Genomic DNA, 115,343 nt, shown 5'->3' on the forward strand with positions numbered 1-115,343 from the left:
CACCACATGGGTAGCGCCCGACCGTTGGTCGGGCGATGGCAGGGGCCGTGCGGACCAACGGTCCGCACCCACCGTAACCTGCGGTAGTGCCGGCCGCTGACCGGCAACCCCATCACCACATGGGTAGCGCCCGACCGTTGGTCGGGCGATGGCAGGGGCCGTGCGGACCAACGGTCCGCACATACCGTAACCTGCGGTAGTGTCGGCCGCTGGCCGGCAACCCCACCACCACATGGGTAGCGCCCGACCGTTGGTCGGGCGATGGCAGGGGCCGTGCGGACCAACGGTCCGCACCCGCCGTAACCTGCGGTAGTGCCGGCCGCTGGCCGGCAACCCCACCACGACCTCAGCGCAGGTAATCGCTCCGCGCCATCGCTTCACCCAGGTAATCCAGGAACGAGCTGATCCGCGCCGACACCGCCGTGTTGCGGTAATACACCGCGTGGATCGGCTGGTACACATCCAGCGTCTGCGTCGCCAGCACCGGCACCAACGTGCCGGCGGCGCGGTCGCGGTCGGTCACGAAGTCGGACAGGCAGGTGATGCCCACGCCTTCCACCGCCAGTCGGCGTAGTGTTTCGCCGCTGGACACCGCGATATCCGGTCGCACCCGCAGCAGGCCATCGGCATCGCCCGGCAGCGGCCAGTGATTCAACGATTCCGGTTCGTTGAAGCTGAGCAGGGTGTGCTGGCCCAGCGCGGCGACGCTGGCCGGTTCGCCGTGTGCCGCCAGGTAGGCCGGACTGGCCACCAGCCGCAGCTGGCAGCGACCCAACGGCCGCGCATGCAGGGTGGAGTCGGCCAGCGGCCCGATCCGGATCGCCAGGTCGGTGCGCCGTTCCAGCAGGTCGATGTAGCGCTCGGAGCTGTTCAACTCCAGCTGCACCTCCGGGTAGCGCGCGCGGTACCCGGCCACCAGCGGCGCGATCACGTGCAGCACGAATGGCATCGCCGCATCCACGCGCAGGCGTCCGGCCGGGCGCTCGCGGCGGGCGGCCATCTGTTCCTCGGCGGACTCCACCGCATCGATGATCGCCCGTGCATGGCGCAGGTAGGCCTCGCCCTCGGCGGTCAGGTGCAGGCGGCGGGTGGTACGGGTCAACAGGGTGGTGCCGAGCTTGTCTTCCAGCCGCCCCAGCGCCCGGCTCACGCCCGACGGCGTCTGCCCCAGCTGTTCGGCGGCAGCACTGATCGACCCGCTGTCGATCACCGCGAGGAAGGCCTGCATTTCATCGAGCGTGGTCTTCATGCCTCCATTATTGACTGGACGGCAATAGTGATTGGCGTGAAGACCGGTTTTTCGGCAAAGGTGCGCCGCGCACACTGCGCGCCTTCCTTCCCTCCGGAGCCGGCCATGATCCGTGGCATTCCCCTCGCCCTGCTGGCGCTGACCCTCGGTGCCTTCGCCATCGGTACCACCGAGTTCGTCATCGTCGGCCTGATTCCCACCATTGCCGCCGACCTGCAGGTCAGCCTGCCCTCGGCCGGCCTGCTGGTCTCGCTGTATGCCCTCGGCGTGGCCATCGGTGCGCCGGTGCTGACCGCGCTCACCGGCCGCGTGCCGCGCAAGTCGCTGCTGGTGGCGCTGATGGTGCTGTTCACCCTCGGCAACGTCATCGCCTTCCTGGCGCCGGGCTACACCTCGCTGATCGTCGCCCGCATCCTCACCGGCCTCGCCCACGGTGTGTTCTTCTCGATCGGTTCGATCATCGCCACCGCGGTGGTGCCGAAGGAGAAGGCCGCCAGCGCGATCGCCATCATGTTCACCGGCCTCACCGTGGCGCTGGTGACCGGTGTGCCGCTGGGCACCTTCATCGGCCAGCACCTGGGCTGGCGCGCCACCTTCCTGGCGGTGGCCGCGCTGGGCGTGATCGCCCTGCTCGGCGCGCTGCTGTTCGTGCCGCGCAGCGTGCCGCAGAGTGCGCCGGCCAGCTTCCGCCAGCAGCTGGCCGTACTCGCCCAACCCCGCCTGCTGCTGGTCTATGCGATGACCGCGCTGGGCTACGGCGGCACCTTCCTGGCCTTCACCTATCTGGCGCCGATCCTGCAGGACGTCACTGGTTTCTCGGCAAACGCAGTCAGCCTGGTGCTGCTGGTGTACGGCGTGTCGGTGGCGATCGGCAACCTGTGGGGCGGGCGCATGGCCGACCGCATGGGCCCGGTGCCCGCACTGAAGCGCATCTTCGCCCTGTTGGCCGTCGTGCTGTTCGTGCTCACCTTCACCGCCTACAACACCTGGCTGATGCTGCTGACGGTACTGGCACTGGGTGCGGTGGCGTTCGGCAACGTGCCCGGCCTGCAGGTGTATGTGGTCAAGCAGGCTCAGCGCTATGCGCCGCAGGCCACCGACGTGGCATCGGGGCTGAACATCGCCGCCTTCAACATCGGTATCGCGCTGGGCGCCTCGCTCGGCGGCCTGGTGGTGGAGAACATCGGCCTGATGCACACGCCGTGGCTGGGCGCGCTGGTGGTGGTGGGTGCGTATGCATTGACCGTGCTCAGCGGCCGCCTGGACCGCCGCGACGGCATCGATGACCGCGCCGATGGCATCGCCGTGGCCACGCATTGAGATAGGTCATGCCCTGCCGGTACGGTGGTGCAATGCACCGTTGCCGGCACGCATGCGGCCACTGGCCTACCCTTTGCTGGATATTCGCATCCCTCCCCTCTGCTGGAGCTCCCCATGACTGTCCCCGCCTTCGGTCTCGGCACCTTCCGCCTGAAAGACCAGACCGTGATCGACTCGGTGCGCAATGCGCTGGATGTCGGCTACCGCGCCATCGATACCGCGCAGATCTACGGCAATGAAGCCGAGGTCGGCCAGGCCATCGCCGATTCCGGCGTGCCGCGCGAAGAGATCTACCTGACCACCAAGGTCTGGATCACCGCGTTCAAGCGCGAAGCGCTGCTGGCCAGCCTGCGTACCAGTCTGGAAAAGCTGCGCACCGATCATGTGGACCTGACGCTGATCCACTGGCCGTCGCCGAACGACAAGGTCGACGTGCCGATGGAGGAGTACCTGCCGGCGCTGGCCGAGGCCAAGGCACAGGGCCTGACGAAGGCGATCGGCATCTCCAACTTCACCATCGCCCAGACCCGCAAGGCCATCGAGATCCTTGGCGCCGATGCCATCGCCACCAACCAGATCGAGATCCATCCCTACCTGCAGAACCGCCTGCTGGTGAAGTTCCTGCAGGACAACGGCATCCACGTCACCGCCTACATGAGCCTGGCCTATGGCGAGGTGATCAAGGACCCGGTGATCCAGGCCATTGCCGGCCGCCACCAGGCCACTCCGGCGCAGATCGCGCTGGCCTGGGCGCTGCAGCAGGGCTTCTCGGTGATCCCGTCGTCGACCAAGCGCGAGAACCTGTCGAGCAACCTGGAAGCGGCAGCGATCCGCCTGACCGACGAAGACATGGCGCAGATCGCCAAGCTGGACCGTGGCCATCGCCTGGCGAATCCGGAAGGGATTGCACCCGCCTGGGATTGATCCCGACCGCGGTTGCGGATCGGAATCGGTAGGTGCCGCCCTTGGTCGGCACCTACCGGACGGTCAGCGCTCGGCAACACCGCGCAACATATCCAGGACGCTCTCGATGTCCAGTGGCTTGCACAGAAACCCAGCCGCGCCCAGCGCCTGCGCCCTGTCAATCACCTCTACCCGGGTGTCTGCGCTCATCACCAGAACGGGAGGCGCCGCAGGGTCCCTGACCAGCGCCTCCAGTACGTCCCACCCACTGCAACCTGGCATGTGCAGATCCAGCAGAACTACGTCGGGCGCCAGCGCCTTGATGACGGCCTGAGCATCGTGACCATCTTTCCGGAAGCTGAGGCGATGGCCTGCACACTGCAGCAGGTGCTGCACCACCTCGCGGTTGGTCTCCACGTCTTCGAACAGCAGGCAGTGCAGCGGACGAACCACCGCCGCGTGCAACTGGAAAAGCTCACCCAGGGAAGGAAGCGGCTCAGCCTCATCGGCCACGGCAGCAGCGAAGCACCACACGAATGAGGCGCCGCCGACATCGCTGCGGCCGACGCTGATCGTTCCGCCCATGGCATCGGAAATCAGCCGAACGATGTACAGCCCGAGCCCGACGCCCTGTTCGCAACGTGCTTCGCCCTGACTGACCTGCACGAAAGGCGAGAAAATCATGTCTCTCTGCGCTTCGTCGATGCCCGTCCCGGAGTCGCAGACCGAGATCCGCACCTGCCAGTCATCCACCGCTCGAACGGCGCCAACCGAGACCCTCGCCTCGCCCGCCATGGGACTGAACTTGATGGCATTGCAGAGAAGATTGGTCACCACCTGTTCGATGCGACCGCCATCTGCCAACAGCCATACGTCTGCTCTCCCCACATCCACCTGCAGTACCACGCCTTTGTCTGCAGCCGCAGGCATGCAGCTCGCCTGCGCCGCCTCGATGATGGAACGCAGCGAACAAGGATGTGGCCGCAGTTTCAGCTTGCCACCATCAATGCTGGCAACATCAAGTACATCATCAATGCGACGTCGGAGCGCCTGGGCCTGCCCTGCAACGGTGGCCAGTGCGTGTCGCTGGGCAGCACTTGCCGTATTGACCTCCAGAAGCTGGATGCCGCTGATGATGGCATTGAGCGGCGTGCGAAGCTCATGACTCATGGTGCCGACGAATCGCCCCTGCGCCTCACGCGACGCAATGGCACGCAACGCGATTTCGCGCATCGCTGCCACCAGTGACGCCACGACCAGCGGCAACAGGATGGTCAGCGCCAGCGCATAGGCCAGATAGGCGGGCCGCGAGAACCAGTAGCCTTCGGGGGCTGCCCAAAGCAGCGCCACGGCCGTTACCGCGATTGCCGGCGCCATGGCCTTGCGTCCGTAAGCCACCGTCGCGGCGATGACGAGGAACGGCAGGATTGCATTGAGTGCCATCAACAGGATGAAGGCCGCGTGCACCTGGATGGCCACCATCGCCAGACTGAGCAGAAGGCCCGCCGCGTCGTACCACGTGTCGTGACGCGCCCTGCGAAGGTTTACAAAGAGTGCCCACGCTACAGATACCGCCAGAAGTACAACGGCGGCCGGCAGCACCCGCGCTGCCTCATCGGCCAGAACAGGCTGAGGGCCATCGATCCAAAGCCAGCACCACAGCACCGCAAGCGCCTGCAGCAGCACCCGGAACCCACTGGCGCGCGGCTCCTGGAAGCATGACAGCAGTAGAGCCAGACGATGCATTTCCAGCACGCGCGCAGCATGCAGCAGCGCTGCCGGGGACGACATTGGAGAGGGCGTGTACGGATCATGCATGTCAGCGCCCCCCGGTCAGTGATTGACCTGTCGTGCGTCCCAGAAGGCGCTTTGCCGAGATTGCCAGCGCGCAGCCGCGCAGCCGCACGCTGCCGATGGCTTCGCCGGAGCGGAGAGCATCAGCCAGATTTTCGCAGGCATCGGCAATCCTGCAGCTGCCCAAGGCCGAGGTCACACTTTTCAAGGCATGCATGCGCGAAAGCTCCTGTTCCAGGCAACCCGGGGATTCATTCTCCGCAGCGCTCATCCAGCGCGAAATCGCCTCGTCCAGGTCAACGACAAACGATGAGAACTGGTCTGGCGCGGTCGCTGCAATCAGGTTGAGCATCGATCGCTCCCCGAGCTCAGGTCCGTCTGCAGAATGTCGCCGCGGCTCTACGCCTTGCGTTGAGTTCAAGCGTCGCATTGCTTTCCTCTGCTTGTCGCATTCAACACCTGAAGAGATGCGTTTCCGCGTTCCGCGACACCCAAACAGAGGCCTGAAGCGACAACGTGCGGAGCGTACGGACTACTGCATCCGTTGATGGATCTGCAGGAACAGCTGCGGAAACATGCTACCCAGTAGATGCCCGCCTGCAACCGCGAGCAGGATGGCGCCCACGATGGCAACACATCTGACCGGGAGTGACATTCGCTTCAGATCCATGGCATCCAGCATGGAAGCAACGATCGCGTAACGCCATCGGATTCCTTTCAAATTTTCCTGAGGTTCGACATGCTCGCCCTGACACTCTTTCTGCTGCTCTCGTGTGCGGTTCTGGTTCGAAAGCGACACGTGCGTAGCGGCGCCCTGCTCGCCGTAGCGCCACTGGCCATCCTGGCCAGCGCGAGCGCGCCCATCACGCAGCTGCTGCTGGACCTGGCACAGGACGCGCCGCCAAGCACTGCAACAGCGCACCATCCACGCACGGCGATTGTCGTGCTGGGCGCTGGCATCGATCAGGACGCTCACGGCTCCAGGCCCGGCCTGGCTGGCTATAGCCGGTTGATGGCCGCAACGCAGCGCTACCTCGCCTGCGAACGCACCGGCGAATCCTGCGTGGTGCTGGTCAGCGGTGGCGCTACTGCGCCAGACAATGCCGCAGAAGCCAACGTCTACGCGCGTGAACTGATTGCGCTGGGCGTGCCTGCGGAACACATCATCCGCGAGCACGCCAGCGTGAACACCTGGCAGAACGCCAGCAACAGCAGCCGAATGATCCAGCGCGACAGTGTCCGGGTAGTGCTGGTGACCTCTGGCCTGCACCTAAGGCGAAGTCTGATCTACTTCCGGCACTTCGGTGTCGTGGCCGAGGGCTTGCCCAGTGATCGCCTCCGCGCCTCGCCGGGGTGGCTTCCCTCTGCGTACAACCTGCTGCTGATCGAAGTGATGCTGCACGAGTACATCGGCGTCCTGCGCTACCACGTTTACAACGGCATGGGTTGGAACGAGGAATCCATCAAGCTGGACAGTGTCACGCCTGCAGCAACCACCCACGCATCGCCGCACTGACCTCGTCCGGCTTCTCCATCGGGGCAAGGTGCCCGCAATCGGGCACCACCACCAGCTGCGAGTGCGGCACCAGGGCATGCATTTCCTCGCTTACTGCCAGCGGCGTGATGCGATCGTTGGCCCCGCAGATGATCAACAGCGGATCGCGGTAGCCAGCCAGCACGTCATGGCCGTCAGGGCGTTCCAGCGCGCTCTGGCGCAGGAACACTTCCGCGCCCAGGCGGGCGGTCATGTCGCGCACGCGCTGCACCAGCACGTAGTCATCCAGCCGCGAGGCGTCGATGTAGCTGCGCATCAGCGCATCGCCGAAGCCGTGGAACTTCCCCGGCAGGCGCACACTGGCGCGTTGGCTGCGGCGTTGTTCGGCACGTTCCGGTGAATCGGCGTGGATCGAGGTATCGACCAGCGCCAGCTGCAACACGCGTTCCGGCGCGATGCGCAGAATCTGCTGGGCGACGAAACCGCCCAGCGAGAAACCGGCCAGCGCGAAGCGTTCCGGCGCCTGCGCCAGCACGTCCTCGGCCACCGCCTGCAGGGTCTCGCCGCGAGTCTGGTCGCCTACCGTGCAATCGGCGATGTCGGCCAGATCGGCCAACTGCGCGCGCCACAGCTCAGCGTCGTTGAGCAGGCCAGGCAGCAGCAGCAGGGGGATACGGTCGGTCATGGGGGTATTGTCGCGCCGGTGCGGTGGCGGCGCCATGCCAGCGACCGCGCCAAGCGCGGCGACATGCCCCGGATGAAACAGGCGCGCCGGACCCGCGCCCGCTTCTGGATACCCTGTGGGACGCCAGTCAAACCGATGCCGCGGCGCATTCCTCGGCGTCGGAAGCAGGCGCCGTCGACGCCCCACGCTGGGGCCGCACCTCCTGGACGATCCGCCCCTGCTCCATCACGAGCACGCGGTCGGCGCTGTTTATGGTCTCCGGCCTATGGGCCACGATCACCTTGGTCAGCTCCATACGCTGCACGGCTTCGTTGACCAAGCGCTCGCGCATGACATCAAGATGGCTGGTGGCCTCATCTAGAAACAGAATCCGTGGCCGGCGGTAGAGGGCGCGGGCCAGAATCACTCGCTGCTTCTGACCGCCTGAGAGCGAGTTGCCCATGTCGCCGATAAGACCGTGGTAACCCATCGCCATCCCCGCGATGTCATCATGCACCGCGGCCATTCGAGCAGCTTCCTCAATGCGCTGTTCATCGAAGCCACTGTCGAAGCCGCTGATGTTGTCGGCAATGCTTCCTGCAAACAACTGGTCATCCGGGATCGCATCAAGCTCGCTGACCCACGCGACCCGAACGCGGGTAATGTGGCTCGATCCGAGCCAGCAGTGCCTTCCATGGCACTACCTAGTCCACCTCGTAAAGGAGAATCTCGCGCCGGGTCTGCTTGCGCTTGCCCAGACCCTGCGTATCGCCAAATGTCAGCTGCATGGATGGCTTCTCAACGTGTGCCTCTATTGTCTCTCAGGCCGCCGGCCAGCGGACAGCACTACCGAAGTAGTTGTTCAGAGCATCCGTAGATGCAGGTCATGAGGACGGCAAATCTCGCTCAGCCATCAGCGACCAATGGACTAAGAATAAGCCAATCTATAGATAAATAACGTTAGTCATCCCCCTCGACCTGTATATCGATCTTATCCCGAAAAATAACTGAAATTAAGGACAGGAGCAGAGCTGGAAGCCCCAAAAGAAGCACGAACGACAAAGGCGCGCCGAACGACCATAGAGCGGCCGAAAACACGGCAGCCGAAGCCCCAAGCAGCAGGAACCAGCACTTAATTTTCCCTATTAGCAGGTAACTTGCCGTCGAACACATCAGCGAGAATGCGGCAACAGAAACTCCGACCTCCTGAGGAACCTGCAAAGGCTCAGCACCCCGAAGCGCCGCCACCAGCATCAGCGCTGAGGCAAACGCCATTGCTACCAGGGAAATAAAATAGAACTTGCCATGCCGCCCATCAAATCCATCAGTAATCTTCATATCGACCCTCAAAGGATCGCAGGGCGAAAGCCCCGCGATCCAGCCAATGATTTACCAGCGCTAAGGATGTTCTGAACAGCTCCCTGCGACCTGTGCAGCAGTGCCCGCCACAGATTGCCGCTTCGGGGGACACTATTGATTCGCGTAGTGGAATACATCATACGGCTGACATTTGGGGATGCGCAGGGCCTGGGCAAGCGCAAGCAGACCCGGCGCGAGATTCTCCTTTACGAGGTGGACTAGGTAGTGCCATGGAAGGCACTACCGGCCCGGATCGAGCCACATTACCCGCGTTCGGGTCGCGTGGGTCGGTCACCGTATGCGATGGAGACGATGCTGCGCATCCACCTGCTGCAGCAGTGATATGCGTTTGAGCAATTCGGGCATGTAGCAAGCGTTGCACGAGATTGATTCGATGCGGCTGTTCGAACGGCTCACCAGTCGTTCTCAGGTCAAGATGCCCTGCATAACTCGCGTGGACTCCATGCCAAGCGTCGAGAAGAGTCATGACGATTGCTCTGGTCCATCAACTGCCGCATTGAAACCAATACGGACTTGGCGTCCTTGCAGGAATCAGCCGCAGCCGCAGCTGCAGCTCAAGCGGCATCCTTGCAAAGTAATCATTTCGACGCGTGCTCTTCCCGAATCCGCTCGCGCCTGACGTCGACACGCCTGGCTATCACAATGACAACCGCTCCTATGAACAAGAACGGCAAGGTCCGACCGTCTGCAGTTGCCGCCACCATAGCTAGGCAGCACACGCAGATGGCGAAGGTCTTTTCGTTGATACCTTGGATCCTCACAAATTTCCTCATGCCTGCAACATCGGGAAACATCTTCTTTCAATAAGGTCACGAAGGGTCGCCGCCACGCCGTGGCGCAATGGTAGCGTTGCTTCTTCGCTGAGTTGAAGAGCGAAATGCGTCAGTAGCCGCTTCTTTCCTTCTGGTGATTCAGTCACTCCTACGCAAGAGACACAGCAGGCACCCGGTACGCCGACATGCGTGGACCACTCGGACGTCACTGGCGTAGGGTATAAGCCATCGTTGTAGTCTATATTCAATCGTCGGAACGACTGACAGCAGCGCAATCATCAGCATGAGCTTGCTTTACGACGCCACCGATGTGATGACTGGACTGACCGAGGTGCTGTGCTATGGCACGGCGGTGGTGGTGGAACCGTTGCGCTGACAAGGCCGCCGGGCATGGCCCGGCGCTACCCGGAATCACGCCGCTGGCGGGATCTCGGGCACCTCTACCTGCTGCACCGGCAGGGTCACCATCATCACCGTCGGGTCATCCGGGTCCAGCTTCGTCTTGAAGCCCAGGCTCTGGCACATCGCCAGCATGGTGCTGTTCTCGCGCAGCACTTGGCCTTCGACCACGTCCAGGCCCAGCCACTTGGCGTACTCGATCATGATTGCCATCAGCCGCCAGCCGATGCCGTGTCCCTTCAGGTCCGAGCGGATCAGGATACCGTACTCACCGCGGTGGTAATCGGCATCGGCGTGCAGGCGCACCGCGCCAAGCATTTCGCCACTGCGCGGTTCGATCGCCACCAGTGCGATCGAGCGTGCGTAGTCGAGCTGGGTCAGGCGCGCGATGAACTCGTGGCTGAAGTGCTTCACCGACTGGAAGAAACGCAGGCGCAGGTCCTCGTCGCTGACGCGGGCGAAGAACGCACGGAACAGCGCGTCGTCCTCCGGCCGCACCGGACGCACGAAGGCGCGGCCGCCATCGGACAGTTCGATGGTGCGCTCCCACTCCTTCGGGTACGGGAACACCGAAAAACGCGGATGACCACGGCCCTTGTGCAGGATGCGCGACGGCGCCACCGCCACACGTGCGTCGAGGGCGAGGATGCCTTTGCCGTCGACCAGCAACGGATTGATGTCCAGCGTGCGCACTTCGGGGATGTCGGCAGCCAGTTGTGCCAGCTTGACCAGCGCCAACGCCAGTGCGCGCTCGTCGGCGGCAGGCACATCGCCATAGGCCTTGAGGATGCGCGAGGCGCGGGTCTGGCCGATCAGCTCATGGGCCAGGCGCAGATCCAGCGGCGGCAGCGCCAACGCCTTGTCATTGATCACTTCGACCGCAGTACCGCCACGACCGACCACGATCACCGGGCCGAACGTCGCGTCATCGGCAATGCCGACGATCAACTCGCGCGCCTTCGGGCGGACGATGGTCGGCTGCACCAGCAGACCGTCAATGCGCGCATCCGGCCGCAGCTGGCGCGCACGTGACAGGATCGCATTGGCCGCGCTCTGCACCGCCGGCAGCGTCGTCAGGTTCAGGCGTACGCCATCGACTTCCGACTTGTGCGGAATATCGGGTGACAGGATTTTCAGTGCCACGCTGGCGCCACGTTCCAGCAGCGGTTGCGCCAGGTCCATCGCCTCGTGCGCATCGCGAGCATGCATCACCGGCGCGGAGGGAATGCCGTAGGCCTTGAGCAGTTCGTGGGTGGCCAACGGGTCCAGCCATTGCTGGCCGTTGGCCAGCGCCGCATCGACCAGCGCGCGTGCGGCCGCCGCGTCGACACTGAAATCCTGCGGCAGGCTGGGTGGCGTTTCCATCAGCGCGTTCTGCGCCTCGCGGTAGCGCACCAGGTGCTGGAAGCCACGCACCGCTTCGGCCTCGGTCGGATAGGTCGGCACCCGTGCCGCGTTGAGCGTGGCGGTGGCCTGGTCATCGTTGCCCAGCCACACCGCGAACACCGGCTTGTCGCGGTGATGGCGCGGGCGCAGTCCGAGCGTGCGGGTAAGCGCCTGTGCGGCGTCTGCGGATGAAGTGAATGCGGTCGGCACGTTGACCACCATCACCGCATCATTCTCGTTGTCGGCCAGCAGCGCCTCGATGGCGGCGGCATAGCGGTCACCATCGGCGTCGACCACGATGTCGACCGGGTTGCTGCGCGACCAGCCCTGCGGCAGCACGGCGTCGAGTTTCTCGACCGTGCTGTCGGACAGGTTGGCCAGCGTGCCACGCAGTGCAATGAGCTGGTCCACGGCCAGGCGGCCGACACCGCCACCATTGCTGAGAATGGCCAGGCGACGACCGGGGAAGGTCCCCAACCGGCCCAGCGATTCGGCGGCCGTGAACAGTTCGTCCAGCGCGCCCACGCGCAGCAGGCCGGCGCGGTTGAAGGCTGCACCGTACACATCGTCGGCGCGGGCCAGGGCCTGCACATGGGTATCGCGGCTGCCCGGCTGCACGCGCTCGGCGCGGCCGGACTTCACCACCACCACCGGCTTGGCGCGGGCGGCGGCACGCGCGGCCGACATGAACTTGCGCGCATCCTTGATCTGCTCGACGTAGAGCAGGATGGCGCGGGTGCGGTAGTCGGTGGCGAAGTAGTCGAGCAGGTCACCGAAGTCGACGTCCATCGTGTCGCCCAGCGAGACCACCGCGGAAAACCCGACCGAGCGGGCCACGCCCCACTCCACCAGCGCGGCGGCAATGGCCGAGGATTCGGAGATCAACGCAAGATCACCGGCCTGCGGGAAGTGCGCGGCGATGCTGGCATTGAGCCGTGCGTGCGGTGCAATCACACCCAGGCAGTGTGGGCCGAGGATGCGCAGGCCATGCTTGCGCGCCACCGCCTCCACCTGCGCCGACAGCGAGCCCGGGCCTTCACCCAGGTGCGCGGTGAGGATGATTGCCGCCTGCACGCCGCGTTCGGCAGCGGTGCGCACCACCTGCGGCACGATCGACGCCGGCGCGGTGATCACCACCAGATCCGGCACCCAGTCCAGGTCCTTCAGCCGCTTCACGGTGCGGATGCCATCGATTTCGGCATGCCGCGGGTTGATCCACGCCACCCTGCCGGGGAAGCCGGTGCCGCGCAGGTTGCGCATCACCGCACGTCCGGCCGAGCGCTGACGCGGGCTGCCGCCGATCACCGCGACCGACTGCGGACGGAACACGGACTGCAGGTGGTAGGTACTCATGCGCCTACGGTAACCAAATTCCATGGCGATGGGGTCAGATCCCTTCCCCAGGAAAGGGCTCTGACCCTTGCGTGAACCTTGCGTGCCGACCAAGGTCGGCAACTACCGGGGCACGGTGCTTCAGGGGTCAGAGCCCTTCGCTGCGCGAAGGGATCCGACCCCGTAACCGACCCCGTAACCGACCCCGGTTTACAACAGTGTGCCGTGCAGGATCATCGCGGCGATGCTGAAATAGATCACCAGTCCGGTCACGTCCACCAGCGTGGCCACGAACGGGGCCGAGGCACTGGCCGGGTCGAAGCCGAGCCGCTTCAGGATGAACGGCAGCATCGATCCGGACAGCGAGCCGAACGTGACGATGCCGACCAGCGCGGCGCCGATGGTGATCGCCAGCAGGATCCAGTGCTCGCCGTAGTCATGCAGGCCACCCAGCTGCCAGATGACGATGCGCACGATGGCCAGGCAGCCGAGGATCGCGCCCAGCACCATGCCGGTGGGCACTTCGCGCAGGGCCACCTTCCACCAGTCGCGCAGGCGCAGTTCGCGCAGCGCCAGGCTGCGGATCAGCAGCGAGGTGGCCTGCGAACCGGAGTTGCCGCCCGAACTCATGATGAGCGGAATGAACAGGGTCAGCACCACCGCGCGCGCCAGTTCGTCTTCATAGTGCTGCATCGCGCTGGCGGTCAGCATCTCGCCCAGGAACAGCACGCTCAGCCAGCCGGCGCGCTTGCGCAGCATCTCGAAGAAGCCGATCTGCATGTACGGCTTGTCCAGTGCTTCCATGCCGCCGAACTTGTGCGCGTCCTCGGTGGATTCCTCGATCAGCGCATCCAGTACGTCATCGACGGTGACGATGCCGAGCATCTGCTGCTGCGCATCGACCACCGGGATCGCCAGCAGGTCGTGGCGACGGATCAGCCGTGCCACTTCTTCCTGGTCCATCAGTGCGTCCACCGTCACCGGTGGATTGACCTGGGCCACGTCCAGGATCGACTCCTCCGGCAGGCCGGTGATCAGCCGGCGCATGGTCACCACCTGCTGCAGCTGCTGGCTGGCCGGCTCCAGCACGTAGATCGCGTACACCGTTTCACGGGTGCGCTCGACCTGGCGGATGTGCTGCAGGGTCTGCGCCACGGTCCAGCTGGCGGGTACCGCCACGTACTCGGTGGTCATCAGCGCACCGGCGGTGTTCGGCGGGTAGCTGAGCAGCTTCTGGATGGCCTGGCGGGCGTCGGTGCCCAGCAGCGGGATCAACCGCGCGCGTTCTTCCTCATCCAGCTCATGGACGATGTCGGTGGCGCGGTCGTCGGCCATCAAGCCGAGCAGGGCGGCAGCGCGCGCCGGCGGCAGCGCAGCCACCAGTTCGCCACTGCGGTGCAGTTCCGGTGCTTCCAGCATTTTCACTGCACGCGGCAACGGCAGCGCAGCCAACGTTTCCGCGGCGCGGGTCAGTTCCAGCGTGTTGAGGAATTCCACCGCATCGGCGGTGTTGAAGTTCGCCAGCGGCGCGGCCAGTGCGGCGGCATCGGCCACCGGGCGCAGCAATTGCTTCTGGTTCATCGGGTTTGCCTTGTGGGGGTGCGACCTCGCGCAACGCCAACGCAGGCAAACCGTCCCGATGTCAGGCGGTGGCCATCGCTGGCGTCGAACGAGGTCGACTTCTACTGTCGCTGGACATGGGTTGGGGACTCCGGGATGCGTGTGCCGACGGACGCGCCGCCAGCGGCGGGCAGTCTGGACCCGTGGACCATGCAGGTCAACCCGGTCCCGCCGCGGCAGCACCCTGCCCGCAGGTTGTTCTCGTGCCTACACAGGCCGGCGCGCATAATGGCGCGGTGGTGTTCGCCACGCTCTTCCCAACCCGAACGGACGCACAGCGGCTCCCCCGATGACCAGGTATTCCCATGCATAGCGGTGGTCTGGAACTGGCGCTGGTGCTGCTGCTGGCAGCGGTCATCGCCGTGCCGGTGTTCAAGAAGTTCGGTTTCGGCGCGGTGCTGGGCTACCTGGCGGCCGGTGTGGTGCTGGGCCCGGACGGGCTGGGCTTCGTGCAGGACGCCGACCGCATCCTCGGCGCCGCCGAGATCGGCGTGGTGATGCTGCTGTTCGTGATCGGCCTGGAGCTGTCGCCGGCACGCCTGAAGGTGATGCGGCGCTCGGTGTTCGGCGCCGGTGCGGCACAGGTGGCGCTGTCCGGGCTGGTGCTGGGCGGCCTGCTGCTGCTCGACCATTTCCAGTGGAAAAGCGCACTGGTGGTGGGCGTGGCACTGGCGCTGTCGTCCACCGCGGTCGGCCTGCAGCTGCTGTCCGAGCACAAGGCGATCAACAGCGACCATGGCCGGCTGGGCTTTGCCATCCTGCTGTTCCAGGACCTGATCGCGATCCCGCTGCTGGCGGCCATCCCGCTGCTGGGCGGGGTCAAGAACGAGACCCTGCGTTGGGAAGATGCGGCCGTGGCGCTGGGTGCGCTGGCGGTGGTGATCCTGTGCGGACGACCGGTGCTGCGCAAGGTGTTCAGCATCATCGCGCGCACCCGCAGCCCGGAAGTATTCACTGCCACCGCCCTGCTGGTGGTGCTGGGCACCGCCTGGTTCATGCAGGAAGCCGGCCTCAGCCCCAGCCTCGGCGCGTTCCTGGCCGGCGTGCTGCTGTCCGATTCGGAGTTCCGGCATGAGCTGGAAGCGCAGATCGAGCCGTTCAAGGGGCTGCTGCTGGGCCTGTTCTTCATCGCAGTGGGCATGGGCATCGACCTGGACCGCATCGCCGCCGAGCCGTGGCTGATCGCCGCAGGTGTCGGCATCCTGCTGGTGGTCAAGTTCAGCCTGCTCTACGCGGTTGGACGTGTCGCCCGGCTCAGCTCGCGGCAATCGCTGCTGCTGGGCAGCGTCCTGTGGCTGGGCGGTGAGTTCGCCTTCGTGGTGTTCAACGAGGCACAGCGCGCGCACCTGCTGGGCAACGCCAACCACGACCGGCTGGTGGCGATCGTCGGCCTGTCGATGGCGATCACGCCGCTGTTGATGATCGCGCTGCTGAAACTGCTCGGCCAGGAGAAAGCCACTCCGCGCGAGCCGGCCGAGGCCGACAAGGTGGCGCCGGACAACCGGCCCAAGGTGCTGATCGCTGGCATGGGCCGCTTCGGCCAGGTGATCGCGCGCCTGCTGACCGCGCAGAAGGTGCCGTTCGTGGCGCTGGAGGCGAACCCGGATACCGTGGCCGACCTGCGCCGATTCGGCAACCAGCTGTATTACGGCGACCCGACCCGGCCGGAGATGCTGCGCGCGGCCGGGGGCGAGCACATCGATGTGTTCGTGATCACCGTGGATGACCCGGAAACCAACCTGCGCGCGGTGCGCATGGTGCGCCGGCTGTACCCGGACGCGACGGTGCTGGCGCGTGCACGCAACCGCCAGCATGCGTGGCGGTTGATGGACATGTCGGCCGAGCCGTTCCGCGAAGTGTTCGGCACCAGCCTGGAGATGAGCGGCCGCGTGTTGACCGCGCTGGGCGTGGCACCGGATGTGGCCGAGCGCCACGTGCAGCGCTTCCGCGAGCACGATGAGCAGCTGCTGCGCGACCAGTACCTGGTGTACGACGACGAGGCGGCGGTGATCCAGACCTCGCGCGACGCACGCAACGACCTGATGCATCTGTTCGAGGCCGACGCGGAAAGCGACGGCAAGTAGGCGTGCCGACCAACGGTCGGCACCCACCACGGATTGCAGTAGTGCCGGCCGCTGGCCGGCAGCCTCGGGATCCCGAAGGTTTCAGGAGATTGCCGGTCAGCGGCCGGCACTACCCACTGGGGATTCCGGCCGTAGATCCACGCCATGCGTGGATGACGCGATGCCGGGGTCAGAGCCCTTTCCGTGGGAAAGGGATCCGACCCCGATGCTCAACCGTTGTCGCGCAGGAACCGCGCCATCGACGAGACACCCGGCACGCGCGGTTCAAACTCGCCGGCCACGTCGATGAAGCCACGCATCACCGCGATCTCGCGCGGGCTGCGGTTGAGGCTGTCGCGCGCCTCCGGATCGGCACCAGCGCGCAGCAGGCGCTGCACCAGCAGCGGCAGGCCGTGCAGGGCCGCGAGGTGCAGCGGTCCGAAGCCGCGCGGATCACGCACCTCAAGGCTCACGTCTTCGTCCAACAGGCGTTCCACCGCAGCCATCACCACCTGTTCGTCGCAGGCGGTGCCGGGCTCGGCGCGTGCGCCCAGCAGCAGCAGCAGCGGCGTGACCGCACCGGCCGCGGCCTGGTCCGGTTCGGCACCGGCCAGCAGCAGGGTGTCGAGCAGGGCGAGCAGGCGCGAGCGGTCGCGGGCACTGAAGCCATACAGCGCGGCACAGTGCAGAGGGCCCAGCTGCTGGGCGTCACCGGCGTGCACGTCGGCACCGGCGGTGAGCAGGCGCGCAACGATGTCCGGCAAGCCCAGCGCGGACGCCAGCATCAGCACGGTCACGCCGCCCGGCAGGCGGTGTTCCAGCTTGGCGCCAGCGTCGAGCAGGGCCGAGACGATGTCCACCTGGCGCATGCTGACCGCCGCCGACAGCGGCGTGGCACCACTGGCCGCTGCGTGCTGCGGATCGGCGCCACGCGCCAGCAACAGGTCGGTCACCGCCAGATGGCCACCACCGGCGGCGCGCAGCAGCGCGGTGCAGCCCTGCGCATCAACCGCATCGACGGCGAAGCCCAGATCGATCAGGCGGCGTACCGCGTCGACGTCACCGGCCATTGCGGCGGCCGGCAGATCGGACTCGCGCAGGGTGCGACGCGGCAACGGCCACACCCGCCAGTCCAGCCAGTCGGCCAGATCGCGGCGACCAATCGACAGCGCCACGCCCAGCGGCGTCTGGCCATCGGCGGCGCGTGCTTCCGGCGAGGCACCGTGCTGCACCAGCAGCTTCAGCGCGCCTTCGCGGGCCAATGCGGTGGCCAGATGCAATGCGGTCATGCCATGGCTGTCGCGCGCTTCACGATCGACGCCCGCCTTGAGCAGCGCCTGCTGCAGGCGCAGCCAGCCCAGGCGCACCGCCAGTGACAACGGCGGATCACCGGCCGGCGAAGCCGCGAACGGATCGGCGCCACGCTCCAGCAATTCCAGCGCCAGCTGTTCCAGGCCACGGGCGGCCTGGTCGTGCTGTGCACAGGCCGCCAGGAAGCGCGCCAAGCCACCGCGTCCGGCCGGCGACAAGCCACGCTGCAACATCACCTGCAACGCCGGCACCGCATCGATTCCGCGCGACAGCAACGCGAACATCGGCGTATCGGAACAGGCGTCGCGCACGTAGGGATCGGCGCCGTGGCCCAGCAGCCAATCCACCGCGCGCGGCTCCAGCGCCAGCTCGGGGTCGAGCAGCAGGCCGCCCAGTTCTTCCGGCTGGCACAGCTTGGCCAGCGCGGCCATGCCTTCGGTGTTGCCGAAGCCCAGCGCCTCGCGCAGCAGGGTCAGCGGCGGGCGGTCCGGCAGCAGGCCGCTGGCACTGGCGGCTTCGCCACGCTCGGCCAGGCCGTCACTGACCGCGGCCGGCAACGGATAGGACGGATCCAGCAGGGCGACAATCGCCCAGCGCCCGGCTTCGGCAGCGTAGTCCACTGCACGGCGACCGACCGGATCGGTCGCGTCGGCGGCGATGCCCAGCTCCACCAGGCGCTTGACCAGCAACGGCGAGACATCCTCTGCCATCACGGCCAGCTGCACTGCGTTGCGCCCTTCGCCGTCGACGGCAACCAGATCCGGCTTGTGCGGCAGCAAGTGTTCGACCACCGCGGCGCGCCCGGCACGGGCGGCTTCCAGCCAGGGCGTACGTCCCAGTGCATCGCGTGCTTCCAGGTTGGCACCGGCGGCCAGCAGCACGCCGATGATTTCAACGTGGCCGGCCAGCGCCGCCTCGTGCAGCGCGCTGCGGCGCTGGCGATCACGCGCGTCGGCACGTGCCTTGTGCTTGAGCAGCAGCTGCACGCCAGCCGGATCGTCGTCTTCGGTGGCGGCGGCGGCCAGCAGCACCGGGGTGCCCTCTGCCGGTTCGCTGCGCGCACCGCGTTCGAGCAGGAAGCGGGCCAGGCGCCAGTTGCCGACCTGGCAGGCCACGGCCAGCGGCGACCAGCCCTCGTTGTTCAGCGCATCGACTTCGGCGGCGGCATCGCGCAGCAGCGCGGCCACGCCTGGGTCGGAACTGCGCGCGGCATGGTGCAGCGGGGTGTTGCCATCGCTGTCGGTGGCACGCGAATCGGCACCGTTGGCGAGCAGGGTCATCACGGCTTCGGGGCGGCCATGCCAGCTGTCGCGGGTGGCGGCCAGCAGCGGGGTCATGCCCCGGTGCGGCGCGTTCACGTCAACGCCGCGGGCAATCAGTTCGCGCAGCAGGCGCAGGTCCGGCAACACCGCCGCCAGCACCGCCAGGCTGCGCTGGTCGCGCCAGTTCGGGTCGGGCAGCGCATACGGATCGGCGCCGGCCTGCAGCAGCTGCAGGCCGCGGTCGATGCGGCCGTGGCGGGCGGCTTCATACAGGGCCGGGGTCAGCTCCTGCGGTGCCATCGCCTCCAGCGGCGCGGTCTCGGCCGCGGCAGCGAACATCGGTTCGTGCTCGTTGCTGGCGGTGGCCAACGGGCTCGCGCGCAGCGACACCAGCGGTGCCGGCTGCACCCGCTGCAGCAGCAGGTGCAGCACTGGAGACAGCAGCACCACCGCCAGCGCGGCGGGCCAGCGTGCGCTTTCCGGCAGCAGGCCCGGCCAGGCCGGCAGCACCACCAGCGCGGCCAGCGCGATCACCAGCGCGGCGACACCGAGACCGCGCCAGGCGGTCAGGTCGCGTCCGGCCAGCGCCTGCCAATGCTGGGCCAGGCTGCCATCCAGGCGTTCAACGTCGTTCCACAACGGCCAGGTGCGCCAGGCCGCCAGCAGGCCGGCACTGACCAGCACGCTCAGGCCCAGCACCGCGGCCAGGCTGCCGCTGTCACGCAGCGCCGCCAACGGCCAGGCCAGCAGCAGCGCCAGCAACAGCGGGGCGGCCGCCCACAACGCCAGCAGCGCCGGCAGGTCCTGGCGCGCAACCACCTTCAGCGGCAGCAGCGCACGGCTGCGCCGCCACCACGATACGCCCAGCGCGAACGCCGGTTGCGCCAGGGCGGCGAGGATGGCACCGGCAACGCCGCCCACGGCAGCACCCAGTGCCAGCAAGGCGCCCACGGCGAAGGCGATCGACAGGGCGCGCGGACGGGAGACGTCAGTCATAGTGGCGCGGCATCAGGCTGGCCACCGACGGCGGCACCTGCAGGTAGAACCCGCGCTCGCTCATGTCACTGCGAACCTTGTCCGGGTCGGCCTGGGCCAGGCGACGCTGGGCATCCAGGGCCACGTCCAGGACGAAGGTGAGCGCACCCAGCGAGGTGAGCAGCGGCGCAGGCAGCGCGCTGAAATCATCGCGTCGGGGAACGTAGACGTAGGTGTCAGGCTTGAGTTGGCTTTTATAGACGTAGGCGTGCATGTCCGCGGGACGATAACCCGGGAAGAGCCATGATTGTGTCGGAAAGCCGACACCGGGGAAAGCCGTCGGCCGACGATGGCGGCGTGATCGACGGCGTTTCCCCGACGGGGTTCAGCAATGTGGCGGCGGCGTTCAGGCAACGCGGCTGCCCTGCGGTCGCTTACTTGACCTTGGCGTAGGTGCCCTTCAGCGCCACGCCAGCGAGGATCGTACCGGCATAGCATTCGTAGTTGGTGCTGCTCTTGAACTCGTTCTTCTTGTAGTAGCTGACGATGTCGACCACCGCGTTGGCACCGCGCGACTTGGCGCCGTCCTGCAGTGCGCGCAGCGCAGACAGCGCGACCCAGCGGCAGGCCTCGGCATCGCTCTTGTTGGCGGCGTTGGTCTTCTTGTTGGTCACGTCCTCGCCCAGGCGCTGCTGCACGCTGACCGGCTGGCCGGCCAGGTAGAAGCGCACGCTGCCGTCGATGCCGGCGTCCCGGGCGGCCTGCGAGGTGACCAGCTCCTGCAGGGACTGCTCAACGCGGGTGTCGCGGGCGGAGGCGGTGGAGGTCAGGGCCAGCAGTGCAGTGGCCGTGGCGATCATCAGGGTGCGGCGCATCGGAACATCTCCTTGTCGGGGGTGCGGGTGGGTTGAGGAAAAAGGCGGGATGGGACGGTGGATCATTCGCTCCAGCGGCGGAACACCAGCGAGGTGTTGATGCCGCCGAAGGCGAAGTTGTTGCTCATCACGTACTCGGCCTGCAATTCGCGGCCCTGCCCGGTGATGAAGTCGAGCTGGCCGCAGCGCGGGTCAACCTCGGCCAGGTTCAGCGTGGGGGCGAACCAGCCGGCACGCATCATCTCGATGCTCAGCCAGGCCTCGAACGCACCGCAGGCACCGAGCATGTGGCCGACGTAGCTCTTCAGCGAGCTGATCGGTACGCGGCTGCCGAACACCTGCGCGGTGGCCTGGGTCTCGGCGATGTCGCCGTGATCGGTGGCGGTGCCGTGGGCGTTGACGTAGTCGATCTGCGCCGCCTCCAGGCCCGCATCCTCCAGCGCCAGGCGCATGGCCTGGGCCATGGTGTCGGCGCTGGGCTGGGTGACGTGCTGGCCGTCGCTGTTGGTGCCGTAGCCGACCACCTCGGCAAGGATGGTGGCACCGCGCGCCTGCGCGTGCTCCAGGTCTTCCAGGATCAGCGTGCAGGCACCCTCGCCCAGCACCAGGCCATCGCGGCCGGCATCGAACGGGCGCGGCGTGGTCTGCGGCGCGTCGTTGCGCACGCTGGTGGCGAACAGGGTGTCGAACACCGCCGCAGCGGTAGCGTCGAGCTGCTCGGCACCACCGGCGACCATCACCGTCTGCTTGCCGCTGCGGATCGCTTCATAGGCCGCGCCCACGCCCTGGCTGCCCGAGGTGCAGGCGCTGGAGGTGGTGTAGACACGCCCGGACAGGCCGAAGAACACGCCGATGTTGACCGGCGCGGTATGGCTCATCATCTTCAGGTAGGTGGTGGCGCTGATGCCTTCGGTGGTGAACTCGTTGAGCATGCGCCCGAACTCGCCGGTGGCTTCGTGGCTGCCCGACGAGGAACCATAGGCCACGCCGGTGCGACCGCTGCGCAGCACCGGGTGCTCGTGCAGGCCGGCTTCGCGCAGCGCCACTTCGGTGGCACGCACCGACATGATCGCGACCTTGCCCATGGAGCGGGTGGTCTTGCGGTTGTAGCTCGGCGGCAGCGCGAAGTCCTGCGCCGGCGCAGCCAGCTTGGTGTTCAGCCCGGCATAGACATCCCACTCGGGCATCGCGCGCACCGCGTTGCGGCAGCTGCGCAGATGCGCCTCGATGGTCGGCCAGTCATGGCCGAGCGGACTGATCGCGGACGCACCGGTCACCACGACGCGACGATCGGTGGCCATCAGAGCATGCCCCCGTTCACCGAGATCACCTGGCGGGTGATGTAGCCGGCCGGTTCGGACAGCAGGAACGCCACCGTGGCCGCCACTTCGTCGGGACGGCCGACGCGGCCGGCGGGAATCAGCTTGAGCGCGTGTTCGATCACTTCATCGTTGAGCATTTCGGTCTCGATCAGGCCCGGGGCCACGCAGTTGACGGTGATCTGGCGGCTGGCCAGTTCCAGCGCCAGGGCCTTGGTGGCACCGATGATGCCGGCCTTGGCGGCACTGTAATTGACCTGCCCGCGGTTGCCGGCCAGTCCGGACACCGACGACAGGGTGACGATGCGGCCCGGCTTGCGCCGCCGCACCATCGGCATGATCAGCGGATGCAGCACGTTGTAGAAGCCATCCAGGTTGGTGTGGATGACCTGGTCCCAGTCTTCCGAAGAGAGCGCCGGGAAGGCGCCGTCGCGGGCGATGCCGGCATTGCAGACCACGCCGTAGTACGCGCCGTGCGCTTCGACATCGGCCTCCAGCGCGGCGCGTGCGGCCTCGCGGTCGGCCACGTCGAACATCAGTACGCGGGCCTGCTGGCCCAACGCGTGGATCTCGGCCACCACGGCCTGTGCCTCATCCAGGCGGCTGCGGCAATGCACCACCACGTCGAAGCCATCGCGCGCGATGCGCAGCGCGATGGCCCGGCCGATGCCCCGGCTGGCGCCGGTCACCAGCACGCTTCGATTCCCTGTCATGCGTGTCCACTCTCCAGATAGGCCATCGCATCGGCCGGTTCGAACACCGACACGTTGGCTGTCGCCCATTCGTCCTCGCCCGCCAGGATGCGGCAGGCGAACATCCCCAATCCATTGTCACCCAACAGCTCGCAGCGCGCCTGTACGCGCAGCCGCGAGCCGCTGGGGAAGCTGCAGCGCGCGCTGTTGTAGCGGCGGCTGCCGAGCAGGAAGCCCAGCTGCGGCGGCTTGCCGGCTGCACGCGCACGGCAGCCGGCCCAGGCCGCGATGGCCTGTGCCATGTATTCGATGCCCACCCAGGCCGGTACTTCGTGGTTTTCCACGAACAGGCCGGCCTCGGGCACCACCAGTTCCGCCTCGATGGTGTCCTGGTCCCAGTGCGTGATGCGCTCCAGCAGGCACATGTCCTGGCGGTGCGGTACCACCTCTTCAATTGCATACAGCATCTTCATCGACGCTCCAGCGCCAGCACGGCATTGCTGCCGCCGAAGGCGAACGAATTGCTCAGCACCCGCCGCGGTGCCTGCGCCAGGCGGGTGGCTGGTGCGACCAGCGGCAGTGCCGGCAGCGCGGGGTCTGCCACGCCGTCCCACCAGTGCGGTGGCAGCTGCTGCTGCGGGTTCTCGGCCAGCACGATCCAGCACAATGCAGCTTCGATCGCGCCTGACGCACCCAGCGTATGGCCGGTCAGGGGCTTGGTCGAACTGGCCCGAATGCCGTTGCCCAGCACCTGCGAAACCGCCAGGCTTTCCATCGCATCGTTGTGCCCGGTGGCGGTGCCATGCAGGTTCACGTAGTCCACTTCATCGGCCGCCCAGCCGGCGCGCTGCAGCGCCTGCTGCAGTGCATCGATGGCACCCAGGCCCTGCGGGTCCGGCGCGGACATGTGGTGGGCGTCGGCCGATTCGCCCCACCCGGCCAGGCACACCGGGCCCGGCTCGCGGGTGAGCAGGAACAGCGCGGCGCCCTCGCCGATGTTGATACCGGCGCGGTGCTGCGAGAACGGATTGCAGCGCAGGGCCGACACCGATTCCAGCGCGCTGAAACCGGCCACGGTGAAGCGGCACAGCGAGTCCGCGCCGCCTGCGATCACGGCGTCGACGATACCGGCTCGCAGCATGCGTGCAGCCGACATCAGCGCCTTGGCACTGGACGAACAGGCGGTGGACAGGGTCCACGCGGGCCCTTGAGCGCCGCTGCGCTGGCGCACGAACTGCGCGGCAGTACCCATTTCCTGCTGGGCGTAATCGAAGCCCTGCGGCCACTGGCCCTGTTCGGCGTGGGTGCGCAGGGCCTGCTCGGACTCACCAATGCCCGAGGTGCTGGTGCCCAGCACCACCGCCACGCGCTCGGCGCCATGGCGGGTGATCGCGGCGGCCACCGCCGGAGCGATCTGCGCCAGTGCCACGTCCAGCAGGGCGTTGTTGCGGCCGCGCAGGGCCACCGGCAGTTCCTCCAGCGCCGGCAGTGGCGTGCGTACTTCTCCCAGCGCCAGGGTGCGCCCCGGCAACAGGCTGTCGTTGTCACTGAGCCCGCCCGGCACGTCGGCGAACATCGCCGACGCGACAGCGGCGCGGCCATCGCCGAGCGCGCAGACCACGCCCAGGTCGTTCAGGTAGATCGGTGCACTCATCGGTCCTGTCCGGCCATGTCGATCGATTCGATGCGCAGCGCATAGCCTTCGGCACGGTTGTCCAGCTGCACGCTGCCATCGTCCAGGCGCTGCAGTTGCAGCCACACCGTGCCATCGCGCGACAGGCTGCGCTGCTGGCCGTCGTCGCTGACCTGCCAGTCGGACGGCAGCGCGGCGGCGATGGCCGCGGTCGGCCACAGCGCGAACTGCAGGTCATCCAGCACACGCTCGGCACGTACCTGCGGCGGCAGCCACGGCGCGCGCTGCTGGGTCAGCTGCTGGCCGTCCCACTGCAGGCGCACGCCGGTCTGGCCCATCGCCTGCACCGCCAGCTGCACCTGCTGCGCGTCGGCTTCCAGCAGCGCGTCGAGGTCGCGCTCATGGCTGCCGAAGCGGAAATGCAGCTGCTGCTGCAGGGCCAGCGGCGCCGGCAGGCTGGCCGGCGACAGCCGCAGTGGCGGCAGCTCCACCTGGGGCTTGGGCATGCGCCCGGCACAGGCGGCCAGCAGCAGGCACAGCAGCAGGGCCGCAGTACGGAAGATCAGGCGCTGCACAATTCCTCCAGCACGCGCATGCGGCGACCACTTTCATCGGCCACATACGGATTCTTGGTGTCCCAGGCGTAACCGGCCAGGATGGAGCTGATCATGTCGCGCACTTCGGGTTGCTGCTGCGGGTGGTAGATGATCTTCTGGAAGCCGCCCTGGTACCAGCTTTCCACGAAGCGGCGGAAGGTCTTCACTCCGGCGCGCAGCGGGATCGAGAATTCAGCTTCCCAGTCGACGGTTTGGCCGGCATAACGGCGCTTGAGGCACTCGCTGGCCAGCTGCGCGGACTTGAAGGCAATGGTCACACCGGACGAGAACACCGGGTCGAGGAACTCGCCGGCGTTGCCCAGCAACGCGTAGCCGGGGCCCCACAGCGAGCTGACATTGGCCGAGTAACCCGTGATGCGGCGCACCGGCAGCACCGCCCATTCGGCATTGGCCAGCAGGCGGGTCAGGTTGGGGTCCTCGCCGACGATGGCCTGCAGCTTCTGCAGGTCGTCGCCATCGTAGCGCTCGAAGAACGACGGCTCGGCGACCACGCCCAGCGAGCAGCAGCCGTTGGAGAATGGAATCGTCCAGTACCAGACGTCGATGTGTTCGGGATGGGTGGTGATCAGGATCTTGTTGCGGTCGAAGTCGGCTTCGGCCGGAATGTTGTCGCGCACGTGGCAGAAGATCGCGCCGCGCACCGGGAAATTGGACGGCGATTCGAGCTGAAGCAGGCGCGGCAGCAGGCGCGCGAAGCCCGATGCGTCGAGGATGAAATCGGCCTCGATGCGGTATTCGCTGCCATCCGGGCGGCGCACGCTCACCGCAGGCTGTTCACCGGGTTCGACCGACAGCACTTCATCACCGAAACGCAGCGTGGTTCCCATGCGCTCGGCGCCGCGTGCCAACACGTTGTCGAAGTCGGCGCGCTGCACCTGGTAGGTGGTACCCCAGCCCGGCGAGAACTTCTTCCGGAAGTCGAAGGCAGTACGCGCTTCACCGTGCACGAAGGCCGCGCCGTTCTTGTACTGGAAGCCGGCCTCGACCACATCCTGCAGCAGCCCGGCTGCTTCGATGTACTCCATGCTCTGCGGCAGCAGGCTTTCGCCGATGGAGAAGCGCGGGAACTGCTGGCGCTCCAGCATCAGCACCTGTCGGCCCTGCTGGCGCAGCATCGCCGCGGCCACGGAGCCGGCCGGGCCTGCGCCGATGATCAGGATTTCAGTGCGTTCGACAGCATCCACAGCAGTACTCATCGGGGCGTCCTTGTTGCTCGATCAGGGGAAAGACGAAAAGCGGAAGGCGGACTCAGGCCGGCGGCAGGTCATGCGGTGGCGGCCGGAACAGTGGCGAGATCAGCCAGACCAGGCCGATGCCGAACAGCAGGGTCAGGCCGAACGCGCGCAGCGCCGGGGTCTGCGACAGGCCCAGCAGGCCGAACGACAGCCAGGTGCTGGCCGCACCCACGCAGACCGCCAGCCATGCGCTGGCATCGCCACGGTGTTCGATCAGGAAGATGCCGTAGTCGATGCCCATGCCCAGCAGCAGCATCAGCGCCAGCACGTTGAACAGCTGCAGCGGCTGGCCGAACAGGCCCAGCAGGCCCAGGGTCAGTGCGCCGGCAATCAGGGTGGGGGCAAATACGCGCCAGGCCTGGCGGCGGTAGCGCAGCCACAGCGCACCGAACACCAGTGCGATGCCGACCAGCAGCAGCCCGCCCATCAGCTTGCGGTAGTGGCCCAGCAGCTTGGAGAAATCGGAGGTGCGGTCTACCCAGCGAACGCCGGGCAGGCCTTCGGCGGCACCCTCCAGCGTGGCCAGGGCATCGGCGCGCGACAGGTCATCGACCATCACCACGCTGATCATCTGCCCACCGACTTCACCCACCCACAGGTGGCGGAACGGCTGCGAGGCCGGCGAGGCCAGGAAGGCTTCGGCGGTGAGCGGCGCGGCGGCGAACTGCGGCCGCTGCAGCGGCTCGCCCACCGCCTCGGACACGGCCGACAGCACGCCGGGTTCCACCTTCGCGGTCAGCGCAGCATCGGCCTGCTGGCGCGCCGGCGACGGCAGCCAATCGCTGATCGCGCGATAGCCACCAATGCGCTTGTCGGTGGCCAATACACGCAGGCGCTCGGTCAGTGCTTCCTCGCGCTGCAGCAGCTGCGCCGCATCGGCGCCCTGCACCAGGTAGAACTGTGCCGGGCTGGGCATGCCCAGCAACTGGCTCAGGCGGATCTGCTGCGCCATCAACGCCGGCGGCGAGGACTGCAGGCTGCGCAGGTCGTCGTTGCTCTGCAGGCGCACGATGCCGATGGCAGACAGTGCCAGCGCGACCACCACGAAGACCGTCACCGCGCGGCGGCCATGCAGCCGCGGGAAACGCTCCAGCGTATTGCCCAGCCACTGCGAGAAGCGGGTCTGGCGGATCTCGCCACCGTCGAGCCACGGGAACCAGAAGATCACCGTGAGGAAAGCTGCGGCCAGGCCCACCACCGAGAACAGTGCCATCTGGCGCAGGCCGGGGAACGGGGCCAGGCCCAATGCCAGGTAGGCCAGCGCACTGGTCAGCAGGGCCAGCCACAGGCCGGGCAGCAGATGCCGCAGCAGTTTCCAGCGACGATCGGCCGGTTCGGCCTGGCGCGAGGCGAACCAGTGAATGCCGTAATCCTCGGCCACGCCCACCAGCGACGCACCAAACACCAGGGTCAGCACGTGCACCTTGCCGAACACCAGCACGGTCACCGCCAGCGCCACGCCACAGCCGATCAGCAGCGAGGCGGCCACCAGCAGGATCGGGCGCAGCGAGCGGAATGCCAGCCACACCAGCAGCAGCACCGCCGCCAGCGACCCCCAACCGATGGTGTTGATCTCCTGGTTGGCCTGCACCGCGGCGGCCTCGGCATGCAGCGGCACGCCGGCATGCAGGATTTCAAGCTCAGGCGCCGCCGCCGTGGCGGCCTGCCCGGCACGTTCCAGCAGGCCATCGAGGTGGCGCTCGCCATCCAGCTGGAACGCCGAGCCGGGCGTATCGAACTGCAGCACGGCCCAATGCCTGCCCTCGGCTTCAAGCAGGCCGTCATCGCCCAACCGCAGGCCCGAACCCTGCGCCTGCTGCTGCCACCACTGCGGCCACAGCGACAACGGATCCTGGCGCCATTCAGTCAATCGCGGCGCACCCATCGGGCCATACAGCGCAGCCAGCGCCTGCTCGGCCAACACGCCCGGTTCGCTGCCCTGCAACTGCTCGCGCTGGGCCGGTGTCAGCAGGCGGTCGCGGTACGGCGCGTAGAACGCGCGCGCCTCGTCAAACCAGCCTTCGATCGAGCCGCTGGGTACCAGCAAGGCGTGGTCGGCATCCTTGGCCATGGCCGCCGCAAAGGCCGCCTGCGCGCGCTTGGCAGCCGCGCTGTCCTTGCTGCCGAGCAGCACCACGACCTGCCGCGAATTGCCATCGGCAATGCGCCGGGTGACGTCGCTCAACAGGCGGTCGTGCGCATCCTGCGGCAGCAGGGCGAGGATGTCGGTGTCGATCCGCGATTGCTGGCTCCACAGCTGCCACTGCTGTGCGCCCAGCGCCAGCAGCACCAGCAGCCAGGCAATGCCCAGCCAGTGCCACCAGCGCCGCAACCGGTCCGGTGCGTTCGATGCCACGGCCTCACTCAAAGCGGCGGGCCTCGTCGGCATTGAGCGTGGCCGGCGCCTCGCTCAACGCGCTGAACTGGATCTGCGTGCGGTCCTTGTTGGCCTCGACGATCTCGACCTGGCGCACGTAGCGGTCGCCCTGCAGGGTCAGCGATTCGAAGGCCTTGGCCAGCATCGCCGACTTCGGCGTCAGGCGCAGCCGCCAGCCCTGCCCTTCACGGCTGGCCGCCACGTTGAACTGGCTGGACAGTGCCTGCACGTCGCCACTCATCAACGCGAACATGATCGCATTCACCGAACGCATCGCCGGCTGCTGCCGCGCGTCCAGTTCGACGCGGGTGCTGCCATCACGCTGCCGGCTGAGGATGCGATCGGCGGTGACCACTACTTCCGAGGGGAACGGCTTGAGCGTGGTCCAGATCACGCCGCGCTGGCGCGCGACCACGAACCGGCCCTGCGAGCGCAGCGGGTTCATGAAGCCACTCACCTGCTTTTCCTGGCTGAACTGGCCACGCAGCACATCCGGCCGCGCCACCGCCTGGGTAATCGCATCGATGGCGGGGTCGGCCGCCTGCACCAGTGGTGCGGCCACCAGCAGCAGCGCGCACAGCAGCGCACGCGCGAAACGGTTCGCTCGGTTCATGGCGCAGGCACTCCCAGGCGTTCCCACAGTACCGGCGGGCACTGGTACAGCATTTCCTTGCTGGCCGCGTCCACCGCGACCTGGATGGTCATCGCCCGGGTCAGCACCTGGCCGCTTTCCGCATCGAGGATTTCGTACTCGATCTTCAGCCGGTTCTCCCATTCCACGATGCGCGCGACCACGCGCAGCGCCTGGTTGAACAGCAGCGGGCGCACGTACTTCACCCGCGCGTCGACCACCGGCCACAGGTAGCCCGATTCGAGCATCTGCGGGTAGTCGTAGTCGTAGCGACCGAGCAGCGCGCAGCGCGCGATCTCGAAGTACTTGAAGTAGTTGCCATGCCAGACCACGTTCATCGGATCGCAGTCATGGAAGGCGGGGGTCAACGCAATCTCGCCAACCCGTTCAATGGCCTCATTCACCGGCATACAGCTCCCAACGTTGCGCGCGGATCTCCACCAGCAGTTCCCGCAGTTCGCGATCCAGCGCGCGGTCTTCCTCGACCAGGGCGATGCGTTGCCCCAGGTCGGCGTACATGTCGGCCAGACTGCCATGCAGCTGCGCATTCAGGCCAACCCGTTCACGCAGGGCCAGGCCCTGGCGCGCGGCGATCAGCATTGCCGCCACCACCTGTTCGGTCAGCTCGATCACCCGCAGGCAGTCGCGCGCGGCGATGGTGCCCATGCTGACCTTGTCCTGGTTGTGGCATTCGGTGGAACGCGAGAACACGCTGGCCGGCATGGTCTGCTTCAGCGCTTCGGCAGTCCAGGCCGACACGCTGATCTGCAGTGCCTTCAGGCCATGGTTGATGGCCGCGCGCGGACCGGTGGCCGCCGACAGGTTGGCCGGCAGGCCATGGTTGTAACGGGCGTCCACCACCAGCGCCAGCTGCCGGTCGAGCAGATCGGCAACGTTGGCCACGGTGTTCTTCAGGGTGTCCATCGCCAGCGCGATGTGGCCCCCGTAGAAGTGGCCGCCATGCAGGATGCGCTCGCCGTCGGCGTCGATCAGCGGGTTGTCATTGGCGCTGTTCAGTTCGGTCTCGATCAGCTGGCGCAGGAACGGCAGGCTGTCCTCCAGCACGCCGATCACATGCGGTGCGCAGCGCAGCGAGTAGCGATCCTGCAGGCGCTGTTCGTTGCGCGGCGGGCGCTCGCTGTGCAGGTCGCTGCGCAGGCGCGCGGCGATGCGGCCCTGGCCCGGGTGCGGCTTGGCTGCGAACAGGGTTTCGTCGAAGTGGTGCGCGTTGCCGTCGCTGGCCAGCACGTTGAACGCGGTCAGGCGCGTAGCCATGCGTGCCAGGTAGTCGGCGCGCTGCCAGGCCAGGCAGGCCAGGCCGGTCATCACCGCGGTGCCGTTCATGATCGCCAGGCCTTCCTTCGGCCGCAGCTTCAGCGGGGTCATGCCGATCTTCGCCAGCACGTCCGCCGCCGGCTGCACGCGGCCGTCGTGCAGCACCTCGCGCTCGCCGCACAGCACCGCCGCCACGTAGGACAGCGGCGTCAGGTCACCGCTGGCACCGACCGAGCCTTCGGCCGGAATCATCGGCAGCACGTCGTGCTGCAGCAGCGTGGCCAGGCCTTCCAGCAGCGGCAGGCTTACACCGGACATGCCGCGCACCAGAGAGGCCAGGCGCGCCGCCAGCACCGCACGGGTCTCGACCGGGTCCAGGTAACGGCCCAGGCCGCAGCCATGGTAGGTGTACAGGTGGTGCGGCAGTTCAGCCACCAGCGCCGGTGGGATGTTCACCGTGCACGAATCGCCATAGCCGGTGGTCACACCGTAGATCACGCCGTCCTCGCGCAGCAGGCGGTCGAGGAAGTCGGCACCGCGCTGGATGTGCGCGCGGAACGCCGGCGCGTCGCTCAGTGCGGCCTCGCACTGGCGCTGGGCCAGGGCAACCACGTCTTCGATGGTCAACGGTGCATCGCCAAAGCGGCATGCGGGTACGGCGTCAGTCGTCATGCGGAGCCTGATCCCAGAAGGGGAAGAAATTGAACCAGTCCAACGGGGACTGGATGACCTGGAGTTCCAGCCAACGCGCGAAGCGCTGTGCCTGTTCGGCCAGTGCCGCATCGCGTGAGCCGCGCGGCAGCACGATGCGTTCGGCGAACTGTTCGAATGCCACGCGGTAGCCCTCGCCCTGGTGCAGGCAGGCCATGGTGTAGACCGGGCAGCCCAGTGCGGCGGCGAGCACATAGGCGCCGATCGGGAACGGGGCGCGGTGGCCAAGGAAATCGGCGGTGACGCTGCGTCCGCCCTGCACCGGCGTGCGGTCGCCGACGATGGCGACGAAGCCCCCCGCCGCGACGCGCTCGGCCAGCATCACTGCCGTGGCCGGGCCCATTTCGGTTACCTGCACCAGTTCCACCGCCGCCAGCGGGTCCAGCCGTTGCAGCAGGCGGTTGAAGCGCTGCGCATGCGCGGTGTGCACCAGCACGGTGATGCGGAACCCCGGCACCTGTTCGGCCAGCACCTGGCACAGTTCCAGGCAGCCGATGTGCGCGGTCAGGATCAGCCCGCCTTCGCGGCGCGCGATCTTCTCCAGCACCAGGTCGCGATGCAGGTGGATGCGTTCGGCCGGATAGCGCCCGCCCAGGCCGAGGATCTTGTCCAGCATCGTGTCGGCGAAGGCGAAGAAGTGGCGCAGGCTGTCGCGCCGGGTCGGCGCACGGCCCAGCACACCGCTGTGTGCCTGCAGGCGCTGCAGGTATTGCATGGAGGCCTGGCGGCCGACGCGGTTGCTCAACCAGTGGCAGGCCACCACCGGCCACACGCACAGTCGGAACGGCCAGCGCCCGAACCAGCGGTGCACCCAGCACAGGAACAACACGCCGGCCACCGACGTCGATTCGCCGATGTCGGCCCAGTGCGGAGCGCCCTGCGCGGCCGCCATCTCAGCGCTGCCCCCGCAGGCGGCGCCACAGCAGGCGCGGCGCGCGCCAGAGCATGCCGAAGAACAGGCGGGTATGCATGCGGCTGATGCGCACGTTGTCACGCCACACATCGAAGTGCGACACGCCATCGGCGGGATAGGTCACGCGCGTGGCCAGGTGCTCGACCGGCAGCTGTCGCCAGTACAGGCGCACCATCACCTCGGTATCGAAATCCATGCGGCGGCCGATGGTCTCTTCACCGATCAGGCGCAGCACCGGCGGCAGCGGATACACGCGGAAGCCGCACATGGTGTCGCGCAGGTGCAGCGACAGCGTGTTGATCCAGACCCAGATGTGGGTCGCGTAGCGGCCATACAGGCGCGCCTTGGGAACACTGGCGTCGTAGGCCGGAATGCCGCAGATCACCGCACCCGGGTGCGTACGCGCCGCCTCGACGAAACGCGGCAGGTCGGCGGTATCGTGCTGGCCGTCGGCATCGATCTGCAGCACGTGGCTGTAGCCACGCGCAGCGGCCTCGGCAAAGCCGGCCAGCATCGCCCCACCCTTGCCCTGGTTGATGTCCAGGCGCAGCAGGTCGACGCCCTGGCGCTGTGCCAGCGAACGCAGCACCGTCGCGCACGCTTCATGCGAGCCATCGTCGACCAGCAGGCACGGCAGCCCGGCGGCCTGCACGCCGTCGACCACCGCCGCGATGGCGTGCTCGTGGTCATAGACGGGAATCACCACCAGTGGCGCGAACGCGGCACCGGCAACGGCCGGGTCAGTCCGCATCGGCGAAAACCACCTTGCCGCTGGCATGCACACCGTGGCTGGAGGTGTAGCGGAAGGCCAGCACATTGCGCGCGGCATCCCAGTCCAGCTGCAGGGTCAGCTCATCGCCCGGGCGGGCCACGTGCTGGAACTTCACCGCATCCATGCGCAGGAATCCGGCCGGCATGCTGAACGCCTGGCGGCCAAAACGCACGGCCCAGTCCAGCTGCGCCACGCCGGGCAGGATCGCCGCCTGCGGGAAGTGGCCCTGGAACGGCCGCAGCGCCGGGTCGAGGGTCATGCGCAACGTAGCGCTGGCAGCATCGCGGTGATCCCAGACCGGCACCGGCATGAGCGGCTGGAACAGCGCCGCCAGTGCCGCCTGGGTGACCTTGCCCTGTGCATTGATCGGCAGCGCCTTCACCAGGCGCCAGCGGCGCGGCCGGGTGACCGCGTCATGCGCCTGTGCCAGGCGCGCGCCAAGGCGCTGGCCCAGCGCGCGGCGCGCGGCGTCACCGCCCTCCAGCAGCGCCAGGCTGGCCGGTACCACCACCGCTGCCAGCTGCTCACGCTGTCCTGGCAGGACCAGTACTCTCACATCGTCCACTTCGGTGTCTTCGCGCAGCGCGCGTTCCAGCGCATCCAGCGAAACGCGGCGCTCCTCGATCTTGACGATGCGGTCGGCGCGGCCCAGCAGGCGGAAGCGGCCATCGGCCAACGCTTCCACGCGGTCCTGGGTGCGCCACCAGTCGAGGGTTTCCAGATGCGCCGAGGCGACGGCCAGGCAGCCATCCTCGATGCGCCACTGCACGCCCGGCAACGGCTGCCACGGCGGCAGGTCGGTATCCCAGCGGCGCCAGGCGATACCACCGGTTTCGCTGCTGCCGTAAACCTCGGTCGGTGCCACGCCCAGCCATTGCCGTACCTGGCGTGCGGCTTCTTCGGGCAGCGGGCCACCGGAGGAGAACACCGCGCGCAGGCGGCCGTGCAGGCTGGCCCAGTCGAGCTGCTCGGGCAGGCGCTTGAGGTGGGCTGGCGTCGCCACCAGCACCGTGTCGGTACCGGCCAGCGCGCCCACCAGGTCTTCGTGGAAGAACCGGCGCGGATGGATCAGGCGGCCGGCGGCCAGCGGCCACAGCACCCGGAACAGCAGGCCGTAGATGTGCTGGTGGGACACCGTGCCATGCACCTGCACGCCTTCCAGCTGCGCGCCGAACGCAGCCTGCAGCGCATCCACCTCGCGCGCCAGCTGGTCCATGCGCTTGTTGATCGCACTGGGCTGGCCCGTGCTGCCGGAGGTGAACACGCACAGCTCGCAGGCGCGCTCGTCCAGCACCTGCAGTTCGCCGTCCACGCCAACGGTGGGGGCAACCAGCGCTCGGTAGTCGGCGGAAACATCGCCGGCGAAACCGCTCACCTGTGGCTGCAGCGCCTGCAGCGTGGCCGGCAGGTTGTCGGCAGCCAGAAACACCCGCTTGCCGGCATGCCAGGCGCCGAACAGCGCAGCAGCGAAGGCCACCGCATCATCGAAGTACAGGGCCCAGTCACGGCCATCGGCAGCAGCAAAGGCCGCACGCCAGGCCAGCACCCGCTGGCGGAAGCGGGCATGGTCGATCACCTCGCCATCGCACACGCCGATGCTGCGCTGCGGCTGCGGGTCCACCAGCAGCCGGTCCAGGGCAATCCACTCAGCCATGCGCGTGCGCTGCCTTGACCCGACGCCGCACCAGCCACTCACCTGCAAACAACACGCCCATCATCACGTACGCCAACAATCCGTTGTAGAGCATCCAGACCCGGTCCGACGCGTAAAGCGCGGTCAGCAGGGCCAGGCTGCCGTTGAGAACGAAGAAGCCACACCACACCTGGGTGACGCGGCGGGTATAGGCCACCGCGAACGCCGGCAGGTCCGGCTCCTGCAACCGCGCCAGGCGTTCCACCAGCGGCGGGCCGAAGCGCAGGCTGGTGCCGAACACCGCCAGCATCACCATGTTGACCAGCGCCGGATACAGCTTCAGCGGCAGGGCCTGGTTCAGCACGGTGGCCAACACGGCCAGCAGGCCGGTTCCCGCGGCGGCGGCCCACCACAGCGGCTGGCGCGTACTCAGCGCACGCAGCAGGGCGAGGGTGAACAGCAGCAGCGACAGCCAGCGTGGCTCGAAACGGCCCATCGCCAGGTACACCAGCACCGGGTAGGCCAGCGAGATCGCAGCCACCACGACCGTGCGTGCGCGTGCCATGGCGGAGCCGCCGGCGCTGCGGTCAGGCGGCTGCCTGGTCCGGCAGCAACCCATGCACGACATCGACGATGTCCTGCACGGTGCGCACGGCCTTGAACGCTTCCGGCTGCAGATTGCGGCCCAGCAGCGGCTTGAGCTGCACGATCAGGTCGACCGCATCGATGCTGTCGATATCCAGGTCGTCGTACAGGCGTGCCTCGGGGGTGATCCGGGCGGTTTCGATCTCGAAGCTGTCGGTCAGGATGCTGACGATGCGTTCGAACAGTTCATTCTTGGTCATGGCAATTCCTGGCGCCGTTACGACTGGCGGGCGGCGACGAACTCGCCGAGCGCGCGCACGCTGGAGAAATGGCGACGGGTTTCTTCCGAATCGGCCGAGAGGCTGACACCGTACTTCTTCTGCAGCGCCAGGCCCAGCTCCAGCGCGTCGATCGAATCCAGGCCGAGGCCCTCGACGAACAGCGGCGCGGTCGGATCGATGTCCTCCGGCGTGATGTCCTCCAGCGAAAGGGAGGAAATGATCAATTCCTTGATCTCGTGCTCAAGTGCTTGCACGGGGCGGCTCTCCAGACAGGTCGAAATAACGAGAAAGGTGCTCGGTAACGCGGCGTGCCGCCAAGGCATCCCCCCTTGGCGAGTCGTCTTCGGCCAAGAAAGGCGCGATCGGGATATCTTCGCCGATCTGCAGCCGAACGTGAAAGCGACGTGAGGGGACACGATACCACTTCTGTCCCTTGGTCAGGGTTGGCGGGCTGCAGGTGATCCGCACCGGGGTGACGTCGATGCGGCCCCGTACGGCGATGTTGGCGGCCCCGCGCTGCAGGCGCGGCGGCTGCCCGGGCACGCTGCGGGTGCCCTCCGGGAAGATGACCAGGGTGCCGCCGGCATGCACCGCGGCCACGCAGTCATCGACCAGGCCGGCGCCATCGTCATTGGAGATGTAGCCGGCGGCCCGTACCGGACCGCGCATGAACGGGTTGCAGGCCACGGCCCGCTTGACCACGCAGTCGGCGTTGGGAAGCAGCGAGATCAGGCAGACCACGTCGATCAGGGTCGGGTGGTTGGCCAGCACCAGCAGGCCGTCACGCTGCAGGCGTTCACCGCCCTCGATCTCGTAGGTCATCACCCCCAGCCCGCGCATCAGCCGCAGATGGCTGGCGAACGCGACCTGGACCACGCGCCGGGCGCGCCGGCGACGGGCCACCGGGTCCCGCATCAGCAGCAGTACCGGCATCACCAGGACGCCGAGCAGCAGCCCGCCCAGGCCAAACGCAACAAAGCTCAGGCCGGTGCCAAACACCCGCCAGGCGTGGTCGAGGCGGCGCGGCAGCTCACTCACGGCGGCCCCAGCGCCAGCGCTGGCCATGGGCCACGTGCTCCAGCGCTGGCGCGCCGGACAACAGGAAGCGATGCAGGTCCAGCGCGTGCGGCAGCAGGCCGGGCACAGTGCTGGCCTGGCCGTCGGCCGGCTGCCACTGCAGCGCCAGCGTCGGCCGGTCCTCTGCTGGCGCGGTCAAACGCCAGCACCAGGCGAAGAACGGGTCGGGTTCGTCGGCGAACGTCGCGTAAACCTCCGGGAGCGGCGACTCGTAGACCACCACCCGCACCTCGCGGGCGCCATCGGCCAGCAGGCCGACGGCCTCCAGGCACGCGGCTTCGACCGTTGCCTGGCCAGCCGCCAATGCCAGGTAGTTGCCGCGATGGCCGCGGGCGATTGAATACAGCGCGGCGATCGCGTTGTGCACCGACAGGCCAAATCCGGTGGGCGACAACGGCTGGTCGCCGACCAGCGCCCCCAGCAGGTCCATCGAACGTGCGACGTCGCCATGGCGGCTGGCGAACACCAGCGGCACGTCGCTGTCGGCCCCCTGCCCGTCCTCGCACCAGCACGCGGTCTGGATCGCCATGCGGCCCAACCGCTCGATGCGACGGCGTTGCATTGCCGGAACCTCTGCCAGTGCCGGCGTATCCCCGCCGTGCGGCAGGTACGGCGCTTCGGCCCAGCCCAGCCACTGGCTACGCTCGCTCAGGCCGGGCGCCCACGCGGCCCAGTCGACGATGGAGAATTCAATCATTTAGCGTTGGTGCTTCAACGGGAGAACGATAGGCACGAGCCATTACGGCGACGCGCGGCGGCCCCCCATTCCTGCAGCCGTGCGTCCGTCCAGGACGTCGCCGGCTGCCCCCCTGGCTGCCGGAAAGGAGCGCACGCTAGCACGTCCCGCCCGGGGTGTGCAGGTTTCACATTCCCCAACACGGGGCCCGGCACCGTCGGGCCCCGCCATCAACCCATCAGTGGTAACCGGTGTCGGCGTGCACCTTGCCGCGGAACACCCGGTACGACCACGCCGTATAGCCCAGGATGACCGGCAGCAGAATGACCAGCCCGACCAGGGTGAAGCCCAGCGAGGAGGCCGGCGCGGCTGCCTGCCACAGGGTCATCGACGGCGGCAGCAGGTACGGCCACATGCCCAGCACCAGGCCAAGGAAACCAAGCACGAACAGCGCCAGGCTGAGCAGGAACGGCGGCAGGTCGCGGCGCGGATGGGTCGCACTGCGCCACAGCGCGGCGGCCACCGCCAGGGTCAACAGCGGCACCGGCGACAGCCACCAGAAGTTGCCGTCGCTGAACCAGCGGGCCATCAGCCGCGAATCGAGGAACGGCAGCCAGCTGCTGACCAGGCCCATCGCTGCGATCACCGCCACCACCAGCGGCCGGGTCATCTGCCGTGCCAGCGCCTGCACGCGGCCTTCGGTCTTCAGGATCAGCCAGGTGCTGCCCAGCAGCGCATAGCCGGCCACCAGCGCGGCACCGGTCAGCATCGCGAACGGGCTGAACCAGGCGAACGGTCCGCCCTGATAGACGCCGTCCACCAGCGGGATGCCCTGCACCAGGGTGCCCAGGATCACGCCCTGGGCAAAGGTCGCCAGCAGCGAACCGAGGCCGAACGCCACGCTCCACAGCCGGCGCGATCGATGCGCCTTGAAGCGGAACTCGAAGGCCACCCCGCGGAACACCAGCGCCACCACCAGCAACAACACCGGCAGGTACAGCGCCGACAACAACACCGCATAGGCCTTCGGGAACGCCGCCAGCAGCCCGGCGCCGCCCAGTACCAGCCAGGTCTCGTTGCCGTCCCAGATCGGCGCGGCGGTGTTCATCATCAGGTCCAGCTGTTCCTCGTCCTCGGCGAACGGGGCGAGGATGCCGATGCCGAGCACGAAACCGTCCAGCACCACATACATCAGCACGCCGAAGCCGATCACCGCGAACCACGCCACCGGCAGCCAGGTCATCAGGTCCATGTCAGCGCTCCTCCAGCGGTTCGTCGGCCGCCGACAGCGGGCGTGCCGGGGTGTGGCTGCCGTGGTCCAGCGACGGCCCATCATCGTGCGGACGCGGTCCGTGGCGCAGGATCTTCACCAGGTACCAGATGCCCCAGCCGAACACGAAGGCGTAGCCAACGACGTAGACCGCCAGCGACAGCGCGGTCATCCACGCGCTCTGCGGGCCGACCGCATCAGCGGTGCGCAGCACGCCATACACCACCCACGGCTGGCGGCCCATCTCGGTGACGAACCACCCGGACAGCAGCGCGATGAAGCCGCTGGGCAGCATCCAGTTCCAGCCGCGCAGCAGCCACGGCGAATCCAGCAGCTTCCTGCGCCACAACTGGAAAGCCGACACCCAGGCCAGCAGCAGCATCAGCGTGCCCAGCCCGACCATGATCCGGAAGGCGAAGAACACCGGCGTCACCGGCGGCCGCTCGCTGGACGGTACCGAAGTGAGCGGGTCGAAGGTGCCGTCCAGGCTGTGGGTGAGGATCACGCTGCCCAGCTTCGGGATGGCAACTTCGAAATCATTGCGCTCTTCCTTCTCGTTCGGCAGCGCGAACACCACCAGTGGTACGCCCTCGCCCTCCTTGGTTTCATGCCAGTGCGCTTCCATCGCCGCAATCTTCATCGGCTGGTGCTTGAGCGTGTTCAGGCCATGCATGTCGCCGACGAAAATCTGCACCGGCACGGTCAGTGCCGCGAACGCCACCGCTGCCACCAGCATGCGCCGGCCCGCTTCCACGTGCGTGCCCTTGCGCAGGTACCACGCGCCGACGCCACCGATCACGAAACAGGTGGTGATGAACGAACCCAGCGCCATGTGCGCCAGCCGGTACGGGAACGAAGGATTGAACACCACCTGCCACCAGTCCACCGGATGCACCACGCCGTTGACCATCTCGTAGCCGGCCGGCGTATGCAGCCAGCTGTTGGACGACAGGATCCAGAACGTGGAGAACAGCGTGCCCAGCGCCACCATGCAGGTGGACAGGAAATGCAGGCGCGGCGAGACGCGGCCCCAGCCGAACATCATCACGCCGAGGAAGCTGGCTTCCAGGAAGAACGCGGTCAGCACTTCGTAGGTCAGCAGCGGGCCGATGACCGTGCCGGCCACCTCGCTCAGCCGTGGCCAGTTGGTTCCGAACTGGAAGGCCATGACGATGCCGCTGACCACGCCCATGCCAAACGACACCGCGAAGATCTTCTGCCAGAAGAAATACAGCTCGCGCCACACGGGCAGCTTGGTGCGCAGCCAGCGCCATTCGATGAAGGCCAGCCAGCTGGCCGTGCCAATGGTGAAGGCGGGGAACAGCACATGGAAACTGATGACGAATCCGAACTGGATCCGGGACAACAACAACGCGTCCAAGGGACGCCTCCTGCCTGTGACCGGTGGGATACCGGACCACTTTAGGAGGATTTCGTTAAGACGGGATGCGACCGGGTGACGCGCTGCTTCACTTTGTCGCAGGTGAAGCTGGGTGACAGGATGAATGGGCTACAAGGGCTTCAGCAGGGTCAAGGGCGGCTCCTTGGTGATTCGCAGGGCCTGGGGTACCAGTGCAGTCAAGCAGGCCCCCATCACCAGCACGACAGCGCTCGATATCGAGAACCACGGTGAACCTGTGCTGCCGTCCTGCGGCGACCCTACCCACTGCAACGACAACGCGCCGAGCAGGGTGCCCAGCGTGGTGAACAGTGAAACCTCGAACATGATTTCGGCAAAGATCACGGATCCGCGAGCACCCAATGTCCGTCGAACCCCAATGGAGTGCCGGCGCCGATCAAGCCACGCGCCCACAACTCCGGAAACGCCGGCCATCAGCACACCGAGAACAACGGCGGTCATGACCGCGAGCACGGTCGTAGCGAAGCGATCAGCTTTGACGTAGGCGTCGCGATAACCCGCCAGCGTCTCGACACCGGCTGGATGCATGATCCGATAAGGCCGCTGCAGCGCATCGGCGGTGCGATCAAGCGATGAACGATCAACCTCCGACCTCCACTTCGCCAGATAATAGCGACTGGCGCCCATGGGAAGGCCCGGGAGCAGCACCCACTGCGAATCTCGCTCATTGCCGCCTGGCGCCGGTCCAGCAACAGACGCAAATACGCCCACGATGACCCGGCTGCTGCCGGGGCCGAAATACAGGTGGCGGCCAACAGCATTCCCCGCTCCGAACAGATGGGCAGCCAGCGATTCACTGATCAGCACCACCGGAGCGCCTTCAACCATGTCCTCCTCCATGGCATCGCGCCCCAGGACGATTCCCGCGCCCAGCATCGCCAGCAAGCCAGAGCTTGCAGTTACAACGGGAACGCGATCACATCCAGCAACGTCTGCCGTGCCCGCGTTCATCGAATGCACCATGGCCGACTCACTGGTGCATACGCCGTATCGATGGGCTCTTCCCCCGAACGGAACAGCGTCGCTCACAACCGTGTCCTGAACACCGGGCAGCCGGATCGCGGACAGGTCTGCCCGCAGCACTGCCGCATCCGCGCCGTCTTCGACATCAGAGACTCTGACCACACCAATCGATGCTGCCTCCCGGATGCTCCCGGCGTTCAATCTGGCGAAGCTGTCCAGCGCAGATTGCAGTGCGAACGCACATGCCAGGCTTGCAAGCGCTGCCTGCACTGCAAGCAGTGCGGCGCTTCCCAAATGTCGTCGGGTCTCCCTCATCGATTCGAACATTTCAGGCAGCCCCCTTCGCGAAGGCACTCGACAGGGAGCTGACCCTGCAGATTTCAAACGACGGGACCAATGAACAGAGCAACGTCGTGACGACTCCCAGGCCAGCGGCCATCAGCATTGCCCCAGCATGCATCGCCGTTATCGCGCTGGGCAGAACGTCTCCCGCAGCAACCACCCGGATTCCCAGCGTGTAGGTGACGACAGCGAGCACACTGCTTGCGGCTCCCGCCGCGATGGATTCCCACATGAGCTGGATGAACACGTCCCGACGTCGCGCTCCCAGTGCACGTCGTATCGCGAGCTCCCGCCGACGGCGCCCCAGACTGAAGCTCAGCAGCGCCGCCGCGTTGACGATGCACACACCGAGAAGGATCAGTGACAGCCGAAGCTGCATCCTGGCCCGCTCCGGAACCAATCCCAGCCTGTCCAGCCACTCCATCAACGGCCAGAGTGCCACCTGCTGGGTGCCTGGTTCGATCCGAAGGCCCTTTGTCTGTGCATAGGCATCCAGATTCGCCCGGTAGGCGGCGACATCATCCGCGGTGGGCAGCCACGCCCACAATTGAAGCCATGACACGTTGGCTCCTGCAGGGTCCGTGTCCTGGTCACCCCCCCAGATCGCCGTCCCGTCCACAACAGTCAGCCTGTCCGCGATTGCGGTCTCAACCGGCAGGTAGATCTCGTCAGGTTCCACAAACGGCCGCCGTGTGAGATCTCCCTGAAACATCGGCACCGGATGCCAGTCCTCCGCGACACCCACAACAGTGTAGGTGCGCCTGCCCAGTTCCAACCGATGACCAACACAGTCCTGCGCACACTCGCGCTCGGCGAGCGCACGCGACAGGACCACTATACGACTCGCAGCATGCCCCTCCTCGGCGGTCCATGCGCGCCCTTCAACAACAGCAATGCCAAGAACACTGAACACTTCGGACGTTGCGAACCTCGCACGCAGCCTTGCGCTGGCGGCTCCCGGCCGGGAGAGCGTCACCGCCCCGCCCGCCATGGCGGCCTGCTTCCACGACCTCCCCTGGCCCAGAAGCGCCTTCGCATCCGGCCAGGTCAGTGCCTGTCCCGGATCCGGGGAACCACTGCGCAGAGCATCTGGACGCGCATCAAGGTACGGGCGGAACAATGCGGAGCTCCGGCCCGGCGCGGGATCCGACGATGCCTGGAGAACAATGGAGAGCATCACGGTCGTGATCCCCACCCCCGCACCCAGCATGAGAGCGATTGCCAGATGAGTGCCGATCCGTTGCTTGAATCGGGCAAGCGAAAGCTGGATGTAGTAGAGCATCATCCAATTGCATCCGGCGTTGGATTACTGGCGCACCTGTCCATGTGATTCTCACTCCATACCCGTGGAAGCTGATGGTTGAGAGTCTCTGATTGTGAAACTCCGACTCAAGCGGAGGCATGGAGTTTGCAACTTTCCTCAGGAAACACACGTAGCTCGCGGACCCTGGATAGAGCGACTGCCACTGATGACGAGGCCGACGTGACGGAGTCTGACGGGAAAGACCAACTGCCGACGTGGAGACAACGCCCGACGCTTGGATATCTGATCGGAAGTTGGAGGAAGAAGCGTCCCAAAGCAGTTGCGGGCGTCAATGTTCTTCTAGACCCAGAAGTACCAGGCCGCTGCAGCCAGCAGTGCGCCAAACAACAGCACCTGCACCACCACATAGCCCACGCCACTGTCGCGTGACTCAGCGGCAATGCGCTTCTGCAGCGCGTCACTCACATCCGGCGTTTCTTCCCGCTGCACCTGCTCACGCAACGCCTGCGCCAGCGCGCGCTCTTCCGCATCACGAGGGTCGGTCGATGGGTTCACAGCAGTTCTCCGGCAGTGGCATGCCGCGTCAGTTCCTGCTTCAGGACCTGGCGCGCGCGGTGCAGGTGGCTCTTGATGGTACCGCGTGCCAGTCCGGTCACCTGCTCGATTTCGGCCAGATCGAAATCCTCCAGGTAGTGCAGGCCGACGATCAGGCGCTGCGGTGCACTCAGCCGTTCCAGCGCCGCGCCGAGCTGGCGCCCTACCTGCAGCGCCTCGCTCAACTCAACCGGGCCCGGGCCTTCATCGCCGACACCCAGTTCCTCCGGCACCTCCACCGCCACCATCCATTGCGCCTCCAGCCGCCGCCGGCGCAGGTGCTGCAGCGCCGTGGTGTAAGCGACCCGGGAAACCCAGGTGCGCAGCGAGGATTCAAAACGAAACCGGTGCAGCTGGCGGAACACTGCCAGGAAGGTCTCCTGCAGCAGATCGGGCACTTGGTCGCGGTCGCCGACCATGCGCCCGATCACTTGCGCGCAGGTGCGCTGGTGGGTTTCAACCAGTTGCGCGAAGGCCGACTGCGAGCCATCGATGATGGCCCGCACCAGGGCCTGGTCCGCGTCGAGCGGCTCGGCGGGCGGTGCCGCCGATACTGCATCGTGGCGGCGACGGCCCCGCAGCGCCGACAGTGCTTCGCCGAGCAGGCTCATCTACGGGGCGCCCCCTGTGCCCGTGGCATGCGCCGGCTCAGCCCTTGCGTGCGGCGGGGCGGGTGAAGTGCCAGGCCAGCAGCTGGCCCAGGCCGGCACTGCCGACCAGCGCGGCAGCGGCACCGAAGGTCAGGTCACGCGCACCGATGGCCTCCAGCAGGGCCATGGCCAGCGCCAGGCAGACCAGGCTGATGCCCCAGCGCAACGCCCCCTGGCGGCGCCGCTCTTCTTCCAGCACGGCCAGCGAGCGGATCACTTCCTCCGGCACGTGCGGGGCCACCAGCTTGCTACGCGCGCGGGCATCGGCAATGGCGTGGATCGCGTAGGCGATGCAGATGAAGAGGGTGATCGGGATCAGTTCCTGCATGGTCGGGCTCCTGTTCGGTGGATGATGCGGGTTCAGGAGAATGGATGCGCGAGGCCGGCCAGCGGTTGCACTACTTTGCCAATCCCGCTGCCATGACCTGTGGCCCCTGCCCCCGGCCCGTGCGGCTGCTACGCTTGGCCGGTTTTCCTCTACTGGTGCCGTCCGCCCATGTCCCGAGTGCTGCCCCTGTCCCTCCTGCTGTCGGCCGTGCTGGCCGCACCGGCTGCGCATGCCGCGCCGACGCCGATCACCATCGAACAGGCCATGGCCGACCCGGACTGGATCGGCCCGCCGGTCGAGAAGGCCTGGTGGTCGTGGAACAGCCAGCAGGTGGAGTACCAGCTCAAGCGCAACGGTAGCCCGGTGCGCGATACCTTCCGCCAGCCGGTGGCCGGTGGCGTGGCCGCGCAGGTGGCCGATGACCAGCGCGGCACCCTGGACGTGGCCGAGCCGGTCTACGACCGCAGCCGCAGCCGCAGCGCATTCGTGCGCAATGGCGACGTGTTCGTGCGCGACCTGCGCAGCGGCGCGCTGACCCAGCTCACCCGCAGCAACGAGCGCGCGGGCAACGTGAACTTCGCCGCCGACAATGGCGTGATCTGGCGCGTCGGCCAGAACTGGTTCCACTGGGCCGCCGCCAGCGGCGTGCAGCAGGTGGCCAGCCTCAAGGCCGAAAAGGATCCGCGTACGCCGCCGAAGGCCGACGTGCTGCGCGACCAGCAGCTGCGCACGCTGGAAACCCTTCGCCGCGACCGTGACCAGCGCGAAGCACTGAAGGATCAGGACCAGCGCTGGCGCCAGGCCGACCCGACCCGTGCGCCGGGCCCGGTGTACCTGGGCGCAGACGTCGAGATCGCCGACAGCGTGCTGTCGCCTGACCTGACCCACCTGGTCGTGGTGACCAAGCCGAAGGACTTCGATGACGGCCGTGGCGGCAAGATGCCGCTGTACGTGACCGAGTCGGGCTACGAGGAAACCGAGGACACCCGCACCCGCGTCGGCCGTAACGGCTTCGAACCGCACACGCTGTGGTACGTGGACGTGCGCACCGGCAAGGCCGAGAAAGTCTCTCTGGCCGGCCTGCCGGGCATCAGCACCGATCCGCTGGCCGAGCTGCGCCGCAAGGCCGGCAAGGACGCGCTGAAGGGCGAGCGCAGCCTGCAGGTGATGAGCGACTTCATGGGCGGTGGCATCCGCTGGAGCCCCGATGGCCAGCAGGCCGCGGTGATGCTGCGTGCCAACGACAACAAGGACCGCTGGATCATCAGCGTCAACGCCGCCGACGGCCGCGTGCAGAACCGCCATCGACTGACCGACACCGCCTGGATCAACTGGGGCTTCAATGATTTCGGCTGGATGGCCGATGGCCGCACGCTGTGGCTGCTGTCGGAGGAATCGGGCTTCTCGCACCTGTATACCCAGTCCGGTACGGGCAAGCCGCAGGCGCTGACCAGCGGCAAGTGGGAAACCTCGGCGCCGGTGCTGTCGGCCGACGGCAAGGGTTTCTACTTCCTGTGCAACCAGCAGGCGCCGCATGACTACGAAGTCTGCGCGGTCGACACCGGCAGCCGCCAGGTGCGCGAGCTGACCAGCCTCAACGGCGTGGAAGACTTCTCGCTGTCGCCGGACGGCCAGCAGCTGCTGGTGCGCTACTCCGGCGCCTACCTGCCGGCGCAGCTGGCCGTGGTACCGAGCACCGGCGCAGGCCAGGCCCGCGTGCTGACCGACACCCGTACCGCCGACTACAAGGCACGCCAGTGGATCCAGCCGAAGCTGGTGGCAGTGCCGTCCAAGCACGGTGCCGGCGTGGTCTGGGCCAAGTACTACGAGCCGGAAAACAAGGAACCGGGGAAGAAGTACCCGATCGTGATGTTCGTGCACGGCGCCGGCTACCTGCAGAACGTGCACCAGCGCTACCCGGCCTACTTCCGCGAGCAGATGTTCCACAACCTGCTGGTGCAGAAGGGCTACATCGTGCTGGACATGGATTACCGCGGCAGCGAGGGCTACGGCCGCGACTGGCGTACGGCGATCTACCGCAACATGGGCCACCCGGAACTGGAAGACTACAAGGACGGCCTGGACTGGCTGGTCGACACCCAGCAGGGTGACCGCGACCATGCCGGCATCTACGGTGGTTCCTACGGCGGCTTCATGACCTTCATGGCCCTGTTCCGCTCGCCGGGCACGTTCAAGGCCGGCGCCGCGCTGCGCCCGGTGGTGGATTGGCACCAGTACAACCACGGCTATACCAGCAACATCCTCAATACCCCGGACATCGATCCGGAGGCGTACCGCGTGTCCTCGCCGATCGAATACGCGCAGAACCTGCAGGACAACCTGCTGATCGCCCACGGCATGATGGATGACAACGTGTTCTTCCAGGACTCGGTGAACCTCACCCAGCGCCTGATCGAACTGCACAAGGACAACTGGTCGATCGCACCGTACCCGCTGGAGCGCCACGGCTATGTGCGCGCCGATTCCTGGCTGGACCAGTACAAGCGCATCCTCAAGCTGTTCGAGCAGAACCTGAAGTGAGCAACGCCGCGGCCACGATCCACATCGTGGCCGCGGTCATCCTGGATGACCGCGGCCGGGCGCTGGTGGTGCGCAAGCACGGCGCCAGCCGCTTCATCCAACCGGGCGGCAAGCCCGAACCCGGCGAAGCGCCGCTGCAGGCGCTGGCCCGCGAACTGGACGAAGAACTCGGTGTGCAGTTGTGCGCCGATACCGCCATCGCGCTGGGCACCTTCGAGGATTGGGCGGTGAACGAGCCCGGCCATCGCGTGCAGGCACAGGCCTGGTGGGTGCGGGTGGACGGCACGCCACAGGCATGTGCCGAGATCGCCGAACTGGCCTGGGTGCCGCTGCAGCCGCCGCATGGCCAGCCCTTGGCACCGTTGAGCGAACACCATATCCTGCCGGCCGTCGCCACCCGGGTGACGGCCCGCTGATCGCGCGGGCACCGATTGCAAGGACACCGGATGTCAATGTCGATCCCGCCGATTCCCTCGCTGGTCCAGCCGACCTATCACGCCTGGGTGCGTCCGATCGCACACGCTTCGTTCTGGCTGTCGCTGCTGCTCACGGTGTGCTTCGTGATGCAGGGGCTGCTGCTGTGGCCGCTGCGCAACCTTCCGATCTGGCATCTGGTTGAGAGGGAAGTACAAGACCAGCACCTGCACAGCCTGACCTGGCTTTTGGCGCATCCGGTGGCCGCGTCGATGATTGCCGCGCTGCTGTGCCTGGCCTCGACGCTGGCCAGCTGGGGCCTGCTGCGCGAGCGCAGCTGGGGCCTGTGGAGCTTTGTGGTGATCCTGCTGCTGAGCGCATTGGCCAACTTTGCGGTCGCCGGCTGGTTGGACGTGTTCATGCGTGATGTCATCCCGTTTCTCTCCGACGACGCCGTCCTGCAGCAGGAACTCCATCTGAAACGCTGGTTGATCACGCTGACCGTGGTGGCCATGTCATTGGTGCTCCTCGGCCTGCAGGGCTGGCTGGCCTGGCGCCTGTTGCGGCCGGACCTCCGCTCGCGCTTCCACTGAGCCCCCCCCCTTTCCCGCACGACAAGGACCGTCGCTTGCGCTTGCCGACCCTTCTCCCCGCGTTGCTGGTGCTGACTGCGCTGCCTGCCGGCGCCGATGCGCTGCAATGTGGCGAATACCGCAGCGCCGATGGCGGCATGACGCTGGTGTTCACCACTCCCGGCAGCGGCTACCACCACGATGATGGCAGCGAGCCTCAGCCGCTGTGGGTTGATCGCGGTGCGGCACAGACGCGGTTGGTCATGCTCGACGATGGCGTGGCGCAGCCGATCCGTATCAGCGCCGATGGGCAGCGCATCGAGCACGACGGGGTGGTGCTCTACACCCTGCGCCAGCCCCGCGCCTGCGCCAGCGAGCCCAGCGCGATGGATGGCAGCTGCCGCGCCGCTGGCAGCCACTGCGTTGCACGGCTGCCCACGGCCTCACCCGGCCAGGCCCAGCGTGCGTGCAGCGAAGGCGTTGGCGCGGGCTGCTCGGCGCTGCTGCGCCAGCTTCGCGATGGAACAACTGTAGCCGGCAGCGATGACACCAGCCCCGCGCGCTTCGAACGCCCGCCCATCTGCCGCGAACACACGCCCGGCCATGACCCGCAGGCCTGCGAGACGCTGACCGGCGATGCGCTGGCCGCCGCCATGCAGAAGGTCGGTGAACGCCTGCAACAGGAAGACGAAGACATGCCGGATTCACCGCTTCCGGCCGCTGCACGCGATCGCCTGCAGCAGTTGTGCCTGCAGCACCGCAGTGGCCGCTTCTGCGTCGAAGTAGCCGCACAGCAACTGATCGCGCTGGAGCCCGCATTGGCGGTGCAGGCGCTGCAGGTGGTCTGCGATGCCGGCCGCACCAGCGCCTGCGAACGCATCGCACCGCTGCGCGGTCCCGGCGCTGACCTGCGCCTCGTCCCGGCCCAGCAGGTGCCCTGCGGCCGCTACCAGGCCGATGGAGGCGTGATCGACAGGCTCGACTTCGGCGATGGCACCCGGGCCCGCCTGCAGAACGGCGCCATCCACCTGCAGCAGAACGGCGAAACCCTTGTGCTGCGCCAGCTCGGCAACGGCGATCTGCTCGGCATGGATGCGCAGACCGCCTACCAGCGTTACCAGCCCGTGCCCGGCACGGCAGAATGTACGCCCCCGCGCGAGGGCCCTGGTTCGCCGTAGCGCCTGGAGTTTCCCGTTCGATCGTCAAGGAGACGACATGCATTCACCCGCACCGCGCCAGCGCTGGCTGGCCTGGGCGTTGCTGCTGGCCGCACCGATGGCCGCCGCACAGTCACCACAATGCGGCCTGTTCAAGGCCGACGAAGGCAGCAGCACGCTGCGCATCAGCTCACCCAACCGTGGCGAGCAGAAGCACTTCGGCAGTGCGCCGTCTCCGGTCGCGTTCCAGCAGATCGACGGAAAGCTGCAACTGGTGAACCTGGAACATGGCCTGCCCAGCGCGCTGCAGGTGCGCGACCGTGGCCGCACGGTCGAGGTGGATGGCACGACCTACATCCTGCTGGCCCCCGAACAGTGCGCCGCAGCAACCACGCCGGCTGAAGGCAGCTGCCTGGCCAATGCCGTGGCCTGCCTGGACAACCGTCACGAAGCCACTCCGGCCACGCTGGAAGCAGGGTGTCGGGAAGGCGTGCCCGGCATGTGCCTGCAACTGGCTGATCGTTGGCATGAGGAGGCTAAACCTGTCGTCGAAGCCGATCCTGTCCAGCAGAAGGCGGCCCTCGACGCCGCCCTGTCCGGTATCAAGCTCCCCGCTGCCTGTGACAACGGTGGCTTCGAACAGGAAACCCCGGCATGTGCCGCCGCGCTCGAGGCCGACCCCGCAGTGCAGGCGCAGCTGGTCAAGGCCGCGATGACGGCAGCCATGACCGAAGCCATGGTGACGATGACGGCGCCGACCTTGCCGGTGATCATTCCGGCTGAGCGGCGGCAACAGTTGTTGCGGCTGTGCCGCGAGGTAGCGCATGGCGGCTTCTGCGAGCGGGTGGCCGAACTGTCCTGGGACGCGGGAGATCCCCTGCTGGCGGTGCAGGCGCTGGCTGCGGCCTGCACACCGGGCAACGACACCGCCACCTGCGAGCGTCTGCCGGCGTTGCAGGCGCTGGGCGCATCATTGCGACCGCAACCGGCAACGGCCCTGCCCTGCGGCAACTACCGGGCCGATGGCGGTCTGATGGACACGCTGGACTTCGGTGACAACGGCCTGGTCGGCGTTGGCTGGAACAGCCATCTCCGCGCCCGCGTCGAAGAGGGCGACATCCGCATCCGCCACGACAGGGGCGGCGACTTCGTGCTGCGTCCGCTGCCTGGCGGCCAACTGCTGGGCCTGGATACCTGGACCCGCTTCCAGGTGTTCACCCCCACTGGCGATGGCCCGGGCCGCTGCAGTGCACCGAAGCAGTACACCGTGCTGCCGCTACCCCAGGATTGCCCGCAGGCGCTCGCTACCGGCGGGGCGGAAGCCTGCTGCGCGCAGGGCAAGCTGCAGGGCTGCAACGTACTCGGCAACCGCCTTGCGCTGTCCGGGCACTGGCTGCAGGCCGCCGAGCACTACACCACGGTCTGCCGCGCCGGCGTCCGCGAGGGCTGCGAGAACCTGGTCACGGCCCAGGGCAACGATGCCGAGGTGGATGCACATGCACTGCTGGACCGGCTGTGCAAGGCCGACCGCAGTGGCCTGCACGTGGCCTGCGACGTGCTCGGCACCCAGAACTGGGAACTGATCGATCTGGGCCGCGCGCTGCAGAAGGCGGCCGATGACGCGGCATCAGACGACACCCCGCCGCCACGCCATTCCAACCGCAAGCGCTGAGCCGGCCAGGGCCTGTCCGCAGCTTCGGGCGGGCCCTGCGGTAAAGTACGCGCCATGAACGAATTCGAGCGCGTGCGCGCCTACCTCACCGACCTGCAGGACCGCATCTGTGCGGCGATCGAGGCCGTCGATGGCCGGGCCCGCTTCCAGGAAGACCTGTGGCAGCGTGCCGAGGGCGGCGGTGGGCGCACCCGCGTGCTGCGCGACGGCGCGGTGTTCGAGCAGGCCGGTATCGGCTTTTCCGATGTGTCCGGCAGCCGCCTGCCGCCGTCGGCCTCGGCCAACCGCCCGGAACTGGCCGGCGCCTCCTGGCGCGCCACCGGCGTGTCGCTGGTGTTCCACCCGCTCAACCCCTACGTGCCGACCACCCATGCCAACGTGCGCTTCTTCCAGGCGCAGCGCGATGGTGAAGTGGTGGCCAGCTGGTTCGGCGGCGGCTTCGACCTGACCCCGTTCTATCCGTTCGACGAGGACGTGCAGCACTGGCACCAGGTGGCACGCGATCTGTGTGCGCCGTTCGGCGACGAACGCTATGCCGCGCACAAGCGCTGGTGTGATGAGTACTTCTTCCTGCGCCACCGCAATGAAACGCGCGGCGTCGGCGGGCTGTTCTTCGACGACCTGCACGGCGACTTCGAGCGCGACTTCGCTTATCTGCGTGCGGTCGGCGATGGTTTCCTCGACGCCTACCTGCCGATCGTGCAGCAGCGCAAGGACGCCATCTATGGCGAGCGCGAACGCGAGTTCCAGCTGTACCGCCGCGGCCGCTACGTGGAGTTCAACCTGGTCTACGACCGCGGCACCCTGTTCGGGCTGCAGAGCGGTGGCCGCAGCGAAAGCATCCTGATGAGCCTGCCGCCCCGGGTACGCTGGGAGTACGGCTTCACCCCGGAAGCGGGCAGCGCCGAGGCGCGCCTGGCCGACTATCTGGTGCCGCGCGACTGGCTGTGATCTTCCGGCGCCACGCCTGACCCGTGGCGCCCTCTCCTGCCTGTGGTGCGCCCCGCACCGGACAGGCCCTGCTCACTTCCTTCAAGGATGACCCCATGCCCGCTGCTGTTTCCCCCCGCCCTCGCGCTGCGGGCTGGCGCTCCCTGCTGTTGCTTGCATTGGCCTCGGCCAGCCTGCCGGCCGCCGCTCAGTCGATGGCCTGCGGCACCTACAAGGACAGCAACGGCAACACCACGCTGACCCTGGAGAGCGAAGGCCACGGCTTCCTGTCCGGCCCCTACCAGGCCACCGAGGAGCTGCGCATCGCCCGCCAGGAAGACGTGCTCGGTACCGGCAACCTGTCCACGGGCCAGCTGGAAAACTGGTACTTCTCGGACAACGACCGCACGATCAGCACGCCCTATCGCGAGTTCACCCGTGAGCACGCCGCCGCCTGCAAGACGATGCCGCAGCCCGTCGAGGGCGGTTGCGTGATGAACACCTCCGAGTGCCTGGAGGCGCTGCCAGAGGCCGCACCCGTGAAACTGCACGCCTGGTGCGCCGAGGGCGTGGGCGCAGCCTGCATGCGCCTGCTGGAGACCTACCAGCAGCAGGCCAAGGACGCAGCGCCCGGAAAGGAAGAACCGCCGATTCCCGAGATCTGCAGGGAGGAGCTGCCCTCGTTCGACGCCGAGGGTTGCATGACGGCAGCCAAGGAGATTGCCTCGGAAATGATGGGCAAGGCCCTGCTCGGCCTGCAGCATTCCGTGGATGCGCCTCTGCCACCTGCACAGCTTGATGAACTGATCGACCTTTGCCGCGTGCAACAGGGCGAAACGTTCTGCGCCGACACCGCCGAAACCTTGTGGAGCAGTGGCCGCCTGCAGGAGGCCCGCGATGCGCTGCAGCGATCCTGTGCACAGCGCGCGGATGCCCCGGCCTGCGGTCCGGCCAAAGACCTTGCCGTTCTCGCCAGCGCCCCCGCGGCAGCGCTCACGCCGGTGCCGGCCGCCGCACTGCCCTGTGGCAGCTTTGAAGCCGAGCGCAGCGTGCTGTCGCAGCTGCGTTTCCTCGAGGGTGGTGTGGTTGAGGCCGGTGGCCGCGAACAGCCACTGCGGGCAAGCCTGCGCGATGGCCGCATCCTCATCCACCGCGATATCGGCAGCGACTTCGTGCTGCAGCTGCTGCAGAACGGCAACCTGGTCGGTATCGACAGCGGCAATCGTTTCGCCTATTACGAGCGCAAACCGGCGGCCGGCACTACCCGCTGCACACCGTGAATGATGCGCTGTAGCGCCGAGCCCATGCTCGGTGCTGCACGATCAGGTGCCCTTCCGCGGAAGGATGGTGATGTGCCCGGTCGTCTCCAGCAGGGCGATCTGCACATCCTCGATCCGCAGGCCACCCTGCTGGCGCAACGCAGCATCGAAATCGGCCCGGCTGATCAGTTCGCGGCGAAGAACACCCTCCAAAAGCCGGCCATCGCGCGCGATTACGGTAGGTTCTCCTTCGATCATCCGCTCCATGCGTCGATTCCGGGTGGTCAGCCAGCCCACCCCATAGTTGAGCAGGATGAGGGTCGCGGCCAGCAGCAGGCCGCCGCCCAGCGAGGTATCGGTGCCCAGCAGCGCGTTCTGCACCGCATTGCCCAGCAGCACGATCAACAGCACGTCGAAGGGCGTGATCTGCCCTAGAGCCCGCTTGCCGCCAAGCCGGACCATGCCCAGCACCACGACATAGACCACCACCGCGCGCAGGATGAACTCCCACCAGGGCATTGCCAGTGCAAACAGATCGGGCATGGCCTTCCCCTGTGGAACGGTAGCCCAGCCTAGCACCAAGGATCTGACCCCATCCCTGGTGCTGCGGCGGCACAAATAAAAAGCCCCGCTGACCAGGGGGAGGTCAACGGGGCCGGGGAACGGGCACTTGGGGAGGAGTCCCCGTTCCGAGATCTGCTCCAGGGGATGGGAGAGATCCACAACAGGCGTTGCGCCTGTCGAGAGTTATAGAAGCACTCCGAACACTAACGGTTCGTGAAGGGGCCCAATTTAATGAACCTCGATCAGGACAACATTCATGATCGAGTCAGAAACCTCTGACGAATGAACGAATTCACGTCGTTTTCGGCCTGAAATGCCCTCAGTGCGCTTCGTCCCAGTTGTTGCCGACGCCGGTATCGACCACCAGCGGCACCCGCAGTTTGGCCGCTTGCGACATGCGCTCGACCACCTGCAAACGCAAGTCTTCAACGAAACTGCTTTCGGTTTCGAACACCAGTTCATCGTGCACCTGCAGGATCATCCGTGCCGGTGCGCCGCTGTCACGCAGCCACTGGTCCACGTCCACCATCGCGCGTTTGATGATGTCGGCGGCGGTGCCCTGCATCGGCGCGTTGATCGCCGCGCGTTCGGCACCGGCGCGCAGGCCCTGGTTACGTGCATGAATGTCGTTCAGGTACAGGCGACGACCAAACAGGGTTTCCACATAGCCCTGGTCGCGGGCCTGCTGGCGCATCCGCTCCATGAAATCGCGCACGCCCGGGTAGCGGCTGAAGTACAGCGCCACGTAGTCCTGCGCCTGGCCACGGTCGATGCCCAGGTTGCGGGCCAGGCCGAAGGCGCTCATGCCGTACATCAGCCCGAAGTTGATCGCCTTGGCGGCGCGGCGCTCGTTCGGGGTCACTTCCTCCAGCGTGCGCCCGAACACCTCGGCGGCGGTGGCACGGTGCACGTCGGCGCCCTGCTCGAAGGCACGCACCAGGCCCGGGTCCTCGGACAGGTGGGCCATGATCCGCAGTTCGATCTGCGAATAGTCGGCCGCCAGCAGCTGGAAGCCCTCCGGCGCCACGAACGCGCGGCGGATGCGACGGCCGTCCTCGGTGCGGATCGGGATGTTCTGCAGGTTCGGGTCCGACGAGGACAGGCGGCCGGTGGCGGCTCCGGACTGGTGATAGCTGGTATGCACGCGGCCGGTATCCGGGTTGACCATCTCCGGCAGCTTGTCGGTGTAGGTGCTGCGCAGCTTGGCCAGCCCGCGGTACTCCAGGATCACGCGCGGCAGCTCGTGCTGGTCGGCAATCGCCTCCAGCGCCTCTTCATTGGTGCTGGGCTGGCCCTTGGGGGTCTTCACCACCGCCGGCAGCTTCAACTCGTCGAACAGCACCGCCTGCAGCTGCTTGGGCGAATCCAGGTTGAAGCTGCGCCCGGCCAGCTCGGTGGCTTTCTGCTGCGCGGCCAGCATGCGCGAAGACAGGTCCTGGCTCTGCCGGCGCAGTTCGTCGGTGTCGACCCGCACGCCGTTGGCTTCGATGCTGGCCAGCACCGGCACCAGCGGCATCTCGATGCCGCGGTAAACGCTGTCCAGCGCCGGCTCGGCCAGCAGCTGCGGCTGCAGCGCGTGGTGCAGGCGCAGGGTGATGTCGGCGTCCTCGGCGGCGTAGCGGCTGGCCTCGTCGATGCCCACCTGCGAGAACGGAATCTGCTTGGCGCCCTTGCCGGCCACCTCCTCGAACTTGATGGTGCTGTAGCCCAGGTAGCGCAGCGCCAGCGAATCCATGTCGTGGCGGGTAGCGGTGGAATTGAGCACGAAGCTCTCGAGCATGGTGTCGTCGTGGTAGCCCTGCACCTGCACGCCGTGGCGGCGCAGCACGTGCAGGTCGTACTTGCCGTGCTGGCCCAGCTTCTTCTTCGCCGGGTCCTGCAGCACCGGGCGCAGCGCGTCCAGCACCTGCTGCATCGGCAGCTGGGCCGGCGCACCCGGGTAATCGTGGCCGACCGGAATGTACGCCGCCCTGCCCGGCTCGACGGCCAGGCTGATGCCGACCAGGCGCGCACGCATCGCGTCCAGCGCATCGGTTTCGGTATCGAAGCTGATCAGGTCGGCCTGCTGCAGGCGTTCGACCCAGGCCTGCAGCTGCTCGGCGGTCAGCACGGTCTCGTATTCACCCGGCGCGGACAGTGCCGGATCCAGCGTGCCAGCGGCGGGCGCCTCGACGCTGCCACGCGCGAAGCCGGCCGCAGTGCCGCGCAGGCTCGGGGTCGCCTCGCTGGCGGCCACCGGTGCCGGCACCGGCGCGCCCAGTTCCTTCAGTGCCTGGGTGAAGCCGTAGCGCGCATACAGCTCGGTCAGCTCCGGCACGTCCTGCTCGCGCAGGGCCAGCGTGGTCGGGCTGGCGTCCAGCGCCAGGTCGGTGCGGATGGTCACCAGCTCGCGGTTCAGCGGCAGACGCTCCAGCGCGGCGCGCAGGTTTTCGCCGATCTTGCCCTTCATGGTCGGCGCGGCCGCCATCACCCCATCCAGGTGCTGGTACTCGGCCAGCCACTTGGCAGCGGTCTTCGGCCCGCACTTCTCCACGCCCGGCACGTTGTCGACGGTGTCGCCCATCAGCGCCAGCAGGTCGATGATCTGGTCGGCGCGCACGCCGAATTTCTCCATCACCGCCGCATCCGAATCCATGCGGCTTCCGGTCATGGTGTTGACCAGCTCGATGCCCGGGCGCACCAGCTGGGCGAAGTCCTTGTCGCCGGTGGAAATGGTCACCTTCAGGTCCTGCGCCAGGCCCTGGAGGGCCAGCGTGCCGATCACATCGTCGGCTTCCACGCCGGGGACGCGCAGGATGCTGATGCCCAGCGCCTCGACGATGCGGCACATCGGCTCGACCTGGCTGCGCAGCTCATCGGGCATCGGCGGGCGGTTGGCCTTGTACTGGTCGTACAGGTCATCGCGGAAGGTCTTGCCGGGCGCATCGACCACGAACGCGACGTAGGCCGGGCGTTCCTTCAGCGTCGAACGCAGCATGTTGACCACGCCGAACAGTGCGCCAGTGGGTTCACCCAGTGCATTGGACAGGGGCGGCAGCGCGTGGAACGCGCGGTACAGGTAACTGGACCCGTCGATCAGGACTAATCTGCTCATGGGCCGATTCTACGCGCCCGTGCCTGCACCGCGACGACACGGCACGCACCTGGCGATGGGGCATAATCAGGGCTCTCTCCAGGCAAAGGCCCCCGCCGATGAAGACCCTGATGCTGGCTTCCCTGCTCCTGCTCGCTGGCTGCGCCAGCATGGGTGGCGCAGGTGCTCCCCCGGTGGACGTCAAGGGCGCCGATGTCTCCAAGCGCACCATGGACAACGGCGATGTCATCGAGGAATACCGTGTGTCCGGCCAGCTGCGCATGGTCAAGGTGACGCCATCGCGCGGTGCTCCGTTCTACATGTACGACAAGAACGGCGACGGCCGTTTCGACAACGACAAGGACGGTGTGTCGCCGGTGTACTGGAAGCTGTACAGCTGGTGATGTGACCGGGGTCGGATCCCTCTCCACAGGAAAGGGCTCTGACCCCTCAAGGCCATCGGCACGGCCCATCCACGCATGGCGTGGATCTACCGGGACAACGAACGTGGATCCACGCCATGCGTGGGTGACCGCCTATCAGTAGATCCACGCCATGCGTGGATCCGCCCCCCGATCCCCGACAAAAAACAACGCCGGCGCGCATCCTGCGGCCGGCGTCGGGTCCCCTCCCCGGGAACGCTTGAATCAGTGGTGTGGATCAGCGGATGACCAGCACCGGCAGCGTGCTGCGTGCCAGCACTTCGGCGGTCTGGCTGCCCAGCAGCACGCGGGTCACGCCACGGCGGCCGTGCGAGGTCATCACGATCAGGTCGCTGTTGCGCTCGCCGGCGGTCTCGATGATGCCGTCAGCTGCGTAGCGGTCCAGCACGTGCACCGGATTGGCGGTGATGCCCTGCTCGGCCGCCTTGGCCAGCGCCGGCTGCAGCACCTTCTGCGCGCCTTCCTCGCGGTCGGCCTTGTACTCGGGGCTGTTCATGTAGCCCACGCTCCAGCCCATGGCGTCGTACATGCCGACGGCCCACGGCTCGGAGACAGTCACGATATCGACCTCGGCGTTGAGGTCCTTGGCCAGCTCCAGGCCCTTGGCCAGGCCCTTGTCGGCCAGCTCGGATCCGTCGGTGGCAATCAGGATGCGCTTGTACATGGTGGGGCTCCGTAGCGATCTGCCAGATGGGAACGACACCATTGCACACCGGATGTGCAGGCCGTGCCTTGAGCAGAATCAATCCGGCGCCGCGCATTGGCGTGTGCGCACCGCCCGCTTGCACGCACCGGTCGGGCGGCGCATGCTCGGCGGGCGGCGCACTGCCGCGCCCAAGGACGACCGACATGCAGGACAACAAGCCGCCCGTCTGGAGTTCCCAGAAGTCCATCATGGTCGCCGCGATCATCGCCTTGGCGGTGCTGTTCGGCGGCTACCAGATCGGCAAGGACATGGCGCTGCGCGACAACGCCCGGCAGTCAGCCGGCCGATAACCTGCTGCCGTAGAGTCGAGCTTGCTCGACTCTACAGCGCCCCTACCTTCAGGCGATCTGCACCACGCGTGCGTTCTGGCACAGCGGATAGCTGCCCACGAATCCGGCAATCGCATCACGCATCGCTTCGAACGATTCGCCGTACATGTACAGCGCGGTTTCGGTCGGGCCCTGCCACCAGCTGCAGATCTCGCCCAGGCCGTCGATGTTCTCCGACAGCTGTTCGAACACGTGGTTGGAATCGCACTGCTCGTAGACTTCGTCCGGCAGGTTCAGGCCATCCAGGTAGATGCCCAGCCCCTCGGTCACGCCGAAGCTGCGGTCGGCTTCACCCGCGCCCTGCAGCTGCGAACCCTTCGGTGCACCCAGCTGTTCCAGCAGATCGATCAGCTTCGGCACGCCGTCCGCATCGACCAGCGCCACTTCGATGTCGCCGTACTCGACTTCACCGAGGTCGGATATTGCAGTGCCACCACCGGTCAGCTCGCCCACCTGGGCCGCCTGCAACAGCGCGTCGAGCGGGTCCTCGAACAGTTCGTGACGATGCTCGGGCTGCAGCCGGGCGTTCAACTTCACGGTGACGTGCAGCGTGGGTTCGGTCATGGGGGCGTTCCTGGAAGATGTCGCCGCCTATTGTAGAGCTGAGCCATGCTCAGCTGCTTTTCCCTGCCCTGACCAACGACACTCCCGCTGCCGGCGAGCCACGCGATAATGCGCATGGCAAGGACACCATTCCAACAGGGGGAATACATGAAGTCGATCATTGGTCTTTCGCTGCTGCTGCTCCTCACCGGCTGCGGCATCCGCACCGAAGTGGTGCGCGTGAACGTGCCCGATATCCGGGTGAATCCCGAAGAGGGTCCGGTAGTGGTGGTGGGGCCGGTGCGCGACGTCCGTCCGGTCTATTACCCGGAAGTTGCGGCAGCCGACCGTGCGAAGAACATTGCCGGGGTGGTTCGTCAAGGCAACGGCGTCCTTGTCTCCATCGAGTCCACCACAGCGGCGGACAAGACACGCGCAATCATGATCCAGGCATTGCGAAACATGGGCTATCGCACCGCCGATCAGTGCGAAACCTCATGTACGCAACTGGAGGCCTCGCTCACCGATTTCTCGGTCAAGATGCCGGCGAACTTCTTCCGGATGGTGTCATCCACACAACAGATGCTGGCCGACATTTCGGTGCAGGTCGTTGCGCGGAAGGAAGGCCAGACCCGTACCTTCACCGCCACCGGGCATGGCGCGAACATCTTCCAGGTGCCATCACGCGAGAACTGGGAAATCGCACTGGAGCGCGCGGTAAAGAGTTTCACCAGCAGCCTGCAGCAGTCGATGTCCGAACAGGATGCGACGGCCGGTTCAAAGGCGCAGGACTGACGCTCTGTCTTTCTGGTAGACCCGAGCCATGTTCGGCTGCCTTTCCCGCCAGAAGCAGCCGAGCATGGGCTCGGCTCTACACCACCAACGCTCAACGCAGGAACGGCGCCACCTTGCGCTTCAGCAACTCCACCAGCACCGGGTCCATGTAGTCGTAGTCATCCGGGATATCCAGGCAGATCACCCGCTTGTCCTTCAGCCACGGCTTGTAGCGGCTGGACAGCCGGTTGCGGTGAGCACGCTCCATCACGAACACGATATCGGCCCACTGCAGCAGCTCGGGGCTGAGCACTTCCTCGGCATCGGCCAGCAGCCCGGCCGATGCGGTTTCGATGCCCGGCCACTCGGCGAACACCTGCTCGGCCGTCGGGCTGCGCAGGCGGTTCTGGCTGCAGAGGAAGAGCACGTTGCGGGTCATGGCTGCAGCGTATCGGGGTCGGATCCCTTTTCCAACGGAAAGGGGCTCTGACCCCATACGTGTAACGTCCAACCGCTTTTGTAGAGCCGGGCCTATGCTCGGCTGTTCTTCCCCGCCAACAGCAGCCGAGCATGGCTCGGCTCTACAGGGATCCCGCCCCCCGACGGTGATCAGATCACCGTCAGGTTGGCGTAGGCCATCACCAGCCACTTGCTGCCGGCGTCGGCAAACTCGACCTGCACGCGGGCGTGGGCGCCGCTGCCTTCGTAGTCGGTCACCATGCCTTCGCCGAACTTGGGATGGGTGACCAGCGCGCCGAGCTTGACCGGCGGCGCCTCGATCGAGGCATGGCCCATCACCCGGCTGGCACCCATCGAGGCCGGCCGCGAGACCTGTACCTTCGGGCGCACTTCGTGCAGCAGTTCGCGCGGGATCTCGCGCAGGAAGCGCGACGGCAGGCTGTAGTTGTCCTGGCCGTGGATGCGGCGCGACTCGGCATAGCTCAGCACCAGCTTCTGGCGCGCGCGGGTGATGCCGACGTAGGCCAGGCGGCGCTCTTCCTCCAGCCGCCCGCTTTCCTCCAGCGAACGTGCGCTGGGGAACAGGCCGTCTTCCATGCCCGCCAGGAACACCAGCGGGAATTCCAGGCCCTTGGCCGAATGCAGGGTCATCAGCTGCACGCCGTCCTCGCCGGCCTGCGCCTGGCCTTCACCGGCCTCCAGCGCGGCGTAGGCCAGGAACGCGACCAGCTCGTCCATGTCCTCGCCCACTTCCTCGATGTCGTCGGCGCGGCGCACGAAGCGCGAAGCGACCGAGACCAGTTCGTCGAGGTTGTCGGTGCGCGATTCCGAATCCAGCGAATTGCGGCTTTCCTTGCTCCAGTGCTCGCGCAGCTGCGAGCGGGCCAGCACGTGGTCCACGCGCTCGGCGAGGGTCATGTGCACGGTCTGCGCCTGCAGCTCGTTGACCAGCCCCAGGAAGCCGGCCAGTGCATTGCGCGCGCGTGCGGCCAGCGCGTTGCCCTGGGTGACCAGCATCGTTGCTTCCCACAGCGAGATGCCCTGCGCGCGCGCCTCGCGGCGCACTTCGTCCAGCGTGCGGTCGCCGATGCCCCGGGTAGGCGTGTTGACCGCGCGCTCGAAGGCGGCGTCATCGTTGCGGTTGGACAGCAGGCGCAGGTAAGCCAGCGCGTCCTTGATTTCGGCCCGTTCGAAGAAGCGCATGCCGCCGTACACGCGATAGGGCACCTGTTCGCTCAGCAGCGCCTCTTCAAGCGCGCGCGACTGTGCGTTGCTGCGGTAGAGCACGGCCACTTCGGTGTAGCTGCCACCATCGCGTACCCACTGGCGGGCACGCTCGACGATGTAGCGCGCCTCGTCCATCTCGTTGTACGCCGCGTACAGGTCGATCGGTTCTCCGTCGCCACTGTCGGTCCACAGCTGCTTGCCGATGCGATCCGGGTTGTGCGCGATCACCGCATTGGCAGCGCCGAGGATGTTGGCAGTGGAGCGATAGTTCTGTTCCAGGCGGATGGTCTGCGCACCTGGGAAATCACGCAGGAAGCCCTGCACGTTCTCGACCTTGGCGCCGCGCCAGCCGTAGATGGCCTGGTCATCGTCGCCGACCACGAACACGTGGCCGGAATCGCCGGCCAGCACGCGCACGAAGGCGTACTGGATGGCATTGGTATCCTGGAACTCGTCCACCAGGATCTCGCGGAAGCGGGCACGGTAGTGCGACAGCAGCGCCGGGTTGTCGCGCAGCAGTTCATGGGCGCGCAGCAGCAGCTCGGCGAAGTCGACCAGGCCGGCGCGGTCGCAGCGTGCCTGGTATTCGATATAGGCCTGGCGCATGGTTTCCAGCCACGCATCATGCGGCTCGGGCTGGATGTGCTGCGGGCGGCGACCCTCATCCTTCTGTTCGTTGATCCACCAGGCGATCTGCTTGGCCGGGTACTTGCCGTCGTCCAGTTCCAGCGCCTGCACCACGCGCTTGACCAGCCGCAGCTGATCATCTGAATCCATCACCTGGAAGCCTTCGGGCAGCTTGGCGTCCTGCCAGTGCAGGCGCAGCAGGCGGTTGGCCAGGCCGTGGAAGGTGCCGATCCACATGCCGCGGCTGCCATTGGGCAGCTGCGCGTCGATGCGGTGGCGCATTTCACCGGCCGCCTTGTTGGTGAAGGTCACCGCGAAAATGCCGTGGGTCGGCACGCCTTCGACTTCATGCAGCCAGGCGATGCGGTGGGTGAGTACGCGGGTCTTGCCGGAACCGGCACCGGCCAGCACCAGGTGGTGGCCGGGGGGAGCGGAGACGGCTTCGCGCTGGGCCGGGTTCAGGCCATCAAGCAGGTGGGAGACATCCATGCCCCCATTTTACGGCATCGCCGTCGCGGCTCCTGCGACCACCTGGGTGGCCAGTGCTTGCGCCTGCTGACGCAGTTCAGGCACCGCCAGGCTTTCCCACAGGCTGCCGATGCGCAGGCTGCCGAGCACGCCCAGCCGTGCCTGCGGCTGGCCCCCGGCAGCACACAGGCGGTCGCCCGGCACCGTGCTGTCCAGGCCCAGCCCATGCGGGCCGGGGCGCGCCAGACCATCGGCCTGCAGCTGCTGCAGCAACGGATTGCGCAGCGCACTGGCGCGGGTTTCCACACCGGTGGCGTTGATCACGCCGCCGATCGTCCACTGCTGTTCATTGCCGGTGGCATCGCGACCCGACAGCCGCAGGGCATCGCCTTCGCGGCCGACGCGTTGCAGGCGGGACCGGTGAACACGCAGTTGGCCGCTTTCGATCAGCGCCTGCAGCTGTGCGTCGACCTCTTCGGCGATGCGGTGGCGATGCACGTCCCAGTAGCGCACCACATGGCGCAGGAAGCGGCGCTGGTCGGCCGCGTCGAGGCTGCACCACAGCGCCTGCCCGTGCGGACGGATGCGGTCCATCACGCCCTGCCACGGCAGGCCGTCGGCCTGTGCCTGGCGTGCGAACCCACGCAACGCGCGCAGGCGCTGGCGCAGGTTCATCGGCAGCAGCGTGGCCGGGTCGAACCTGGGCAGGCCACCATGCGCATGCGGCAACGGCAGCAGGCCGTGGCGCGAGATCACATGCAGCGGGCCGGTGTGGCCGGCGGCGACCAATGCCAACACGGTGTCGGCCATGCTCAGGCCGGAGCCTACGATGGCCACGGCCTGCTCGCCGGCCAGGGTGCGTACGCCGTCGTAGTCCCAGGCCTCGATCACGTCATCGGCGGGCAGTGCCTCGGCACCGGCCACCGGCAGCGGCCGCATGCTGTTGCCGGTGGCCAGCACCGCCTGCGCGGCGTGCAGCGTGCTGCCATCGCCGAGTGTCAGCTGGTAGCCATGGTCATCCGGCTGCAGGCCCAGCACCGGCTGCGCGATCACCTGCAGCTGTGCCGGGCTGGTCGCAGCGGCCTCCTGCAGGCGCTGCTGCAGGTAGGCAGCAAAGTAGTGGCGGCACACATAGCGCTCGCCCAGCACCTCGCGCGCCTCGCCCGGGTAGGCATTGGCGGCCATCAGGTAGTCGAGGAAATCGCCGGGCTGGTCGGCAAACGCACTCATCTTCGCCGCCGGCACGTTCAGCAGATGCTCCGGCCATGGCGTGGCATAGGCGATGCCCTGCGCCAGCTGCGAGGCGGGTTCGAAGATGGCCAGCGCCAGCGGCGCCTTGGCCTGGCGCAACACCTGGATCGCCACCAGCACCCCGGCCGCACCACCACCGATGATTGCCAGGTCCAGTTCGCCATTACGCGGTGAATCAGTCATGTGCCGATTGTAGGCCATCGGCGATGACGGGCCGGATTGCCGGAATGGGCGGCCGGCATTGCTTCACATCAACGCATCGGCCAGCCGTGCAATACCTTCGCGGCTGCGCCGCCACGTGGGACGGCTGCGCCACTGCTGCAGGTCCAGCTGCCGCGACTCGCGCAGGTAGCCGTCCTCGATCGCGCACAGCTGCTGGACCAGCGCGCGGTCGTAGCAGATCAGGCCGATCTCGGCATTCAGCGCGAACGAGCGGATATCCATGTTGATGGAGCCGAGCACGGCGATGTCCTCATCCACGCTCATGTGCTTGGCGTGCAGGAACTGCGGCTCGTACAGCGCGATGCGCACGCCACAGCGCAGCAGTTCATCGTAGTAGGCCTCCTGCGCCCACGACGTCAACCGCTGGTTGTTGCTGGCAGACAGGATCAGCTGCACCTGCACGCCGGACAATGCGGCGATACGCAGCGCACTCAGTGTGGCTTCGTCAGGTACGAAGTACGGGGTGACCATCACCAGCCGGCGTCGCGCCAGGTGGATCAGCGCGGCTACCGCGTCGCGCGCGTTGCTGTACGGGTAGGCCGGGCCGCTGGGCAGCAGCTGGGTGGCGATGTCGTCGCCGCATTCGGGCACATCGGTGATCACATCTAGGCGCTGGCCGGTCTCCATGTACCAGTCGCTGGCGAATACGGCTTCCAGGTGCGCCACCGCCGGGCCGCGCACGCGCGCCACCAGTTCGCGGTTCGGGTGGCCCGGCACGAACTGCGGGCCCGCCAGGTTCTGCGAACCGACATAGGCCACTTCGTTGTCGATCACCGCGATCTTGCGGTGGTTGCGCAGGTCCATGCGTCCGCTGCGACGCCAGCGCAGGCCACCGGGCAGCATCGCGCGCACTTCGATGTCGCGCGCCTGCAGGCGCTTGCGATAGGCGCGCAGGCCACGCTTGGCGCCCACCGCATCGAGCAGCACGCGGCACTGCACGCCACGCGCGGCGGCACGCTGCAAGGCCTCGACAATGGCCTCGCCGACCGCGTCGTCGAACATCAGGTAGTACAGCAGGTGCACGCGGTCTTCGGCCTGGTCGATGTCGGCGATCAGCGTGTGCAGCGACTCGTCGTAGTCGGTCAGCAGATCGACGGCGTTGCCGTGTACCGGCATGAAATCGCCCTGGCGCTGCACCAACGGCACGATCTCGGCGCTGGCGGTGTCGGGCTGTGGGGTCCAGCGCAGGCGATGCTGCAGCGCCTGCTCCTCACGGATCACCTGCGAGGCCTCGGCCTGGCGGCGGATGCGCTCGCGCGACAGCCACGGATGGCCGAACAGCAGGTACAGCGGCAGGCCCAGCAGCGGTACGAAGCCGACCAGCAGCAGCCAGCTGCGCGCCGCGCCGGGCGTGGTGCGGGTGGGAATCCAGCACAGCGCGACCAGCCGGATCAGCCAGTCGATCAGCAGCAGGTAGGAACCCAGCAACCACTCGAACAGCATCGTGTCGCCCGTCGGGAGGTGATGGGCCATTCTGCCCAGCGGGGTGTGTAGAGTCGAGCTGCGCTCGACTGCGTTGAAGCAGCGTGCCAACCAAGGTTGGCACCTACCGGGGGGTGGAGGGAGTGTGCCGACCAACGGTCGGCACCCACAGGCGCCCACCACGGGAACATCGGGCATGAAAAAACCCGCCACAAGGGCGGGTTTCTTCGCGGGGACCAGCAATCCTTGCGGATTACTTGATCTTGCCTTCCTTGTACAGGACGTGCTTGCGCACGACCGGATCGTACTTCAGGAATTCCATCTTCCCCGGGGTGTTCTTCTTGTTCTTGTCGGTCGTGTAGAAGTGGCCGGTACCGGCCGAGGAAATCATACGGACCTTATCGCGCTTGCCTGCCATGATGCTTTACTCCTCAGACCTTTTCGCCGCGCGCACGCAGCTCAGCCAGAACGGAATCGATGCCGTTCTTGTCGATGGTGCGCAGTGCATGCGCGGAAACACGAAGCTTGACCCAGCGGTTCTCGCTGGCCACCCAGAAACGGCGCTCGTGCAGATTCGGCAGGAAACGACGACGGGTCTTGTTGTTGGCGTGCGAGACGTTGTTACCCGTCTGCACTCGCTTGCCGGAAACCTGGCATACGCGGGACATTGCGCACCTCGATAGTAGTAGTTGTCAGCCCGTAGCCCGGGAGACGGCGGCCTCGATGGTTGCCCACCACACGTCAAGAGAATCAAAGGGTTACGCTGGCGTTGGGCGGCCGGGGACGTGCTCCCGGGGGCGCCGCCCGGTAGAAAACCGGACACAGCGAGCCGCGCATTATGCACGGGTTCAAGCACTTGCGCAAGTTACCCACAGGCTGCGGCTGAACCGGCAGGGCCGGGAGCCCGCCAACCGGCATACTGCTCCGGTTCACTGCGGAGCTTTCCATGCGGCTGCTGGCCCTGACCTACGGAACCGAAGGCGATACGCGTCCGCTGGCCATGCTCTGCCATGGGCTGATCGGCGCAGGCCACGCGGTGACACTGCTGGCCGATGGCGGCACGCTGGGCAGCGCGCAGGCACTGGATGTGCCCCATGCGGCTCTTGAAGGTGACATCCATGACGAAGTGGTCGCGCTGGTCTCGCGTGGCAACGGTGTTGCCGCCGCCAGTAGCGGGCTGGCACGGATGGCGCTGCAGCATGTCAGCGGCTGGATGCGCCAGGCCGATGCCGCTGCCGAAGGCTGCGATGCGATTCTGACCGGTGGCCTGGCGGCCTTTGTCGGCATGAGCGTGGGCGAACGCCGCGGACTGCCGGTCATCGGCACCGGCATGATCCCGCTGACCCCGACGCGGGCCTTCCGCTCTCCGTTCCTGCCACCGGGACGCTCGCCGGGCTGGTTGAACCGCGCCAGCTATGGGCTGGTCAACGGCCTGATCTGGCGCCAGTTCCGTCGGCCGATCAACGCAGCCCGCAAGCAGCTGGGGCAATCGCCGCGCCGCTCGCTGTGGCCCGGCCTGCCGATGCTCTATGGCATCTCGCCGCAGCTGCTGCCGCCACCGGCGGATTGGCCGGCCGACCACATCGTCTGTGGCCAATGGCGCCTTCCTGATGCGCCCTGGATACCCCCGGCCGATCTGCAGGCCTTCCTCGATGCCGGCCCGGCGCCGGTGTATCTGGGCTTCGGCAGCATGACCGGCTTTGATCGCGAGCGCGTGTTGCCGGCCCTGCTGCAGGCGCTGGCGCCACGCCGGGTGCTGCTGTTTCCTGGCTGGGTGGGACTGCCTGCGATGCGCTTGCCCGATTCGGTCTTCGTACTGGGGCCGACTCCACACGAAGCGCTGTTCCCGCGTTGCGCATTCGCCATCCATCACGGTGGCAGCGGCACCACGCATTCGGCCTGCCGCGCCGGTGTTCCTTCGCTGGTGATGCCGTTCGCCGCCGATCAGTTCTTCTGGGCTGATCGTCTGTATCGGTTGGGCGTGGCACCGGCACCGTTGTCACCGAAGCGGCTGGACGCAGCAACGCTGGCGGCAGCCATCACCTTCGTTGAAACCGACGCAACACGCGCACGCGCGGCGGCCCTGGGCGTGGCGATGCGCCATGAGGACGGGGTGGCCTGTGGCGTTGCAATGATCGAGCGATGGTTGCGGCCGGTGTGACAGCGGCCAGGCCTCAGCGCAGGTGCGGAATCACCTGCGCCAGTAGGTGCGCATCCTTCAACGCGCCATGCAGGCCGCGCTGGCTGGGAATGCGCAGGCGCTGCAGCACATCATCCAGCTTGTTGCCCTGACCCGGCCAGCGTCCCCGCGCAAGCTTCAGGCTGCAGGTGATGCGGCAGTGCTGGGCCAGCGCGCCGGGGATGCCGGACAGGCGCAGCTCGTTGTCCAGGAAGCCCACATCGAAGGTAGCGTTGTGCGCGACCATCTCGCTGCCGCGCAGGAACTCCAGCAGTTCGGCCGCCTTGCTGGAGAACAGCGGCTTGCCCACCAGCATCGCATCGCTGATGCCGTGCACGCGCTGTGCGCCCCAATCCACCTTGCGCTGCGGCTGCAGGTAGGTGTGGAACTGGCGGCCGGTGAGCTGGCCATCGATCAGTTCGACGGCACCGATTTCGATCACCCGGTGCCCCAGGCGGTGGGAGATGCCGGTGGTTTCGGTATCCAGTGCGACGATGCGGCTCATCAGGGTGTGCGTTCTCCAGTACGTGCACGCCGATTTTCGCACGCGACCGATGCACTCACCCCAACGCCTCCACCACCCAATCGATGAACACCCGCAGCCGCTGGCTCATGTGCCGGTTCGGCGGGAACATCACGTGCATCGGCATCGGCGGCAGCTGCCAGTCCTGCAACACCGGCAGCAGCTCGCCGCGCGCCACGTGCGGCTCGGCCATGTAGCTGGGCAGCGCCACCACGCCCAACCCCGCCAACGCAGCGGCCAGATAGGCGTTTCCATCATCGAAGCCGACCGTATAGCGGCCCTGCACCTCAACGCGCTCATCGCCGCGCTGTGCGCTGAACACCCGCGCCCGGCCACTGCGCGGGCTGAGGAAGCCGACCATGTGGTGGTCGGGTCCTTCCAGCGCGCGCGGGTCGGTCGGCAGGCCGAAGCGCTGCACATAACCGGGGCTTGCGTGGAAGCCGATCGGCAGCGCCGCCAGCGCCCGCGCTGCCAGCGCCGGGTCGGCCGGGGTGCCACCACGGATCACGCAGTCGACGTTGTCGGCGATGACATCGACTTCGCGGTCACTCACGCCGATGTCCAGCTGGATCTCCGGGTAGCGCGCCTGGAAGTCCGGCAGCGCCGGCACCAGCCGCAGCCGCGCGTAGGGCCCGGGCACGTCCACGCGCAGCCGTCCGCGTGGCTGGCTGGCCGCGTCACCCAGCCCGCCCTCCACTTCTTCCAGCTCGGCCAGCAGGCGGGCGATGCGCGGGTAGTAGGCCGCGCCGTCGGCGGTGACGCTGACCCGGCGCGTGGTGCGGTTGAGCAGGCGCAGCCGCAGGTGTGCCTCCAGTTGCTGCACCAGCTGGGTGGCCGTAGTGCGGCTGATCTGAAGGGTCTGCGCGGCCCGGGTGAAGCTGCCGGTTTCCACCACGCGGGCAAACGCCCGCATCGCCTCGAAACGGTCCATGGCGGGCCATGATTGTTTGGAATTGGCAATCAATCTAGGCCGATCATCGCGGTTTATCCAGACAGCACTGGCGCGGAGGATGGCGTTCTCTCCCACGGGATCTTCCCCATGTCACAGCGTGATGTCGTTTTCCCCGCCGGCCGCCAGGCCCTGTACGAGCGCAACCGCTACTCGCCGGCGATCCGATCCAATGGCTTCCTGTTCGTCTCCGGCCAGGTCGGCAGCCGCGAGGACGGCTCGCCCGAGCCGGATTTCGAAACCCAGGTGCGCCGCGCGTTCGAGAATCTCAATGCGGTGCTGGCCGCTGCCGGCTGCACGTTCGATGACGTGATCGATGTGACCGTGTTCCTGGTCGATCCGGAAACCAACTTCGAGAAGGCCTGGGCGATCGTGCCCGAGTACTGGGGCGAGGCGCCGCACCCGACCCTGACCGGCATCGGCGTGACCTGGCTGTACGGGTTCCAGTTCGAGATCAAGGTGATCGCGAAGTTGCCGTGATACGGGTAGTGCCGGCCGCTGGCCGGCAACGCAGTGGGGTCGAAAAGCGTGTCGACCAAGGTCGACACCCACCAAGGCAGGAGGTCCGCACCCACCAGGGCAGGATGCCCCCAGGCCGTCCACCTGAACGGGAGATTCCGACGTATTCCCGAAGCGGCCATTGATATTGTATCCGGCGAAAACCGCTTGCTAGCCTCCCTTCCATGCGCCGGATCTCCCGCCACCTTCGCTCGTACCTGATGATGCTGCTGATGGCGGCATTCGTGGTCGTGCCGGTGGCCGACGCGCTGGCCTGCACGGTGGAACCGCACGCCAGCACGGTGCACGTGGAGTCCGCTCCGGATGCCGATGGCGATACCGACGGCAAGCATGTTGGTGCCTGTGGCCACAACCACTGCCACCACTCCAACCTGAGCCTGCCGGCCAGTACCCTCGCCGCCTTCGGTGCGCCACTGCCGGCGCGCTGGATGAATGCCGGCGACGCGGCGACCTATGCGGTCGCCCAGGATGAATTGACGCGTCCCCCCCGGGCGTGAGTTGAGCGCGTCCCGCGATTGCGGGCTCCCGTTTCACTCACAACCGGAATCCCCCTATGTCGATCCTGACACCTCGGTCGCCGCGCGCGGCCGGGCTGGTCGTCGCCGTGTTGCTGGGCCTGGCCCCGGCGGCACCGGTGATGGCGCAAGCCGCCCCTTCCTACGACACCCTGCTTGAACGCCTGGAGCAGCTGCCCGGCACCCGCGTGGGTACGGCACTGGCCGAGGCCGCCGATGCGCGCGCCGACCAGGCGCGTGCGTTGCCCAACCCTTCCCTGTCCTACTCCGCCGAAAACGCCTGGGGCACCGGCTCCTACGGCGGCATGGGCAAGGCCGATACCGTGCTCACCCTGTCCCAGCCGCTGGAGGTCTGGGGCCAGCGTGGCGCGCGCGTCCGTGCGGCCCGGGCCGAAGCACAGGCCGCCAACCTGCGTGGTGCCCAAAGCCGCAGCGACGTGGCCAGCCAGCTGGCGGTGGTCTACGCACAGGCGGAAAGTGCACTGCGCCGCTACACCCTGGCCGAAGAAGCACTGACCCTCACCCGCGCTGACGCCAACGCCGTCAACGCGTTGGTCAAGCAGGGCCGCGAACCGCAGCTGCGTGCGGTGCAGGCGCAGAGCGAGGTGGCCAACGCCAGCGCAGCGCTGGATGAAGCGCAGGCGTTCCGCGATGCCGCGCTGGCCCGCCTGGCCGGTGCCGCACTGCTGGATGCCCCGGTGCAGTCGATCAACGACAGCCTGCTCGACCGTGCGCCGCCGCTGCCGCGTGGCGCCACCGACGTGGCACTGGCGGTGCGCATCGCCGAAGCCGAAGCCGATGCGGCGGGCAAGCTGGTCGAGGTGGAGCGCAAGCGTGCCCTGCCCGACCTCAGTGTCACCGCCGCGCAGACCCGCTTCCGCGAAGGCGGCGAGCGTGCCTACAACCTCGGGGTCAGCCTCAGCATCCCGCTGTTCGACCGCAACCGCGGTGGCATCCGCGCCGCCAATGCCGACCAGCGCGCGGCCGAAGCGCGCCTGGACCAGCAGCGCCGCGACAGCGAGGCCGAGCGCCTCTCTGCGGTGGCCGGGTTGAAGGCCGCCAGTAGCCGTACCCGCGCCGCCGATGAAAGCGTGGTCGCCGCCGAAGAGGCGTATCGCCTGGCCCGCATTGGCTTCGACGCCGGACGCATCTCGCAGCTGGAACTGCGCAGCACGCGCAGCGCCCTCATCGCCGCCCGCGGCACCGCCGTGGATGCGCGCCTGTCGCGCGTCGCCGCGGAAATCGATCTTGCCCGCCTGGAAGGGCGCGCACCCTTTGTGGAGGCTCCATGACTCTCTCCCGTACTTTCCCGCTGATCGGCGGCGTGCTGCTGACCGTCCTGCTGGCTGGCTGCGCCGGCAACGCGCAGACGCCTGCCAATGAAAACCCCGCTGCGGCCAAGGCCGGCAACGACGATGGCCACGGCCATGCCGCTGGCAGCAAGGAAGCCAAGGCAGAAACCGCGAAGGCGCCTGCTGACGCCGACGAAGGCGTGGTGCAGCTGACCCCGGAGCAGATCAAGGCCTCCGGTATCGAAGTGGTCGCAATCGGTCGCGGTGGCGGTGGTTCCACGCGCCTGTCCGGCCGGGTCGAACCGTCGGTCGGCGCACGCGCCTCGGTGGCGTCGACCGTGACCGGCCGCGTCGAGCGCGTGCTGGTCGCGCCGGGCACCGCGGTGAAGCAGAACCAGGCGCTGGCGATCGTGGTCAGCGGCGAAGCGGCGGTGTTCCGCGCCAATGCGCTGGCCGCAGCGGCCGAAGCCGAGGCCGCGCGTCTGGCCTATGGCCGCGACAAGGCGCTGGTCGACCAGGGCGTGGTCGCCCGCCAGGAGATGGAAGCCTCGCGCGCACGTTCGCTGGCGGCACAGGCCCAGGCTGCTGCCGCGCAGGCCCAGGCCGCCGCCAACGGTGCGCCCGATGCCAGCGGTCGCGTGCGCATCACCAGCCCGGTGGCCGGCATCGTCGGCAACGTGCAGGTCACCCCGGGCGGCGTGGTAGCCGCCGGCAGCGCGGTGGCCGACGTCGCCGACCCGACGATGAACGAGCTGGTGTTCACCGCACCGCCGGCGCTGGCCGCGCAAGTCACGCCCGGCATGAAGCTGGAAGTCAGCGTGCCGGGTGGCAGCTTCACCGCCACCGTCACCGGTTCGGCCGCCGATGTGCGCCAGCAGGGCGGCGTCGCGGTCATCCGTGCCACGCCGGTGGATGCGTCGCTGCCGCCGGCCGGTTCGCCGGTATCGGCCGTAGTGGTCACCGAAGGCCAGGACGGCTCGCTCAGCGTCCCGGCCGATGCAGTGCAGAACGTCGATGGCAGCAGCGCGGTGTTCGTCGCCGTCGAAGGCGGCTTCAAGGCGCAGCCGGTGCTGGCTGGGCGCCGTGCCGGTGACCGCATCGAGATCCTCGGTGGCCTGACCGGCAGCGAGCGCATCGTCGGTGCCAATGCCTTCCTGCTCAAGGCCGAACTGGCCAAGGGCGAAGCCGAGCACGGCCACTGAGGAGGCGACCATGTTCAAGCTGATCATTGAAAAAGCGGTGCGCCACCGATGGCTGGTGGTGTTCATGGCGGCGCTGATCGCCGCGGTGGGCCTGTTCCAGCTGGGCAAGCTGCCGATCGACGCGGTGCCGGACATCACCAACCGCCAGGTGCAGATCAACACGGTGGCACCGGCGCTGACGCCGGAGCAGATCGAGCGGCAGGTGACCTATCCGCTGGAAACCGCGCTGGCCGGCATTCCCGGCCTGACCACCACGCGTTCGCTGTCGCGCAATGGCTTCTCGCAGGTGACCGCGATCTTCACCGATGCGACCGACATCTACTTCGCGCGCCAGCAGGTGGCCGAACGCATGCGCGAGGCATCGGAAGACCTGCCCGATGGTGCGTCGCCAATGCTGTCGCCGGTCACCACCGGCCTCGGCGAGGTGCTGATGTGGACGGTGGACTTCACCGCGTTCGATCCGGCCAGGCTGGCCAAGCCCGGTGAAGCGGGCTGGCAGGCCGGCGAGGTCTACCGCACGCCGGAAGGCAATCTGCTGCGCACGCCGGAAGAACGTGCCACCTACCTGCGTACCGTGCAGGACTGGATCATCGCGCCGCAGATGCGTTCCAGCCCGGGGCTGGCCGGCGTCGATACGGTCGGTGGCTACGTCAAGGAATATGGCGTGCATCCGGACAGCGCCCGGCTGGCCGCGCACGGCCTCGGCTTGGCCGATCTGGTCACCGCCCTGCAGCGTTCCAACGTGCAGGCCGGTGCCGGTTTCGTGCAGCGTGCCGGCGAAGGACTGGTGGTGCGTGCCGATGGCCTGGCGCTGACCACCGAGGATCTGGCACAGGCCCCGGTGGCGACCCGCAATGGCGTGGTGGTGGTGCGCGTGGCCGATGTGGCCGAGGTCGAGCTGAGCCGCGCGCCGCGCCTGGGTGCGGCCAGCCGCAACGGCCATGAAGCCGTACTGGGTACCGCGCTGATGATTGCCGGCGGCAACAGCCGCACCGTGGCGCAGGCCGCTGCGGCGCGCCTGGAACAGGTGAACAAATCGCTGCCGGCCGACATCGTGGCCGCGCCGGTGCTGGACCGCAGCGTGCTGGTCAATTCCACCATCAAGACCGTGGCCAGGAACCTCACCGAGGGCGCGCTGCTGGTGGTGGTGGTGCTGTTCCTGCTGCTGGGCAACCTGCGTGCAGCAACGATCACCGCGCTGGTGATTCCACTGTCGTTCCTGTTCGCAGTGATCGGCATGAACCGCTTCGGCATCAGCGGCAACCTGATGAGCCTGGGTGCGCTGGACTTCGGCATCCTGGTGGACGGTGCGGTGATCGTGGTCGAGTCGACGCTGCTGATGCTGGGCCAGCGCCGCGCCGAACTGGGCCGTGCATTGACCGCGATGGAGCGGCTGCGCGTGGCTGCCGATTCGGCGATGAAGATGGCGCGTCCAGCTGCGTTCGGACAGTTGATCATCCTGCTGGTGTTCGCGCCGATCCTCACCCTGGAAGGCGTGGAGGGCAAGACGTTCCACCCGATGGCAGCGACCTTCATGCTGGCCCTGGTCGGTGCCTTCATCTTCTCCTTCACCTTCGTGCCGGCGATGGCCGCGCTGCTGGTGCGCGAGCCGAAGGTGAAGGACGGCGATACGCATGCCGAAGATGGCGAGCACGAGACGAAGCTGATCCGCGTGCTGCGTGCGCGCATCGAACCGGTGGTGCGCAAGGCCGTGGCACATCCGCGCACGGTGCTGGCAGCTGCGGTGATGATGGTGGTGGTGGGCATCGGCGCGTTCTCGCTGCTGGGCCGCGAGTTCATGCCGACGCTGGACGAAGGCAACGTGGCGATGCAGGCCCTGCGCGTGCCGTCGACCTCACTGGAGCAGTCGCTGGCGATGCAGCTGGCGCTGGAGAAAGCGATCGCCAAGCAGCCGGAAGTGGAAACCGTATTCTCGCGTACCGGTACCGCCGAGGCGGCCATCGACCCGATGCCGACCAACATCTCCGACAGCGTGATCGTGCTGAAGCCGCGCAAGGACTGGCCCGATCCGAAGCTGGCCAAGGACGCACTGGTGGCGCGCTTCGAAAAGCTGGCCGGGCAGCAGCTGGGCAACAGCTTCGAGTTCAGCCAGCCGATCGAACTGCGCTTCAACGAGCTGATTTCCGGCGTGCGTACCGACCTGGCGGTGATGATCTTCGGCGATGACTTCAGCCAGCTGCAGAAGGTGGCCGACCAGGTGGCGCTGAAGCTGCGTGCGGTGAACGGCGCGGCCGACGTGCGGGTGGAACAGATCTCCGGCCTGCCTACGCTCAACGTGGCGATCGACCACGTGGCGGCGGCGCAGTACGGCCTGACTGCCGCAGACGTCAGTGATGCACTGTCCACCGGCATTGGCGGCACGGCGGCCGGCAAGATCTTCGAAGGTGATCGCCGCTTCAACGTGGTGGTGCGCCTGGACGATGCCTCGCGCAACGATCCGGACCAGCTGGCCTCGCTGCCGATCGCCACGCCTTCGGGGCTGGTGATTCCGCTGTCGTCAGTGGCGCGCATCACGGTGAGCGAAGGGCCGAACCAGATCAGCCGCAACAACGGCAGCCGCCGCGTGGTGGTGCAGGCCAACGTGCGCGGTCGCGATCTGGGCGGCTTCGTCGGCGAGGCGCAGGCAGCGGTGGCCGACGTGGCACTGCCGCCGGGTGCCTACCTGACCTGGGGTGGCCAGTTCGAGAACCTGCAGCGCGCGGAGAAGCGGCTGGCGACGGTAGTGCCGGTGGTGTTCCTGCTGATCGGTAGCCTGCTGTTCATGGCCCTGCGCAGCGGCAAGGAAGCCATTCTGGTGTTCAGCTGCGTGCCGTTGGCGCTGGTCGGCGGCATCCTCGCGCTGCTGCTGCGGGGCATGCCGTTCTCGGTGTCGGCGGCGGTCGGCTTCATCGCCGTCTCCGGCGTGGCCACCTTGAACGGCCTGGTGCTGATGCAGGCGATCCGCGAACGCCTGGATGCCGGTGACCTGCCGCTGCAGGCAGCGATCAACGGTGCCTCCAGCCGCATCCGCGCGGTGCTGACCACGGCGCTGGTGGCGATCGTCGGCTTCATTCCGATGGCGATTGCCAGCGGTTCCGGTGCGGAAGTGCAGAAGCCGTTGGCGACGGTGGTGATCGGTGGCCTGATCACCGCCACCGTGCTGACCCTGCTGGTGCTGCCGACCTTTGCTGCACGAGTGGCCAAGCCGCGGGCGGTGGGGTGAGCTGAGAGGGGGTCGGAGCCCTTTCCTTGGGAAAGGGATCCGACCCCGTGACCGGGTCGGATTGCCGGCCAGCGGCCGGCACTACCCGGTAGCGGTCAGGCCTTCTTGCGCTCGGCGATGTAGGCTTGGATCTGCTGTTCCAGCACCGGCAGCGGCACCGAGCCCTGCTTGAGCAGGGTGTCGTGGAAGCCCTTGATGTCGAACTTGTCGCCCAGTTCCTTCTCGGCCTGCGCGCGCAGGCGCACGATGGCGATCTCGCCCAGCTTGTAGCTCAGTGCCTGGCCCGGCCAGGAGATGTAGCGGTCCACTTCGGTGGTCACTTCATGCTCGCTCAGCGCGGTGTGGTCACGCAGGTAGGCCAGCGCCTGCTCGCGGGTCCAGCCCTTGCTGTGCACGCCGGTGTCGATCACCAGGCGCGCGGCGCGCCACATCTCATAGGTCAGGCGGCCGAAATCCTCGTACGGGGTTTCGTAGATGCCCATCTCCACGCCCAGCTTCTCGCAGTACAGCGCCCAGCCTTCGCCATAGGCGGAGATGTAGGCGTTGCGGCGGAACTCGGGCAGGTTCTTCTGTTCGGCGGCGATCGCGCCCTGCAGCGCGTGGCCCGGATCGGACTCATGCAGCGTCAGTGCCGGCAGGTTGTACAGCGGGCGCGACGGCAGGTTGTAGGTATTGAGCCAGTAGGTGCCCATGCCACCACGGCCGGCGGTCCAGAACGGCGCGATATCCGGCGGCACCGGCACGATGGTGAAGCGCGCGCGCGGCAGCGTCATGTACTTGCCGAGCTGGCCGTCCGCCCGCTTGGAGATCCACGCGGCACGCGACAGCAGCTCTTCCGGCGTCTTGGCATAGAACTGCGGATCGGTACGCAGGAAGGTCAGGAACTCGGCGAAGCTGCCCTTGAACTTCACCTGCTTGATGATGTCGTTCATTTCCTTCTGGATGCGTGCGACTTCATCCAGGCCGATGCGATGGATCTCGTCCGGCGACAGGTCCAGCGTGGTGTATTCGTGGATCTGCTGCTTGTAGTACGCCTTGCCATCAGGCATCGCTTCGGCGGCCAGGGTGGTGCGCGCCTGCGGCACGTACTCGTTGACGAAGAAGGTGCGCAGCTGCTGGAACGCCGGCACCACCTTGCCGCTGATCGCTTCACGCGCCTGCGCCTGCAGCCTGGCCTGCTCGGCGGCCGGGATGGTGGTGGGCAGCTTCTTGAACGGCGCGTACAACGGCGATCCGGTCGGGTCCTTCAGCTCGGCGACGGTGGCGATGGACACTTCGCGGCCATCGAGCACGGCACGCGGCACGCTGAAGCCACGCTTCAGGCCGGCACGCATGTTCTCGGTCTGCTGGCCGAAGTAACGCGGCACATCGTTCAGCCGTGCGATGTAGTTCTGGTAGTCCTGCACGGTCTTCATCTCGCGCCGGGCCATGAAGGACAGGTTGGACCAGAACGAGGAGTCGGCGTTGAACGGCATCTCGTAGCCGCGCAGGCGCGTCTCTTCGGCCAGGTTGAACACCTGGTCGTGGTAGATCGCGTAGTTGACCTGGTTGTCGGGCGACAGGGTCTTCGGGTCGATCTTCTTCAGCGCGGCGAGGGTCTCGTCCCACACCTTCAGGCGCGCCTGCTGCGCGGCCGGGCCGACATCGGGCATGCGGGTGGCATTGGCCGGCGCGTCTTCGTCCTCGCTGGCCTCACCGCCGCCCTGCTGGCGCCACTTCCATTCCTTCTCGTACAGCGCGCGGAAGGCGGCATCGGCGGGCGATTCGGTGGCCACGCTGGCCGGTGCGGCGGTGGCAGGCGGCGCGGCAAGGGCCACGGCGGGGGCGGACAGGGCAATCAGCAGGGCAACGGCAAGACGGGTTTTCACGAGCACAGGTTCCCGGGAAGGCAGACCCCGATGATGGCACCGCCCACGGCCCACGGCATGGGACGAAGGTCCTGCCTGCAGCGCAGGCAGGACCGGGAACCGGCCGCAGGCCGGGCCCCCAGCGCCGGGGGCGCGTGGTAGAGCCGACTGTCAGTCGGCTGCTCTTCCGCCATATGCAGCAAACCCCGCGCTCCGCGCGAAAGTCGACTGACAGTCGACTCTACCCACGGCAGGCAGGACCGGGAACCGGCCGCAGGCCGGGGCCCAGCGCCGGAGGCGCGTGGTAGAGCCGACTGTCAGTCGGCTGCTCTTCCGCCATATGCAGCAAACCCCGCGCTCCGCGCGAAAGTCGACTGACAGTCGACTCTACCCACGGCAGGCAGGGCCGGGAACCGGCCGCAGGCCGGGGCCCCAGCGCCGAAGGCGCGTGGTAGAGCCGACTGTCAGTCGGCTGCTCTTCCGCCATATGCAGCAAACCCCGCGCTCCGCGCGAAAGTCGACTGACAGTCGACTCTACCCACGGCAGACCGCATCCCGGCGTAGTCTCAATGGCTGGCCTTGTCCCGCTTCCAGCCCCGGTGCTTGATGTCCAGCTGCAGGCTGTACAGCGCGGTGAACGCCGGGAACAGGTTCTGCAGCACGCCCACCGAGTCCTGCTTGGCCGAGAACAGGAAGTAGCTCAGCGTCATCAGGCTGCCGACCACGCTCATGTACCAGAACAGGCGCGGAATCACCGGCTTGCCCGCACGCTTGGACGCGATGAACTGGACCAGCCAGCGGCCGCCGAACATCAGCGCGCCGGTATAGCCGATCAGCTTCCAGCCGGTCACATGCAGGCCGGTCCAGTACAACCAGGTCAGCGGCTGGTCGAGCCAGTGCAGCTCCAGATCCATCAACGCTCCTCCACCGCGGTGCGCTTGCTGCGGGTGATCAGCCACGCCACGCCGCGCAGGTCACGGATGCCGACCAGTGCACGGCCCAGGTTGTTGTACTTGGACACGCCGGCGGTACGGTGGCGGTGGTTGACCGGCACGCTGGTGGTCTTCCAGCCGGCACGCTGCATCAGCGCGGGCAGATAGCGGTGCATGTGGTCGAAGTACGGCAGGTCGAGGAACGCGCTGCGCTCGAACAGCTTGATGCCGCAGCCGGTATCGGGCGTATCGTCGCGCAGCATGCGTGCGCGGATGGCGTTGGCCCACTTGCTGGCCCAGCGCTTGCTGCCGCTGTCCTGGCGGTTGACCCGCCAGCCGGCGAACAGCTTCACCTGCGCCTCGGCGGCATCGCGCGCGGCCAGCAGCTTGGGGATATCGGCCGGATCGTTCTGGCCATCGCCATCCAGGGTGGCGATCCACGGCGCCCGCGCATGCTTGACACCGGTGCGCACGGCGGTGCTCTGCCCGCTCTGGTTCACATGGTGCAGCACCCGCAGTTCCGGTGTGGTCGCCTTCAGGCCCTGCAGCACCGCCAGGGTGTCATCGCGCGAGTGATCATCGATGTAGACGATCTCGAACGGCAGCCGGCCACGCAGTGCAGCGGTGATTTCGGCAACCAGCGGGGCGACGTTGTCGCGTTCGTTGAACACCGGGACGACAACGGAAAGCTCGGGTTGGCTCATAAGGCACTCGGCCAAAGGGGGACAAAGACCGCGCATTCTCCGAAGCCGAGGTTATCCGAAGATGAATCCGGCTGTGTGAGGATCCGTCCTCAGGCGCGGTCGCCAAAATACTCGCGGCACCACTGCACGACGGGGGGCAACCCTTCTTCGATCGGGGTCACCGCGTCGAAGCCGAATGCGTCATGGGCGCGCCGGGTATCGGCCATCGTGCGCACCATGTCGCCCGGCTGCATCGGCTTGTAGACCTTCTGCGCGGGGCGACCGGCGGCCTGCTCGATCACGCTGATGAAGCGCTCCAGCTCGACCGGCGTATGGTTGCCGAGGTTGAACACCCGGTGCGGTACCGGACCATCGGCCGGATGCGCGAGCGCGCCGAGGATACCCGACACGATGTCGGAGACATGTGTGAAATCGCGCTGCATGCGGCCCTCGTTGAACACGTCGATTGGCCGCCCGGCCAGCACCGCGCGCGAGAACAGCAGCGGTGCCATGTCCGGCCGGCCCCACGGGCCATACACGGTGAAGAAGCGCAGGCCGGTGGCATGCAGGCCGTACAGCTGCGCGTAGGTGTAGGCCATGAGCTCGTTGGCCGCCTTGGTCGCCGCGTACAGCGAGCGCGGCTGGTCCACGCGCTGGTCCTCGGAGAACGGCGGCGTGGCCGAATCACCGTAGACCGAGCTGCTGGAGGCATACACCAGGTGCTGCACGCCACGGTGACGGCACAGTTCGAGCATGTTGACGAAGCCGACCAGGTTGCTGTCGACGTAGGCGTGCGGGTTTTCCAGCGAATAGCGCACGCCGGCCTGCGCGGCCAGGTGGATCACCGCAGTCGGCTTCACCTCGTCGAACAGTGCCGCCAGGCCCTGCTGGTCGGTCAGGTCCAGGGTGCGCAGGTCCAGCGCCGGGCACAGCGCAGCCACGCGGTCGCGCTTGATCTGCGGGTCATAGTAGTCGTTGAAGTTGTCCAGGCCGACCACGGGCTGGCCGGCCTCCAGCAGCGCGCGGGCGGTGTAGGCACCGATGAAGCCGGCAGCGCCGGTGAGCAGGATGGTCATGACAGGGGCCTGGAAACGAAGTTCAGGCCCCTGATGTTACCGGTCTCAGAACAAACCGAAACGCTTCTTCGCCACGTTGGTGCGGCCGGGTTCGATCACGTCCTGGATGTTCTTCGCATCGAAGCGGTCGAGCAGCACCTCGGCGCCCTTCCTCAGCTTCAGGTCCATCTCTTCCGGGTACAGCGGAACCAGGCTCATGAAGCTGATGGTCCTGCCGTCCTCCAGCGCCAGCGTGGCGAAGTCCTCCGGGGCGGTCACCGGCGACAGCACGATGGCACCGTCGAAACCCACGCCCGGCGCGTAGGGCTCGCTGGGATGGCCGTTGGGAATGGTGTGGCCGAAGCCCAGCCAGGTGTCGTACTCGTGCGGCAACCGTGCCATGCCCTTCAGCAGGCGCACCGGCCAGTAATTGCGCTCGTCCTCGAAGGCGTCCTGGGAGATCGGCCAGTCGGCCGGCAGGGTCACCATCAGTTCCATGTAGCGCGGCACGTCCGCGTCCACCTCGGCGGGCACGGTCATCGGCAGGTCGCTCATGCCGGAGGTGACCAGGCGCAGGTACGGGCAGTGGTCATTGGCCGGCACCACGTGCACGTCGATGTGCACCAGATCGGAGATGATCTCGTGGAAGACACCGGACACCGGGCCCAGATGGCGTTCGAGGTGGGCGCTGATCGCCTCGATGTGCTGTTCTTCGCCGATGGCGGGCACGAAGTCCTTTTCGCGGCGATGTACCAGTATCTGGGTGCCGTCCGGGCTGACGTCCTCGTATTCGTTGCTCATGTCCTGTTCCCTGGATGAGGCCACGGACCGGAGAGCAGTGCATCCCCGGCACGCGCGGCGGTGCGTTCCCTGTCATCTGCAGGACGCGGCGGGAACAGGCCGCACCCCCTGGCGCTGCGCCGGGCTCAGCCCTGGCGCGTACGCAGCTTTTCCAGCACGCCGTCCAGGGTATCCAGGTCGGTGTAGTGGATGATCAGCTTGCCCTTGCCGCCCCGGCCGTGGTTGATCGCCACCTTGGCACCCAGTGCTTCGGACAGTTCGGTTTCCAGCGAGGCGATGTCGGCCTGCTGCACCTTCGGCGTCGCCACCGGGCGGTTGCTCGGCACCTTGCCGGCCGCGAAGGCCTGCGCACGGCGCTCGACCTCGCGCACCGACCAGCCTTCATCGGCCGCTTCCTGCGCCAGCTTGCCAGCCAGCTCGGGAGCCAGGGTCAGCAGCGCGCGGGCGTGGCCCATTTCCAGGCGGCGGGTTTCCAGCAGCAAGCGGATCGCCACCGGCAGCTCCAGCAGGCGCAGCAGGTTGGACACCGCCGCGCGCGAGCGGCCGACGGCCTCGGCGGCCTCGGCATGGGTCAGGGTGAACTCGCTGATCAGGCGCTGCAGCGCCTCGGCTTCTTCCAGCGGGTTGAGGTCTTCGCGCTGGATGTTCTCGATCAGCGCCATCGCGATGACGGTGCGGTCTTCCAGCTCGCGCACCACCACCGGCACTTCGTCCAGGCCGGCCAGCTGCGATGCGCGCCAGCGGCGCTCACCGGCGACGATTTCGTAGTTGCCTGCCGGCAGCTGGCGCACCAGGATCGGTTGGATCACGCCCTGCGACTTGATCGAGTCGGCCAGCTCGGAGAGCTTGCCCTCGTCCATCTCGCGGCGCGGCTGGTACTTGCCCGGCTGCAGCTGGCCGACCGGCAACTTGCGCAGCACTTCACCCGGCAGCGGCTCAATCACCGCGGTGGTGGCCTGCACCTGGCTGACCGCGCCTTTCGGGCCCAGCAGCGCGTCCAGGCCACGGCCGAGGCCTCGCTTCTTGGCTGCCGGCTTGCTGCTGGTCATCAGACGGTCTCCACGGCCTTGGCGGCCTTGTTGCGTTCGTTGTTGCGGCGGATGATCTCGCCGGCCAGGCCCAGGTAGGCTACGCCACCGCGCGAGGCGCGGTCGTAGCCGACGATGCTCTGGCCATGGCTGGGCGCCTCGGCCAGGCGCACGTTGCGCGGCACGATGGTGCGGAACACGCGGTCGCCGAAGTGCTCGGTGAGCTCGGCCGACACTGCGTTGGCCAGGTTGTTGCGCACGTCGAACATGGTGCGCAGCACGCCTTCGATCTCCAGCGCCGGGTTCAGGCTGGTGCGCAGCGCTTCGATGGTTTCCACCAGCGCGCTCAGGCCTTCCAGTGCGTAGTACTCGCACTGCATCGGCACGATCACCGAATCGGCGGCGGCCAGCGCGTTGAGCGTCAGCAGCGACAACGCCGGCGGGCAATCGATCAGGATGTAGTCGTACTCGTCGCGGATCGGCGCCAATGCGCGCTTCAGGCGCTGCTCGCGCTCGCTCTGGCCCATCAGCTGGATCTCGGCGGCGGTCAGGTCGATGTTGCCCGGCAGCAGGTCGTAGCCTTCGGCGGTCTGCACGCGCACATCGGCGGCGCTGTTCTCGCCCAGCAGCAGATCGCAGGTGGAGGCCGCCAGCTCACGCTTGTCCACGCCGCTGCCCATGGTCGCGTTGCCCTGCGAGTCCAGGTCGACCAACAGCACGCGCTTGGGTGCGTTGGCCAGGGAAGCGGCCAGGTTGACGGCGGTCGTGGTCTTGCCGACGCCACCCTTCTGGTTGGCGATGGCGATGATGCGGGCCATGCGGGTGTGCCTCGTCGACGGATGGTTGGGACCGGTCATTATGCGTACAACCGGCCCCTTGCGGAAATCGTGGATCGCCAACCCGTTGTTCCACAAAGGGCTGGCGGCGGGAATCAGGGACCTGTAACGGTGACCAGGTGGCGTTCGCCGGCCAGGCCGGGCACGCTCAGCGGGGTCACCTCACGCACCTGCCAGCCAGCCGGCAGTTCCGCGATCTCCTCATGCGGGTAGACGCCCTTCATGGCCAGCAGCACGCCACCGGGGCGCAGCAGATGGCCACCGACGCGGACGATGCCAGCCAGGGTATCCATTGCGCGCGCGGTCAGCTGGTCGTAACGACCGGCCTCGTCCAGCGCTTCGGCCCGCGATTCGGCCACGCGGGCGTTGCCCAGGCCGAGCTGGCGCACGGCCTCGCGCATGAAGCGCGCCTTCTTGCCGTTGCTCTCCACCAGGGTGACCTGCAGGCCCGGGCAGGCGATCGCAAGCGGGATGCCGGGCAACCCGGGGCCGGTACCGAGGTCGGCCAGGCTGCCATCAGCCACGAACGGCTGCATCGCCAGCGAATCGAGCAGGTGGCGGGTAACCATCTCCTGCGGGTCGCGGATGGCGGTGAGGTTGTAGGTGCCGTTCCAGCGGTGTAGCAGGGCCAGGTAGCGCAGCAGCGGCGGCGCCAGCGCGGCGTCCAGGCCCATGCTGGCCAGGCCCTGTTCCAGCGTGGCAGCCACGCTGGCGGGAAGTGGGTGTTCGCTCATGCCGACATTATCGCCGGTTTTGCGCGCTGATTCCCCGCTTCAGTGCGGATACCAGGCCAACGCCGCACGGAACTGGCCGGTGGCCTGCCATTCGTGCAGGTGCCAGCGCGCGGCCTCGCCCAGTTCCGGGTCGCACCAGCGCAGGTGCAGGGCGCCATCGGCCCCCGGCGCCAGCTGCAGGCGGTGCAGCCCGAACGAGATGCCCTGCCCGTGCGCCTTCAGCATCGCTTCCTTGGCGCACCACACGCGGAAGAACCAGTGCTCGCGCCCGGCCTCGTCCAGGCTTTCCAGCCAGGCCACCTCCTCGGGGTGGAAGAAGCGCTGCACGATCTCCAGAAGGCGGGCCCGCGGCCGCAGCAGCTCCAGGTCCACGCCCAGCCGCACACCTTCGCCCAGCGCCACCAGCAGCACCTCGCCGCTGTGGCTCCAGCCGGTGCCGTAGTGGGCCAGCGCACCGGCCAGTTCCGGCCGGCCCTTGTCGTCGCGCACCAGCGGCAGGGCGTCGGGTTCGCCGCCCAGCGCCTGCGCCAGCACCTGCCGGGCCTGCGGCTCACCGCGCTGGCCGGGCACATGCGGGCAGCGCCAGACCGTCACCGGGCCGAAGCGCCAGGGGCCGTCGAGGGTGGCTGGCAGGCTCATCCGCACACGCCCGTCACGGGATTGCACGACGGTTTCACGGCGCTGCGGGTCAACTGGTCCCCGTCCCTTCCCCCTACAGAGGTCACGTTCATGGGCATCATCATCTGGCTGATCGTTGGCGGCATCGTGGGCTGGCTGGCCAGCATCATCATGCGTCGCGACGCCCAGCAGGGCATCATCCTCAACATCGTGGTCGGCATCGTCGGCGCGCTGATTGCCGGCTTCCTGTTCGGCGGCGGCATCAACGATGCCATCACCCTGCGTACGTTCCTGTTCTCGCTGATCGGCGCGGTGATCCTGCTGGCGATCGTCAACCTGTTCACCCGCAAGAGCATACGGTGATCCGAGGGTAGCGCCGGCCACTGGCCGGCAGATGTTCCAGAACGGGCCCGGCAATCGTCGGGCCCTGTTCTTTCAACCGATCTGCACCCAGGCCGGCGCATGGTCGCTCGGGCGTTCCCAGGTGCGCGGCTCGCGGTCGATGCCCGAGGCCACCGCGCTGCCCTTCAACGCATCGGAGACCAGGGTCAGGTCGATGCGCAGGCCCAGGTTGCGGCGGAAGCCGGCGGCACGGTAATCCCACCAGCTGAAGGTGCCCGCCTCGTCGTTGTGCAGGCGGAAGCCATCGTGCAGACCCAGCTGCAGCAGCTTGTTGAGCGCGCCGCGCTCGGCGGTGGAGGTCAGGATGTGGTTGTCGTTCCACACCTCCGGGTCGTGCACATCGCGCGCGTCCGGGGCGATGTTGAAGTCACCCATCACGATCAGCTTCGGATGGCGCTGCAGTTCCTGCGCGATCCAGGCATGCACCGCTTGCAGCCAGCGCAGCTTGTACTCGTACTTGTCGGTGCCGACGTCCTGGCCGTTCACCACATACAGGTTGATCACCCGCAGGTCGCCGAAGGTACCGGCGATGACGCGCTTCTGCTCGTCCTCGAAGCCGGGGATGCCGATCTGCACGTCCTGCGCCGGCTCACGCGACAGCAGCGCCACGCCGTTGTAGGTCTTCTGGCCGGCGAACACGCTGCGGTAGCCCGCGGCGATCAGCGCCGAATCGGGGAACTTGTGGTCCTCCAGCTTGGTTTCCTGGATGCCGACGATGTCCGGGCCGAAATCCCTGAGCCACTGCTCCAGGTGCGGCAGGCGGACATTGAGCGAATTGACGTTCCACGAGGCGATTTTCATGCCGGCATTCTACCCGGGCCAGCTTTGGTAGACGCCAGCCTTGGTTGGCGCACGGCCCCCGCGTGCCAACCAAGGCTGCCACCCACCGGTAGTGCCGGCCGCTGGCCGGCAACCCCATGAACCGCCGGCAAGACCCCGCAGTTGCCGGCCAGCGCCCGGCACTACCGAAGCAGCAGCTTCAACAACCCCGCAATCTTCGAATACGGCGGCCGCAGCCGGTCGCTGGCCGCCCAGCGCGACTGCCACAGCACCGGCAGCCGCTTGCTCATCGCATCGAACCCGGCGCGGCCGTGGTACGCGCCCATGCCGCTGGCCCCCACCCCGCCAAACGGCAGGCCATCGGCGGCGAAGTGCAGCAGCGTGTCATTCACCGTCACCCCGCCGGCCACCACCTGGCCGAGGATGCGCTCCACCGTGGCCGTGTCATGGCTGAAGGGGTACAACGCCAGCGGCCGGTCGCGCGACAGCACATCGGCCAGCGCCGCTTCCAGATCCGGGTAGGCACGCACGGGCAGGATCGGCCCGAAGATCTCCTCGCGCATCAGGTCCAGGTCGTCCGGCGGGTCCAGCACCACGGTCGGCACCAGCAAGCGCTCGCGGTCGGCGCGCGCCGCGTCCACCTGCGCCAACGGGATCACCGGCACGCCACGTTCGCGCGCCTGCGCCAGATAGCCCTGCAGGCGCTGGTACTGGCCCTCGTTGATGATGCGTGTGTAATCGCCGGCATCGCTGAAATCGCCATAGCGCTCGCGCACCTGCTGCTGCAGCGCCTGCACGAACTCGCGCTGGCGCGCGGTGTCGATCAGCACGTAGTCCGGCGCGATGCAGGTCTGCCCCGCATTGAACCATTTGCCGGTGGCCAGCCGCGCAGCGGCTTTTTCAAGTGGAAAGTCGCTGCAAACGATCGCCGGCGACTTGCCGCCCAGTTCCAGCGTGACCGGTACCAGATGCTCGGCCGCGGCGGCCATCACCTTGCGGCCGACGGCCGTCGAGCCGGTGAACAGCAGATGGTCCAGCGGCAGCGAAGACACCGCAGCCGCCACGTCCGCCCCACCCTGCACCACCGCCACCCGATCGGGCGGGAACACACTGGCCAGCAGATCGGCCAGGAACGCACTGGTGCGCGGCGTGTGTTCCGAAGGCTTCAGCAACACGTGGTTGCCGGCGGCAATCGCGGTGGCCAGCGGCACCAGCGCCAGCGTGACCGGGTAGTTCCAGGGCGAGATCACCCCGACCACGCCCAGCGGCGTCGGCCGCAGCTGCGCGCGCGCTGGCCACAACTTCCATCCCGCCGATGCCCGCTGCGGCTTCGACCAGCGCCGCAGGTGGCGACGCAGGTGGTCGATGGCCGACAGCACGCTCATGCCATCGGCCAGCTTCGATTCAACGTGGGCGCGATGGCCGAAGTCCTCGGCGATGGCCTGGGCCATTTCGTCCAGGCGCGGCTTCAATGCTTCGCGCAGGCGGCGCAGGTCGGCTTCGCGCTGGTCGGGCGAAGGGCGCTGCGACTGCCAGGCGCTGCGCAGGGTGTGCAGGAGGGCGGGAAGGTCTTCCGGCGTAGTGGTGGTCATGGGCCGACTATACGGGGTGCTGCGCAACCCAATGGTAGTGCCGGCCGCTGGCCGGCAACCTCATGAATCTCCGCGGACATAAAGCCGTTGCCGGCCAGCGGCCAGCACTACCGGAATGCGAGCCGAGTGGGCATGCCCCACAAACAGAAAGGCCGCGGTCTGCACCGCGGCCCCTGAAATCCGGTGGGTGCCGACCGTTGGTCGGCACACCGGTTACTTGGTGATATCCACGTCCTTGGTCTCACGCAGGAACAGGCCGCCGATCACCACCGACATCAGCGCGATGATGATGGGGTACCACAGGCCGTAGTAGAGGTTGCCGGTACCGGCCACCAGCGCGAACGAGATCGCCGGCAGGAAGCCACCGAACCAGCCGTTGCCGATGTGGTACGGCAGCGACATCGAGGTGTAGCGGATGCGGGTCGGGAACAGTTCGACCAGGTAAGCGGCGATCGGGCCGTAGACCATGGTCACGTACAGCACCAGCAGCCACAGCATGAAGATGGTGCCGGCGATGTTGATGCGGGCGCCATCGGCCTTGGCCGGGTAGCCGGCGGTGGTCAGGGCGGTCTTCAGTTCCGCACTGAACGCGTCAGCCTTGGCCTTGCCTTCTTCCTTGGTCAGGCCGGCCGCCTCATACGAGGTGACGCTGGCGCTGCCCACGTTCACCATCGCCAGCGAACCGGCGGCAGCGGGCTGTACGTCGTACGGCACACCAGCCTTGGTCAGCGCGGCGGTAGCCACGTCGCAGGAGCTGGTGAACTTGCGCAGGCCCACCGGATCGAACTGGAATGAACAGGTGTTCGGATCGGCGACGACCAGCGCCGGCGAGGATGCACGCGCTTCTTCGATGGCCGGGTTCGCGAAGTGGGTCAGGCCCTTGAAGATCGGGATGTAGGTGATGGCCGCCAGCAGGCAGCCGGCCAGGATGATCTTCTTGCGGCCAATGCGGTCGGACAGCCAGCCGAAGAAGATGAAGAACGGCACGCCCAGCGCCAGCGCGGCCGCGATCAGCAGGTAGGAGGTGGTGGCATCGACCTTCAGCATGCTGCTGAGGAAGAACAGCGCGTAGAACTGGCCGCCGTACCAGACCACGGCCTGGCCGGCCGCCGCACCGAGCAGGACCAGCAGCATCAGCTTCAGGTTGCCGCCCTTCAGGCTGTCACGGAACGGCGTCTTGGAACCCTTGCCCTCGGACTTCATCTGCTGGAACAGCGGCGACTCGCTCAGCTGCAGGCGGATCCACACCGACACGCCCAGCAGCAGGATCGAGACCAGGAACGGGATGCGCCAGCCCCAGGCTTCAAAGGCTTCATTGCCCAGGAAGTAGCGGCAGGCCAGGATGATCAGCAGCGACATGAACAGGCCGAGCGTGGCGGTGCACTGGATGAAGCTTGTGTACAGGCCGCGCTTGTCGTCCGGCGCGTGCTCGGCGACGTAGGTGGCGGCACCGCCGTACTCGCCGCCCATCGCCAGACCCTGGGCCAGGCGCAGGATGATCAGGATCACCGGTGCGGCGAAACCGATCGAGGCGTAGTTGGGCAGCACGCCAACCAGGAAGGTCGAGATGCCCATGATCAGGATGGTGACCAGGAAGGTGTACTTGCGGCCGATGCGGTCGCCGAGGCTGCCGAAGAAGGCCGCGCCGAACGGACGCACGAAGAAGCCGGCGGCAAACGCCAGCAGGGCGAAGATCATGCCCGTGGTTTCATTGACGCCGCTGAAGAACTGCTTGGCGATGATGGCCGCGAGCGAGCCGTACAGGAAGAAGTCATACCACTCGAAGACCGTGCCGAGGCTCGAGGCGAAGATGACCTTCTTGTGGCCCTTGGTCAGGGTGCCCGCTTTATGTGCGGTGCTGGGTGTACTGGACATGGGACGCTTCCCCTCCGAAGCAATCGTTGTTGGTGGGTGCCGACCGTTGGTCGGCACTCAATTCGGTAGATGCCGACCTTGGCCGGCACCCCATCTCGGTAGGTGCCGACCTTGGCCGGCACCCCATCTCGGTAGGTGCCGGCCGCTGGCCGGCACGCTCTTAGAAGCTGTACTTCGTGGTGAACTGCAATCGGGTGATGTCACCCTTGTTGCCGTTCTCCACTTCGCGACGGCCGTACATCAGTTCGGCGCCGATATCGACCTTGGGCAGCGGCGAATAGAAGATGTTGCCGCGGATGCTCTGCACGCTCTTGGTCACCAGCGGGCCCAGGATGCTGTCGTTGTCGTAGTCGCTGCGCGCATAGATCAGGTTGGTGCGCAGCTTCGGCGAGAACGCATGCCGCCAGCCCACGTAGCCGGCCAGCACGCCGGTCGGGTTGAGCTCGTCGCGGGCCACGTCGTAGGCGCTATCGGCGGTGATGCCCAGGCCGATGTAGCGGGCGATGCCTTCGCCGCCGGTCAGCTGGTAGTGCAGCGAATCGCTGTCACCCATCACCCATTTGCCGCCCAGGGTCAGGCCGCCAGCCACCTTGTCGGCCTTGGCGCCGGTGGCCTGGTTGTCGACCTTCAGCTGACGGACGATGCCGCCGACACCGAAGGTGCCCCAGTCACCCTTCCAGCCATAGCGCAGGGTCAGGTCAGGCAGGCTGCCACGGTCGGAGTTGGCGCTGGTGTTGGTCCAGGCGCCGGTGACCGGGTTGCGGGTACCGGTGAGGGTGGTGGTTTCCGGGTTTTCCAGCGCGACGCTGAAGCCGCCCTGGGTGTAGCGCACCTGGGCCTGGCGCACGAAGATCACACCATCGGTGGGGCCGACGAAGTCGACCGCTTCGGGCAGTGCGGCCGCGTCCATGAAGTTGGACCAGGTCTGGCCGGCCATCCAGTTGTTCCAGTACATGTAGGCGTGGCGCAGGGTCACACCGTAGGTATTGGTGGCGGTCTGGTTGCCCAGCGAGTTGCCGAAGAAGTCCATCTCGAAGAACGCACCGGCCTTGTTGCCCGATTCGCTCACGTTGTCGATGCCCAGGTTGAAGCGCGAGAACTTGGCATGGGCGTTGAAGTCGGTGCCCGAACGCTTGCCGCTGCCGCCGGCGCCTTCCACCGGGGTCTGGCCCGGCAGGTACAGCGAGCGGCCGGTGGCGTCGTCGGCCAGCTGGCCATCGCTGGTCTGGGTGGCCAGGAAGTCGGCCTTGATGAAGCCGCCGATCTTGACCGTGGTGCCCGGCGCCGCGCCCGGGGTGATGGTGGTGACCTGGATCGGCTGCTTGCCGGCCGGCACCGAGGCAACCGGCTTCTGCCCGGCCTGCACCGTGCGGACTTCGGTCACCGCCTGCTGGGTCTGGCTGATCTGGGTCTGTTGTTGTTGCTGCGAAGACAGCAGCAGCTGGACCTGGCGTTCCAGTTCGGCAACGCGTGCTTCCAGCGCTTTCTCTTTGGCGGTCTCAGCGAACGCCATGCCCGGTGCGACCAGGGCGACCAACAGGCAGGCCGCCAAAGGTGTGCGCACGGCTTTCAACGTACGGTGGCTCATGTTGCCCTCTCTCCCAAGTGGCAAGGTGATGCCGCGCGTGGGGCACGGTCGAGCCGAGACTGCGGGGCGATTATGTATAGCGGCTATTCGCCATTGGTCGAACCCGGCCCTGCTGGGCGCTCACTTTCGACCATGGTCTAACCAGAGTGGTGACGCGGCCGGGGGTGGATGGGGCAAACTGAAGGGGATCGGTCGCTGCGATGCTGCGACCGCACATACAAAGTCAACGTGCAAGTGAGGGTGCCATGGCTGATATCTACCCCGTCGATCCGCAGTTCGCCGCCAAGGCACGCATCGACAAGACGTCGTACGAACAGCAGTACCAGGCTTCGGTGACCGACCCGGATGGTTTCTGGGGCAAGGCCGCCGAGCGCCTGCAGTGGATGCGCAAGCCGACCAGGATCAAGAACGTCAGCTACGACCTGTCCGACTTCCACATCAAGTGGTTCGAAGATGGCGAGCTCAATGCCAGCGTGAACTGCCTGGATCGCCAGCTGGAAACGCGCGGCGACAAGACCGCCCTGCTGTTCGAGCCCGATGGCCCGGATGCACCGGCCCAGCACGTGACCTACCGCGAGCTGTACGAGCGCACCTGCCGCCTCGGCAATGCACTGCGCAATCTCGGCGTCAAGAAGGGCGACCGCGTCACCATCTACCTGCCGATGATCGTCGATGCCGCCGTAGCCATGCTGGCCTGCGCGCGCATCGGTGCGATCCACTCGGTGGTGTTCGGTGGCTTCGCGCCGAACTCGATCGCCGACCGTGTCAGCGACTGCCAGAGCAAGCTGATCATCACCGCCGACGAGGGCCTGCGCGGTGGCCGCAGGATTCCGCTGAAGGCCAACGTCGATGCCGCGCTGAAGCTGCCGGGCACCAATACCGTGGAAACCGTGCTGGTGGTGCGCCACACCGGCGGTGCGGTGGACATGCAGGCCCCGCGCGACCGCTGGTTCCACGATGTGGTGGACAGCCAGCCGGCTACCTGCGAGCCGGAACGCATGAACGCGGAAGACCCGCTGTTCATCCTCTACACCTCCGGTTCCACCGGCAAGCCGAAGGGCGTGCTGCACACCACCGGCGGTTACCTGCTGTACGCGGCCTACACCCATGAAGCGGTGTTCGACCTGCGCGAGGACGACGTCTACTGGTGCACCGCCGACGTCGGCTGGGTCACCGGCCACAGCTACATCGTGTACGGGCCGCTGGCCAACGGCGCGACCTCGCTGATGTTCGAAGGCGTGCCGAACTACCCGGACACCTCGCGCTTCTGGAACGTCATCGACAAGCACAAGGTGACCATCTTCTATACCGCCCCGACCGCCATCCGTGCGCTGATGCGCGAAGGCGAGGAACCGGTGAAGAAGACCTCACGCGCGTCGCTGCGCCTGCTCGGCAGCGTCGGCGAGCCGATCAACCCGGAAGCCTGGCGCTGGTACTACGAGGTGGTCGGCGACAGCCGCTGCCCGATCGTCGATACCTGGTGGCAGACCGAGACCGGCGGCATCCTGATCTCGCCGCTGGCCGGCGCGATGGACCTCAAGCCGGGGTCGGCCACCCTGCCCTTCTTCGGCGTGCAGCCGGCGCTGGTCAATGCCGATGGCGAGATCCAGGACGGCCCGACCGAGGGCAACCTGATCATCCGTGATTCCTGGCCGGGCCAGATGCGCACGGTGTACGGCGACCACCAGCGTTTCATCGATACGTATTTCCGCACCTACCCGGGCAGCTACTTCACCGGCGACGGTTGCCGCCGCGACGAAGACGGCTACTACTGGATCACCGGCCGCGTCGACGATGTGATCAACGTGTCCGGCCACCGCATCGGCACCGCCGAGGTGGAAAGCGCGCTGGTCTCGCACCCGAAGGTGGCCGAAGCGGCCGTGGTCGGCTTCCCGCACGACGTGAAGGGCCAGGGCATCTACGCCTACGTCACCCTTGTGGCCGAAGAGGCACCGAGCGACGAGTTGCAGAAGGAACTGGTTGCCTGGGTGCGCAAGGAGATCGGCCCGATCGCCACGCCGGACCACCTGCAGTGGGCGCCGGGCCTGCCGAAGACCCGCTCGGGCAAGATCATGCGCCGCATCCTGCGCAAGATCGCCGAGAACGCGCCGGACCAGCTCGGCGACACCTCGACCCTGGCTGATCCGTCGGTGGTGGCGTCACTGGTGGACGAGCGCAAGGTGCGCTGATGTACGACCGGGGTCGGATCCCTTTCCGCAAGGAAAGGGCTCTGACCCCATCTGCTTTCCCCCACGGTTCCCCCCGACCATGACCACCCTCCTGATTGCCGATGACCACCCGCTGTTCCGCGAAGCCCTGCGCGGCGCCGTGCAGCGGGTCATCCCCGGCGTGCAGCTGTTCGAGGCCGACAGCGTGGAAGCGCTGTATGCGCTGGCCGACCAGCACAACGACGCCGACCTGGTCCTGATGGACCTCAACATGCCCGGTGCGCAGGGTTTCAACGCGCTGGTGCACATGCGCTCGCTGCATCCGCACCTGCCGGTGGTGGTGGTATCCGCGCGCGAAGAAGCCACGGTGATGCGCCGCGCGCTCGACCACGGCGCGCTGGGCTTCATTCCGAAGTCTGCGGATTCGGACACCATCGGCCACGCACTGGGCACCATCCTCGATGGCGAGACCTGGGCGCCGCCGGAAGCGCACAACGTGCCGCCCACCGAGCGCGAGGAACGCGAAGTCGGCCAGCGACTGCGCGAGCTCACCCCGCAGCAGTTCCGCGTGCTGCAGATGCTGGGCGCAGGCCGCTTGAACAAGCAGATCGCTTACGACCTCAACGTCTCCGAAGCGACGATCAAGGCCCACGTCACCGCCATCCTGCGCAAGCTGGGCGTGACCAACCGCACCCAAGCCGTGCTGATGGCCGGCAAGCTGGCGATCGACGACGACGCCATCGTGCTGCCGCCGGAAGAAGATTGAGGTAGTGCCGGCCGCTGGCCGGCAGTCACCTGGAACGCCTGAAAACGCTCTGGTAGGTGCCAAGCTTGCTTGGCACGCTCTCGCCGTGGCGCATGCCGGCCAGCGGCCGGCACTACCCGGCACCGTTGCGCTCACGATATAGCCATCGCTATACAAACCAGCCCTGCCTGCGCGTTTCGCTGCAAATGCGCCACGCGCGAATCGCGATGCTAAGCTTCGCGTCCCCTTGGGGAGTAGCCGGATTCCTTCGCAGGAATCGTCCACGTCAACATACTCGGCCGGTGCGCCGTGGCGTGGACAACCATGATGGTTGGCGAGACCAGCGGCCCGCGCGCGCAACGTCAGGTTGGGCGCGAGCGCAGGCCGTGCGTCCGTCCTGGCCCGACCTCAGCCGCTGTCCATGTCCCCCATTTCGATCCTCCTGATCGGCTTTGCCATGTCCACCGATGCCTTTGCCGCCGCGATCGGCAAGGGTGCGGCCATGCGCAAGCCGGTGTTCCGCGATGCCTTGCGTGCCGGCATCATCTTCGGCGTCATCGAAGCGATCACGCCCATCATCGGCTGGCTGCTCGGCCGCGCCGCGCTGCAGTACGTGGAAGCTTTCGACCACTGGATCGCCTTCGGCCTGCTCGGCGCGCTGGGCATCCACATGATCTACAACGGCCTGCGCCCGGACAGTGCCGAGGAAGACGAGGACCCCTCGCAGCACCACGGCTTCTGGAAGCTGGCGCTGACCGGTTTCGCCACCAGCATCGATGCGATGGCGGTGGGCATCGGCCTGGCCTTCATGGACGTGCATATCGGCGTGATGGCCGCGGTCATCGGCCTGTGCACGCTGACCATGGTCACCGCCGGCATCATGCTCGGCCGCGTGCTGGGCAGCATGGTGGGCAAGCGTGCCGAGATCATCGGTGGCGTGATCCTGGTGATCATCGGTGCGACGATCCTGTACGAGCACCTGCACGGCGTGGGGTAACGCTTCCGCGATTACGTGGTTGCCGGCCAGCGGCCGGCACTACTGCGCGTCGCGCAGCGCGCCGAGGAAGGCGCGCAGCGAGGCCGGCTTGATCGGCTTGGTCAGCACGCGATAGCCACGTTCGCGTGCCATCCGCTTCAGCTCGTCGCGACCATCGGCGGTCAGCAGCGCACCCGGCAGCGGGTAACCGGCGGCTTCGCGCAGGGCCACCAGGGCGTCCAGGCCATCCATGCGGTCGTGCAGGTGGTAGTCGACCAGCATCACCTGTGGCCGTTCGGCCACTTTCTCCAACGCCTGATCCACCGTCGATGCCGTGATCACCTGCACCTGCCAACGGCCGAGCAGTGCGCGCATGCCGTCGAGGATCTCCTCGTCGTTGTCCACGCACAGCACGCGCAGGCCCGCCAGCGAATCGCTGCGCACCGGCGCGGCGACGGCCTGTACCGGCGCGGCCAGTTCGGTGTAGCCCGGCAGCGGTGCGACCCGCGGCAGGATGATCGAGAACATCGATCCCTTGCCGACCCGGCTGCGCGCATTGAGGCGATGGTCAAGCAGGCGCGAGATGCGCTGGCAGATCGACAGGCCCAGCCCCAACCCCTGCTCACCCCAATCGAACGGTTGCTGGTAGCGGTGGAACTCGTCGAAGATCTGCCGCATGTGGTGCTCGGGAATGCCGGGCCCGGTATCCCAGACCTGCAGCTCCACTTCGTCGCCGCGCTGGCGCACGGCCAGCACGATGCGTCCCTGGCGCGTGTAGCGCAGCGCATTGGCCAGGAAGTTCTGCAGCACGCGGCGCAGCAGGCGGCGGTCACTGCGCACCCATGCCGGGCGTGCGAACAGGTCCAGGCGCAGGCCACGGCCGGCGGCGACCGGGGTGTACTGCGCAGCCAGTTCGCGCATCAGCGCGCTCACGTCGAATTCGCCGATCACCGGGTGCAGGCCGCCGGCGTCCAGGCGCGATACGTCCAGCAGGCCATCGAGCAGTTCTTCAGCCGCGCGCAGCGATGCATCCACGCGCTCGGCCAGGTGCTTCTGCTCATCGCTCACGTGATCGCTGTCGCGCAGCGCGGAAGCGAACAGGCGTGCGGCGTTCAGTGGCTGCAGCACGTCATGGCTGATCGCCGCCAGGAAGCGGGTCTTCGACTGCTGCGCGACCTCGGCCTCATGCGAACGCTCTGCCACGCGCTGTTCCAGCGTCTCGTTGGCTTCCAGCAGGGCCTTTTCCGCGTGCTTGTAGTCGGTGATGTCGTTGTAGCTGGTCACGTAACCGCCGCCGGGCAGCGCCTGGCCACGCATCTCGATCACCTTGCCATCGCTGCGGGTGCGCTCGAACACGTGCGGTGACCCCGCGCGCATGTAGCCGATGCGTCGGTTGATCTGCACTTCGATATCACCCTCGCCCAGCTCGCCGCGCTCGGCGTTGTAGCGGATCAGGTCGGCCACCGGGCGACCTACGTAGAGCATGCCGTCGGGGTAGCCGAACATGTCCTGGTAACGACGATTCCATGCGGTCAGGCGCATGTCCGGATCGACCACGCTGACCCCGGCGCTGATGTTCTCCAGCGTGGTCGACAGGATCTCGCGGTTGAAGCGCAGTTCCTGCCCGGCTTCGTCCAGCACCGCCACCACTTCGCCCAGGTCCATGCCCGAGCCACGCAGCAGGCTGGTCAGCAGCAGGCGCGCCGAGGCCGCACCAATCGACGCGGCCAGCAGGCGTTCGGTGAACTGCACCCACGGCCGGTCGGCCGGCGCCGAGGATTGCAGCTCGCGGCCCAGCGACTGTGCCTGCTCGAAGAACGAACGCCGCGCATGGCGCTCGCCGACCACGCGCGAGGCAAGTGCCAGCAGGTCGCCCACGTGCACATGACCGGGCCAGCCACCGGCTACCGACGGGCGCTCGGCATACGGGTCGAGGAACGGCGCGGCGCGCAGCCGCTCGTCCACACCGGGCCGCCAGCGTGCGGACACCAGCATCATCGTCGCCGCATTGACCAGCAGCGACCAGAACGTGCCATGGGTCAGCGGGTCCCAGCCGGTCATGCCGAACAGCTGCTGCGGGCGCAGCCATTCGATGCCGAACGGGCCATGCTGCACCCAGCCAGCATCGACCCAGCCGGCCATGGTCATCGCCGGCAGCAGCAGTGTGTACAGCCAGGTGGCGAAGCCCAGCAGCATGCCCACCTCGACACCACGCCGGCTCGCGCCGCGCCAGTACAGGCCGCCGATCAGCCCGGGCGCGAACTGCGCCACCGCCGCGAACGCCATCAGGCCGTACGAGGCCAGCGTGCTGTCGTTGCTGCTGGTGCGGTAGTAGCTGTACGCCATCAGCGCCAGCAGCAGGATCGCCAGGCGGCGGATCCACAGCACGCGCGAGGCAACGTCGGCGGCTTCCTGATGGTCGCCACTGCGACGCAGCAGCACCGGCATCACCAGGTCGTTGCTGACCATGGTGGCCAGCGCAATGGACGAGACGATGACCATGCCGGTGGCGGCGGAGAACCCGCCCACATAGGCGATCAGCGCCAGCGCGTTGCGGCCTTCGGCCAGCGGCAGGGCCAGCACCATCGAGTCGTCGGCGACGCTGCCGCCGGTGCCGAACAGGGTCACGCCGGCGGTGGCGATCGGCAGCACCATGCCGGAGATCAGCACCAGGTAGCCACCGAACATCCAGCGCGCGCGGCGCACGTCGCGCACGTCACCGCACTCGACCACGGCCACGTGGAACTGGCGTGGCAGGCAGATGATGGCCAGGAAGCTGAGCAGGGTCTGCGAGATGAAGCCCACCGGCGGCAGGCCGGTGAACAGCGTATGCACCGACTCGACCACCGCATCGGTGCGGTTGCTCAGCCACAGATACGCGAACACGCCCACGGCCAGCATCGCCAGCAGCTTGATCACCGATTCGAAGGCGATCGCCAGCATCATGCCGTGGTGGTGCTCGGTGGCGTCGACCTGGCGGGTGCCGAACAGGGTGGCGAACAGCGCCATCAGCAGCGCCACGTACAGCGCCGGATCGGTGAAGAAGCCGGTCGGGCCGCTGTTGCCGGTCAGCACCTGCAGGCTCATCGCCACCGCTTTGTACTGCAGGGCCAGGTACGGGATGATGCCGATCAGGGCGATGATCGCCACCAGTGCCGCCAACCGCCGCGAGCGGCCGAAGCGCGAGGAGATGAAATCGGCGATGGAGACCACGTTCTGGCTGCGGGCGATCAGCGCCAGGCGTTCGATGATGCGCCAGCCGAACAAAAGCAGCAGCAACGGACCGATATAGATCGGCAGGTAGCCGATGCCGTTGCGCACGGCGGTACCCACCGCTCCGTAGAAGGTCCACGACGAGCAGTACACGGCCAGCGCCAGGCTGTACACCACCGGCCGCAGCCACGGCCGATCGGGATACATCGGCCGGCGGTCGCCCCACCACGCCACGCCGAACAGCAGCGCGGCATAGGCAACCGAGACCAGCAGCAGGATCCAGCTGGAGACCACGCGTGCGTTTCCGTCGGAACAGGGGCCAGTAGATCACGACCGTTGGTCGTGAGGGTAGGTCATGGCGGTGGGTCACGACCGTTGGCCCGTCTGGTGGGTCACGACCGTTGGTCGTGACGGGGACATCCGCGCCCACTGACAGTGGGCACCTACCGGGAATCAATGGGCACCTACCGGGAATCAATGGGCACCTACCGGGAATCAATGGGCACCCACCAGGAAGCGGTGGGCACCTGCCAGGTACCGGCGTTATTGGGCCGGCACGCCCATTTCCTTCAGCAGCTCGGGCGCCGGGTAGACCTTGGCCAGCAGCCAGCGCAGGTAGCGCATGTCCACGTGCACGGCGCGCTTGTAGCGCGGGTCGAACCACCAGCTGGCGCTGACCGATTCCCAGTTGCTGTCGAAGTTCAGGCCGATCAGTTCGCCCTTGGCGTTGAGCACCGGCGAGCCGGAGTTGCCGCCGGTGGTATCCAGGTTGGTCAGGAAGTTGACCGTCTGGGTCTTCAGCGCCGGGTCGGCGGTGCTGCCGAAGTCACCCTTGGCAATCGCCGCCAGCAGCGGCTTGGGCGCATCGAACGGATAGGCGTTGGTGTTCTTCTCGACGATGCCGGCCACGGTGGTCACCGGCGAGTAGGTCACGCCATCGCGCGGGTGCAGCGCCTCCACCTTGCCGTAGCTGATGCGCAGGGTGCGGTTGGCATCCGGGTACACGGCGCGGCCCTGCTTGGCACGCCAGGCGAACAGCGCCTGCATGTAGGCCGGGCGCAGGCGCAGCTGCTCGCCTTCGCGGGTCTTGCTCTCGTTCTCGATGCGCAGCTGCGCGGCCACCAGCGGGCCGGCCACGGCGATCAGCGGATCGGCGGCCAGCGCCTTGCCTTCGCGTGCGGCGGCGAAGCGCGACAGGCGCTGCGCCTCGTCACCCAGCTGGGTGCCCGCATACAGGGTATCCAGCGCCTTGGCCAGCTGCTGCGGGGTACGGCCAAAGGCCGCGTCGAACTCGGCCACGCGCTGCGCGTCCGGCAGCTGCTGGTAGCGGGTCAGCAGGGTGGTCAGCAGCGCCTTCTCGACCTCCGGTGCGTAACGGCGCTGGACCTGCTTGAGCACGCCTTCGATCATCGCTTGGTCGCGCTGCTGGTAGCCGCTTTCGCGCTGCGCGTCCGGCTTGGCCGATTCGATGCGCAGGCGCTCCAGCAGCAACGCCGAACGCAGCAGCTGGCTCTGCGCGGCCATCTGGTCCAGCAGCAGGTCACGCTCGCCCACCGCCGCGCCCTGCGACAGGTTGGCCAGCAACGCCTTGATGTCGCCCTGGTACTTGCGGTCGGTGGCAGCGAGCATCGCCGTCTCGTCGGCAGCACGCTGGGCCTTGGCGTCGCTGCGCAGCAGGCCTTCCAGCTCGCCGGCGGCGCGCTTGCGGTTGTTCTTCAGCGACTGCAGCTGCGAGGCGTAGCGGGTGCGCGCCTGTGCATCCTTGGCGCTGGCGGCCTCGATGGTGTCGATCATCTGCTGGAACACCGACACGCGGCGCGGCAGCACGGTATCGATCTGGCCAGCGAATTCGGCCGCGGTACGATGGCGGTAGGTGATGCCCGGGTAACCGGCCAGCATCGCGTAGTCGCCTTCCTTCGGGCCTTCCACCGACATCTGCAGGTGTGCCGGCGCCTGGTAGGGCACGTTGTCCTTGCTGTAGGCGGCCGGCTTGCCGTCCTTGCCCACGTAGGCGCGCAGCAGGGTGAAGTCGCCGGTGTGGCGCGGCCACATGAAGTTGTCGATCTCGTCGCCGTAGTTGCCGATCGCACGCGGCGGCGCGTACACCAGGCGCACGTCGCTCAGTTCCAGCTGGGCGATCCGGTAGAAGTCGGTGCCGTAGTACATGTTGGCCACCGAGCAGCGCACGCTGCCGTCCTTCTCGCACTCGGCCACGATCTGCTTGCTGGCCGCATCGACGGCATCGAAGTAGGCGCGGCCGGTCTTGCCACGCGCCTGCGCCAGCACCTGGTCGGTCACCTTGTCGAAGCCGACGGTGACCAGCACGCGGAAGTCCGGGTTGGCCGGGCGCTCGTCGGCACGGTCCCTGGCGATGAAGCCACCAGTGATCAGGTCGTGCTCGGGCGAGCTGTTGTACTGGATCACGCCCATCGCCACGTGGTGGTTGGTCAGCAGCAGGCCGTCGGCGGACACGAACGAACCGGTGCCGCCGCCGGCACGCACCACGGCGCTCAGCGGCGGCGCAGTGACGTTGGCCAGGTCGGCCGGATTGCCCTTGAAACCTGCGGCCTGCAGCGGCTTGGCCAGTTCTGGCAGCTGGGTCGGCATCCACATGCCTTCATCGGCGTGGGCACCGGCGGCGAGGGTCAGGCCCAGGGCCAGGGCGGTGGGAAGGGCTTTGCGTGGTGACATGAGGCAATCCGGTACGACAGAACAGCCCGGGACCATAGCCCGTGGGGCGCTGTCGGGCAACGCCCGATGGTCAGGGGGTCGGGGCCACTCCTACAATCGCGGTTCCCTGCACAACGGACGTCAGCAGATGATCGTCGGTATCGATCTTGGCACCACCCATTCCCTCATCGGCATGCACACGGCAACCGGGCCGCAGCTGTTCCCCAATGCCCATGGCGAGCTGTTGACGCCGTCGGTGGTGAGCCTGGTCGATGGCGCCGTGCTGGTTGGCCAGCCAGCCCGCGACCGCCTGGTCAGCCATCCACAGCAGACCGTGGCCCACTTCAAGCGCTGGATGGGCAGCGATCGCGAGACCCGGCTGGGTGAGCGCAGTTTCCGCCCCGAGGAGCTTTCGGCCATGGTGCTGCGCTCGCTGCTGGCTGACGCCGAAGCCGCACTGGGCCACAAGGTGGAGGAGGCAGTGATCAGCGTACCGGCCTATTTCTCCGACGCCCAGCGCAAGGCTACCCGGGCAGCCGGCGAGCTGGCCGGCATCCGCGTCGAGCGCCTGATCAATGAACCCACGGCCGCCGCGCTGGCCTATGGCCTGCAGGAGCGTGACGGCGAAGGCTGCGTGCTGGTGCTGGACCTGGGCGGTGGCACCTTCGACGTCTCCATCCTGGAACTGTTCGACGGCGTGGTCGAAGTGCATGCCAGCGCCGGCGACAATTTCCTGGGCGGCGAGGATTTCCTGCAGGTACTGGTGCGGGCCTTCCATGCCGACCAGGGCACGTCCACCAGCGACCTGTCCGCTGCCGAACAGGCGCAGCTGCTGCGTCGACTGGAACTGTTCAAGCGCGAACTCAGCCTGAGCGGCGCTGCCAGCCTGCAGTTGCCCCTGGCCGGCAGCGAACGCCAGTGGCAGATGGACGAGGCGCGCTACACCCAGCTCTGCGAACCGCTGCTGCTGCGCATGCGTGGGCCCATCGAACGCGCGATCCGCGACGCCCGGCTCAAGCCCGACGCGCTGGACGACATCATCCTGGTCGGCGGTGCGGTACGCATGCCGATGGTCAGCAAGCTGGCGACCCGCATGTTCGGTCGGCTTCCGCTGCGCCATATCCATCCGGACCAGGCGATTGTCTTGGGCGCCGCCGTTGCAGCGGGATTGAAGGCGCGCGACGAATCCTTGCGCGAAGTCGTGTTGACCGATGTCTGCCCCTACACGCTCGGCACGCAGGTGTCCCGCCAGGATGCTGCCGGTGGCGAACGCAGCGGCTACTTCCACCCGATCATCCAGCGCAACAGCGTGGTGCCGGTCAGCCGCGAGGATCGCTTCTACCCGCTGCACGAGCGGCAGGACGCCATCCGTATCGACGTGTTCCAGGGCGAGAGCCCGACGGTGGATCGCAACATCAAGCTCGGTGAGCTGACCGTGCCGCTGACCCATTCTGTCCCGATGCAGGAGCGCAGCGTCACCGCCCGCTTTACCTACGACGTGAACGGGCTGCTGCAGGTCGAAGTCACTGAGGATGCCACCGGCAAGCGCCACGAGCTCATCCTGGAACAGAATCCCGGGCTGCTGTCACCCGAAGAGATCCAGCAGCGCCTGCGCGCACTGGAAGCGCTGAAGATCCACCCGCGTGACGCCCAGCCCAACCTCGCGGTGATCGCCCGCACCGAGCGCCTGTACGAGGAACGCATCCATCACCGCGAACAGCTGCAGTCGTGGCTGAGCAGCTTCCGCCATGTGCTGGAAGGCCAGGACGCCATTGCCGTCGAGCGTCATCGCCGTCAGCTGGACGAGGCACTGGACACCCTCGAGCGCGATGCATGAGCTGGGCACTTCACGTCCTGGAGCTGGACGAAGCCGCTGACGAGCGCGCGATCAAGCGCGCCTATGCAAATCGCCTGCGGGTGACTCGACCCGACGAGGATCCCATCGCCTTCCAGCACCTGCATGAGGCCTATCAGGCGGCATTGGACTGGGTCCGCCAGGAAGCGCTGGCCAATACCGCAGACGAAGACGAACCGGCGGAGCATGCAACCGACATCGCACCCTGGCCGCCCGACGCAGACGTGGCATGGGCGCCGCCCGAAACGCGTTCGTACTCGCCTCCATGGCCACCTCGCGGCACGCCTGTGCTGCTGCGCACGGCACAAGTGGCGGAACTGGAGGGAGCGGTCCACGTATCGGGCCATGCGCACACGATCCTGCGCATGGCCCATCTGTCTTCCCCTGAAGACTTCGGCCCCTGGCTGGAGGCCACGCCGGTGCTGTGGTCGCTGCGCTACAAGCCATTGGTGGGCGACGCGCTGCTGGATGAACTGGCACGCAGTCACAACAGCGTCAGCGCAGCCAACATGGGTCTGCTGGCACGCTGCTTTGGCTGGGATGATGTACACGATGGCGTGGATCCGGACAGGCTGGCATCGATCCAGTCGCGCGGTCATCGACGCTGGGCCGCCGAGACCGGGAATGCGGCAGAGCTGTCGGCACTGCTTGAACAAGAGGGCAGCCTGCGGTTGGGGAGGATCACAGTCAGTCGTTGCCTGCGCTACCTGTCGCAGCCATGGAACCTGCGGCGATCCCTCTGGCAGGCGCAGCTGCCCGAGCACATCAGTGAAGTCAACGCGCTGCTGGATGCCATCGAGTCGGGGGGAAGCGAGCAGTTGCCCGAGGCATGGCATCCGCAGCAGATCCTGTTCTGGCGAAGTCTTGCCGACGTCTCCCGGCCCAGGCGGTGGCGCTGGCAGGTGAACGCGCTGCGTGGCGTGCTGCTGGGCGTCTGCAGCCTGTTGTTCTTCGGTGGAATCGCAGGTGTCTCGTTGGTCCAGGGAAAGGCGGGCGAAGCCTCGATATTCGTCCAGATGGGGGCGCTCCTGGGCCTGCTGCTGGCGGTGATGGGAGTACTGTGGGTGCCTGTTCGCTGGGCGCTGCGCCAACTTACGCTTGACCTCACTCATCGGCGTGCAGGGCTGCTGCTGGCCCTACCTGCGCCGTTGATGGCGATCGGCAGCCTGGTTCTTGTCCATGGCCTGGGCCACCGCATGGAGGGTACGCTGCTGATCTTCATGGCACTGCCCTTGGCGACTGCGCGCCTGTGGCGACGCGTCGGTGCCCGGATGCGATTCGGAGTCCGCCACGGCGTGTTCATGGTACTTGCCATGCTGATCGCCGAAGCAGGCATCGTTCTCACCCTGCTGCAGTGGGGCGCCGAGTTCGTGCACCGCGCGCGTCGTCACGCGCCGATTGACCGGCTTCCGCCGGCCTCTGGAAACACTGCGTGAACCGGGCGCTGGACGCTCTCGGGCTCGACGCCAGCGCCGACGAACGGGCGATCAAGCGCGCCTACGCGCAGAGACTGCGCGCGGCGCGCCCGGACGAAGACCCGGTGGCATTCCAGACGCTGCACGAGGCTTATCAGGAAGCGCTGCGGTGGATACGCAACCGTGCGCAGTGGCAGGAGGAAAGCAGTGCAGAAGCGCTCGCGACCACGCCTGCGGACAACAGCCCGCCCGAGCCACTGGCGCCGTACGACAGCCATTCGCCGATGGACCACATGCCGGAGCTGCATCATCCATGCACGCTCGACACCGACATGCCGGACGATGTGGTGGAGCCATCATTGAACCTGCCCCGGTTTGCGCGCCTGCTGATCAACACCGCCGGCGACACCGACCCGGCCAGCTTCGAGCACTGGCTGGCCGGGCGTCCGGAGCTGTGGTCATTGGCCGACAGGCCACGTATCGGTGACGTGGTCCTGCAGCAGCTGCTGCACCAGGGCGGCCCGCTGTGCGAGTCCAATTTCGATCTGCTCGGTCGATACTTCTGCTGGAATGAGATCCGGGCTGATATCGATCCCTACCGGGTCCGTGCACGACGCAGCCAACTGCATCGCCACTGGCAGCTGCAGCCGCGCAACCATGCGGCCCTCACCACAGCACTGGACCGACCGCAGGATCGGGTGTCCCCCCATGAAGCCCGTGCCCGCGTGGAACGCTTGACCCGGCCGTGGCACTGGCTGCAATCGCTGCTGTCGTCCTGCGTGCCCGGGCGCGCAGGCACCATGCGGCGCACGATGCAGCATCTGGGGGTGCATACCGTCCGCGACACGCTGGCGCCACTGGACGCGGATCAGGTCGCCTTCTGGCTGGCGATATCGCAGCCCAGGCGCTTCAACATCCCGAAGTTGCAGGTCGCGATTGTCCGCTGCCTGCTGGGCGCGCTGATCGTACTGGCGGTTCTGGCGGTGCTGGCACTACTGGGTGATGCCGTGCGACCACGTGCGCTCAACACGTCCGGCATGAAACGCGCGGCAATCCATGCCTCGGCGGTCATCGTGTCCGGCGCCCTCATGCTGGCGCACTTCGTGGGGTGGACTCCATCGCGAACGGCGTCCGCGCCAACACCGGCCGAACCACCGTCGCCGCTCGATGGGCAAGGCGTGCTCACGCACGGGCCTCGTCCGCGCAGGCCTGCTCCCTCATTCGCAGTCGTGAGCCAGCTGGACCCTGGCACCGGCAACGGTTGAATGGCGGCGGGTTACTTCTCCCGCCGCCAGTTGATCGAACCACGGTTTTCCACCGTGCTCGACTCCACTTCCACGTCGAAGCCACGACGCAGCAGGTACTTCAGCGTGATCACCGAACCGGCACCGACCAGCGACACGCCGTAGCCGACGTACAGCTTGGGCGAGATGTACTTGCCGACGCCAATCACCGAGCCGCCCAGCGCGCGCGACTGGCTCACGCCGGCATCGTCCAGGCCCAGCTTGGCGCCCAGCTGCGAGGCCAGCAGGCCGCTGCCAGCCGAGAGCGCCGCCGAGGCCGCGTTGACCTGCTGGGCCTGGTCGCTGCTGGCACCGGTCAGGCTGCGCCCCAGCACCAGGTAGGCCAGTGCCTCGGACTGCGACATCGCCGGCTCGGACCACACGTCCGCGCGCGGCTGCTGCGCACGCCCGGTCACGTCGATGCCGGCGGTGACATCACCGATCCGGCGCTCGGCACGGATGTTGATGCGCGGGTCGGACACCGCGTTGTAGTTCCAGGTGAGGTTGCCACGGGTGATGGTCAGGTCCTGCCCATACGCCTTGTAGCGACCACTCACTTCCAGGCCACCATTGGCGGTCATTTCGCGGCCAGGCTTGGCCCAGACCTGCATCTTGCCGGTCAGTGCGCCCTTCAGGCCGAAGCCGGTCATCTTGACCTTGTCGCCAAGACTGACGGTCAGGTCCATGTCCAGCGGCGAGGTGCGCGACTCTTCCGGGTCGGCCGGGTCCAGCACCACCACGTCCTCGGACACCGAGGTGCCACGATCCAGGCGTTCGAGATCGATGTCGGCCTCGGGCACGTGCACGGTGCCGCGCAGCTCCATCGCCGCCTTGGCCAGGGTGAAGTCGAGGTCGGGGTTGGCGACGATGCGCAGCTCGCTGGTGTTGGACAGCAGCACGTTCTCGCCGTGGATCTTCAGCTGCAGCGGCTGTGCATCACCAAACCACGACAGACCACCATCCACGTACAGCGTGCCCTGGCCCGAGTTGGCCTGCGCGGTGATCTTTGCCGAACCGTCGGGCTGGGCCACGAAGCTGCCCTTGCCCTGGTCGAAGGTCAGGCCCAGCGCGGGGAATTCGCCCTTGAAGTTGCTCAGCTGGGCGTCACCGCCCAGCGATGGCTGGCCGCGCGTACCGCGCAGGCTGACGTGGCCCTCGATCAGGCCGGTCGGGCGCACGATGTCCGGCGAGAACAGCTCCAGCCAGTAAAGTCGCGACATGTTGAGGTAGAGCTCGCCGTTCAGCGGCGCACTGGCCTCCCAGCCGGTCTGCATCCTGGCATCGACGAAGCCGTTGCCCTGGAAGCCCATGCCCAGGTAGCCCTTGATGCTGGCCGGGGTCATGTCGAGCTTGAGCGAGAACTGGTCATAACGCACCAGCTCGCCGCGGGTGGTATCCCCCACGGTGTTGCGGTTCTCGCCCAGGCGCACGCCGCCTTCCTTCGAGCGCACCTCTACATGGCCTTCCCAGGCATTGCCGCGCGGGCGGATCTGCGCGTCCAGGCTGACATCGCCACGCAGGTAGATGCGGCGGCCGGACTGCGGCGGCAGCCACGGCTGCACCAGCGCCAGCGGCAGCGCATCACTGCGCACCACCAGGCCCTCACGCGGCCAGTTGGCCTGTGCGCACAGCGCGCCGCTGCTGGCCGCGGCCAGGCAGGCTTCGGACAGGGTGTAGGTGCTGCCGTTGATCGCGAACGCCGCCGGTGCACGCAACGACCAGGCATCGCCCTTCACCGGTGCGATACGCAGCGACGCCAGTTCGCCGCGCCACTGCGCGCCCTGCTGGCGGACGCTGCCCTGCAGCTCGATAGCGCCCATCTCGTTGCGGGTCTGCGCGGCCAGGCGCAGGTTGGAGACACTGCCCTGCGCATCCACGTTCAAGCGTTCCAGCAGCATGCCGGCGTTGACCTGCTGGCCCTGCACCGCCAGCGTGCCGCTGTCGCCGCGCCATGGCAGGTGGCCCTTGATGCTCACGCTCTCGGCGCCGTAGCCGTCCCAGTTGAGGTTGTTGCCGACCAGGTCGGCAGTGATGTCCGGCGCATCGCGCGGGCCCTTCACCTGTACCTGTCCACGCAGGCCGCCATCGGCGCCGGGCAGCAGATCGCTCAGCTGCAGCGGTTCGAAACGCGCGTCGATGTCGAGGCGATCACCCACCTTGCCCGACGCGGTCACCCGGCTGCTGCCCAGCGACAGCTTCAGATCGCCCTGGCCCTGCGCGCCCTGCAGCGCGAACTTGCCCTGTGCGTCGAGATTGCGCTGGCGCAGTATGCCCTTCAGCGACGGCAGGTCGACGGTGGCTTCCAGCGTGCCGGCCGTGCCCGGCGGCGCGTTTGCCGGCGGCGGCAGCTGGCGGCCCTTGGAGGCCAGGTTGCCGGACAGGCGGCCGTTCCAGCCCGGCACGAAATAGCCGGGGTCGAAGTCCTTCAGCGTGGCCTTGGCATCCCAGTCCAGCTGCGGTGCCCACGCCACCTGGCCTTCCACCTGCAGCTGCCCACCCGGCGTCTGCGCCTGCAGCTGGTGGATCGACGCGGCCTGGTCATTGCCGCGTACGTCGAACTGCAGCTGTGCCTTCTGCTTTTCGCGTTCGACATCGGCACGGCCGATCGCGGCCCACGCCTTCAAGGTACCGGCCAGGCCGAAGCGCGCTTCCTTCAGGGTGACCGGCACCGGTGCGCTGCCGGCCGTGTTCGGATCGGGCGCCGGCACGTAGGTCAGGTCATGGGCGACCACCGAGAAATTGAGTTTCTGCTGGTCTTCCTGGCTGAAGTCGGCGGTGCCTTCCAGCCGTGCCTCACCGCCAAGCCCTTTCACCAGCAGGGGCGACACCTTCAGCACCTGGTCCTGCAGCGACACCACCGACGGCGCCAGCTCCAGCTCCTGATCACCCTGCTTCACCTTGCCACGCAGGTTGGCGTTGCCGCCCTTGCCAGCCGCGGTGAAGTCCAGTGCGAGTGGTGCGATCGCCGAGCTGGCCAGTGCCGGCGACAGCAGCGCCAGATCCAGTTCGTCGCTGCGGATGCTGGCGCTCCAGCTCGGATCGGTGCGGCCATCGAACACCAGCATCGCGTGCAGCGGCTTCGGCGCGCGCCCGGCTACGGCCACTTCCATGTGCGCCAGGTCACCGCGTGCCACCAGCCCCACCGTCGCTGCGGTACGGCCACGCGGGGCCGGCAACACTGCGGTGACGGTCACGTCGGTGTCGTAGTCCTTGGCCGGGATGTAGCGGCCCTGGGCGGTGAAATTGCCCATGTCGCTGTCCACGACCAGTTTGTGCGCCTGGAACTCGCCGTTGGCGATCTCGATGCCACCCCGCACACGGCTGATGTCGATCACCGGCTCGTTGGCCTGGCTGATGCGGAAGCCGTCGATGGCAATGGCATCGGCCTGGATCGCCAGCGGCATTTCGATCTGCGGCAGCGAATCGGGCCACGACGGCAGCTTGAACGGCTCGTCACTCTTGGCCAGGTTCAGCGTCGCGTTGGTCAGCTCCAGCTTGTCCAGCAGCAGCTTGCGGCCCAGCAGCGGGCGCAGGTCCGGCTCCAGGTGCGCGCGCTCGGCGTGGAAATGGATGTCGTCGTAGCGGAAGTCGACGTTGTACAGGGTCAGCGGACCGGCCACCGGGCCGTCCACCTTGTCCCAGGTGAAGCTGGCGCCCACCGGCAGCCGCGCCACCACCTGTGCCAGCAGCACATCGCGGCCGGCCACGGTCTGCAGCAGCCAGTACACCGCCAGCAACGCCAGCAGCACCAGGCCGATCACGCCCACGCCGGACCACGCCCAGAAGCGGCGGCGGCGGTAGAAACGCACGCGCGGCGGCGGCGTGTTCGGGGTGGGTGCGGGCGTGCTCACAGGTCCGCTCCGATGTTGAGGTAAAGCTGGAACTGCGAATCCGGGTTGTTCAGGCCATGCGCGATATCCACGCGCACCGGGCCCACCGGCGATTTCCAGCGCACGCCGAAGCCGACGCCGGTGTGCAGATCAATGGTGTTGTCGAAGGCGCTGCCGGTATCGACGAACACCGCCGCGCCCCACGGGCCGCCATTGAAGTAGTGCTCGTACTCGGCCGAGCCGATCACCAGGTTCTTGGCGCCCAGCGCGTATTTGTCGGGTTTGGGTGTGCGCGGGCCGACTTCGCGGTAGGCGTAACCGCGGATGCTGCGGTCACCGCCCGCGAAGTAGCGCAGGCTCGGCGGCATCGCCACCAGATCGCTGGTCCAGGTGGTACCCCCCTCGCCGCGCAGGATCAGGCGGTTGCTTTCACCCACCGGGATGTACCAGCGCAGCACGGCGTTGGCCTGCACGAAGCTGGTGTCCGAGCCAGCACCTTCAACGCCGGCGCGCATCGTCGCAGTACCGCTGATGCCCTTGCGCGGGAACATCTCGTCGTCGACGTTGACGTAGTCGGCAACCATCTGCGGGTACACCAGCGTCGAGGTGTTGTAGACGGCATCGGTGAATTCAGTGCCGGAGGCATAGCGCCAACGCTCGCGCAGTGCGTTGATCGAGGCGATCGCGGTCCAGTGCTCGTTGATCTCGCCGCTGCGGCTGGCGATCAGCTTGAAGTTGCGCAGGTCGATGTAATCGGTCTGCTCGTCATACGCACTGGCGGCGAAGGTGTACCAGCCGTCAAGCCAGTTGAAGGCGGGGATGCGGTAGCTGGTCACCAGGCTCTTGCGCTTCTGCGCATAGTCCAGCTGCGTGTTCATCTTGTGGCCGCGGTTGTTCAGGAACCGCCGCTCGATGCCGCCGCGCACACCCGGACCACTCTCGCTGCCGTAGCTCAGACCCGCGGTATAGATGGTGCGCTTGGCGCGGGTCAGCTTCACATCCACCGGCACTTCGCCGTTGGCATCGGCCTGGTCGGGCCGTGGCTGGATGTCGATCACGCTGAAGTAGTCCAGCTTGGTCAGCGACTCGCGCAGCCGGTCCAGCTTGCCCTCGTGGAAGTAGCTGCCCTGTTCCCAGTACACCAGCGGGTCGAACAGCTTGTCGACGAAGTAATCCTGCTCGAAACGCACCGGCCCCATGTTGTAGCGGCGGCCGCTGTCCCAGGTCAGGTCGATGTCGGCTGCGTTGTCGGCGCGGGTGATCTGCACCTGGCGCTGGGTGTAGTCGGCATCGAAGTAGCCACGCTCGGCCAGGCGACGGGTGATGGTGATCTTGCTGGCTTCGTACTGCGTGTGCTCGAAGCGCTGGCCCTTGCGGGGCTTGAATGCGGCCAGGTCGTCCTGCAGGTACTGGTCATACATCGCCGGCCCGGTGATGTCGATGTGCTCACGGCGCACGGTCACCGGGGTGCCCTTGTCGACATGGATCAGCACCCGCACATGCTCGTCCTCGCGCGGCGCCTCGACCTTGATCACCGGGTTGTAGTACCCGAAGGGTTCCAGTGCCTGGCGGGTCTGCCGCTCGGCCTGTGACAGCAGGTACTCCAGGCGCGATTCGCCCTGTTCCTTGCCGATCGTGTCGTACAGCGACAGCGATTCCTGGATGTTCTCGATGATTGCGGCGTCGTCGCCCTTGTCCAATCCCTTGATGTCCACCTTGTCGATGGTGCCGCGCGCGTGGGCCACGGAGGTGGCGGCCAGCGACAGGACCATCAGCGGCAGGGCGTATTTCTTTGGCTGCATGCGGCACAGCATACCGACCGAAGGTGACGATGCGAAATGCATCACGTCATTCGGGATCGGTTGTTAAGTGGCGGTCAAAATACGCGCCTTTGTGGCGATCCTCGTGATCGCAGGCGAGGATGCCGGCATCGTGCGCGATGCCGGCGATGACCCCGATGGACATCCGCCGACGGTGTTCCGGTAGTGCCGGCCGCTGGCCGGCAATCCACAGGTCGATGCGATGCGCGGTGGCAATGCCGGCCAGCGGCCGGCACTACCGATACGGGCATCAGCTCGACAGATGCTCGATCGCTGCCACCTTGCCCAGGCGCTCGCCCAGCATCGTCAGCAGCGCCAGGCGGTTGCCACGCAACGCCGGATCTTCCGCATTGACCATCACGCCATCGAAGAACGCGTCGACCTGCGGGCGCAGGCGGGCCAGGCGCGCCAGCACCGCCACGTAATCCTTCTGATGCAGGCTGGCGCCGGTGTCGTCGATGGCCGCAGTGACCGCTTCAGCCAGCGCGCGCTCGGCGTCTTCCTGCAGCAGCGCCGGGTCGATCTGGGCCGGAATGTCGCCTTCAGCCTTGCGGAGGATGTTGCGGATGCGCTTGTTGGCCGCAGCCAGCGCCTCGGCTTCCGGCAGCGCGGCGAAGGTGCCGATCGCGTCCAGGCGGCGGTCGAAGTCATACAGCGAGACAGGCTTCAGTTCGGCCACCGCATTGAAGTGCGTGGCTGGCACGTTCTTGTCGCCGTAATAACCCTTCAGGCGGTCGAGGATGAAGTCGTACAGCTCGCCGACGTCGGCCTGCACGTTGCGTGCGGCCAGGCCGGCGTTGGCGCTGGCCAGCAGTGCGCGCAGGTCCAGCTCGAAGCCGCTTTCGATGATCGTGCGCGCCAGGCCCAGCGCATTGCGGCGCAGCGCGAACGGGTCCTTGTTGCCGGTCGGCTTCAGGCCTGCGGCGAAGCCGCCGGCCAGGGTGTCCACGCGTTCGGCAATGGCCAGGACCTTGCCCAGCGGCGACAGCGCGATGTCATCACCACCGAAACGTGGCTGGTAGGCCTCGTCGATGGCCAGCGCCACCTCGGCCGATTCGCCACCGGCCACGGCGTAGTGGCGGCCGGCGATGCCCTGCAGCTCCGGGAACTCGTTGACCATGCGCGACTGCAGGTCGTTCTTGGCCAGTTCGGCAGCCCGCCTGGCCTGCGCGGCATCGGCACCGACCTGGGGTGCGATCACTTCGGCCAGTGCAGCCACGCGCGCCACCTTGTCGGCCACGCTGCCCAGCTTGGCCTGGTAGGTCACCGTCTTCAGCCCCTCACCCATCGACACCAGGCCCTGCTTCAGGTCCTCGTCGAAGAAGAACTTGGCATCGGCGAACCGCGGACGGATCACCCGCTCGTAGCCCTTGGCCACTTCGGCCACGTTCTTCGATTCGATGTTGGCGATGCCGATGAACTTCTCGGTCAGCGTGCCTGCCGCATCCAGCACCGGGAAGAACTTCTGGTTGATCTCCATCGTCTCGATCAGCGCTTCCTGCGGCACCGCCAGGAACGCGCGCTCGAAGCTGCACAGCACCGCCGACGGCCATTCGACCAGGTTCACCACCTGCTCCAGGTTGTCGTCGGTGATGCGGGCGCTGCCACCGGCCTTGGCCGCAGCGGCCTCGACCTCGGCGACGATGCGCGCGCGGCGCTCGCTCGGGTCGACCAGCACGAACGCGGCGCGCAGCGCTTCAACGTAGTCCTGCGGCTGCGCCAGCGACACCGCCTGGTCATGGTGGAAGCGATGGCCACGGCTGACGCGGCCGGCCTGCAGGCCGAACAGTTCGGCCTCGACCACGTTGGCGCCGTGCAGCAGCACCAGCCAGTGCGCCGGGCGCGCGAAGCCCCAGGCGTGGTCGCCCCAGCGCATCGGCTTGGGAATCGGCATCGCCGCGATCGCCTCGCGCAGGATCTCCGGCAGCAGGCTGGCGGTGCTCGCGCCCGGGGTCACCGCGCGGTGCACGAAGCGCTCGCCCTTGTTGTCGGTGGTCTTCTCCAGCGCGGTCCAGTCGATCCCGGCCTTGGCGGCGAAGCCCTGCAACGCCTTGGTCGGCTGGCCTTCGGCGTCCAGCGCAATGTTCAGGTACGGGCCCAGCACTTCGCTGTGCTGCTCCGGCTGTTCCAGACCGACGCCCGGCAGCAGCACGGCCAGTCGGCGCGGGGTCGACAGCGGGCGCGCATCGCCCAGTTCCAGCGCGACGCCGCGCTTGCGCAGGCCTTCGACGACACCGTCGAAGAATGCCTGGGCCAGGCCCGGCAGCGCCTTGACCGGCAGCTCCTCGGTGCCCAGTTCGATCAGCAGGGGGGACAGTTGGCTCATCGGTTCGATCCTGTGGTGGGGGCGCAGCGCGCAACGCGTCCGGCGCCCCGGGTAGTTGATGAAAAGCGGGTCGGTGCGGGAGGGCCGTCAGGCCTTCTTCGCGCCCGGGAAGCCCAGCTTCTCGCGCTGCTCGTAGTACGCCCTGGCCACCGCCTGGGCCAGCGCGCGCACGCGCAGGATGTAGCGCTGGCGCTCGGTCACGCTGATCGCACGGCGCGCATCCAGCAGGTTGAAGGTGTGGCTGGCCTTCATCACCTGCTCGTAGGCCGGCAGCGGCAGGTTCACTTCCACCAGCTTCTGCGCCTCACGCTCGCAGGCGTCGAAACGGTGGAACATTTCTTCCACGTCGGCGTATTCGAAGTTGTAGGTGCTCTGCTCCACCTCGTTCTGGTGGTAGACGTCACCGTAGGTCACCGGCTGGCCGTCCGGGCCGTAGGTCCAGATCAGGTCGTAGACGTTGTCGCAGTTCTGCAGGTACATGCACAGGCGCTCGAGACCGTAGGTGATCTCGCCCAGCACCGGGCGGCATTCCAGGCCACCGGCCTGCTGGAAGTAGGTGAACTGGGTCACTTCCATGCCATTGAGCCAGACTTCCCAGCCCAGGCCCCACGCGCCCAGCGTCGGCGATTCCCAGTTGTCCTCGACGAAGCGCAGGTCGTGCACCAGCGGGTCGATGCCCAGTGCCTTCAGCGAATCCAGGTACAACTGCTGGATGTTGTCCGGCGCCGGCTTCATCGCCACCTGGTACTGGTAGTAGCGCTGCAGGCGGTTCGGGTTCTCACCGTAACGGCCATCGGTCGGGCGCCGCGACGGCTGCACGTAGGCCGCATTCCAGCCTTCCGGACCGATCGCACGCAGGAAGGTGGCCGGGTGGAAGGTACCGGCGCCCACCTCCAGGTCGAGCGGCTGGATGAGCACGCAGCCCTGCTGGGCCCAGAACTGGTTCAGGGTCTGGATCAGGCCCTGGAAGGTGATCGGAACGGTCGGGGTCGCGGACATGCGTACGAGTCTTGGCCGGCAAGGGGGTGCGCTAGTATAACGGCCGACCTGCGGGGCATTCCGTACCCGGGAGGAGCAGGCAGATGGAACATCGGCTGCCGGCAGGCACGCCCGGCGAGGCGGACGGCGTCCCGCTGCCCTGGGGACGGCTGCATTTCGAGCAGATTGCCGCGGCCCTGACCGCCGATGGCCTGGTGGCCGAGCAGGACCGCGAGCGCATGCGGTTTTCCGCACAGGGCGCGCGCAACGCCAGTGAAGTGCATCCGCTGGTACTGCTGTCCAACCTCAAGCTGGCCGCCACCGGCGGCGGCGAACTGACCCTGGAACGCCTGACCGAGTGGCTGGCGCAGCGCACCGGCAGCCGTTACCTGCGCATCGACCCGACCCGGGTGGACGTCGCTGCGGTGACCGCGCTGGTGTCGCATGCCTACGCCCGCCGCCACCGCTTCCTGCCGCTGGCGGTGGATGCCGAGCGCGTGCTGGTAGCCACCAGCGAGCCGCTGGTGCAGGAATGGCGTCGTGACCTGCAGCACCTGACCCGCCGCCGCATCGAGCTGGCGGTGGTCAACCCGCTGGACCTGCACCGTTACACCATGGAGTTCTACGGGGTGACCCGCTCGGTGCGCGGCGCCCGTGGCGATGTGCGCGGCGAGGCCAGCACCACCCTGCCCAGCTTCGAGCAGCTGGTGGAGCTGGGCCGCACCGGCGACGTCAATGCCGACGACCAGCACATCGTGCACATCGTCGACTGGCTGCTGCAGTACGCCTACGAACAGCGCGCCTCGGACATCCACCTGGAGCCGCGCCGCGAGATGGGGCGCATGCGCTTCCGCATCGACGGCGTGCTGCACAAGGTGTTCGAGGTACCGCCGGCGGTGATGACCGCCGTGGTCAGCCGCATCAAGGTGCTGGGCCGCATGGACCTGGCCGAGCGCCGGCGCCCGCAGGATGGCCGCATCAAGACCCGCTCGCCGGGTGGCCGCGAGGTCGAGATGCGCCTGTCGACCATGCCCACCGCCTTCGGCGAGAAGTGCGTGATGCGCATCTTCGACCCGGATGCCGCGTTCAAGAGCATCGACCAGCTCGGTTTCAGCCCGCAGGAGGCCGCCGGCTGGAATGCGCTGGTCGAGCGCCCGCACGGCATCGTGCTGGTCACCGGCCCGACCGGCTCGGGCAAGACCACCACCCTGTATTCCACGCTGAAGCGGCTGGCCACGCCGGACGTGAACGTGTGCACGGTGGAGGATCCGATCGAGATGATCGCGCCCGAGTTCAACCAGATGCAGGTGCAGGCCAACATCGACCTGGACTTCGCCAGCGGCGTGCGCACCCTGCTGCGGCAGGACCCGGACATCATCATGATCGGCGAGATCCGCGACCTGGAGACCGCACAGATGGCGGTGCAGGCCTCGCTGACCGGCCACCTGGTGCTGTCCACCCTGCATACCAACGACGCGCCCTCGGCGGTCACCCGCCTGCTCGACCTGGGCGTGCCGCATTACCTGCTGGCCAGCACCCTCAACGGCATCCTCGCCCAGCGCCTGGTGCGCACGCTGTGCCCGCACTGCAAGCAGCCGCACAGCCTCGGCGCGGCCGATTGGGCGGTGCTGGCTGATAGCCATGCTGCATATCCAGATGCCGCCACGCCCTGTCGGCCGGTCGGTTGCCTGGAATGCCGGCGCACCGGATTCCTCGGCCGCATCGGCCTGTATGAGTTGCTGCCATTGGGTTCGCGGCTGCGCGGGCAGATCCGCGCCGACATGGACCTGGCCGGTTTCACCCGTGCCGCGCGGGCTGAAGGGCTGCGAACCCTGCGCCAGGCCGGGCTTGAAAAGGTGGCGCAGGGGCTGACTACAATCGAGGAAGTCCTGTCAGTGCTGCCGCCCCCGGATGAACCCAGCCCCGTTCCTGATCCTTGAAACCGGCCGACCGGTGCCGTCATTGCGCCGCTACGGGCGCTTTCCGCACTGGATCCGCGTCGCTGCCTGGCTGGAAGAACACGAGACGGTGGTGGTCGATGTCGAGCACGGTGGCGCCCTGCCCGACCCTCATGCCTTCGCCGGCGTGCTGGTGACCGGCTCGGCCGCCTTCGTCACCGACCATGCCGACTGGAGCGAGCGCAGCGCCGCGTGGCTGCGCCAGACCGCCCACGACGACC

The 115,343-nt window shown here is 67.3% G+C and carries 95 protein-coding genes, 4 pseudogenes and 1 riboswitch (1 of these 100 running past the window's edge); of the genes and pseudogenes, 31 read left to right on the forward strand and 68 right to left on the reverse strand.

From position 1 onward, the window contains the following. Positions 1–346: 346 nt before the first annotated feature. A complete protein-coding gene (locus AC5P6S_RS17535) occupies positions 347–1,249 on the reverse strand; it encodes a LysR family transcriptional regulator (RefSeq protein WP_005411584.1) in 903 nt (300 codons plus the stop codon). A 105-nt stretch (positions 1,250–1,354) separates the two neighbouring features. On the opposite strand from AC5P6S_RS17535, the gene AC5P6S_RS17540 reads away from it, so the two are divergent. Together AC5P6S_RS17540 and dkgB are read left to right on the forward strand one after the other, a co-directional pair. Beyond that, positions 1,355–2,569, forward strand: coding sequence for an MFS transporter (locus tag AC5P6S_RS17540; RefSeq protein ID WP_005411585.1), 1,215 nt, complete (start codon positions 1,355–1,357; stop codon positions 2,567–2,569). Positions 2,570–2,683: 114 nt separating this feature from the next. Then, a complete protein-coding gene (gene dkgB / locus AC5P6S_RS17545) occupies positions 2,684–3,493 on the forward strand; it encodes a 2,5-didehydrogluconate reductase DkgB (RefSeq protein WP_012481584.1) in 810 nt (269 codons plus the stop codon). A 63-nt stretch (positions 3,494–3,556) separates the two neighbouring features. Here the strand turns inward: dkgB and AC5P6S_RS17550 are convergent, their stop codons facing one another. Both AC5P6S_RS17550 and AC5P6S_RS17555 read right to left on the reverse strand, forming a co-directional pair. Then, a complete protein-coding gene (locus AC5P6S_RS17550; protein ID WP_223846481.1) occupies positions 3,557–5,218 on the reverse strand; it encodes a hybrid sensor histidine kinase/response regulator in 1,662 nt (553 codons plus the stop codon). A 73-nt stretch (positions 5,219–5,291) separates the two neighbouring features. Next, entirely contained in the window at positions 5,292–5,618 is a 327-nt protein-coding gene (locus tag AC5P6S_RS17555) for a hypothetical protein (RefSeq protein ID WP_099527226.1), read from the reverse strand. Between the two features lie 387 nt (positions 5,619–6,005). On the opposite strand from AC5P6S_RS17555, the gene AC5P6S_RS17560 reads away from it, so the two are divergent. Next, a complete protein-coding gene (locus AC5P6S_RS17560; RefSeq protein ID WP_012481587.1) occupies positions 6,006–6,782 on the forward strand; it encodes a YdcF family protein in 777 nt (258 codons plus the stop codon). On the opposite strand, the gene AC5P6S_RS17565 is transcribed toward AC5P6S_RS17560, so the two are convergent. The 4 genes and pseudogenes from AC5P6S_RS17565 to AC5P6S_RS17580 all read right to left on the reverse strand — a co-directional run bounded on the left by AC5P6S_RS17565 (position 6,745) and on the right by AC5P6S_RS17580 (position 8,763). After that, entirely contained in the window at positions 6,745–7,446 is a 702-nt protein-coding gene (locus AC5P6S_RS17565; RefSeq protein ID WP_012481588.1) for an alpha/beta fold hydrolase, read from the reverse strand. The two genes, AC5P6S_RS17560 and AC5P6S_RS17565, sit on opposite strands and share 38 nt — an antisense overlap. A gap of 127 nt (positions 7,447–7,573) precedes the next feature. Next, positions 7,574–8,041, reverse strand: a pseudogene (locus tag AC5P6S_RS17570) (ATP-binding cassette domain-containing protein); the annotation flags it as partial. A 16-nt stretch (positions 8,042–8,057) separates the two neighbouring features. Beyond that, a pseudogene (locus AC5P6S_RS17575) lies at positions 8,058–8,213 on the reverse strand (IS5/IS1182 family transposase); the annotation flags it as partial. Positions 8,214–8,385: 172 nt separating this feature from the next. Next, the gene (locus AC5P6S_RS17580; protein ID WP_012481589.1) at positions 8,386–8,763 is read right to left on the reverse strand and encodes a hypothetical protein; all 378 of its coding nucleotides are present in this window, start codon (positions 8,761–8,763) and stop codon (positions 8,386–8,388) included. 159 nt (positions 8,764–8,922) lie between these two features. On the opposite strand from AC5P6S_RS17580, the pseudogene AC5P6S_RS17585 reads away from it, so the two are divergent. Both AC5P6S_RS17585 and AC5P6S_RS17590 read left to right on the forward strand, forming a co-directional pair. Beyond that, a pseudogene (locus tag AC5P6S_RS17585) lies at positions 8,923–9,123 on the forward strand (transposase); the annotation flags it as partial. A gap of 720 nt (positions 9,124–9,843) precedes the next feature. Then, positions 9,844–9,954 (forward strand): annotated as a pseudogene (locus AC5P6S_RS17590) (YbjQ family protein); the annotation flags it as partial. 35 nt (positions 9,955–9,989) lie between these two features. On the opposite strand, the gene AC5P6S_RS17595 reads toward AC5P6S_RS17590, so the two are convergent. Beyond that, complete coding sequence (locus AC5P6S_RS17595; protein WP_099561898.1) at positions 9,990–12,716, reverse strand: bifunctional acetate--CoA ligase family protein/GNAT family N-acetyltransferase; 2,727 nt, start codon at positions 12,714–12,716, stop codon at positions 9,990–9,992. 189 nt (positions 12,717–12,905) lie between these two features. Then, positions 12,906–14,276, reverse strand: coding sequence for a magnesium transporter (mgtE, locus tag AC5P6S_RS17600; RefSeq protein ID WP_065183617.1), 1,371 nt, complete (start codon positions 14,274–14,276; stop codon positions 12,906–12,908). Positions 14,277–14,620: 344 nt separating this feature from the next. Between mgtE and AC5P6S_RS17605 the strand changes: the two genes are divergently transcribed. Then, a complete protein-coding gene (locus tag AC5P6S_RS17605; protein ID WP_005411591.1) occupies positions 14,621–16,399 on the forward strand; it encodes a monovalent cation:proton antiporter-2 (CPA2) family protein in 1,779 nt (592 codons plus the stop codon). 209 nt (positions 16,400–16,608) lie between these two features. Here the strand turns inward: AC5P6S_RS17605 and AC5P6S_RS17610 are convergent, their stop codons facing one another. The 28 genes from AC5P6S_RS17610 to AC5P6S_RS17745 form a co-directional block, all read right to left on the reverse strand. Next, complete coding sequence (locus AC5P6S_RS17610; RefSeq protein WP_049417934.1) at positions 16,609–19,947, reverse strand: ankyrin repeat domain-containing protein; 3,339 nt, start codon at positions 19,945–19,947, stop codon at positions 16,609–16,611. Continuing rightward, a complete protein-coding gene (locus tag AC5P6S_RS17615; protein ID WP_005411593.1) occupies positions 19,940–20,200 on the reverse strand; it encodes a YcgL domain-containing protein in 261 nt (86 codons plus the stop codon). Before AC5P6S_RS17615 ends, AC5P6S_RS17610 begins: the two co-directional genes overlap by 8 nt. Before the next feature lie 160 nt (positions 20,201–20,360). Beyond that, complete coding sequence (locus AC5P6S_RS17620; RefSeq protein ID WP_005411594.1) at positions 20,361–20,801, reverse strand: hypothetical protein; 441 nt, start codon at positions 20,799–20,801, stop codon at positions 20,361–20,363. 62 nt (positions 20,802–20,863) lie between these two features. Further along, complete coding sequence (locus AC5P6S_RS17625; protein WP_012481594.1) at positions 20,864–22,102, reverse strand: beta-ketoacyl-ACP synthase; 1,239 nt, start codon at positions 22,100–22,102, stop codon at positions 20,864–20,866. Continuing rightward, positions 22,102–22,833: a 3-ketoacyl-ACP reductase FabG2 gene (locus AC5P6S_RS17630; RefSeq protein ID WP_012481595.1), complete on the reverse strand. Its 732-nt coding sequence runs from the start codon at positions 22,831–22,833 to the stop codon at positions 22,102–22,104. Before AC5P6S_RS17630 ends, AC5P6S_RS17625 begins: the two co-directional genes overlap by 1 nt. Then, complete coding sequence (locus tag AC5P6S_RS17635) at positions 22,830–23,285, reverse strand: hotdog family protein (RefSeq protein ID WP_242874956.1); 456 nt, start codon at positions 23,283–23,285, stop codon at positions 22,830–22,832. Before AC5P6S_RS17635 ends, AC5P6S_RS17630 begins: the two co-directional genes overlap by 4 nt. Further along, positions 23,282–24,466 carry a beta-ketoacyl-[acyl-carrier-protein] synthase family protein gene (locus AC5P6S_RS17640; protein WP_005411598.1) on the reverse strand — a complete coding sequence of 395 codons (1,185 nt, stop codon included), beginning with the start codon at positions 24,464–24,466 and terminating at the stop codon, positions 23,282–23,284. Before AC5P6S_RS17640 ends, AC5P6S_RS17635 begins: the two co-directional genes overlap by 4 nt. Further along, complete coding sequence (locus tag AC5P6S_RS17645) at positions 24,463–25,020, reverse strand: DUF3261 domain-containing protein (RefSeq protein WP_005411599.1); 558 nt, start codon at positions 25,018–25,020, stop codon at positions 24,463–24,465. Before AC5P6S_RS17645 ends, AC5P6S_RS17640 begins: the two co-directional genes overlap by 4 nt. Beyond that, positions 25,008–26,258 (reverse strand): NAD(P)/FAD-dependent oxidoreductase, encoded by a 1,251-nt coding sequence (locus AC5P6S_RS17650; RefSeq protein WP_049459615.1) that lies wholly within the window; start codon positions 26,256–26,258, stop codon positions 25,008–25,010. Before AC5P6S_RS17650 ends, AC5P6S_RS17645 begins: the two co-directional genes overlap by 13 nt. Positions 26,259–26,310: 52 nt before the next feature. Beyond that, on the reverse strand, positions 26,311–28,686 hold the full coding sequence (locus tag AC5P6S_RS17655; RefSeq protein WP_495204691.1) for an MMPL family transporter: 2,376 nt from the start codon (positions 28,684–28,686) through the stop codon (positions 26,311–26,313). Further along, a complete protein-coding gene (locus AC5P6S_RS17660; RefSeq protein ID WP_049459617.1) occupies positions 28,658–29,287 on the reverse strand; it encodes an outer membrane lipoprotein carrier protein LolA in 630 nt (209 codons plus the stop codon). Before AC5P6S_RS17660 ends, AC5P6S_RS17655 begins: the two co-directional genes overlap by 29 nt. Then, positions 29,284–29,715 carry an acyl-CoA thioesterase gene (locus tag AC5P6S_RS17665; RefSeq protein WP_005411603.1) on the reverse strand — a complete coding sequence of 144 codons (432 nt, stop codon included), beginning with the start codon at positions 29,713–29,715 and terminating at the stop codon, positions 29,284–29,286. Before AC5P6S_RS17665 ends, AC5P6S_RS17660 begins: the two co-directional genes overlap by 4 nt. Further along, positions 29,702–31,252: an HAL/PAL/TAL family ammonia-lyase gene (locus tag AC5P6S_RS17670; RefSeq protein WP_005411604.1), complete on the reverse strand. Its 1,551-nt coding sequence runs from the start codon at positions 31,250–31,252 to the stop codon at positions 29,702–29,704. The genes AC5P6S_RS17665 and AC5P6S_RS17670 overlap by 14 nt, the downstream gene beginning before the upstream one ends. Continuing rightward, positions 31,242–32,183: a lysophospholipid acyltransferase family protein gene (locus AC5P6S_RS17675; RefSeq protein WP_005411605.1), complete on the reverse strand. Its 942-nt coding sequence runs from the start codon at positions 32,181–32,183 to the stop codon at positions 31,242–31,244. The genes AC5P6S_RS17670 and AC5P6S_RS17675 overlap by 11 nt, the downstream gene beginning before the upstream one ends. A gap of 1 nt (position 32,184) precedes the next feature. After that, positions 32,185–32,955 (reverse strand): glycosyltransferase family 2 protein, encoded by a 771-nt coding sequence (locus AC5P6S_RS17680; RefSeq protein ID WP_012481600.1) that lies wholly within the window; start codon positions 32,953–32,955, stop codon positions 32,185–32,187. Further along, a complete protein-coding gene (locus AC5P6S_RS17685) occupies positions 32,945–34,630 on the reverse strand; it encodes an ApeI family dehydratase (protein ID WP_005414873.1) in 1,686 nt (561 codons plus the stop codon). The genes AC5P6S_RS17680 and AC5P6S_RS17685 overlap by 11 nt, the downstream gene beginning before the upstream one ends. Further along, complete coding sequence (locus AC5P6S_RS17690; protein ID WP_005414874.1) at positions 34,623–35,174, reverse strand: COG4648 family protein; 552 nt, start codon at positions 35,172–35,174, stop codon at positions 34,623–34,625. The genes AC5P6S_RS17685 and AC5P6S_RS17690 overlap by 8 nt, the downstream gene beginning before the upstream one ends. Before the next feature lie 22 nt (positions 35,175–35,196). Beyond that, complete coding sequence (locus AC5P6S_RS17695) at positions 35,197–35,454, reverse strand: acyl carrier protein (protein ID WP_005411609.1); 258 nt, start codon at positions 35,452–35,454, stop codon at positions 35,197–35,199. A gap of 17 nt (positions 35,455–35,471) precedes the next feature. Continuing rightward, the gene (locus AC5P6S_RS17700) at positions 35,472–35,729 is read right to left on the reverse strand and encodes a phosphopantetheine-binding protein (RefSeq protein WP_005411610.1); all 258 of its coding nucleotides are present in this window, start codon (positions 35,727–35,729) and stop codon (positions 35,472–35,474) included. Further along, positions 35,716–36,513: a lysophospholipid acyltransferase family protein gene (locus AC5P6S_RS17705; protein ID WP_005414875.1), complete on the reverse strand. Its 798-nt coding sequence runs from the start codon at positions 36,511–36,513 to the stop codon at positions 35,716–35,718. Before AC5P6S_RS17705 ends, AC5P6S_RS17700 begins: the two co-directional genes overlap by 14 nt. Further along, entirely contained in the window at positions 36,506–37,249 is a 744-nt protein-coding gene (locus AC5P6S_RS17710) for a beta-ketoacyl synthase chain length factor (RefSeq protein WP_012481602.1), read from the reverse strand. The genes AC5P6S_RS17705 and AC5P6S_RS17710 overlap by 8 nt, the downstream gene beginning before the upstream one ends. Positions 37,250–37,466: 217 nt before the next feature. After that, positions 37,467–38,480, reverse strand: coding sequence for a cytochrome d ubiquinol oxidase subunit II (cydB, locus tag AC5P6S_RS17715; protein WP_005414876.1), 1,014 nt, complete (start codon positions 38,478–38,480; stop codon positions 37,467–37,469). A gap of 1 nt (position 38,481) precedes the next feature. Continuing rightward, positions 38,482–39,879: a cytochrome ubiquinol oxidase subunit I gene (locus tag AC5P6S_RS17720; protein ID WP_012481603.1), complete on the reverse strand. Its 1,398-nt coding sequence runs from the start codon at positions 39,877–39,879 to the stop codon at positions 38,482–38,484. A 129-nt stretch (positions 39,880–40,008) separates the two neighbouring features. Then, positions 40,009–41,208: an ABC transporter permease gene (locus tag AC5P6S_RS17725; RefSeq protein ID WP_012481604.1), complete on the reverse strand. Its 1,200-nt coding sequence runs from the start codon at positions 41,206–41,208 to the stop codon at positions 40,009–40,011. Between the two features lies 1 nt (position 41,209). After that, positions 41,210–42,505, reverse strand: a complete 1,296-nt coding sequence (locus AC5P6S_RS17730; protein ID WP_012481605.1) for an ABC transporter permease — start codon at positions 42,503–42,505, stop codon at positions 41,210–41,212. A gap of 321 nt (positions 42,506–42,826) precedes the next feature. Further along, on the reverse strand, positions 42,827–43,042 hold the full coding sequence (locus AC5P6S_RS17735; RefSeq protein ID WP_012481606.1) for a hypothetical protein: 216 nt from the start codon (positions 43,040–43,042) through the stop codon (positions 42,827–42,829). After that, positions 43,039–43,692: an RNA polymerase sigma factor gene (locus tag AC5P6S_RS17740; protein ID WP_012481607.1), complete on the reverse strand. Its 654-nt coding sequence runs from the start codon at positions 43,690–43,692 to the stop codon at positions 43,039–43,041. Before AC5P6S_RS17740 ends, AC5P6S_RS17735 begins: the two co-directional genes overlap by 4 nt. Positions 43,693–43,729: 37 nt before the next feature. Next, positions 43,730–44,059: a hypothetical protein gene (locus AC5P6S_RS17745; protein ID WP_005414880.1), complete on the reverse strand. Its 330-nt coding sequence runs from the start codon at positions 44,057–44,059 to the stop codon at positions 43,730–43,732. Between the two features lie 168 nt (positions 44,060–44,227). On the opposite strand from AC5P6S_RS17745, the gene AC5P6S_RS17750 reads away from it, so the two are divergent. The 7 genes from AC5P6S_RS17750 to AC5P6S_RS17780 all read left to right on the forward strand — a co-directional run bounded on the left by AC5P6S_RS17750 (position 44,228) and on the right by AC5P6S_RS17780 (position 52,625). Beyond that, positions 44,228–46,600: a S9 family peptidase gene (locus AC5P6S_RS17750; RefSeq protein ID WP_065183629.1), complete on the forward strand. Its 2,373-nt coding sequence runs from the start codon at positions 44,228–44,230 to the stop codon at positions 46,598–46,600. Next, positions 46,597–47,016, forward strand: coding sequence for an NUDIX hydrolase (locus AC5P6S_RS17755; protein ID WP_012481609.1), 420 nt, complete (start codon positions 46,597–46,599; stop codon positions 47,014–47,016). Before AC5P6S_RS17750 ends, AC5P6S_RS17755 begins: the two co-directional genes overlap by 4 nt. Before the next feature lie 30 nt (positions 47,017–47,046). Beyond that, positions 47,047–47,607: a hypothetical protein gene (locus tag AC5P6S_RS17760; protein ID WP_414498293.1), complete on the forward strand. Its 561-nt coding sequence runs from the start codon at positions 47,047–47,049 to the stop codon at positions 47,605–47,607. A gap of 35 nt (positions 47,608–47,642) precedes the next feature. Beyond that, a complete protein-coding gene (locus tag AC5P6S_RS17765) occupies positions 47,643–48,764 on the forward strand; it encodes a hypothetical protein (RefSeq protein ID WP_099562693.1) in 1,122 nt (373 codons plus the stop codon). A gap of 37 nt (positions 48,765–48,801) precedes the next feature. Then, positions 48,802–50,415: a hypothetical protein gene (locus AC5P6S_RS17770; protein ID WP_495204692.1), complete on the forward strand. Its 1,614-nt coding sequence runs from the start codon at positions 48,802–48,804 to the stop codon at positions 50,413–50,415. A 54-nt stretch (positions 50,416–50,469) separates the two neighbouring features. Further along, positions 50,470–51,366 (forward strand): oxygen-dependent coproporphyrinogen oxidase, encoded by an 897-nt coding sequence (hemF, locus tag AC5P6S_RS17775; protein WP_012481613.1) that lies wholly within the window; start codon positions 50,470–50,472, stop codon positions 51,364–51,366. 95 nt (positions 51,367–51,461) lie between these two features. After that, the gene (locus AC5P6S_RS17780) at positions 51,462–52,625 is read left to right on the forward strand and encodes a hypothetical protein (RefSeq protein ID WP_076739418.1); all 1,164 of its coding nucleotides are present in this window, start codon (positions 51,462–51,464) and stop codon (positions 52,623–52,625) included. A 42-nt stretch (positions 52,626–52,667) separates the two neighbouring features. Here AC5P6S_RS17780 and AC5P6S_RS17785 read toward each other — a convergent pair whose 3' ends face one another. Both AC5P6S_RS17785 and polA read right to left on the reverse strand, forming a co-directional pair. Further along, a complete protein-coding gene (locus tag AC5P6S_RS17785; RefSeq protein WP_024957711.1) occupies positions 52,668–53,147 on the reverse strand; it encodes a DUF421 domain-containing protein in 480 nt (159 codons plus the stop codon). 340 nt (positions 53,148–53,487) lie between these two features. Then, positions 53,488–56,262 carry a DNA polymerase I gene (polA, locus tag AC5P6S_RS17790; RefSeq protein ID WP_495204693.1) on the reverse strand — a complete coding sequence of 925 codons (2,775 nt, stop codon included), beginning with the start codon at positions 56,260–56,262 and terminating at the stop codon, positions 53,488–53,490. A gap of 98 nt (positions 56,263–56,360) precedes the next feature. Between polA and AC5P6S_RS17795 the strand changes: the two genes are divergently transcribed. Beyond that, positions 56,361–56,645: a DUF2782 domain-containing protein gene (locus AC5P6S_RS17795; protein WP_005411628.1), complete on the forward strand. Its 285-nt coding sequence runs from the start codon at positions 56,361–56,363 to the stop codon at positions 56,643–56,645. Positions 56,646–56,901: 256 nt separating this feature from the next. Here the strand turns inward: AC5P6S_RS17795 and AC5P6S_RS17800 are convergent, their stop codons facing one another. Then, the gene (locus AC5P6S_RS17800; protein ID WP_005411629.1) at positions 56,902–57,348 is read right to left on the reverse strand and encodes a universal stress protein; all 447 of its coding nucleotides are present in this window, start codon (positions 57,346–57,348) and stop codon (positions 56,902–56,904) included. Between the two features lie 185 nt (positions 57,349–57,533). Between AC5P6S_RS17800 and AC5P6S_RS17805 the strand changes: the two genes are divergently transcribed. Beyond that, on the forward strand, positions 57,534–57,680 hold the full coding sequence (locus tag AC5P6S_RS17805) for a hypothetical protein (protein WP_005411630.1): 147 nt from the start codon (positions 57,534–57,536) through the stop codon (positions 57,678–57,680). Positions 57,681–57,728: 48 nt separating this feature from the next. Here the strand turns inward: AC5P6S_RS17805 and AC5P6S_RS17810 are convergent, their stop codons facing one another. Further along, positions 57,729–58,283, reverse strand: coding sequence for a hypothetical protein (locus AC5P6S_RS17810; protein ID WP_043034430.1), 555 nt, complete (start codon positions 58,281–58,283; stop codon positions 57,729–57,731). Positions 58,284–58,430: 147 nt separating this feature from the next. On the opposite strand from AC5P6S_RS17810, the gene AC5P6S_RS17815 reads away from it, so the two are divergent. Continuing rightward, positions 58,431–59,057, forward strand: coding sequence for a hypothetical protein (locus AC5P6S_RS17815; protein ID WP_024957802.1), 627 nt, complete (start codon positions 58,431–58,433; stop codon positions 59,055–59,057). 91 nt (positions 59,058–59,148) lie between these two features. On the opposite strand, the gene AC5P6S_RS17820 is transcribed toward AC5P6S_RS17815, so the two are convergent. The 6 genes from AC5P6S_RS17820 to rpmB all read right to left on the reverse strand — a co-directional run bounded on the left by AC5P6S_RS17820 (position 59,149) and on the right by rpmB (position 65,380). Further along, positions 59,149–59,475: a low molecular weight protein tyrosine phosphatase family protein gene (locus AC5P6S_RS17820; protein ID WP_049396047.1), complete on the reverse strand. Its 327-nt coding sequence runs from the start codon at positions 59,473–59,475 to the stop codon at positions 59,149–59,151. A gap of 170 nt (positions 59,476–59,645) precedes the next feature. Further along, positions 59,646–61,838 carry a DNA helicase II gene (gene uvrD, locus AC5P6S_RS17825; protein ID WP_049396046.1) on the reverse strand — a complete coding sequence of 731 codons (2,193 nt, stop codon included), beginning with the start codon at positions 61,836–61,838 and terminating at the stop codon, positions 59,646–59,648. A 9-nt stretch (positions 61,839–61,847) separates the two neighbouring features. Then, positions 61,848–63,269: an FAD/NAD(P)-binding protein gene (locus AC5P6S_RS17830; RefSeq protein WP_024957799.1), complete on the reverse strand. Its 1,422-nt coding sequence runs from the start codon at positions 63,267–63,269 to the stop codon at positions 61,848–61,850. Positions 63,270–63,314: 45 nt separating this feature from the next. Continuing rightward, entirely contained in the window at positions 63,315–64,733 is a 1,419-nt protein-coding gene (cls, locus tag AC5P6S_RS17835; RefSeq protein WP_005414897.1) for a cardiolipin synthase, read from the reverse strand. Positions 64,734–64,965: 232 nt separating this feature from the next. Beyond that, a complete protein-coding gene (gene rpmG / locus AC5P6S_RS17840) occupies positions 64,966–65,133 on the reverse strand; it encodes a 50S ribosomal protein L33 (protein ID WP_169411268.1) in 168 nt (55 codons plus the stop codon). A gap of 10 nt (positions 65,134–65,143) precedes the next feature. Then, positions 65,144–65,380 (reverse strand): 50S ribosomal protein L28, encoded by a 237-nt coding sequence (rpmB, locus tag AC5P6S_RS17845; RefSeq protein ID WP_005411638.1) that lies wholly within the window; start codon positions 65,378–65,380, stop codon positions 65,144–65,146. 278 nt (positions 65,381–65,658) lie between these two features. Here rpmB and AC5P6S_RS17850 point away from each other — a divergent pair, with 278 nt between their 5' ends. Next, complete coding sequence (locus tag AC5P6S_RS17850; protein WP_065183637.1) at positions 65,659–66,873, forward strand: nucleotide disphospho-sugar-binding domain-containing protein; 1,215 nt, start codon at positions 65,659–65,661, stop codon at positions 66,871–66,873. 13 nt (positions 66,874–66,886) lie between these two features. Here AC5P6S_RS17850 and dnaQ read toward each other — a convergent pair whose 3' ends face one another. Next, the gene (gene dnaQ / locus AC5P6S_RS17855) at positions 66,887–67,396 is read right to left on the reverse strand and encodes a DNA polymerase III subunit epsilon (protein WP_495204694.1); all 510 of its coding nucleotides are present in this window, start codon (positions 67,394–67,396) and stop codon (positions 66,887–66,889) included. Between the two features lie 55 nt (positions 67,397–67,451). Next, entirely contained in the window at positions 67,452–68,345 is an 894-nt protein-coding gene (locus tag AC5P6S_RS17860; RefSeq protein WP_049459525.1) for a LysR substrate-binding domain-containing protein, read from the reverse strand. A gap of 108 nt (positions 68,346–68,453) precedes the next feature. Between AC5P6S_RS17860 and AC5P6S_RS17865 the strand changes: the two genes are divergently transcribed. From AC5P6S_RS17865 to AC5P6S_RS17885, 5 genes are all read left to right on the forward strand, one after another. Beyond that, positions 68,454–68,843, forward strand: a complete 390-nt coding sequence (locus tag AC5P6S_RS17865) for a RidA family protein (RefSeq protein ID WP_049396045.1) — start codon at positions 68,454–68,456, stop codon at positions 68,841–68,843. 203 nt (positions 68,844–69,046) lie between these two features. Then, positions 69,047–69,379 (forward strand): hypothetical protein, encoded by a 333-nt coding sequence (locus AC5P6S_RS17870; protein WP_005411643.1) that lies wholly within the window; start codon positions 69,047–69,049, stop codon positions 69,377–69,379. Positions 69,380–69,435: 56 nt separating this feature from the next. Beyond that, positions 69,436–70,689, forward strand: a complete 1,254-nt coding sequence (locus tag AC5P6S_RS17875; protein WP_005411644.1) for a TolC family protein — start codon at positions 69,436–69,438, stop codon at positions 70,687–70,689. Next, on the forward strand, positions 70,686–71,891 hold the full coding sequence (locus AC5P6S_RS17880; protein WP_043034424.1) for an efflux RND transporter periplasmic adaptor subunit: 1,206 nt from the start codon (positions 70,686–70,688) through the stop codon (positions 71,889–71,891). The genes AC5P6S_RS17875 and AC5P6S_RS17880 overlap by 4 nt, the downstream gene beginning before the upstream one ends. Positions 71,892–71,901: 10 nt before the next feature. Continuing rightward, positions 71,902–75,114, forward strand: a complete 3,213-nt coding sequence (locus AC5P6S_RS17885; protein ID WP_495204695.1) for an efflux RND transporter permease subunit — start codon at positions 71,902–71,904, stop codon at positions 75,112–75,114. A 95-nt stretch (positions 75,115–75,209) separates the two neighbouring features. Here AC5P6S_RS17885 and AC5P6S_RS17890 read toward each other — a convergent pair whose 3' ends face one another. The 9 genes from AC5P6S_RS17890 to AC5P6S_RS17930 form a co-directional block, all read right to left on the reverse strand. Beyond that, the gene (locus tag AC5P6S_RS17890; protein ID WP_049396040.1) at positions 75,210–76,982 is read right to left on the reverse strand and encodes a DUF885 domain-containing protein; all 1,773 of its coding nucleotides are present in this window, start codon (positions 76,980–76,982) and stop codon (positions 75,210–75,212) included. 545 nt (positions 76,983–77,527) lie between these two features. Continuing rightward, on the reverse strand, positions 77,528–77,875 hold the full coding sequence (locus AC5P6S_RS17895) for a lipid-A-disaccharide synthase N-terminal domain-containing protein (protein WP_005414908.1): 348 nt from the start codon (positions 77,873–77,875) through the stop codon (positions 77,528–77,530). After that, positions 77,875–78,597 carry a glycosyltransferase family 2 protein gene (locus tag AC5P6S_RS17900; protein ID WP_005420380.1) on the reverse strand — a complete coding sequence of 241 codons (723 nt, stop codon included), beginning with the start codon at positions 78,595–78,597 and terminating at the stop codon, positions 77,875–77,877. The genes AC5P6S_RS17895 and AC5P6S_RS17900 overlap by 1 nt, the downstream gene beginning before the upstream one ends. An 89-nt stretch (positions 78,598–78,686) precedes the next feature. Then, positions 78,687–79,652, reverse strand: coding sequence for an NAD-dependent epimerase/dehydratase family protein (locus AC5P6S_RS17905; RefSeq protein ID WP_005411650.1), 966 nt, complete (start codon positions 79,650–79,652; stop codon positions 78,687–78,689). A gap of 45 nt (positions 79,653–79,697) precedes the next feature. Next, positions 79,698–80,432, reverse strand: coding sequence for a suppressor of fused domain protein (locus AC5P6S_RS17910; protein ID WP_024957791.1), 735 nt, complete (start codon positions 80,430–80,432; stop codon positions 79,698–79,700). Positions 80,433–80,557: 125 nt separating this feature from the next. Next, complete coding sequence (locus tag AC5P6S_RS17915) at positions 80,558–81,481, reverse strand: ParB/RepB/Spo0J family partition protein (RefSeq protein WP_005411652.1); 924 nt, start codon at positions 81,479–81,481, stop codon at positions 80,558–80,560. Continuing rightward, a complete protein-coding gene (locus AC5P6S_RS17920; RefSeq protein ID WP_005411653.1) occupies positions 81,481–82,278 on the reverse strand; it encodes a ParA family protein in 798 nt (265 codons plus the stop codon). Before AC5P6S_RS17920 ends, AC5P6S_RS17915 begins: the two co-directional genes overlap by 1 nt. A 113-nt stretch (positions 82,279–82,391) precedes the next feature. After that, positions 82,392–83,030 (reverse strand): 16S rRNA (guanine(527)-N(7))-methyltransferase RsmG, encoded by a 639-nt coding sequence (rsmG, locus tag AC5P6S_RS17925; RefSeq protein ID WP_012481632.1) that lies wholly within the window; start codon positions 83,028–83,030, stop codon positions 82,392–82,394. Between the two features lie 39 nt (positions 83,031–83,069). Further along, positions 83,070–83,669, reverse strand: coding sequence for a 4'-phosphopantetheinyl transferase family protein (locus tag AC5P6S_RS17930; protein ID WP_049397043.1), 600 nt, complete (start codon positions 83,667–83,669; stop codon positions 83,070–83,072). A 90-nt stretch (positions 83,670–83,759) separates the two neighbouring features. Between AC5P6S_RS17930 and AC5P6S_RS17935 the strand changes: the two genes are divergently transcribed. Then, positions 83,760–84,011: a GlsB/YeaQ/YmgE family stress response membrane protein gene (locus tag AC5P6S_RS17935; protein WP_044571088.1), complete on the forward strand. Its 252-nt coding sequence runs from the start codon at positions 83,760–83,762 to the stop codon at positions 84,009–84,011. Between the two features lie 72 nt (positions 84,012–84,083). On the opposite strand, the gene xth is transcribed toward AC5P6S_RS17935, so the two are convergent. The 4 genes from xth to AC5P6S_RS17955 form a co-directional block, all read right to left on the reverse strand. Then, on the reverse strand, positions 84,084–84,851 hold the full coding sequence (gene xth, locus AC5P6S_RS17940; RefSeq protein ID WP_495204696.1) for an exodeoxyribonuclease III: 768 nt from the start codon (positions 84,849–84,851) through the stop codon (positions 84,084–84,086). A gap of 161 nt (positions 84,852–85,012) precedes the next feature. After that, positions 85,013–86,422: a coniferyl aldehyde dehydrogenase gene (locus AC5P6S_RS17945; protein ID WP_043034417.1), complete on the reverse strand. Its 1,410-nt coding sequence runs from the start codon at positions 86,420–86,422 to the stop codon at positions 85,013–85,015. Positions 86,423–86,635: 213 nt separating this feature from the next. Then, a complete protein-coding gene (locus tag AC5P6S_RS17950; protein ID WP_012481637.1) occupies positions 86,636–88,297 on the reverse strand; it encodes an MFS transporter in 1,662 nt (553 codons plus the stop codon). A gap of 160 nt (positions 88,298–88,457) precedes the next feature. Beyond that, positions 88,458–89,885 carry a DcaP family trimeric outer membrane transporter gene (locus AC5P6S_RS17955; RefSeq protein ID WP_005411660.1) on the reverse strand — a complete coding sequence of 476 codons (1,428 nt, stop codon included), beginning with the start codon at positions 89,883–89,885 and terminating at the stop codon, positions 88,458–88,460. 245 nt (positions 89,886–90,130) lie between these two features. On the opposite strand from AC5P6S_RS17955, the gene acs reads away from it, so the two are divergent. The 3 genes from acs to AC5P6S_RS17970 all read left to right on the forward strand — a co-directional run bounded on the left by acs (position 90,131) and on the right by AC5P6S_RS17970 (position 93,795). After that, complete coding sequence (gene acs, locus AC5P6S_RS17960) at positions 90,131–92,074, forward strand: acetate--CoA ligase (RefSeq protein ID WP_099524110.1); 1,944 nt, start codon at positions 90,131–90,133, stop codon at positions 92,072–92,074. 79 nt (positions 92,075–92,153) lie between these two features. Further along, positions 92,154–92,819 (forward strand): response regulator transcription factor, encoded by a 666-nt coding sequence (locus AC5P6S_RS17965; protein WP_005411662.1) that lies wholly within the window; start codon positions 92,154–92,156, stop codon positions 92,817–92,819. Positions 92,820–93,041: 222 nt separating this feature from the next. Then, positions 93,042–93,131, forward strand: a riboswitch (yybP-ykoY riboswitch). A gap of 88 nt (positions 93,132–93,219) precedes the next feature. Then, positions 93,220–93,795 carry a manganese efflux pump MntP gene (locus AC5P6S_RS17970; RefSeq protein WP_005414918.1) on the forward strand — a complete coding sequence of 192 codons (576 nt, stop codon included), beginning with the start codon at positions 93,220–93,222 and terminating at the stop codon, positions 93,793–93,795. Positions 93,796–93,834: 39 nt separating this feature from the next. Here the strand turns inward: AC5P6S_RS17970 and AC5P6S_RS17975 are convergent, their stop codons facing one another. Then, entirely contained in the window at positions 93,835–97,281 is a 3,447-nt protein-coding gene (locus AC5P6S_RS17975) for a hybrid sensor histidine kinase/response regulator (RefSeq protein WP_033835356.1), read from the reverse strand. A gap of 249 nt (positions 97,282–97,530) precedes the next feature. Further along, complete coding sequence (locus tag AC5P6S_RS17980; RefSeq protein WP_012481642.1) at positions 97,531–99,678, reverse strand: S46 family peptidase; 2,148 nt, start codon at positions 99,676–99,678, stop codon at positions 97,531–97,533. 127 nt (positions 99,679–99,805) lie between these two features. On the opposite strand from AC5P6S_RS17980, the gene AC5P6S_RS17985 reads away from it, so the two are divergent. From AC5P6S_RS17985 to AC5P6S_RS17995, 3 genes are all read left to right on the forward strand, one after another. Continuing rightward, entirely contained in the window at positions 99,806–101,494 is a 1,689-nt protein-coding gene (locus AC5P6S_RS17985; RefSeq protein ID WP_012481643.1) for a molecular chaperone HscC, read from the forward strand. A gap of 305 nt (positions 101,495–101,799) precedes the next feature. Next, complete coding sequence (locus AC5P6S_RS17990; RefSeq protein WP_172986132.1) at positions 101,800–102,948, forward strand: heat-shock protein; 1,149 nt, start codon at positions 101,800–101,802, stop codon at positions 102,946–102,948. Beyond that, positions 102,945–104,192, forward strand: a complete 1,248-nt coding sequence (locus AC5P6S_RS17995; RefSeq protein WP_495204697.1) for a J domain-containing protein — start codon at positions 102,945–102,947, stop codon at positions 104,190–104,192. Before AC5P6S_RS17990 ends, AC5P6S_RS17995 begins: the two co-directional genes overlap by 4 nt. Positions 104,193–104,203: 11 nt before the next feature. Here the strand turns inward: AC5P6S_RS17995 and AC5P6S_RS18000 are convergent, their stop codons facing one another. The 4 genes from AC5P6S_RS18000 to glyQ form a co-directional block, all read right to left on the reverse strand. Continuing rightward, entirely contained in the window at positions 104,204–108,061 is a 3,858-nt protein-coding gene (locus AC5P6S_RS18000; RefSeq protein WP_076739431.1) for a translocation/assembly module TamB domain-containing protein, read from the reverse strand. Next, the gene (locus AC5P6S_RS18005) at positions 108,058–109,854 is read right to left on the reverse strand and encodes an autotransporter assembly complex protein TamA (RefSeq protein ID WP_005414924.1); all 1,797 of its coding nucleotides are present in this window, start codon (positions 109,852–109,854) and stop codon (positions 108,058–108,060) included. Before AC5P6S_RS18005 ends, AC5P6S_RS18000 begins: the two co-directional genes overlap by 4 nt. A 256-nt stretch (positions 109,855–110,110) precedes the next feature. Beyond that, a complete protein-coding gene (gene glyS / locus AC5P6S_RS18010; RefSeq protein WP_012481648.1) occupies positions 110,111–112,186 on the reverse strand; it encodes a glycine--tRNA ligase subunit beta in 2,076 nt (691 codons plus the stop codon). Positions 112,187–112,273: 87 nt separating this feature from the next. After that, positions 112,274–113,185, reverse strand: a complete 912-nt coding sequence (gene glyQ / locus AC5P6S_RS18015) for a glycine--tRNA ligase subunit alpha (protein WP_012481649.1) — start codon at positions 113,183–113,185, stop codon at positions 112,274–112,276. Positions 113,186–113,268: 83 nt separating this feature from the next. Between glyQ and AC5P6S_RS18020 the strand changes: the two genes are divergently transcribed. Beyond that, positions 113,269–115,104, forward strand: a complete 1,836-nt coding sequence (locus AC5P6S_RS18020) for a GspE/PulE family protein (protein WP_005414929.1) — start codon at positions 113,269–113,271, stop codon at positions 115,102–115,104. Next, positions 115,076–115,343, forward strand: the beginning of a protein-coding gene (locus tag AC5P6S_RS18025; RefSeq protein WP_495204698.1) for a glutamine amidotransferase. The gene runs 479 nt beyond the window's last position; the window shows 268 of its 747 coding nt (coding positions 1–268); the start codon lies at positions 115,076–115,078; its stop codon lies off the right edge, out of view. Before AC5P6S_RS18020 ends, AC5P6S_RS18025 begins: the two co-directional genes overlap by 29 nt.

It is taken from the genome of Stenotrophomonas sp. YJH_SMC_119 (assembly GCF_059368315.1).

Excerpts from the sequence above, each read along its gene's own strand:
- AC5P6S_RS17535 (WP_005411584.1), bottom strand. The coding sequence starts at position 1,249 with ATGAAGACCACGCTCGATGAAATGCAGGCCTTCCTCGCGGTGATCGAC.
- AC5P6S_RS17540 (WP_005411585.1), top strand. The coding sequence starts at position 1,355 with ATGATCCGTGGCATTCCCCTCGCCCTGCTGGCGCTGACCCTCGGTGCC.
- dkgB (WP_012481584.1), top strand. The coding sequence starts at position 2,684 with ATGACTGTCCCCGCCTTCGGTCTCGGCACCTTCCGCCTGAAAGACCAG.
- AC5P6S_RS17550 (WP_223846481.1), bottom strand. The coding sequence starts at position 5,218 with ATGCATCGTCTGGCTCTACTGCTGTCATGCTTCCAGGAGCCGCGCGCC.
- AC5P6S_RS17555 (WP_099527226.1), bottom strand. The coding sequence starts at position 5,618 with ATGCTCAACCTGATTGCAGCGACCGCGCCAGACCAGTTCTCATCGTTT.
- AC5P6S_RS17560 (WP_012481587.1), top strand. The coding sequence starts at position 6,006 with ATGCTCGCCCTGACACTCTTTCTGCTGCTCTCGTGTGCGGTTCTGGTT.
- AC5P6S_RS17565 (WP_012481588.1), bottom strand. The coding sequence starts at position 7,446 with ATGACCGACCGTATCCCCCTGCTGCTGCTGCCTGGCCTGCTCAACGAC.
- AC5P6S_RS17580 (WP_012481589.1), bottom strand. The coding sequence starts at position 8,763 with ATGAAGATTACTGATGGATTTGATGGGCGGCATGGCAAGTTCTATTTT.
- AC5P6S_RS17595 (WP_099561898.1), bottom strand. The coding sequence starts at position 12,716 with ATGAGTACCTACCACCTGCAGTCCGTGTTCCGTCCGCAGTCGGTCGCG.
- mgtE (WP_065183617.1), bottom strand. The coding sequence starts at position 14,276 with ATGAACCAGAAGCAATTGCTGCGCCCGGTGGCCGATGCCGCCGCACTG.
- AC5P6S_RS17605 (WP_005411591.1), top strand. The coding sequence starts at position 14,621 with ATGCATAGCGGTGGTCTGGAACTGGCGCTGGTGCTGCTGCTGGCAGCG.
- AC5P6S_RS17610 (WP_049417934.1), bottom strand. The coding sequence starts at position 19,947 with ATGACTGACGTCTCCCGTCCGCGCGCCCTGTCGATCGCCTTCGCCGTG.
- AC5P6S_RS17615 (WP_005411593.1), bottom strand. The coding sequence starts at position 20,200 with ATGCACGCCTACGTCTATAAAAGCCAACTCAAGCCTGACACCTACGTC.
- AC5P6S_RS17620 (WP_005411594.1), bottom strand. The coding sequence starts at position 20,801 with ATGCGCCGCACCCTGATGATCGCCACGGCCACTGCACTGCTGGCCCTG.
- AC5P6S_RS17625 (WP_012481594.1), bottom strand. The coding sequence starts at position 22,102 with ATGGCCACCGATCGTCGCGTCGTGGTGACCGGTGCGTCCGCGATCAGT.
- AC5P6S_RS17630 (WP_012481595.1), bottom strand. The coding sequence starts at position 22,833 with ATGACAGGGAATCGAAGCGTGCTGGTGACCGGCGCCAGCCGGGGCATC.
- AC5P6S_RS17635 (WP_242874956.1), bottom strand. The coding sequence starts at position 23,285 with ATGAAGATGCTGTATGCAATTGAAGAGGTGGTACCGCACCGCCAGGAC.
- AC5P6S_RS17640 (WP_005411598.1), bottom strand. The coding sequence starts at position 24,466 with ATGAGTGCACCGATCTACCTGAACGACCTGGGCGTGGTCTGCGCGCTC.
- AC5P6S_RS17650 (WP_049459615.1), bottom strand. The coding sequence starts at position 26,258 with ATGAGTACTGCTGTGGATGCTGTCGAACGCACTGAAATCCTGATCATC.
- AC5P6S_RS17655 (WP_495204691.1), bottom strand. The coding sequence starts at position 28,686 with ATGCCGACGAGGCCCGCCGCTTTGAGTGAGGCCGTGGCATCGAACGCA.
- AC5P6S_RS17660 (WP_049459617.1), bottom strand. The coding sequence starts at position 29,287 with ATGAACCGAGCGAACCGTTTCGCGCGTGCGCTGCTGTGCGCGCTGCTG.
- AC5P6S_RS17665 (WP_005411603.1), bottom strand. The coding sequence starts at position 29,715 with ATGCCGGTGAATGAGGCCATTGAACGGGTTGGCGAGATTGCGTTGACC.
- AC5P6S_RS17670 (WP_005411604.1), bottom strand. The coding sequence starts at position 31,252 with ATGACGACTGACGCCGTACCCGCATGCCGCTTTGGCGATGCACCGTTG.
- AC5P6S_RS17675 (WP_005411605.1), bottom strand. The coding sequence starts at position 32,183 with ATGGCGGCCGCGCAGGGCGCTCCGCACTGGGCCGACATCGGCGAATCG.
- AC5P6S_RS17680 (WP_012481600.1), bottom strand. The coding sequence starts at position 32,955 with ATGCGGACTGACCCGGCCGTTGCCGGTGCCGCGTTCGCGCCACTGGTG.
- AC5P6S_RS17685 (WP_005414873.1), bottom strand. The coding sequence starts at position 34,630 with ATGGCTGAGTGGATTGCCCTGGACCGGCTGCTGGTGGACCCGCAGCCG.
- AC5P6S_RS17690 (WP_005414874.1), bottom strand. The coding sequence starts at position 35,174 with ATGGCACGCGCACGCACGGTCGTGGTGGCTGCGATCTCGCTGGCCTAC.
- AC5P6S_RS17695 (WP_005411609.1), bottom strand. The coding sequence starts at position 35,454 with ATGACCAAGAATGAACTGTTCGAACGCATCGTCAGCATCCTGACCGAC.
- AC5P6S_RS17710 (WP_012481602.1), bottom strand. The coding sequence starts at position 37,249 with ATGATTGAATTCTCCATCGTCGACTGGGCCGCGTGGGCGCCCGGCCTG.
- cydB (WP_005414876.1), bottom strand. The coding sequence starts at position 38,480 with ATGGACCTGATGACCTGGCTGCCGGTGGCGTGGTTCGCGGTGATCGGC.
- AC5P6S_RS17725 (WP_012481604.1), bottom strand. The coding sequence starts at position 41,208 with ATGTTCGAATCGATGAGGGAGACCCGACGACATTTGGGAAGCGCCGCA.
- AC5P6S_RS17730 (WP_012481605.1), bottom strand. The coding sequence starts at position 42,505 with ATGCTCTACTACATCCAGCTTTCGCTTGCCCGATTCAAGCAACGGATC.
- AC5P6S_RS17740 (WP_012481607.1), bottom strand. The coding sequence starts at position 43,692 with ATGAGCCTGCTCGGCGAAGCACTGTCGGCGCTGCGGGGCCGTCGCCGC.
- AC5P6S_RS17745 (WP_005414880.1), bottom strand. The coding sequence starts at position 44,059 with ATGCAGGAACTGATCCCGATCACCCTCTTCATCTGCATCGCCTACGCG.
- AC5P6S_RS17750 (WP_065183629.1), top strand. The coding sequence starts at position 44,228 with ATGTCCCGAGTGCTGCCCCTGTCCCTCCTGCTGTCGGCCGTGCTGGCC.
- AC5P6S_RS17760 (WP_414498293.1), top strand. The coding sequence starts at position 47,047 with ATGTCAATGTCGATCCCGCCGATTCCCTCGCTGGTCCAGCCGACCTAT.
- AC5P6S_RS17770 (WP_495204692.1), top strand. The coding sequence starts at position 48,802 with ATGCATTCACCCGCACCGCGCCAGCGCTGGCTGGCCTGGGCGTTGCTG.
- hemF (WP_012481613.1), top strand. The coding sequence starts at position 50,470 with ATGAACGAATTCGAGCGCGTGCGCGCCTACCTCACCGACCTGCAGGAC.
- AC5P6S_RS17780 (WP_076739418.1), top strand. The coding sequence starts at position 51,462 with ATGCCCGCTGCTGTTTCCCCCCGCCCTCGCGCTGCGGGCTGGCGCTCC.
- AC5P6S_RS17785 (WP_024957711.1), bottom strand. The coding sequence starts at position 53,147 with ATGCCCGATCTGTTTGCACTGGCAATGCCCTGGTGGGAGTTCATCCTG.
- polA (WP_495204693.1), bottom strand. The coding sequence starts at position 56,262 with ATGAGCAGATTAGTCCTGATCGACGGGTCCAGTTACCTGTACCGCGCG.
- AC5P6S_RS17795 (WP_005411628.1), top strand. The coding sequence starts at position 56,361 with ATGAAGACCCTGATGCTGGCTTCCCTGCTCCTGCTCGCTGGCTGCGCC.
- AC5P6S_RS17800 (WP_005411629.1), bottom strand. The coding sequence starts at position 57,348 with ATGTACAAGCGCATCCTGATTGCCACCGACGGATCCGAGCTGGCCGAC.
- AC5P6S_RS17805 (WP_005411630.1), top strand. The coding sequence starts at position 57,534 with ATGCAGGACAACAAGCCGCCCGTCTGGAGTTCCCAGAAGTCCATCATG.
- AC5P6S_RS17810 (WP_043034430.1), bottom strand. The coding sequence starts at position 58,283 with ATGACCGAACCCACGCTGCACGTCACCGTGAAGTTGAACGCCCGGCTG.
- AC5P6S_RS17815 (WP_024957802.1), top strand. The coding sequence starts at position 58,431 with ATGAAGTCGATCATTGGTCTTTCGCTGCTGCTGCTCCTCACCGGCTGC.
- AC5P6S_RS17820 (WP_049396047.1), bottom strand. The coding sequence starts at position 59,475 with ATGACCCGCAACGTGCTCTTCCTCTGCAGCCAGAACCGCCTGCGCAGC.
- uvrD (WP_049396046.1), bottom strand. The coding sequence starts at position 61,838 with ATGGATGTCTCCCACCTGCTTGATGGCCTGAACCCGGCCCAGCGCGAA.
- AC5P6S_RS17830 (WP_024957799.1), bottom strand. The coding sequence starts at position 63,269 with ATGGCCTACAATCGGCACATGACTGATTCACCGCGTAATGGCGAACTG.
- cls (WP_005414897.1), bottom strand. The coding sequence starts at position 64,733 with ATGCTGTTCGAGTGGTTGCTGGGTTCCTACCTGCTGCTGATCGACTGG.
- rpmB (WP_005411638.1), bottom strand. The coding sequence starts at position 65,380 with ATGTCCCGCGTATGCCAGGTTTCCGGCAAGCGAGTGCAGACGGGTAAC.
- AC5P6S_RS17850 (WP_065183637.1), top strand. The coding sequence starts at position 65,659 with ATGCGGCTGCTGGCCCTGACCTACGGAACCGAAGGCGATACGCGTCCG.
- dnaQ (WP_495204694.1), bottom strand. The coding sequence starts at position 67,396 with ATGAGCCGCATCGTCGCACTGGATACCGAAACCACCGGCATCTCCCAC.
- AC5P6S_RS17860 (WP_049459525.1), bottom strand. The coding sequence starts at position 68,345 with ATGGACCGTTTCGAGGCGATGCGGGCGTTTGCCCGCGTGGTGGAAACC.
- AC5P6S_RS17865 (WP_049396045.1), top strand. The coding sequence starts at position 68,454 with ATGTCACAGCGTGATGTCGTTTTCCCCGCCGGCCGCCAGGCCCTGTAC.
- AC5P6S_RS17870 (WP_005411643.1), top strand. The coding sequence starts at position 69,047 with ATGCGCCGGATCTCCCGCCACCTTCGCTCGTACCTGATGATGCTGCTG.
- AC5P6S_RS17875 (WP_005411644.1), top strand. The coding sequence starts at position 69,436 with ATGTCGATCCTGACACCTCGGTCGCCGCGCGCGGCCGGGCTGGTCGTC.
- AC5P6S_RS17880 (WP_043034424.1), top strand. The coding sequence starts at position 70,686 with ATGACTCTCTCCCGTACTTTCCCGCTGATCGGCGGCGTGCTGCTGACC.
- AC5P6S_RS17885 (WP_495204695.1), top strand. The coding sequence starts at position 71,902 with ATGTTCAAGCTGATCATTGAAAAAGCGGTGCGCCACCGATGGCTGGTG.
- AC5P6S_RS17895 (WP_005414908.1), bottom strand. The coding sequence starts at position 77,875 with ATGGATCTGGAGCTGCACTGGCTCGACCAGCCGCTGACCTGGTTGTAC.
- AC5P6S_RS17900 (WP_005420380.1), bottom strand. The coding sequence starts at position 78,597 with ATGAGCCAACCCGAGCTTTCCGTTGTCGTCCCGGTGTTCAACGAACGC.
- AC5P6S_RS17905 (WP_005411650.1), bottom strand. The coding sequence starts at position 79,652 with ATGACCATCCTGCTCACCGGCGCTGCCGGCTTCATCGGTGCCTACACC.
- AC5P6S_RS17910 (WP_024957791.1), bottom strand. The coding sequence starts at position 80,432 with ATGAGCAACGAATACGAGGACGTCAGCCCGGACGGCACCCAGATACTG.
- AC5P6S_RS17915 (WP_005411652.1), bottom strand. The coding sequence starts at position 81,481 with ATGACCAGCAGCAAGCCGGCAGCCAAGAAGCGAGGCCTCGGCCGTGGC.
- AC5P6S_RS17920 (WP_005411653.1), bottom strand. The coding sequence starts at position 82,278 with ATGGCCCGCATCATCGCCATCGCCAACCAGAAGGGTGGCGTCGGCAAG.
- rsmG (WP_012481632.1), bottom strand. The coding sequence starts at position 83,030 with ATGAGCGAACACCCACTTCCCGCCAGCGTGGCTGCCACGCTGGAACAG.
- AC5P6S_RS17930 (WP_049397043.1), bottom strand. The coding sequence starts at position 83,669 with ATGAGCCTGCCAGCCACCCTCGACGGCCCCTGGCGCTTCGGCCCGGTG.
- AC5P6S_RS17935 (WP_044571088.1), top strand. The coding sequence starts at position 83,760 with ATGGGCATCATCATCTGGCTGATCGTTGGCGGCATCGTGGGCTGGCTG.
- xth (WP_495204696.1), bottom strand. The coding sequence starts at position 84,851 with ATGAAAATCGCCTCGTGGAACGTCAATTCGCTCAATGTCCGCCTGCCG.
- AC5P6S_RS17945 (WP_043034417.1), bottom strand. The coding sequence starts at position 86,422 with ATGACCACCACTACGCCGGAAGACCTTCCCGCCCTCCTGCACACCCTG.
- AC5P6S_RS17950 (WP_012481637.1), bottom strand. The coding sequence starts at position 88,297 with ATGTCCAGTACACCCAGCACCGCACATAAAGCGGGCACCCTGACCAAG.
- AC5P6S_RS17955 (WP_005411660.1), bottom strand. The coding sequence starts at position 89,885 with ATGAGCCACCGTACGTTGAAAGCCGTGCGCACACCTTTGGCGGCCTGC.
- acs (WP_099524110.1), top strand. The coding sequence starts at position 90,131 with ATGGCTGATATCTACCCCGTCGATCCGCAGTTCGCCGCCAAGGCACGC.
- AC5P6S_RS17965 (WP_005411662.1), top strand. The coding sequence starts at position 92,154 with ATGACCACCCTCCTGATTGCCGATGACCACCCGCTGTTCCGCGAAGCC.
- AC5P6S_RS17970 (WP_005414918.1), top strand. The coding sequence starts at position 93,220 with ATGTCCCCCATTTCGATCCTCCTGATCGGCTTTGCCATGTCCACCGAT.
- AC5P6S_RS17980 (WP_012481642.1), bottom strand. The coding sequence starts at position 99,678 with ATGTCACCACGCAAAGCCCTTCCCACCGCCCTGGCCCTGGGCCTGACC.
- AC5P6S_RS17985 (WP_012481643.1), top strand. The coding sequence starts at position 99,806 with ATGATCGTCGGTATCGATCTTGGCACCACCCATTCCCTCATCGGCATG.
- AC5P6S_RS18005 (WP_005414924.1), bottom strand. The coding sequence starts at position 109,854 with ATGCTGTGCCGCATGCAGCCAAAGAAATACGCCCTGCCGCTGATGGTC.
- glyS (WP_012481648.1), bottom strand. The coding sequence starts at position 112,186 with ATGAGCCAACTGTCCCCCCTGCTGATCGAACTGGGCACCGAGGAGCTG.
- glyQ (WP_012481649.1), bottom strand. The coding sequence starts at position 113,185 with ATGTCCGCGACCCCGACCGTTCCGATCACCTTCCAGGGCCTGATCCAG.
- AC5P6S_RS18020 (WP_005414929.1), top strand. The coding sequence starts at position 113,269 with ATGGAACATCGGCTGCCGGCAGGCACGCCCGGCGAGGCGGACGGCGTC.